This is a genomic window from Sulfurovum sp., from assembly GCA_020525365.1.
Taxonomy (GTDB): Bacteria; Campylobacterota; Campylobacteria; order Campylobacterales; family Sulfurovaceae; genus Sulfurovum.
Genome location: JAIZOF010000001.1, coordinates 115,343 through 216,285 on the forward strand (window position 1 = coordinate 115,343; position 100,943 = coordinate 216,285).

General features: G+C 37.2%; 103 protein-coding genes and 1 pseudogene (1 of these 104 cut by a window edge). 85 read left to right on the forward strand and 19 right to left on the reverse strand.

Features of this window, described 5'->3' with window-relative positions:
* From typA to LGB01_00625, 9 genes are all read left to right on the forward strand, one after another.
* On the forward strand, window positions 1-3 hold the 3' end of the coding sequence (typA, locus tag LGB01_00585; protein ID MCB4752722.1) for a translational GTPase TypA. It extends 1,818 nt beyond the left edge of the window; only the last 3 of its 1,821 coding nucleotides appear in the window; the start codon falls outside the window, past its left edge; its stop codon occupies window positions 1-3.
* Window positions 4-141: 138 nt separating this feature from the next.
* Window positions 142-1,431 carry a trigger factor gene (tig, locus tag LGB01_00590; protein ID MCB4752723.1) on the forward strand — a complete coding sequence of 430 codons (1,290 nt, stop codon included), beginning with the start codon at window positions 142-144 and terminating at the stop codon, window positions 1,429-1,431.
* A 103-nt stretch (window positions 1,432-1,534) separates the two neighbouring features.
* Complete coding sequence (gene clpP / locus LGB01_00595; GenBank protein ID MCB4752724.1) at window positions 1,535-2,122, forward strand: ATP-dependent Clp endopeptidase proteolytic subunit ClpP; 588 nt, start codon at window positions 1,535-1,537, stop codon at window positions 2,120-2,122.
* Between the two features lie 10 nt (window positions 2,123-2,132).
* The gene (def, locus tag LGB01_00600) at window positions 2,133-2,660 is read left to right on the forward strand and encodes a peptide deformylase (GenBank protein ID MCB4752725.1); all 528 of its coding nucleotides are present in this window, start codon (window positions 2,133-2,135) and stop codon (window positions 2,658-2,660) included.
* Between the two features lie 138 nt (window positions 2,661-2,798).
* The gene (gene rpsU / locus LGB01_00605; protein MCB4752726.1) at window positions 2,799-3,011 is read left to right on the forward strand and encodes a 30S ribosomal protein S21; all 213 of its coding nucleotides are present in this window, start codon (window positions 2,799-2,801) and stop codon (window positions 3,009-3,011) included.
* Between the two features lie 121 nt (window positions 3,012-3,132).
* Window positions 3,133-4,299: a formate-dependent phosphoribosylglycinamide formyltransferase gene (gene purT / locus LGB01_00610; protein ID MCB4752727.1), complete on the forward strand. Its 1,167-nt coding sequence runs from the start codon at window positions 3,133-3,135 to the stop codon at window positions 4,297-4,299.
* A gap of 13 nt (window positions 4,300-4,312) precedes the next feature.
* Entirely contained in the window at window positions 4,313-5,167 is an 855-nt protein-coding gene (locus tag LGB01_00615) for a hypothetical protein (GenBank protein ID MCB4752728.1), read from the forward strand.
* A 162-nt stretch (window positions 5,168-5,329) separates the two neighbouring features.
* The gene (locus LGB01_00620) at window positions 5,330-6,940 is read left to right on the forward strand and encodes an FAD-binding protein (GenBank protein ID MCB4752729.1); all 1,611 of its coding nucleotides are present in this window, start codon (window positions 5,330-5,332) and stop codon (window positions 6,938-6,940) included.
* On the forward strand, window positions 6,933-7,658 hold the full coding sequence (locus tag LGB01_00625; protein MCB4752730.1) for a 4Fe-4S dicluster domain-containing protein: 726 nt from the start codon (window positions 6,933-6,935) through the stop codon (window positions 7,656-7,658). Before LGB01_00620 ends, LGB01_00625 begins: the two co-directional genes overlap by 8 nt.
* Window positions 7,659-7,689: 31 nt before the next feature.
* On the opposite strand, the gene LGB01_00630 is transcribed toward LGB01_00625, so the two are convergent.
* Window positions 7,690-8,973: a 3-isopropylmalate dehydratase large subunit gene (locus tag LGB01_00630; GenBank protein ID MCB4752731.1), complete on the reverse strand. Its 1,284-nt coding sequence runs from the start codon at window positions 8,971-8,973 to the stop codon at window positions 7,690-7,692.
* Window positions 8,974-9,330: 357 nt separating this feature from the next.
* On the opposite strand from LGB01_00630, the gene nosZ reads away from it, so the two are divergent.
* The 20 genes from nosZ (at window position 9,331) to LGB01_00730 (ending at window position 28,285) form a co-directional block, all read left to right on the forward strand.
* A complete protein-coding gene (nosZ, locus tag LGB01_00635; GenBank protein ID MCB4752732.1) occupies window positions 9,331-11,931 on the forward strand; it encodes a Sec-dependent nitrous-oxide reductase in 2,601 nt (866 codons plus the stop codon).
* 199 nt (window positions 11,932-12,130) lie between these two features.
* Window positions 12,131-12,913: a cytochrome C gene (locus tag LGB01_00640; GenBank protein MCB4752733.1), complete on the forward strand. Its 783-nt coding sequence runs from the start codon at window positions 12,131-12,133 to the stop codon at window positions 12,911-12,913.
* The gene (locus LGB01_00645) at window positions 12,913-14,136 is read left to right on the forward strand and encodes a nitrous oxide reductase family maturation protein NosD (GenBank protein MCB4752734.1); all 1,224 of its coding nucleotides are present in this window, start codon (window positions 12,913-12,915) and stop codon (window positions 14,134-14,136) included. Before LGB01_00640 ends, LGB01_00645 begins: the two co-directional genes overlap by 1 nt.
* Entirely contained in the window at window positions 14,136-14,933 is a 798-nt protein-coding gene (locus LGB01_00650) for a 4Fe-4S dicluster domain-containing protein (protein ID MCB4752735.1), read from the forward strand. Before LGB01_00645 ends, LGB01_00650 begins: the two co-directional genes overlap by 1 nt.
* Window positions 14,934-14,964: 31 nt before the next feature.
* Entirely contained in the window at window positions 14,965-15,504 is a 540-nt protein-coding gene (locus tag LGB01_00655) for a hypothetical protein (protein ID MCB4752736.1), read from the forward strand.
* A complete protein-coding gene (locus tag LGB01_00660) occupies window positions 15,501-16,025 on the forward strand; it encodes a c-type cytochrome (protein MCB4752737.1) in 525 nt (174 codons plus the stop codon). Before LGB01_00655 ends, LGB01_00660 begins: the two co-directional genes overlap by 4 nt.
* A 41-nt stretch (window positions 16,026-16,066) precedes the next feature.
* Window positions 16,067-16,978: a NapH/MauN family ferredoxin-type protein gene (locus tag LGB01_00665; GenBank protein ID MCB4752738.1), complete on the forward strand. Its 912-nt coding sequence runs from the start codon at window positions 16,067-16,069 to the stop codon at window positions 16,976-16,978.
* Window positions 16,978-17,619, forward strand: coding sequence for an ABC transporter ATP-binding protein (locus LGB01_00670; GenBank protein MCB4752739.1), 642 nt, complete (start codon window positions 16,978-16,980; stop codon window positions 17,617-17,619). Before LGB01_00665 ends, LGB01_00670 begins: the two co-directional genes overlap by 1 nt.
* Complete coding sequence (locus tag LGB01_00675) at window positions 17,606-18,076, forward strand: hypothetical protein (protein ID MCB4752740.1); 471 nt, start codon at window positions 17,606-17,608, stop codon at window positions 18,074-18,076. The genes LGB01_00670 and LGB01_00675 overlap by 14 nt, the downstream gene beginning before the upstream one ends.
* On the forward strand, window positions 18,076-18,903 hold the full coding sequence (locus tag LGB01_00680) for an ABC transporter permease (GenBank protein ID MCB4752741.1): 828 nt from the start codon (window positions 18,076-18,078) through the stop codon (window positions 18,901-18,903). Before LGB01_00675 ends, LGB01_00680 begins: the two co-directional genes overlap by 1 nt.
* A 20-nt stretch (window positions 18,904-18,923) precedes the next feature.
* Window positions 18,924-19,397, forward strand: coding sequence for a nitrous oxide reductase accessory protein NosL (locus tag LGB01_00685; protein ID MCB4752742.1), 474 nt, complete (start codon window positions 18,924-18,926; stop codon window positions 19,395-19,397).
* 82 nt (window positions 19,398-19,479) lie between these two features.
* Window positions 19,480-20,001, forward strand: a complete 522-nt coding sequence (locus tag LGB01_00690; GenBank protein MCB4752743.1) for a PAS domain-containing protein — start codon at window positions 19,480-19,482, stop codon at window positions 19,999-20,001.
* A 209-nt stretch (window positions 20,002-20,210) separates the two neighbouring features.
* On the forward strand, window positions 20,211-21,569 hold the full coding sequence (locus tag LGB01_00695) for an NFACT RNA binding domain-containing protein (GenBank protein ID MCB4752744.1): 1,359 nt from the start codon (window positions 20,211-20,213) through the stop codon (window positions 21,567-21,569).
* Between the two features lie 42 nt (window positions 21,570-21,611).
* Window positions 21,612-22,370: a phosphatidate cytidylyltransferase gene (locus LGB01_00700; GenBank protein ID MCB4752745.1), complete on the forward strand. Its 759-nt coding sequence runs from the start codon at window positions 21,612-21,614 to the stop codon at window positions 22,368-22,370.
* Window positions 22,371-22,379: 9 nt separating this feature from the next.
* Window positions 22,380-23,450, forward strand: a complete 1,071-nt coding sequence (gene dxr / locus LGB01_00705) for a 1-deoxy-D-xylulose-5-phosphate reductoisomerase (protein MCB4752746.1) — start codon at window positions 22,380-22,382, stop codon at window positions 23,448-23,450.
* A gap of 39 nt (window positions 23,451-23,489) precedes the next feature.
* A complete protein-coding gene (locus tag LGB01_00710; protein ID MCB4752747.1) occupies window positions 23,490-24,017 on the forward strand; it encodes an alpha/beta hydrolase in 528 nt (175 codons plus the stop codon).
* 48 nt (window positions 24,018-24,065) lie between these two features.
* Entirely contained in the window at window positions 24,066-25,079 is a 1,014-nt protein-coding gene (gene tsaD, locus LGB01_00715) for a tRNA (adenosine(37)-N6)-threonylcarbamoyltransferase complex transferase subunit TsaD (protein MCB4752748.1), read from the forward strand.
* Between the two features lie 150 nt (window positions 25,080-25,229).
* The gene (gene gyrB, locus LGB01_00720) at window positions 25,230-27,545 is read left to right on the forward strand and encodes a DNA topoisomerase (ATP-hydrolyzing) subunit B (protein ID MCB4752749.1); all 2,316 of its coding nucleotides are present in this window, start codon (window positions 25,230-25,232) and stop codon (window positions 27,543-27,545) included.
* Window positions 27,546-27,592: 47 nt separating this feature from the next.
* Window positions 27,593-27,970, forward strand: coding sequence for a preQ(1) synthase (gene queF, locus LGB01_00725; GenBank protein ID MCB4752750.1), 378 nt, complete (start codon window positions 27,593-27,595; stop codon window positions 27,968-27,970).
* A 78-nt stretch (window positions 27,971-28,048) separates the two neighbouring features.
* Window positions 28,049-28,285: a helix-turn-helix domain containing protein gene (locus tag LGB01_00730; GenBank protein MCB4752751.1), complete on the forward strand. Its 237-nt coding sequence runs from the start codon at window positions 28,049-28,051 to the stop codon at window positions 28,283-28,285.
* 93 nt (window positions 28,286-28,378) lie between these two features.
* Here LGB01_00730 and tsf read toward each other — a convergent pair whose 3' ends face one another.
* From tsf to bcp, 3 genes and pseudogenes are all read right to left on the reverse strand, one after another.
* Window positions 28,379-29,434 carry a translation elongation factor Ts gene (tsf, locus tag LGB01_00735; GenBank protein MCB4752752.1) on the reverse strand — a complete coding sequence of 352 codons (1,056 nt, stop codon included), beginning with the start codon at window positions 29,432-29,434 and terminating at the stop codon, window positions 28,379-28,381.
* A 268-nt stretch (window positions 29,435-29,702) separates the two neighbouring features.
* A pseudogene (gene rpsB, locus LGB01_00740) lies at window positions 29,703-30,449 on the reverse strand (30S ribosomal protein S2).
* 250 nt (window positions 30,450-30,699) lie between these two features.
* Window positions 30,700-31,182, reverse strand: coding sequence for a thioredoxin-dependent thiol peroxidase (gene bcp / locus LGB01_00745; protein ID MCB4752753.1), 483 nt, complete (start codon window positions 31,180-31,182; stop codon window positions 30,700-30,702).
* A gap of 96 nt (window positions 31,183-31,278) precedes the next feature.
* On the opposite strand from bcp, the gene LGB01_00750 reads away from it, so the two are divergent.
* The gene (locus LGB01_00750; GenBank protein ID MCB4752754.1) at window positions 31,279-31,494 is read left to right on the forward strand and encodes a hypothetical protein; all 216 of its coding nucleotides are present in this window, start codon (window positions 31,279-31,281) and stop codon (window positions 31,492-31,494) included.
* A gap of 7 nt (window positions 31,495-31,501) precedes the next feature.
* On the opposite strand, the gene trpA is transcribed toward LGB01_00750, so the two are convergent.
* Window positions 31,502-32,242, reverse strand: coding sequence for a tryptophan synthase subunit alpha (trpA, locus tag LGB01_00755; GenBank protein MCB4752755.1), 741 nt, complete (start codon window positions 32,240-32,242; stop codon window positions 31,502-31,504).
* A 103-nt stretch (window positions 32,243-32,345) separates the two neighbouring features.
* Between trpA and panB the strand changes: the two genes are divergently transcribed.
* The 3 genes from panB to LGB01_00770 are packed head-to-tail and all read left to right on the forward strand — an operon-like array spanning window position 32,346 to window position 35,205.
* Window positions 32,346-33,170, forward strand: coding sequence for a 3-methyl-2-oxobutanoate hydroxymethyltransferase (gene panB / locus LGB01_00760; protein MCB4752756.1), 825 nt, complete (start codon window positions 32,346-32,348; stop codon window positions 33,168-33,170).
* On the forward strand, window positions 33,171-34,181 hold the full coding sequence (ruvB, locus tag LGB01_00765; protein MCB4752757.1) for a Holliday junction branch migration DNA helicase RuvB: 1,011 nt from the start codon (window positions 33,171-33,173) through the stop codon (window positions 34,179-34,181).
* Complete coding sequence (locus LGB01_00770; GenBank protein MCB4752758.1) at window positions 34,174-35,205, forward strand: AI-2E family transporter; 1,032 nt, start codon at window positions 34,174-34,176, stop codon at window positions 35,203-35,205. Before ruvB ends, LGB01_00770 begins: the two co-directional genes overlap by 8 nt.
* A gap of 54 nt (window positions 35,206-35,259) precedes the next feature.
* Here LGB01_00770 and LGB01_00775 read toward each other — a convergent pair whose 3' ends face one another.
* The 5 genes from LGB01_00775 to hemB form a co-directional block, all read right to left on the reverse strand.
* Window positions 35,260-36,561 carry a (Fe-S)-binding protein gene (locus LGB01_00775; GenBank protein ID MCB4752759.1) on the reverse strand — a complete coding sequence of 434 codons (1,302 nt, stop codon included), beginning with the start codon at window positions 36,559-36,561 and terminating at the stop codon, window positions 35,260-35,262.
* Between the two features lie 25 nt (window positions 36,562-36,586).
* The gene (gene hemN, locus LGB01_00780; protein ID MCB4752760.1) at window positions 36,587-37,954 is read right to left on the reverse strand and encodes an oxygen-independent coproporphyrinogen III oxidase; all 1,368 of its coding nucleotides are present in this window, start codon (window positions 37,952-37,954) and stop codon (window positions 36,587-36,589) included.
* Window positions 37,951-38,889: an ornithine carbamoyltransferase gene (argF, locus tag LGB01_00785; protein ID MCB4752761.1), complete on the reverse strand. Its 939-nt coding sequence runs from the start codon at window positions 38,887-38,889 to the stop codon at window positions 37,951-37,953. The genes hemN and argF overlap by 4 nt, the downstream gene beginning before the upstream one ends.
* An 87-nt stretch (window positions 38,890-38,976) precedes the next feature.
* Entirely contained in the window at window positions 38,977-39,603 is a 627-nt protein-coding gene (locus LGB01_00790) for an N-acetylmuramoyl-L-alanine amidase (protein MCB4752762.1), read from the reverse strand.
* 338 nt (window positions 39,604-39,941) lie between these two features.
* The gene (gene hemB, locus LGB01_00795; protein MCB4752763.1) at window positions 39,942-40,907 is read right to left on the reverse strand and encodes a porphobilinogen synthase; all 966 of its coding nucleotides are present in this window, start codon (window positions 40,905-40,907) and stop codon (window positions 39,942-39,944) included.
* 93 nt (window positions 40,908-41,000) lie between these two features.
* Between hemB and ribA the strand changes: the two genes are divergently transcribed.
* Genes ribA through LGB01_00825 form a run of 6 tightly spaced genes read left to right on the forward strand, consistent with a single transcriptional unit; the run spans window position 41,001 to window position 44,004 of the window.
* Window positions 41,001-41,579: a GTP cyclohydrolase II gene (gene ribA / locus LGB01_00800; protein MCB4752764.1), complete on the forward strand. Its 579-nt coding sequence runs from the start codon at window positions 41,001-41,003 to the stop codon at window positions 41,577-41,579.
* Complete coding sequence (gene rsmG / locus LGB01_00805) at window positions 41,576-42,172, forward strand: 16S rRNA (guanine(527)-N(7))-methyltransferase RsmG (protein ID MCB4752765.1); 597 nt, start codon at window positions 41,576-41,578, stop codon at window positions 42,170-42,172. Before ribA ends, rsmG begins: the two co-directional genes overlap by 4 nt.
* A complete protein-coding gene (locus tag LGB01_00810) occupies window positions 42,169-42,384 on the forward strand; it encodes a hypothetical protein (GenBank protein MCB4752766.1) in 216 nt (71 codons plus the stop codon). Before rsmG ends, LGB01_00810 begins: the two co-directional genes overlap by 4 nt.
* 21 nt (window positions 42,385-42,405) lie before the next feature.
* Window positions 42,406-42,786, forward strand: a complete 381-nt coding sequence (locus LGB01_00815; protein ID MCB4752767.1) for a hypothetical protein — start codon at window positions 42,406-42,408, stop codon at window positions 42,784-42,786.
* Between the two features lie 8 nt (window positions 42,787-42,794).
* Window positions 42,795-43,478 (forward strand): rhomboid family intramembrane serine protease, encoded by a 684-nt coding sequence (locus LGB01_00820; protein MCB4752768.1) that lies wholly within the window; start codon window positions 42,795-42,797, stop codon window positions 43,476-43,478.
* Entirely contained in the window at window positions 43,444-44,004 is a 561-nt protein-coding gene (locus LGB01_00825; protein MCB4752769.1) for a hypothetical protein, read from the forward strand. Before LGB01_00820 ends, LGB01_00825 begins: the two co-directional genes overlap by 35 nt.
* On the opposite strand, the gene LGB01_00830 is transcribed toward LGB01_00825, so the two are convergent.
* The 3 genes from LGB01_00830 to bioD form a co-directional block, all read right to left on the reverse strand.
* The gene (locus tag LGB01_00830; GenBank protein ID MCB4752770.1) at window positions 43,989-44,957 is read right to left on the reverse strand and encodes an aminodeoxychorismate synthase component I; all 969 of its coding nucleotides are present in this window, start codon (window positions 44,955-44,957) and stop codon (window positions 43,989-43,991) included. The genes LGB01_00825 and LGB01_00830 overlap by 16 nt on opposite strands.
* 93 nt (window positions 44,958-45,050) lie before the next feature.
* Window positions 45,051-45,932 (reverse strand): aspartate carbamoyltransferase catalytic subunit, encoded by an 882-nt coding sequence (locus tag LGB01_00835; protein MCB4752771.1) that lies wholly within the window; start codon window positions 45,930-45,932, stop codon window positions 45,051-45,053.
* A gap of 52 nt (window positions 45,933-45,984) precedes the next feature.
* Entirely contained in the window at window positions 45,985-46,626 is a 642-nt protein-coding gene (bioD, locus tag LGB01_00840) for a dethiobiotin synthase (protein ID MCB4752772.1), read from the reverse strand.
* A gap of 78 nt (window positions 46,627-46,704) precedes the next feature.
* Between bioD and LGB01_00845 the strand changes: the two genes are divergently transcribed.
* From LGB01_00845 to LGB01_00940, 20 genes are all read left to right on the forward strand, one after another.
* Window positions 46,705-47,001 (forward strand): ATP-dependent Clp protease adaptor ClpS, encoded by a 297-nt coding sequence (locus LGB01_00845; GenBank protein ID MCB4752773.1) that lies wholly within the window; start codon window positions 46,705-46,707, stop codon window positions 46,999-47,001.
* A gap of 4 nt (window positions 47,002-47,005) precedes the next feature.
* Window positions 47,006-49,198: an ATP-dependent Clp protease ATP-binding subunit ClpA gene (clpA, locus tag LGB01_00850; GenBank protein ID MCB4752774.1), complete on the forward strand. Its 2,193-nt coding sequence runs from the start codon at window positions 47,006-47,008 to the stop codon at window positions 49,196-49,198.
* Between the two features lie 9 nt (window positions 49,199-49,207).
* Window positions 49,208-49,957 (forward strand): leucyl/phenylalanyl-tRNA--protein transferase, encoded by a 750-nt coding sequence (aat, locus tag LGB01_00855; GenBank protein MCB4752775.1) that lies wholly within the window; start codon window positions 49,208-49,210, stop codon window positions 49,955-49,957.
* A complete protein-coding gene (locus LGB01_00860; GenBank protein ID MCB4752776.1) occupies window positions 49,947-50,930 on the forward strand; it encodes a transaldolase in 984 nt (327 codons plus the stop codon). Before aat ends, LGB01_00860 begins: the two co-directional genes overlap by 11 nt.
* Before the next feature lie 9 nt (window positions 50,931-50,939).
* On the forward strand, window positions 50,940-52,082 hold the full coding sequence (locus LGB01_00865; GenBank protein MCB4752777.1) for a PilT/PilU family type 4a pilus ATPase: 1,143 nt from the start codon (window positions 50,940-50,942) through the stop codon (window positions 52,080-52,082).
* Window positions 52,083-52,138: 56 nt separating this feature from the next.
* Window positions 52,139-52,675, forward strand: coding sequence for a 50S ribosomal protein L25/general stress protein Ctc (locus tag LGB01_00870; GenBank protein MCB4752778.1), 537 nt, complete (start codon window positions 52,139-52,141; stop codon window positions 52,673-52,675).
* 17 nt (window positions 52,676-52,692) lie between these two features.
* Window positions 52,693-53,265, forward strand: coding sequence for an aminoacyl-tRNA hydrolase (gene pth, locus LGB01_00875; protein MCB4752779.1), 573 nt, complete (start codon window positions 52,693-52,695; stop codon window positions 53,263-53,265).
* Window positions 53,262-54,344 carry an LptF/LptG family permease gene (locus LGB01_00880; protein MCB4752780.1) on the forward strand — a complete coding sequence of 361 codons (1,083 nt, stop codon included), beginning with the start codon at window positions 53,262-53,264 and terminating at the stop codon, window positions 54,342-54,344. The genes pth and LGB01_00880 overlap by 4 nt, the downstream gene beginning before the upstream one ends.
* A gap of 58 nt (window positions 54,345-54,402) precedes the next feature.
* Window positions 54,403-55,611: a diaminopimelate decarboxylase gene (gene lysA / locus LGB01_00885; protein MCB4752781.1), complete on the forward strand. Its 1,209-nt coding sequence runs from the start codon at window positions 54,403-54,405 to the stop codon at window positions 55,609-55,611.
* 24 nt (window positions 55,612-55,635) lie between these two features.
* Window positions 55,636-56,694, forward strand: a complete 1,059-nt coding sequence (gene pheA / locus LGB01_00890; GenBank protein MCB4752782.1) for a chorismate mutase — start codon at window positions 55,636-55,638, stop codon at window positions 56,692-56,694.
* 74 nt (window positions 56,695-56,768) lie between these two features.
* Complete coding sequence (gene hisC / locus LGB01_00895) at window positions 56,769-57,866, forward strand: histidinol-phosphate transaminase (protein MCB4752783.1); 1,098 nt, start codon at window positions 56,769-56,771, stop codon at window positions 57,864-57,866.
* Window positions 57,867-57,992: 126 nt separating this feature from the next.
* Window positions 57,993-59,801: a 1-deoxy-D-xylulose-5-phosphate synthase gene (gene dxs / locus LGB01_00900; GenBank protein MCB4752784.1), complete on the forward strand. Its 1,809-nt coding sequence runs from the start codon at window positions 57,993-57,995 to the stop codon at window positions 59,799-59,801.
* An 83-nt stretch (window positions 59,802-59,884) separates the two neighbouring features.
* Window positions 59,885-61,042, forward strand: coding sequence for a methionine adenosyltransferase (metK, locus tag LGB01_00905; GenBank protein ID MCB4752785.1), 1,158 nt, complete (start codon window positions 59,885-59,887; stop codon window positions 61,040-61,042).
* 61 nt (window positions 61,043-61,103) lie between these two features.
* Entirely contained in the window at window positions 61,104-61,379 is a 276-nt protein-coding gene (locus tag LGB01_00910) for a 4Fe-4S dicluster domain-containing protein (protein MCB4752786.1), read from the forward strand.
* 144 nt (window positions 61,380-61,523) lie between these two features.
* Window positions 61,524-61,937, forward strand: a complete 414-nt coding sequence (gene ndk / locus LGB01_00915; GenBank protein MCB4752787.1) for a nucleoside-diphosphate kinase — start codon at window positions 61,524-61,526, stop codon at window positions 61,935-61,937.
* A gap of 13 nt (window positions 61,938-61,950) precedes the next feature.
* Complete coding sequence (locus LGB01_00920) at window positions 61,951-62,325, forward strand: DUF177 domain-containing protein (GenBank protein ID MCB4752788.1); 375 nt, start codon at window positions 61,951-61,953, stop codon at window positions 62,323-62,325.
* A 21-nt stretch (window positions 62,326-62,346) separates the two neighbouring features.
* Window positions 62,347-62,508 (forward strand): 50S ribosomal protein L32, encoded by a 162-nt coding sequence (gene rpmF / locus LGB01_00925; GenBank protein MCB4752789.1) that lies wholly within the window; start codon window positions 62,347-62,349, stop codon window positions 62,506-62,508.
* Between the two features lie 5 nt (window positions 62,509-62,513).
* A complete protein-coding gene (gene plsX / locus LGB01_00930; protein ID MCB4752790.1) occupies window positions 62,514-63,494 on the forward strand; it encodes a phosphate acyltransferase PlsX in 981 nt (326 codons plus the stop codon).
* A 112-nt stretch (window positions 63,495-63,606) separates the two neighbouring features.
* Window positions 63,607-64,623 (forward strand): ketoacyl-ACP synthase III, encoded by a 1,017-nt coding sequence (locus LGB01_00935; protein ID MCB4752791.1) that lies wholly within the window; start codon window positions 63,607-63,609, stop codon window positions 64,621-64,623.
* Window positions 64,624-64,719: 96 nt separating this feature from the next.
* Entirely contained in the window at window positions 64,720-65,532 is an 813-nt protein-coding gene (locus tag LGB01_00940) for a YmdB family metallophosphoesterase (protein MCB4752792.1), read from the forward strand.
* A 210-nt stretch (window positions 65,533-65,742) separates the two neighbouring features.
* On the opposite strand, the gene LGB01_00945 is transcribed toward LGB01_00940, so the two are convergent.
* A complete protein-coding gene (locus LGB01_00945; GenBank protein ID MCB4752793.1) occupies window positions 65,743-67,533 on the reverse strand; it encodes a DNA polymerase III subunit gamma/tau in 1,791 nt (596 codons plus the stop codon).
* A 267-nt stretch (window positions 67,534-67,800) separates the two neighbouring features.
* On the opposite strand from LGB01_00945, the gene leuS reads away from it, so the two are divergent.
* The 11 genes from leuS (at window position 67,801) to LGB01_01000 (ending at window position 81,759) form a co-directional block, all read left to right on the forward strand.
* A complete protein-coding gene (leuS, locus tag LGB01_00950) occupies window positions 67,801-70,245 on the forward strand; it encodes a leucine--tRNA ligase (GenBank protein MCB4752794.1) in 2,445 nt (814 codons plus the stop codon).
* Window positions 70,246-70,302: 57 nt separating this feature from the next.
* Window positions 70,303-70,860: a hypothetical protein gene (locus LGB01_00955; GenBank protein MCB4752795.1), complete on the forward strand. Its 558-nt coding sequence runs from the start codon at window positions 70,303-70,305 to the stop codon at window positions 70,858-70,860.
* Window positions 70,861-70,871: 11 nt separating this feature from the next.
* Window positions 70,872-72,080, forward strand: a complete 1,209-nt coding sequence (locus LGB01_00960) for a bifunctional folylpolyglutamate synthase/dihydrofolate synthase (protein ID MCB4752796.1) — start codon at window positions 70,872-70,874, stop codon at window positions 72,078-72,080.
* 10 nt (window positions 72,081-72,090) lie between these two features.
* Window positions 72,091-75,111 (forward strand): DEAD/DEAH box helicase, encoded by a 3,021-nt coding sequence (locus tag LGB01_00965; protein MCB4752797.1) that lies wholly within the window; start codon window positions 72,091-72,093, stop codon window positions 75,109-75,111.
* A gap of 57 nt (window positions 75,112-75,168) precedes the next feature.
* A complete protein-coding gene (locus tag LGB01_00970) occupies window positions 75,169-76,116 on the forward strand; it encodes a MoxR family ATPase (protein MCB4752798.1) in 948 nt (315 codons plus the stop codon).
* Window positions 76,117-76,167: 51 nt separating this feature from the next.
* The gene (locus tag LGB01_00975; protein MCB4752799.1) at window positions 76,168-76,998 is read left to right on the forward strand and encodes a DUF58 domain-containing protein; all 831 of its coding nucleotides are present in this window, start codon (window positions 76,168-76,170) and stop codon (window positions 76,996-76,998) included.
* Window positions 76,998-77,405 (forward strand): hypothetical protein, encoded by a 408-nt coding sequence (locus tag LGB01_00980; protein MCB4752800.1) that lies wholly within the window; start codon window positions 76,998-77,000, stop codon window positions 77,403-77,405. The genes LGB01_00975 and LGB01_00980 overlap by 1 nt, the downstream gene beginning before the upstream one ends.
* The gene (locus LGB01_00985; protein ID MCB4752801.1) at window positions 77,392-78,309 is read left to right on the forward strand and encodes a VWA domain-containing protein; all 918 of its coding nucleotides are present in this window, start codon (window positions 77,392-77,394) and stop codon (window positions 78,307-78,309) included. Before LGB01_00980 ends, LGB01_00985 begins: the two co-directional genes overlap by 14 nt.
* 99 nt (window positions 78,310-78,408) lie before the next feature.
* A complete protein-coding gene (locus LGB01_00990; protein ID MCB4752802.1) occupies window positions 78,409-79,392 on the forward strand; it encodes a VWA domain-containing protein in 984 nt (327 codons plus the stop codon).
* On the forward strand, window positions 79,389-80,210 hold the full coding sequence (locus tag LGB01_00995; protein MCB4752803.1) for a tetratricopeptide repeat protein: 822 nt from the start codon (window positions 79,389-79,391) through the stop codon (window positions 80,208-80,210). Before LGB01_00990 ends, LGB01_00995 begins: the two co-directional genes overlap by 4 nt.
* Before the next feature lie 34 nt (window positions 80,211-80,244).
* Window positions 80,245-81,759 (forward strand): BatD family protein, encoded by a 1,515-nt coding sequence (locus LGB01_01000; GenBank protein MCB4752804.1) that lies wholly within the window; start codon window positions 80,245-80,247, stop codon window positions 81,757-81,759.
* 30 nt (window positions 81,760-81,789) lie between these two features.
* On the opposite strand, the gene LGB01_01005 is transcribed toward LGB01_01000, so the two are convergent.
* Complete coding sequence (locus LGB01_01005) at window positions 81,790-82,629, reverse strand: prephenate dehydrogenase (protein MCB4752805.1); 840 nt, start codon at window positions 82,627-82,629, stop codon at window positions 81,790-81,792.
* 153 nt (window positions 82,630-82,782) lie between these two features.
* Here LGB01_01005 and bamA point away from each other — a divergent pair, with 153 nt between their 5' ends.
* Complete coding sequence (bamA, locus tag LGB01_01010) at window positions 82,783-85,140, forward strand: outer membrane protein assembly factor BamA (protein MCB4752806.1); 2,358 nt, start codon at window positions 82,783-82,785, stop codon at window positions 85,138-85,140.
* A gap of 74 nt (window positions 85,141-85,214) precedes the next feature.
* On the opposite strand, the gene LGB01_01015 is transcribed toward bamA, so the two are convergent.
* The 4 genes from LGB01_01015 to plsY all read right to left on the reverse strand — a co-directional run bounded on the left by LGB01_01015 (window position 85,215) and on the right by plsY (window position 87,343).
* Complete coding sequence (locus tag LGB01_01015; GenBank protein ID MCB4752807.1) at window positions 85,215-85,466, reverse strand: YfhL family 4Fe-4S dicluster ferredoxin; 252 nt, start codon at window positions 85,464-85,466, stop codon at window positions 85,215-85,217.
* Between the two features lie 154 nt (window positions 85,467-85,620).
* Window positions 85,621-86,298 (reverse strand): homeostatic response regulator transcription factor HsrA, encoded by a 678-nt coding sequence (gene hsrA / locus LGB01_01020; GenBank protein ID MCB4752808.1) that lies wholly within the window; start codon window positions 86,296-86,298, stop codon window positions 85,621-85,623.
* A gap of 95 nt (window positions 86,299-86,393) precedes the next feature.
* Window positions 86,394-86,720 carry a FolB domain-containing protein gene (locus LGB01_01025; protein MCB4752809.1) on the reverse strand — a complete coding sequence of 109 codons (327 nt, stop codon included), beginning with the start codon at window positions 86,718-86,720 and terminating at the stop codon, window positions 86,394-86,396.
* Window positions 86,720-87,343, reverse strand: a complete 624-nt coding sequence (plsY, locus tag LGB01_01030) for a glycerol-3-phosphate 1-O-acyltransferase PlsY (protein MCB4752810.1) — start codon at window positions 87,341-87,343, stop codon at window positions 86,720-86,722. Before plsY ends, LGB01_01025 begins: the two co-directional genes overlap by 1 nt.
* 105 nt (window positions 87,344-87,448) lie before the next feature.
* Here plsY and nadA point away from each other — a divergent pair, with 105 nt between their 5' ends.
* From nadA to xseA, 14 genes are all read left to right on the forward strand, one after another.
* On the forward strand, window positions 87,449-88,444 hold the full coding sequence (nadA, locus tag LGB01_01035; GenBank protein MCB4752811.1) for a quinolinate synthase NadA: 996 nt from the start codon (window positions 87,449-87,451) through the stop codon (window positions 88,442-88,444).
* A 92-nt stretch (window positions 88,445-88,536) separates the two neighbouring features.
* Entirely contained in the window at window positions 88,537-89,355 is an 819-nt protein-coding gene (nadC, locus tag LGB01_01040) for a carboxylating nicotinate-nucleotide diphosphorylase (protein ID MCB4752812.1), read from the forward strand.
* Window positions 89,355-90,323 carry a DHH family phosphoesterase gene (locus LGB01_01045; protein MCB4752813.1) on the forward strand — a complete coding sequence of 323 codons (969 nt, stop codon included), beginning with the start codon at window positions 89,355-89,357 and terminating at the stop codon, window positions 90,321-90,323. The genes nadC and LGB01_01045 overlap by 1 nt, the downstream gene beginning before the upstream one ends.
* Window positions 90,316-91,692: a M23 family metallopeptidase gene (locus tag LGB01_01050; GenBank protein ID MCB4752814.1), complete on the forward strand. Its 1,377-nt coding sequence runs from the start codon at window positions 90,316-90,318 to the stop codon at window positions 91,690-91,692. Before LGB01_01045 ends, LGB01_01050 begins: the two co-directional genes overlap by 8 nt.
* A gap of 127 nt (window positions 91,693-91,819) precedes the next feature.
* On the forward strand, window positions 91,820-92,704 hold the full coding sequence (lpxC, locus tag LGB01_01055; GenBank protein MCB4752815.1) for a UDP-3-O-acyl-N-acetylglucosamine deacetylase: 885 nt from the start codon (window positions 91,820-91,822) through the stop codon (window positions 92,702-92,704).
* A complete protein-coding gene (locus LGB01_01060) occupies window positions 92,685-93,152 on the forward strand; it encodes a hypothetical protein (GenBank protein ID MCB4752816.1) in 468 nt (155 codons plus the stop codon). The genes lpxC and LGB01_01060 overlap by 20 nt, the downstream gene beginning before the upstream one ends.
* 14 nt (window positions 93,153-93,166) lie before the next feature.
* Window positions 93,167-94,048, forward strand: a complete 882-nt coding sequence (gene thrB / locus LGB01_01065; GenBank protein MCB4752817.1) for a homoserine kinase — start codon at window positions 93,167-93,169, stop codon at window positions 94,046-94,048.
* A 55-nt stretch (window positions 94,049-94,103) separates the two neighbouring features.
* Complete coding sequence (locus tag LGB01_01070) at window positions 94,104-94,364, forward strand: DUF448 domain-containing protein (GenBank protein ID MCB4752818.1); 261 nt, start codon at window positions 94,104-94,106, stop codon at window positions 94,362-94,364.
* Window positions 94,364-96,973 carry a translation initiation factor IF-2 gene (gene infB, locus LGB01_01075; GenBank protein ID MCB4752819.1) on the forward strand — a complete coding sequence of 870 codons (2,610 nt, stop codon included), beginning with the start codon at window positions 94,364-94,366 and terminating at the stop codon, window positions 96,971-96,973. Before LGB01_01070 ends, infB begins: the two co-directional genes overlap by 1 nt.
* Window positions 96,974-97,021: 48 nt before the next feature.
* Entirely contained in the window at window positions 97,022-97,402 is a 381-nt protein-coding gene (gene rbfA / locus LGB01_01080) for a 30S ribosome-binding factor RbfA (GenBank protein ID MCB4752820.1), read from the forward strand.
* Entirely contained in the window at window positions 97,392-97,820 is a 429-nt protein-coding gene (rimP, locus tag LGB01_01085; GenBank protein MCB4752821.1) for a ribosome maturation factor RimP, read from the forward strand. Before rbfA ends, rimP begins: the two co-directional genes overlap by 11 nt.
* Before the next feature lie 122 nt (window positions 97,821-97,942).
* The gene (ribD, locus tag LGB01_01090) at window positions 97,943-98,953 is read left to right on the forward strand and encodes a bifunctional diaminohydroxyphosphoribosylaminopyrimidine deaminase/5-amino-6-(5-phosphoribosylamino)uracil reductase RibD (protein MCB4752822.1); all 1,011 of its coding nucleotides are present in this window, start codon (window positions 97,943-97,945) and stop codon (window positions 98,951-98,953) included.
* Entirely contained in the window at window positions 98,943-99,680 is a 738-nt protein-coding gene (ubiE, locus tag LGB01_01095) for a bifunctional demethylmenaquinone methyltransferase/2-methoxy-6-polyprenyl-1,4-benzoquinol methylase UbiE (GenBank protein MCB4752823.1), read from the forward strand. Before ribD ends, ubiE begins: the two co-directional genes overlap by 11 nt.
* A gap of 20 nt (window positions 99,681-99,700) precedes the next feature.
* Window positions 99,701-100,943: exodeoxyribonuclease VII large subunit (gene xseA, locus LGB01_01100; protein MCB4752824.1), on the forward strand; the 1,243-nt coding region annotated here is incomplete at its 3' end.

The window sequence follows — 100,943 nt, forward strand, 5'->3', positions numbered from 1 at the left end:
TAGGTCTCTTTTCCATATAAATGTATAACAAAAATTAATATACCAAAGACCCTGTTGTCCCTATCTCTCCTGCTTGTCTTCCTCTTTTTTATTAAAATTTGGATAGAATCATGCAATTTATAATTATGTAAAAGGATTATAGTGAAAGTTACAGTAAATAAAATTGATGATGCAAATGTAGCCGTCAGTGGTGAGATTGAGAAGAGTGTGATTGAAACAAATATAGATAGACTTGCCAGAGAAGCTGGAAAACAGATAAATGTAGCTGGGTTTCGCAAAGGAAAAGTACCACCACATATTGTAAAAAAAATGCATGGTGATAAGCTTCAGCAAGATGCAGAATCTGATGCACTCAAAGCACTAGTTGATATGGGTATTTCACAGGCAGGAATTAATACAAATGATATTATTGGTGAGCCTATATTTAAAAAATATGATAAAAAAGATGGTGGAATTGATGTAGAGCTTGAGATTTCCTTAAGGCCGCAGGTTGATGTTAGTGGTCACGAGAAAGCAATTCCATCATTTAAAAAACCAGAAGCAACAGAAAAGGAGATTGAAGCAAAACTTGAAGACATTAAGAGCCAGCAGTCAACTTATACAAAGATTAAGCGAAAAAGAATGGTTAGGGATGGCGACATGGTTGTTATAGATTTTGAAGGTTTTGTGGACGGCAATGCTTTTGAAGGCGGTAAGGCAGAGAAGTTTAATCTTAAGATTGGTTCAGGACAGTTCATTCCAGGGTTTGAAGAACAGGTTATTGGCATGAAATATGAGGAAGAAAAAGATATTGTTGTGACCTTTCCAGAAGAGTATCAGTCTAAAGAGCTTGCTGGAAAAGAGGCAATCTTTAAAGTAAAACTTCATGAGATTCAAGAGCAAGTTTCTACAGAACTCAATAATGAGCTGGCACAAAAAGTACTTAATGACGAAAAAGCAACCGTAGAGACACTTAAAGAGAGAGTAAAGGGGCAGGTAATTAATGAAAAAATCTCTAAGCTCTACAACGAAGAGCTTAAGCCAAACCTAATTGAAGCATTAGTGAAACAGTTTGACTTCACACTACCTAATAATATTATAGAGCAAGAGATTGATGCAAAAATCAATGAAAAAGTAAAAGAGATGAAAGAGGAAGAAATCAAGACATATCAGGAAAATCCTGATAAGGTAGAAAAGCTTCGTGAAGAAGTAAGAGAAGATGCAAAAAACTCAGTTAAAGCAACATTTATTGTAGATACACTTGCAAAAGAACAAGGAATTACAGTGGATGATCAAGAAGTATCGCAGGCAATCTACTATGAAGCAATGATGAGTGGACAGGATCCTCAAGTAGTCATTAAGTATTATCAAGAGAACAATCTTCTTCCAGCAATAAAAATGGGTATGATTGAAGATAAGCTCTTTGGCAAACTTCTTGGATTGGATAAGTAAGATTTAAAGCACGTAAGTGTGTGTCTTTCTCCTCCCTAATTAACTTTTTTTAATGTTTATTCACATACAATATTTTAAATCCCCTATAAATAAAAGGTAACTTATGAGCTATATTCCATACGTTGTAGAGCAGACTGGACGAGGTGAGAGAAGTTACGATATCTACTCAAGACTTCTAAAAGACCGTATTATTATGCTTAGTGGCGAAATTAATGATGCAGTAGCATCTTCTGTTGTTGCACAACTTCTTTTTCTTGAGGCACAAGATCCTGACAAAGATATCTACTTTTACATCAACTCCCCTGGTGGTGTAATTACATCAGGTTTTTCTATCTTTGATACGATGAATTATATTAAACCCGATATTGTAACCATTTGTATAGGACAGGCTGCTTCCATGGGTGCCTTCTTGTTGGCATCAGGAACAGAAGGGAAGCGTTATGCGTTGCCCAACTCTCGTATTATGATTCATCAGCCACTTGGTGGTGCCCAAGGACAGGCGACAGATATTCTCATTCAAGCAGAAGAGATTAAACGCCTTAAAGATACACTTAACGCTATTCTTGCAGAAAAAACAGGTAAAAAAGTTAAACAGATCGAGAAAGATACTGATCGTGATAACTTCATGTCTTCAGAAGAGGCTGTTGAGTATGGTCTCATTGACAAAGTACTCACAAAAAGCTTTACCTAAAGAAGAAAAAATGGTAAGAGAGATCGTTGTTTATCCCGATAAACGCCTTAAGCTTATCTCTAAAGAAGTAACCAAGTTTGATGGAACGTTACATACATTATTGGATGACATGTATGATACCATGTGTGCTAAGAATGGCATAGGTCTTGCTGCTATTCAGGTAGGAGAAGATAAGCGTGTGCTTATTATTAATATTCCTTTAGAAAATATTCCTGAAGGAGAGGATGAGCAGCCTAAAGAGAATTCACTAGAGATGATCAACCCCATCATTATTAAAAAAGAGGGTTTAACCAAGTTTCAAGAGGGATGTCTATCTGTTCCAGGTATTTATGAAGAGATTGAGCGTGCCAAGTATGTAAAAGTGGAGTATTTTGATCGTTTTGGTAAAAAGCATACTATTGAAGATGATGACTTTCTTGCTATTGCCATGCAACATGAGATGGATCATTTGGATGGAAAAATATTTGTTGAGAAACTCTCATTCATTAAGCGTAAAAAATTTGAAAAAGAGTGGAAAAAAAGAAAAAAAGTATTATAGTATTTTAATTTCAAGAGGAGTATGACGATACCCTATCTTAATCTATTTTTGCTATAATTCGCATCTATTTTATCAATTTTGTTAATAGGTGGTTAGACCCATTCTCAAAAAATCTTGATAAGGAAGGGGGTGCTTTATATGCCAGGAATTAAACTTTCATCGCGTGATTCTTTTGATGATGCATATAGAAAATTCAAAAGACAATGTGACAGAAACCTTATCGTACCTGAAGCAAGGATAAGACAGTATTACGAAACAAAGACTGAAAAAAGAAAGAAAGAAAAGATTGCTACACGCAAAAAAATTCTCAAAAAACTTTTTATGCTCAGAAGATACGAGTCAAGACTCTAATCTTTTTTCCACAGGGCTTTGCCCTGTTATTATCTACTAAACTTTTTAAAACCATTATAATTCATTACATCTTATCTAACTTTTTGATAAAATATCAAAATTATTTTTCAAAAGGTTCATCATGAAATTTGCTGTACCACTACAGAAAAACGCTATTAAGATTATGTTGCTTGGATCAGGCGAACTTGGTAAAGAGATTATTATTGAAGCACAACGTTTGGGACTTGAAACAATTGCTGTGGACAAATATGTTAATGCACCTGCCCATCAAGTCGCACACCGTTCCCATATTATTGATATGCAAGATGAAACAGCAGTTTTAGAAGTCATTGAAAAAGAAAAACCTGACTATATTCTTCCCGAAGTAGAGGCTATTTCTATTTCAGCACTTTTTGAAGCTGAAAAACGTGGTTATCATGTTATCCCTAATGCTGAAGCAGTCAATAAAACAATGAACCGAAAAAATATTCGTGTATTTGCTGCTGAAACACTAGGTCTTAAGGTAAGTGCCTATCGTTTTGTTAAAACCAAAGAAGAACTTAAAACTGCAGCAAATATTTTAGGCTATCCGTGTGTTGTAAAGCCAGTGATGAGTTCTTCTGGTCATGGTCAAACTATTTTACGTACACCTGAAGAGATTGGGCATTCGTGGGAGGTTGCTAAAGAAGCACGTGGAGATGCAAGTGAGCTCATTGTTGAAGAGTTTATCGATTTCGATTATGAAATTACACTACTAACTGTTCGTAATGAAACGGGTACAAAGTTTTGTCATCCAATTGGACATACCCAGCAAGATGGTGATTTTATTCTTTCGTGGCAACCAATACAAATGAGCCAAACTGTACTTTCCAAAGCACAAGAGATTGCCAAGGCTGTTACTGATGGATTAGGTGGACGTGGTATTTTTGGGGTAGAATTTTTTATTAAAGATGATGAGGTCTATTTTTCTGAACTCTCTCCTCGTCCACATGATACAGGAATGGTAACGCTTATTACACAGAGCCAAAGTGAGTTTGCACTCCATGTTCGTGCTGTATTGGGCTTACCACTTGATTTTATTCATTATGGAAATGGAGCATGTGGTGCATATAAAGCCAAAGGTGAGAGCGACAACCCTTTGCTTGACATTCCCAATGATGCCTTTAGTGCAAATAGCTTTGTTCGTATTTTTGGCAAACCTGAAATGCACAAAGGACGCCGTATGGCTATAAGCTTGGTTTTTGATGAGGATATTGAGGCAGCAAAAACCAAAGCCAAAAAGATTATATCTCATATTATCAATAAATAAGAAAGGAGTTTAAATGAAACTATTTACTCGCATTTTTTTACCTATTGCATTGTTTGTGTATATTACAATTGAGACTTACATGAAGCTACACCATACCTCGCTTTGTGATGCAACAGGATGTAAACTAGCAGGTGAATTGTTACGTTTTAAATCAATCTATCTTAATTATATTGGGTTGCTAGGAACATTGTTGCTTGCATTGTTTGGTGGGCTATCGCTTCGAAACGAACGTTTTAAATACTATTTTCAAACTTTACTGTTTGGTGCATTAGCATTTGAAACAACACTTTTCTCTTATCAGGTTGCATCTAACCCTGAACCTTGTGTCTTTTGTATGGGTGTGCTTGGCTCACTTTTTATCATTGCTCTACTTGAGGCAAGGCACAATCTTTTATTGCCTATTAGTATTGCAGGAGCCATTTCCATTTCCATTGCAACACTTGGTATTTTTCAAAACCAAAGTGTTCTCGTGCAAAAAGGACTTTATCTTATTTATTCTGACACCTGTCCACATTGCAAAAAGGTCAAAAAGTATTTTGCGCAACATCATATTGATTATACATCTTTAAGTGTAGTGGATCCTTCAGCACGTGCTGTACTAAAATACTTTGATATTGACAAGATACCTGTCTTGATTGATAAAAATACTCACAATTACAATGTTATTGTTGGTGATAGTGCGATTATTAAACATTTTGATCATGAAAACTTGGCACATTCAGCTGTGTCAAATACACCATCTAAAGATATACTCACCTCTCCTTCATCTATCCCCAATATATTTCGTAGCAATGAGGATGAAGGGTGTAGCATCTCTTTTGATATTACGCCTTCTTGTACCAGTGAAGGAGATAAAAATACACTATAATACAGCAATATTTTTTATTGATTAAGATGAACCATCACAAGAGTTGTACTTATTGTCAACAAGGCTAAGCTCTATACCAAAGAGATTGAGGCAAGGTTTTGATATGTTCGTTTACCAAGAATAATATTTAATGTGTGTGTCCCACTAAAAAATGGAGTTTTCATGTTAGATGTACTAGTCATTGGTTCAGGTGGAGCGGGATTGAGTGCTGCACTTGCGGCAAAAGAGGCAGGAGCTGAGCATATTGCCATAGCAAGCAAGTTTCCTCCCATGCAAACGCAAACAACTATGGCACAAGGTGGTATGAATGCTGCATTGGGTAATTTAGAAAAAGATCATATTGCCCTACATATTGATGATACACTTAAAGCAGGCAGAGGGCTTTGTGATGAAGAGATGGTACGCTTGATGTGTAGCGAAGCGCCTCAAAGTGTCGCATGGCTTGAAAAACTTGGTGTTCCTTTTTCCCGTATTAAAACGACAGAAAATGAAGCTCTTTCTACCATAGCTCAGCGGTACTTGGGTGGTGCATCAGTAAAACGTGCGTGTTATGCACAAGACTATACGGGACTTAAGATTTTACACACACTCTATGATCAAACACGAAAATATAATATTATCTATCTATACGAATATTTTTTACTTGATCTAATTGTCGAGGATGGATATGTGCGTGGTGTACTCTTTTGGGATATCGCACATGGAGAGGTTCGCACGGTAATTGCAAAATCGGTAATCTTGGCTACTGGTGGTTTTGGTGCGATGTATCATAACCATACAACCAATATGTATGGTACAAGTGGTGATGGGATTGCTGCGGCATTTCGTGCTGGTGCGATGATTAGTGATATGGAGTTTGTGCAATTTCATCCTACAGGACTTTATGGTTCCAATATCTTAATAAGTGAAAGTGCACGAGGTGAAGGTGGTTATCTTGTAGATCAAAAAGGAGAGCGTTTTGTTGATGAGCTTGCTCCTAGAGATGTTGTAGTGCATGCAATTTATGAGCAGATGAATAAAGGTAATCGTATCTATTTGGATTTACGGCATTTGGGCAAAGAAAAACTTGAATCACTGCTTCCTCAAGAGTTAGCACTTATTCGATTGCATGAAAATATTGATCCAGTCTTTGAGCCTATACCAATTAAGCCTGTTGTGCACTATACGATGGGAGGTATTGATATTGATAAAACAATGGAAATTCCTACAATAAAAGGTTGCTTTGCTGTGGGAGAATGTGCCAATTCTAAGGTACATGGCGCCAATAGGCTTGGTGGAAATAGCTTACTTGAGATTATCGCATTTGGACGCATTGTGGGAGAAAATGCTACTAATTATACACACTACGTTCGAGAAAAATCTATTGACAAAGACTATGCCCAACGTGCTAAGGACGATATTGATAATATCTTTGTTGATGTACATAAACCAAGCTTCTATTCTCTGCGTCAGAAATTGGGAGAATGTTTGTATCAAAATGTAGGGATTATTAGGGATGAGTTTAATTTGCAACAAGCACTTCAAGAGGTTACATTGTTGCAAGCCTCGCTTTCTAAATATGGTATTGGTGATAGCGAGTTTAAGCATAACCAAGCACTTACAGAGTATTTGGAGCTACGCAATATGCTCATGCTTGCTCCTGCATTTATCTCTGCTGCTTTAGTACGCCAAGAGAGTCGAGGTGCACATTATCGTAAAGATTATCCAAAAATGAATGATAAGGCATTTTTAAAGCATATCAGACTGCATTACCAAGGAGAGATGTATGGATAAAGTTTTGATAAAAATGATGCAAAATGATAAAGAGACAATATACAAAGTTTCATCCAAGCAAACTCTTCTTGCCGCACTCTATGAGATTAAAGAGACACAAAATGCATCACTTACCTTTAATGCGGGATGTCGTGCTTCTGTGTGTGGTACATGTGCCATGCGTGTTAATGGACGTGAAGTCTTGGCATGTGCATACAAACCCAAAGAAGGTGACTTTATTGAACCTCTTGCCTATCATACTAAAGTACGTGATTTAAAAGTTGATAAACGCACTACACTTGATACGCTTGTTAAGGCTAAAGCGTGGTTGCATCATTATAATGAAACCACACAGCTTACCCCAAAAGATGAATATCTTACTGAACGTCAAAGTGATTGTATTATGTGTGAAAGTTGTTATAGTGCATGTCCTGTTTTTGCTGTCAATTCTAATTTTATAGGTCCATTTGCACTCACACGTGCCTATCGTTATGTTGAAGACAGACGAGAAAAGTCCACTACATATATTATTGATGCTATTCAAAACAATGGTGTATGGGATTGTACGCTTTGTGGAGAGTGCACAATAGCATGCCCTAAAGGCATTGATCCCAAAAATGATATTGTGATGTTAAGAACAAAAAGTGTGCAACAAGGCTATAGTGATCCAAACTTTTCTTTCGGATTTGGTACACCTGATTTTGGGAGAGACTTTGGATTTGATCCAAGTACCGGATAAATAGCTTGTGTAGAGATACTGATAAAAGAAATTAAGAAAGATTTCTTGGATCAACAATTTTGCCAGCAATTGCTGATGCTGCGGCCACAGCAGAGTTGGCAAGGTATATTTCTGAGGTTCTCGCTCCCATACGACCAACAAAATTACGGTTGGTTGTTGCTACACAACGTTCATTGTCACCAAGAATTCCCATATACCCACCAAGACAGGCACCGCAGGTTGGATTAGATACAACTGCACCTGCCTCGATGAGGATATCTAGTAGTCCCTCATGCTGTGCTTGGAGTAAGATTTTTTGTGTAGCAGGGGTAATAATCATACGGGTATGTTTTGCAACACGTTTGCCCTTTATAATTTCTGCAGCAATACGCAGGTCTTCAATACGCCCATTGGTACAACTTCCAATCATTACCTGATCAATCTTGAGATTATCTTTAGCTGCCTGTTCAATAGGCTTTCCATTACTTGGTAAAAATGGATAGGCAATAACAGGAGAGAGATTTTCCATATTGATGGTAATTTCTTGAGAATAGATTGCATCTTTATCAGAATAATAAATCTTTGGTTTGGCACGTAGTTTTCCATTGATTTGAGTACGCTCATCAAGGTATTTTTGAGAGATCTTATCAATGGCAAAAATACCACTTTTGGCTCCTGCCTCAATTGCCATGTTACACATAGAGAAGCGATCTGCCATACCAAGATACTGCACACCATCCCCAGTAAATTCAATTGCTTTGTAGAGTGCTCCATCTACACCAAGAATACGAATCAATTCAAGAATAATATCTTTTCCATAAATGTGCTTTCCAGGCTTACCAACTAGGTTAATCCTGATTGACTCTGGTACTTTAAACCAATTACCCCCAGTAATAATTGAGAAGGAGATATCAGTACTCCCCATTCCTGTTGAAAAGGCACCAAGTGCCCCATGTGTACAGGTATGCGAGTCTGCACCAATGATTATATCGCCTGGGATAACCAACCCTTTTTCGGGCAACAATGCATGCTCTATTCCCATATCTTTTTCATCAAAGAAATACTTGAGATTGTGTTTGTAGGCAAACTCACGGCTAATTTTTGCTTGGTTGGCAGAAGCAATATCTTTTGCTGGAATATAGTGATCCATTACGATAGCGAAACCATCTGGGTTAGCAAGTTCTTTTGATCCACTCTCTTCAAATGCCTTGATGGAGATTGGTGTAGTAATATCGTTTCCAATGGTCATATCGATTGGTACTCTAACAATTTCCCCTGCATAAACATCATATTTTGCATGCTCAGAAAAAATCTTTTCAGTAATGGTCTGTCCCATAAAATATCCTTCAATCCATATCATAAAATTATATGAATTATAGCAAAATATATTTATGCCGATGGAAGGTTGTTGATCTTTTTTTAATTAAAGTAGAAAATATATTATTTCCTTTTTTTCCACTCTTTTTCAAATTTTTTACGCTTAATGAATGAGAGTTTCTCAACAAATATTTTTCCATCCAAATATTAAATAAGTGTTAAATTATTGATTAAGATCAACTATATTTATTATTCTTATTGGTTATAATGAAGAGTTCGTAGCCATATATTACACAGTAAATAGCTTGAATATATGGATGAGAAAACAAAAGATTCAAATTATATTACATTAGTATAATTTTCTAAAGGAGGAGAAATGAGTTATAAAGCTACTAAGACTATATTGCTATTTCTTGGTTCCATATTGAGTATTTCTATACTTTTTGGCTCTGGTACCTTGGATGACGTAATGAAAAAGAGAGGATTGACACAGGTAGATATGCTTGCAGCCGCAAAGACATATACTCCTAGTGGAGGAAGAGACAAGTATATCGTCTTTAGTTCAGGGGGACAGTCTGGTCAGATTATGGTCTATGGTGTGCCTTCAATGAGGATTTTAAAGTATATTGGTGTCTTTACACCAGAACCTTGGCAGGGATGGGGGTTTGATGATGATACTAAGAAGGTACTTGCTCAAGGAAATATTAGAGGTAAGAAAATTACATGGGGAGATACGCACCACCCAGCTATTTCAGAAACCAATGGAAAATATGATGGAAAATGGTTAGTAATTAATGATAAAGCTAACCCCAGAATTGCAGTAATTGACCTGAGTGACTTTGTTACTAAGCAAATTGTGGTTAACCCAGTCTTCAAGTCTGAGCATGGGGGATCATTTTTTACACCCAATTCAGAGTATATTCTTGAAGCATGCCAATATGGTGCACCACTTGATAATAATTATCATCCAATTGAAGAGTATAAGGAGACATACAGGGGTGGTGTAACTGTATGGAAGTTTGATCATAAAAAAGGGAAAATTATCCCAGAAAAGTCTTTTACAATAGAAATGCCTCCTTATATGCAGGATCTTTCAGATGCAGGTAAAGCAATGAGTAATGGTTGGGGATTTACCAACTCTTTCAACTCTGAGATGTACACAGGAGGTATTGAGAAGGGGCTTCCTCCGTTTGAGGCAGGAACAAGTCGTAATGATACAGATTTTTTACATATGTATAATTGGAAAAAATTAGCTAAGCTTGCAAAGGATGATAAAAATGTTAAGATTATCAATGGTCATCGTGTAATTCCTATGGATGTGGCGATTAAAAATAATGCGCTTTTCCTTGTGCCTGAACCCAAATCACCTCATGGTGTAGACGTATCTCCTGATGGAAGATATATTGTAGTATGTGGTAAACTTGATACACATGCAACGGTTTATGACTTTAAAAAGCTGATGAATGCAATCAAAAATAAAAAGTATGCGGGGAAAGATCCTTATGGCATACCAATTCTTGATTTAAAGAAAACAACACATTGTCAGGCAGAACTTGGTCTTGGACCACTACATAACCAGTATGGAAAGAACTGGAAAAATGGTGAAATATATACCTCTTTGTATGTGGACTCACAAGTTGTCAAATGGAATTATAAAACATGTAAAGTAGAAGATAGACAGAATGTAAACTATAACATTGGTCACCTCTGTGGTATGGAGGGGAAATCAGCAGATCCCCAAGGGGACTATATTATTGCATTGAATAAATTGGCAATTGATAGATTTAACGAGATTGGTCCTCTACATCCTCAGAATCATCAACTTATCGATATTAGAGGCAAGAAAATGCAACTGCTTTATGATATGCCAATACCTTTAGGTGAACCACATCAGGCTGTAGCAATTCGAGCAGATAAGTTGCATACACATGTACGGTATAAGATGGGTACCAATGCCTTTACTGGAAAGCCCCATAAAGGTAAAACACTTGCAGGTCAAGAGAAGATTGTTAGAAAAGGAAACCATGTCTATATCTATGGTACAGTTGTACGCTCACATATTAACCCTGAACATGTAACGGTCAATAAGGGTGATATCGTTACATTCTATTTGACAAATCTAGAGCGTGCAGAAGATGAAACGCATGGGTTTACAGTAGACCAATATAATGTTCATACATCACTTGAGCCAGGTAAAACGGTTGCTGTATCATTTAAAGCAGACCAAGAAGGTGTTTTCCCATATTATTGTACAGAGTTCTGTTCTGCATTACACCTAGAGATGATGGGATATCTTTTGGTTAAAGACCCGAATAAGAAATATACTGCAGCAAAAAAGCTAAAAATGGCAAAAATGAGTCCCAAGCAACTTAAAAAAGAGTATGAGCAGACTGTAGCAGTGAATAATGCTACAGATAAAGTGATTCAAAGTGTAGTAAAGTTTCTTAAAGAGAATCATTATGAAAAATATCCAACAGTTAAAGCATTAGTGGAAGATGCACTTGATCAGTATGGTAAGATTAAAGGACAAAAACAAAAAGCAGATAAAGCACTTAAGTCTGGCAATATCAATAAAGCAATCCTTTTTGAAAATATGATTTGGCAATATATGGTAAAAACTGCTGATGTTGGAATTAGGGCAAAAGATCTATTGGTTAAGAAAGTTGCTAAACCAATGAGCGAAGCAGCAAAAAGAGGTGAAGAAGCTTATCTTGAAGGTGGCTGTAACGGATGTCATGTTATTGGAAAAGTCTCTTCAGGTCCTGATTTAACAGGAGTGTTGCAAAGACATGAAAATGGTGAAAAGTGGGTCAAAGAGTGGATTATGCATCCTGAGAATATGTATGATAATGACTATATTAAATCGATGGTCAACTACTTTAATCTTCGTATGCCCAATCAGGGTATGACAGAGAAACAGACCGATGATATCATTGAATATCTTAAATGGATTGACGAGAATGCCAATCTTTTCTAATCTATCTTAAATAGTGAAGGGAATGAAATTCCCTTCATGTTCCCCATAAATTTTTTTAAAATCGTATTTACTCATGAATATAACTAAGATTGATGTTTGTCAAGAGCCCAAAGACTCTTTTGCAGTAGAATAAATAGGGCTTGATAGATTTATAGGCAATTGTATAGTATGCTTGTAAATAATGATGAAAGGATAAAATATGAGTTCTTTGACTAAATCAAGAATTTTTGCGTTATTGGCTTTGGGAGTATTGCTGTATTGGTTTGTGATTCCAGCAGTATTGACCCATAATGTAGTGGAGATGGGACACCATGGCAAAGGATATCAGGTCTCTGACCTTACTGTCAAAGTATGGGACTATTATCAAAAGGGACGTTATGTTTCCCCCAATATCCCAAAAGAGGATGCCAACAACCTTCAAAAAATGATTCAAGATGATATGGAGCTTAATGTAGTGACTGCTCCACTTTGGTATGTCTCTTTAGAAGCACCAAATTATCCAAAAGATGCATTTCCGGAAGGAATTCCCGTCTTTTATCATTTTGATGGCTTTTCTGGAGATGTTCATGAGATGAATACGATTAACCATTATATTGGTATGGATCCCATGAAGAGAGGCGCCCCATACCTACGTATGCTGGCACCCTATGCATTAATTTTTGTAGCATGGATAATTGTAATGTTTATGATATACAGTATCCGATTCTTTAATATTTTGATGTTAATTCCTATAGTATTGCCAATTGTTTTTATAGGATTCTACTCCTATTGGCTCTATTGGTTTGGTCACCATATGCATGAATGGGGAGCCTTTAAAATTAAACCATTTACACCTACAGTATTTGGAGATGGTAAGGTGGCACAATTTACTACACACTCCTATCCTGCAATTGGTTTTTGGCTATTGGTAGCCCTTAGCATCTTAAGTATCTTGGCCTTGGTATCAAAACAAAAATATCAAAAAAGTATAAAAGAAGCTTAATGCTCAGAATACTTTTATCTTTACTAGTATTTATTTTACCGGTTTTTTCACAAAAAAGTATATTGCAGGAGGTAATTGATCAGGCAAAACCTGGATCAAAGCTTGACCTTCCCTCAGGGATATATAAGGGAAATATCATCATAAATAAACCATTAATCTTAGATGGAAAAGATCAAAATGCGATTATAGAAGGCGATGGGAATGGTACAGTTATTACGATTTTGAGTTCAGGGGTGAGCTTAAAGAATCTTACGATTCGCCATAGTGGTGAAGCACATGAGCGGGTTGATGCAGGAGTGGCATTGAAGCATGTAGAGCAATGTCATATTGAAAATTGTAAAATAGTAGATACACTTTTTGGTATTGATATGGAACAGGTCAACAGGTCAGAGATTAGTGGAAATTATATTGAGTCAAAACCATTTGACCTTGGGCTTAGAGGAGATGGAATACGCCTATGGTATAGTAATGATAATCATCTAAACAAAAACTATCTCTATCGTTCTAGAGATTTTGTTGTATGGTACTCGCATGGAAACTTGATAGAGAATAATAAGGGAGAATATGGAAGATACTCTCTACATTTTATGTATACAGGAAAGAATATTGTCAAGAATAATGTCTATAAACATAACTCTGTAGGTATCTTTTTTATGTACTCTCAAGACTCTATTGCAATAGGAAATCTTATCCAAAACTCTTTGGGTACTACAGGACTGGGTATTGGTATGAAGGATGCTAGTAATTTTGTACTCAAAGACAATACAATTATCTATTGTGCTAGAGGTCTGTTTATTGATCGATCTCCCTATGAACCTGATACAGTCAACACTATAGAAAATAATAGGATTATCTACAACAGTGAAGGGATACATTTTCACTCTTTGAGTTTACATAATATCTTTAAAGGAAATATCTTTAAAGGAAATATTGAACATGTAGTCAATGACTCTTATAATACCAAGATAGATAAAAATTTATTTGATAGTAATTTTTGGGATGATTATGAAGGATTTGATAAAAATAATGATGGAATGGGAGACACTTCTTATCGTTATTATGCCTATGCAGATAAAGTATGGCTTCTTAATCCTAATATTAAATTCTTTTATGGTTCACCAGTAATCTCTATTTTGAATTTTCTTGCAAAACTTGCTCCATTTTCTGAACCAACTTTACTGATAAGCGATAAACATCCTAAAATGTATGAAGGGGAAGTATAATGAAAGGGATAAAAGAGAAACAAAGACGATACTTTATGCAGCAGATTGCAGGGCTAGGAGTTTTGGGTCTTGCTGCTACCGGTGGAATCTATGTAGCAAAAGATTTTACGAGAAGTGAAGGAAAACTTCGTCCACCCGGTGCAGTAAAAGAGGATCATTTTTTAGCAATGTGTATCAAGTGTGGACAGTGTTTGCAGGTTTGCCCCTATGATTCAATTAAACTGGAGGATATTGATGGAAAAGCAGGAGTAGGTACTGCCTATGTCGATCCACTTCAAAGAGGATGTTATCTTTGTGAAGCCTTTCCTTGTGTACTTGCTTGCCCTACTGGAGCACTAGACCATGAAGCCAATGTACTTGAAAAAGTACATATGGGAATGGCAATTGTGGTGAATGAAAGTGCTTGCTTAGCCCTAGATAAAAAACCAATAACCAAAGAGATGGTAGATAAAATTTATAATCATACTTATGTAATTTCTGAAGAAGAGAGGCAAAATAGAAAAGCAGTCATTCATCTAGATGATCCCGAAAAGGTTAAACTTCAAAAAGAACTTTTACAACAACTTGATCAAGAGATAGGAAAGCCTTGTGCGCTGTGTGCAGATCTCTGTCCCTATCGTCCCGATCCCACACAAGCAATTGGAATGATTTCCAAAGAGGGAGGGCTCTTTCCTGAAATACGTGAAGCTTGTGTTGGTTGTGGTGCTTGTGTTGAATTGTGTCCTACAAAAGTACTACAGATTCTTCCATATGCCAGCTATGAAGATATTTATCAAAAAGGCAAACAGCATGTATAGGAATACAAATATATTCTTCTTATGGATAGGGATGGTAGTACTTTTTATGGGATGTGAAGAGAAGAATAAGGTAGATGAGCTTAAAGTAGTACAACAAAATAGTAGTAGAATCATTGTAACAGAAAATGTAGTTGGGCCACTCAAGAAAGAGACAAAAAACAAAGAGAACAGTGGGCAGTTCTATTACTCTTACAATAAAGAGAAAAAAAAAGATAAGTATAACGCAGAAAATTCTAAAGTACGGACGACACTGGATGCCTATCGGGAAATACGTTCACCCTATGAGCGAGTACAAGTTACACTAATGATACAGCAGCTGAGCCCTGATTACCGTCTTTTATGCTCTGCTTGTCATGATGACTATGCCAACGGGGTTATAGGTCCAGCATTGCTTGATAAGAATGCCAGCTATATTTATGATCAGATTATTGCATTTAAAACAGGAAAGAAAGAAAATCCTCTGATGAAGGAACTTGTAAGTCGTATAGGAGAAAATAGGCTTAAGGCAATTGCCCAAGAGATAGAGAGGTTTAACAGACAAATTCAGGAAATGAGGAGTAAAAGAAAATGAAACATATAATTGCAGTGATTATAACTATGGTAGCATTATGGGGAATGTATTTGATCTATCAATCAGATAAAGAGGTAAACAAATGGGAGGAGATTCAAAAGGTAATTGCAAAATCTAAAGTAACAATAAAATTGGATAACAGTCAGCCTATTGTTCAGAAACCTATAGAAGAACAGATGGAAATAAGTTCCGAAGAAGGGCAGAAAAAGAAACAAAAAGAACTTGATGAGAAGCTACAAGCATTAAAAAATAAAGCAGGAAATGTGACAGCATTCAAGGTAAGTTCGCTCTATAAACAGAAATGTGCATCATGTCATGGTGTCAATGGAGAAGGAATTATTGGACCAAAATTAATTGGAAAGAGTGCCAAGGATATCTATCAAGCCCTAAGTGATTTTAAATCAGGAAAAAGAAAGAATTATGTGATGTATGGATTGTTAAGTAAGATGGACGAGGAAGAACTTAAAATCCTTTCTGATGAGATTGGTTTATTTGCTAGTAAACTAAAAGAACAGCAATAAGTAGTAAGCAAGCAAAAGTCTGCACCATAAAAGGATAGATGATGGACAAATATAACAGTAGTGTAAAAAAACTTATTGATGCACCTTTTTTAAGTACACTCTATTATAAAAATTGTAATGGAAAATACAGACTGACAATTAGGGCATGGAGATGGTTGAGTATCTTTGTTATTAATTTTCTATTTTTTCTCTCTTTTCATGTAGACATGCAAGTATTGGAAGGTACCTTGAACGGTTCAAGACTCCTAGGGTTTCACTTAATTGATCCATTTACTGCATTGGAGATATTTGCAGCAGAGTATCATTTTCATATCAATGTAATTATCGGCAGTATGACATTAATTATATTCTATTTTTTGGTAGGAGGAAAAGCCTATTGTGCATGGGTTTGCCCCTATGGTTTTTTAAGTGAAATAGGTGAACGTATTCACCAGATACTTGTACGAAAGAAAACTATTAAAGGGCATAAATTTAACCCCAATGTACGGTTTATCTTTTGGGTAATTTTTTTGGTAGCTGCAATTATAGATGGGTATCTTGTCTTTGAGGTAATCAACCCTATTGGGTATTTGAGTCGTGTAATTACCTATGGTTGGAGCTTGGCCATAGTTTGGGTACTTGTAATTTTATTGATTGAAATATTTTACTCTCGACGTGCATGGTGTAAATATGTTTGTCCAGTAGGTACCACTTACAACTTGATTGGTTGGGCTAGTATGACAAAAGTACAGTGGGACATGAACAAGTGTGATCATTGTGGTGCATGTTTGAATGTATGTTTTGAGGATCATGTTCTTGAGTTTATTAAACCAAAATATGACAAGGAGCGTACCCAAAAAGGGGTAGAAAAGCAGTTAGTTATTAATGGTGATTGTACATTGTGTGGTAGATGTTTTGATGTTTGCCACACCGATGCGTATCATTATGAATTTAGACTGAAGGATTTTGTTTAATGCTAGTAGATATAAAGCATGTAAGTAAAAAATTTATGGATACAAAAGTACTTAACGATGTAACGTTTCATATTGATAGTGGAGACCGTATTGCCATGATGGGACCCAATGGTGCAGGTAAAACTACTTTGGTGCGTGCGATACTAGGCTTTTACCATATTGATAGTGGAGAGATTAAGGTTAGAGGATGCGATCCTGTAAAAAATAGAGTAGATGTTTTGAATCATATCAGCTTTATACCACAGCTGCCTCCACCTGTGAAACTGAGTATTAATGAATTATTGATGTATATAGAAAAAAGTACTGGTATTTCCAAAAAGAAGATATATAAAGAGTCTGATCGTTTAGATTTAGATCTTACTAAACAGTTAAATAAACCATTTTTCAAGCTTTCAGGAGGCATGAAGCAGAAGCTTTTGATTGCTATTGCATTGTCAAAAAAGAGTGACTTGCTAATTTTTGATGAACCGACAGCCAATCTTGACCCAAAAGGCAGAAATATTTTTTATGAGCTGCTAGCTGAAATTGATATACACTGCTCAACACTTTTTATTACACATAGACTGGACGAAATAGAGAGGTTGGTTAACAGAAAGATATACATAGATCTTGGAAAGGTGGTAGAAGATGAAAAAATATAGTCTATTGGTTTCTTTATTGTTTTTGATAATCCTATTTAATGGATGCGAAAAAAAACAGATTGGTACAGCAGTAAAAATGCATTGGGACAGAGATATGTGTCAACGCTGTAAGATGGCAATTAGTGAGCGCAAATTTGCAGTACAAATTATTGATAAAAGGCATAGAAAAGTATATAAATTTGATGATCTAGGATGTGCTATATTGTGGATGGATAGAGTAAAGGCTCCATGGAAAGATCAGGCAATTATCTGGATTTCTGATGCTAAAACAGGCAAATGGGTTGATGGAAGAAAAGCATTATATATCGAGGGGGCTATTACGCCAATGGCATTTGGTTTTGCAGCCTACACCAAGCAGACTGTACCACAAAATGTCACTATCTACAACTTGGAAGATATTATACAGAAGATTAGAAAAACTGAAATACAAAATAGTAAAAGAGTAAAGACATTTTAATGAAAAATCTTTTTTTAATTGCATATTTGGATATTAAAGAGTCTCTACGTTCCAAATGGTTTTATGTCTATGCTACAGTCTTTGGAGGCTTGATGGCACTCTTTTTTATTACTGGGGTATCAGATTCTGTGGTGATGGGGTTTACAGGGTTGAGTAGAATGCTTTTGATCTTTATCCAAGTAACAATCATTATCTTACCTATTTTTATTTTAATTACAACAGTTAGGTCAATTTCTGGAGACAGGGAGAGCAATGTGCTTGAGTATATGCTTTCATTTCCTGTATCATTGAGAGACTACTATTGGGGTAAGATGCTAGGACGCTTTTTAACAGTTTTTCTACCAGTTTTTCTTGCATTGGTGTTAGGGGTTTCTTTTGGGATTTTTAAAGATGGTGAGTTGCCTTGGCGTATGGTTTTTCTCTATTCGGCTTTACTCTTTTCCCTTAGTTTTGTCTTTTTAGGATTAGCATTTTTCCTTTCTGCATTATTAAAGTCAACCGATGTGGCATTGGGAAGTTCCTTCATTGTATGGATTGCAATGCTAGCATTCATTGATATTGCACTGATGGGATTAATGTTGCAGAATAGAGTAAGCGATGAGCTAATTATTGTATTGGCAATGCTCAATCCAATAGAGATATTTCGTATAGGGGCAATCTCTTTGTTTGATCCCGAGTTAACTGTTATTGGCCCTGTAGCATACTATCTTCTAGATACTTTAGGACCAGTATGGCTGATAGTCTATGCCCTTGTCTACCCTATTGCTATAGGATTATTGTTGGCATATATGGGCTATCTTGCTTTTAGAAAAACAGACCTTTTGTAAATATAAATAAAGGAGTGGTCATGAAAATACTACTTATTCTTACGTCACTTTTAGGACTATTTTACGCACAAGAACCCTTTAATGGAAAGATTATGGTGCTAAAGCAGCAACTTGACCCTGTCTATCAGATCCCATTGAAAGAGGATTCAAAGTGGCAATGTGAAGCTATACTTAAAAGTAGACAAAAAGCATTTTTTGTTTCTGTCAAGTCGATGATGCAGGTCTATTGGCATCAGTCATATTTTAAAAAGAATAGTTTACTTTTGGATGATATCGATAAGCTCTATATCAAAGATTTTCTTAATGGAAAGAAAATAGAGGCGAACAAGGCTTTCTATCTTTTTGGAAGTAGAGTTGTTGGTCCCCATGGGGATGATTTGATTCCTTTTGTTTCTCAGCAAAATGCAAAACTTTTCAAGCTCAAGCATGGCGGCACTAAGATACTCCCATTCTCTCGTTTAAGCAAAGGATTGATAAGATATTTGGATATGTGATATTGCCAAATAGATAACTATATATTTTCTGTTCTTATATCAAAGTAGTTAAGTTAACGGTATTCCAAAAAAGGAAAGAATAATGAAACAACCAGAACCCATTAATGAAGAGATCATACTAAAAAATAATGTTTATATTGAAAGCGATACTGATCTAAAAGGGGTGATTACCTATGTTAATGATTATTTTGCAGAGATTTCACGCTATAGAGAAGATGAACTTATTGGGCAACCTCATAATATTGTTCGTCATCCCGATATGCCATGTATTCTCTATAAGATACTTTGGGATCGTATCCAAAATGGACAGAATTTTGTCGCAGCAATTAAAAATCTTGCCAAAGATGGGAAATACTATTGGGTCTTTACCGATTTTGAAATACTCAAAGATGAACAGGAAAACCCAATAGGATACAAAGCATCACGCAAGAAGATTTCCAAACATGTTGCCGATATACTAAACCCAATCTACAAAAAACTGGTAGAAGTAGAAAAAGAAGGTGGCATGGAAGCATCAGAGAAGTACTTAAATAATTTTTTGAAGTCTCATGGAGATGATATTACCGTAGACAATATGCTTGAAGAGATACACCACCTCTATTAGGTTAACTTGGATTTATTAATCTATAGTAGTGTTTTTGATATATAACTGCAATCATAAGGATAAAAGAATGATGCCTATGATAAAGTATAGTAAGTCAAGAAAAGTATTGAATGCCATATCATGTCTTGACTCAAATACAAAAAGAGAAAGCTATTATGGAATATTGTATTTATGCTAAATAAATCAATATTCTACCAACACTATAATCTATGAAACTCAAAGAACTTCAAGCTATTTCCAAACGCCTTAATAATTTTACCTACCTTTCTCGTGCTAGACGCATAGAAGATAATATCGTTGAACTTGTTTTCAATAAAGATCAAAGCTACTTTTTTAATATGACACGCGGTCATAGCTTTGTCTACAAGGCATCTAGCCAAAGACCACTTCAGGGCTATAGTGCCCCTTTTGATACCCTGCTCCATTCTTTACTGGCAGCAAGTAGGTTGCTAGAAGTTTCTGTACCAGAAAATGATCGTATATTGCGTATTAAAATTGCCCCCAAAAGTACCTATAAAGACAAAGCAGTTACCTTGCAATTGGAGTTTACAGGCAAGAATACTAATGCTATACTTCTTGATGAAAACGAGGTGATTATCGAAGCACTTCGCCATATTGACAGTGAAAGCTCTTTTCGTGTGGTGCGCCCAGGAATTGAACTTCTTCCTATTCCGCCAAGAGGGGAAAGCAAAAAGCAAGAAATAGACAGTAGAGAACAAACAATAGATATTGATTTTATTCTGGAGGAGCGATACAAAGTTATTCAAGCCAAGCGCCTTGAAGAGATGAAACAGCAGAAGATTTCTTCTGTTACCAAAAAGATTATCAGGCTACAACAAGAACTTGATAGACTATCTAATGAAGCTTTGCTGGAAACAGAAGTACAGAAAAATATAGAATTAGGGAACCTCATTCTTGCCAATCTCTATCAAATTAAACCCTATGATACCAAGCTAAAGACTAATGATTTTGAGGGCAATGAGATTATCATCAAACTACCTAAAAATGTTACAGTCAATCGTTACAGTGATCACTTTTTCAATCTTGCAAAGCGTGCTAAAAGCAAGGCAAAAAACATTCATATCGAGAGAGAGAACCTTGAGAGTAAAAAACACTTCTATGAGAATATTCTTTGTGCTATTAAGCAGGCAAAATCCCCCTATGCACTGGAACTTCTTGTCCCTAAGCGAGGAAAGTCTCAGCGTAAAAAAGAGAAGCTTAGAGAGGGGGAACTCTTCTGGATTGAAGATTACAAGGTAATGGTTGGACGTAATAGCAAAGAGAATCAAGTACTTCTTAAGATGGCTAAGGGTAATGATATTTGGATGCATACTCGTGAAATCCCTGGTTCACATGTTATTATTCGTACTGATAAGCAGAACCTTCCTGACTCTGTACTCAATGCTGCGGCCAAACTTTGTGTTGATTTTTCAACCAATCAACCTGGAAATTATCTTGTCGACCACACTAAACGTAAGTTTGTCAAAATACAAGAGGGCTCTAGCGTTGAGTATGATAAGTATCAGACCATTCCTATTCTTAAAGAGGGCGTAGAGATACGGGTTTAACTCCCTTATGGTATAATTTTCTATATTATTCAAGGATAGAAGATGACAAGGATCTTTGCAGACCATCAAGAGCGTTGGTTTACCGGTATTGGGCTACTAGTAGTAATTGGCTTTATTGGTTGGATAGATAACTTTTTTATAATGTGGGCTTTTTTGGGTACTATTTACATATTTGCATTCTATGAAGCGATGAGACTCTTTAAGCTTGTTGGCTCTTCTGCCTACTTCTGGGCAGTGCTACTGTGGATTTTTGCCTATTTTTATCCTAATCCTGATGACCTTTTCTATTTTGTTGCCATTATCTTTGGAGGCTCTATTGCTTACTTTCATAATTTTGATAAACGATTAATCCTGCCATTTATGTATCCTGTTAGTGGTATTTTCTTCTTTTTAATTCTTTATAGTGATTTTGGTATTCAGGCAATGTTTTGGTTGTTAGTTACTGTTGCCTTGACAGATGTGATGGCATTTTTTACTGGTAAGGCAATTGGGCATACCAAGTTCTCTGATACATCCCCAAACAAGACCCTTGAAGGGGTGATTGGCGGTATTGTATTTGCTACAGCGGTAGGCACCTATGTGGGACTCTACATCGCACCGTTTGGGGTTGCTTTTGTAGTAACTTTGTTAACTTCTATTGCTTCAGTCTTTGGTGATCTTTTTGAGAGCTATCTCAAACGTGAGGCGAGAGTCAAAGACAGTGGAGATTTATTGCCAGGGCATGGTGGTATTCTTGATCGTATTGATGGCTATCTTTTTGGTGCACCCATGATGGTTATAGCACTTCGAGCATTTTTGTAAATAATGTCCATTGTCCTTTTAGGCTCTACTGGATCTATTGGGGTCAATACCCTTATTGTTGCTAAAGACTATAACATTGAAATCGAAGCATTAGTCGCAGGCAATAATATAGACCTGCTCAACCAGCAGATTGTTCAATATAAGCCAAAGATGGTTGCTATTGCCAATAAGGCAGACAAATATAGAGTTAATCACCCTAATGTACACATTGGGACAGAAGGAATCCTTTCTGTTATTGAAGAGAGTCAAAGTACTACTATTGTCAATGCCCTTGTGGGCTACACAGGTGTAGCCCCTACTTTCAAAGCAATACAACTTGGTAAAAAGGTTGCACTTGCCAACAAGGAATCCCTTGTTGTTGCCGGTGCTTTTATTGATATGTCGTATATTGTTCCTATTGACTCTGAACACTTTGGGCTTTGGTATCTCATGGGCGATCGCTCTTTCTCCAAGCTTTATATTACTGCTAGTGGTGGTGCATTTAGGGAGTGGTCAACAGAGAAGATGAAAGATGCCACTTTCTCTGATGCACTAAAGCACCCCAATTGGAGCATGGGAAATAAAATTACCATTGACTCAGCAACTATGACCAATAAACTCTTTGAGATACTGGAAGCTAAATGGTTCTTTGATACCAATAATATCGATGCTCTTATTGAAAAAAAATCTATTATTCATGCCTTATGTGAGTTTAAGGATGGTTCCACTACTGCTCACTTTGCTGGCGTGGATATGAAACTTCCTATCGCTTTTGCCCTTAGAGACAAGATTGAAGAATCTATTCTCCCCCCAGTAAATCTACTTGAGATTGGTTCTCTTGAATTTTTCCCCATCAAAGCATCACGCTACCCTATTTGGAGTATCAAGGAGCATATCCTTCAAAACCCTCATCTAGGAGTTGTGATTAATGCTGCCAATGAAGTTGCTATAGAGAAGTTTCAAAAAGAGAAATGTTCATTTTTCGGCATGAGTGATATTGTGCTGAATGCCTATAGGCATTTTGAAGATATTAGACCAAATGATATTAAAGAGATTATTGAGATAGATCAAGAGGTTAGGAAATATGCTAGTTTATTATAGGAACCCACAAGAGAATTTTCTAGAACAAAAGGAATTTTTATGAGACTTCTAATACTACACGGGTGGGGTGGTTCTGATTTTCCTCATTGGCAAGCACATCTTGCTTGTGAAGTAGCTAAAAATTATGGTACTGTCTCTTTTCCATTGCTTGACAATCCTCACTTCCCTAGTAAAAATCGTTGGATCAAACAGGTTAAAGCTATACTAGAAAAGTTTAAGCCCGATACTGTAGTTTGCCACTCCCTTTCCAATACCCTTTGGTTTTGGCTTTGCCAAGAGGAGATAGAGACAGTAGAGAGACTCTTTATGGTCTCTCCTCCAAGTCTACAAACTATAGAAAATACTATCAAGACTTTCTTTCCTTGTGAGGTACCTAAAAATATTTATGCCAAAAAGGTACATATGATTGTCTCTGATAACGATCAGTGGGTCAAGATGATAGAGGCAGAAGGTATTGCAATGCAGATAGGCGCCTTTTTGAGTGTGATACAAAGTGCTGGACATATTAATGCTGATAGTGGGTATGGAAAATGGGAATTGATAGAAAAGTTGGTTTTGAGGAAATAATGAGTAGTGTATACCAATATGCTTTGCTAAGTTATAGGAGTACCCCTGATGATCTTAAGTATCGAATCAAGTTGTGATGACAGTTCTATTGCTGTTACTGAGATTGCTACTAAAAAAATACTCTATCATAAAAAAATTTCACAAGAGACTGAGCATGCCTGCTATGGTGGAGTTGTGCCAGAGCTCGCTTCGCGCTTACATGCAGTAGCGCTACCGAAGATCCTTGAAGAGACCAAGCCTTGGCTTGACCAAATTAAGGCTATTGCGGTAACAAACCAGCCTGGTCTTGGTGTAACACTTTTGGAAGGGATTGCCATGGCAAAGACCCTTGCAATGTTCCAAAAGATACCACTTATCCCTGTGCATCATCTCAAAGGACATATCTATTCACTTTTTATTGAACAGAAGACATGCTTTCCAATGTTAGTGCTACTCATTTCTGGTGGACATACCATGATACTACGTGTTGAGAGATTTGAAAAAATAAAAATTCTTGCCACCTCTATGGATGATTCGATAGGAGAGAGTTTTGACAAGACTGCCAAAATGATGGGACTGGGGTATCCAGGCGGACCAATTATTGAAACACTTGCTCAAAAAGGAGACGAGGATCGCTTCAGCTTACCCATTCCTTTGCGTAACTCTAAACTTATTTCTTTCTCTCTTTCTGGTCTTAAAAATGCTGTACGGCTTGTTGTTGAAAATCTTGGTGGAGCAGAGGCAATGAGCGAACAAGACAGGTGTGATCTTGCAGCCTCTTTTCAGAAAGCAGTTAAACTTCATCTGCTACAAAAGAGTAAGAAAGTTTTTAAAGTTGAGCCCATCAAGGATGTTGCTATTGTAGGTGGTGCATCGGCAAACCTCTACCTGCGTGCTGCTTATGAAAAGCTCTGCAAAGAGTTTGGAAAGACTCTCCATGTAGTGCCAATGCAGTATTGTTCTGATAATGCTGCCATGATCGGACGCTATGCTATAGATGCTTACGAAAGAGAAAATTTTGTTGTATCAGGATCAGTAGATATTATTGTAACAAAAAAACAACAGACTGGAGATCTTCTTTAATTTGATTCCTCTAAAAAATAGATAGCATATGACAAAATAATGTATAAAATATTTTTTTAAAAAGCGTGAAATGCCGTACACAACACACTTTATGTAAGTTTATTTTGCTAGAATATATACTATTTTAAACTACAAAAATGGAGTTTCAATATGGCAGAATACGGTGCTAGTAATATCAAGGTTCTTAAAGGGCTTGAAGCAGTTAGAAAAAGACCGGGAATGTATATTGGCGATACCTCGACCAAAGGTCTGCACCATCTTGTCTATGAAGTGGTTGATAACTCTATTGATGAAGCAATGGCAGGGCACTGTGATACCATTAAGGTTACACTTACTGAAACGGGTTCAGCAATTATTGAAGACAATGGACGTGGTATCCCTGTTGCAGAGCATCCAACAGAGAAGATTTCTGCTGCTACTGTTGTATTGACCGTACTACATGCTGGTGGTAAGTTTGACAAAGATACCTACAAAGTTTCTGGTGGTTTGCATGGAGTGGGTGTATCTGTTGTTAATGCACTCTCTAAAGATCTCCATTTGACCGTATTTAAAGATGGAGAGATTCATAAGCAGAGTTTTCAGAAGGGTATTCCTCTAGAACCACTCAAAACAATTAAAAAAACTCGAAAAAAAGGGACGATGATAGAATTCGTACCAGATGAAACCATCTTTACCGAAAGTATCTCTTTCCAAAAAGAGATTTTGATGAAGCGTTTTAAAGAGCTCTGCTATCTGAATCCACGTATTACCATTGAGTTTGAAGATGAACGTGATAATACCAAGGAGACTTACCATTTTAAAGGTGGGCTTAAGCAGTTTGTTGAAGATATGAATACTAAGCCACCACTCTCTAAGCCACAGTTTTTTCAAGGAAAGATGGATGATATTGAGATTGATATTGCCTTGATGTATTGTGATGCTGATAGCGAAAAGACCCTTTCGTTTGTCAATAATATTAAAACACCTGATGGCGGTACCCACGAAGCTGGTTTTAAAGCAGGGTTGACCCGTTCACTCTCTAGCTATATCTCTAAAAATGCTTCAGCTAAAGAAAAAGGGACAAAAATCACTGGAGAAGACTGCAAAGAGGGATTGGTTACCATTATTTCTGTACGTGTCCCTGAGCCACAATTTGAGGGGCAGACCAAAGGAAAGTTGGGTTCTTCTTATGTGCGCCCGCTAGTACAAAAGTTTTTTACTGAACGGTTTAATAAGTATCTTGAAGAGAATCCTATTGAAGCTAAGATAATTATGGCACAAGTATTGCTTGCAGCACGAGGGCGTGATGCTGCCAAGCGTGCTCGTGAACTGGTTAAGCGTAAAGACTCTATGAGTATAGGTACGCTACCCGGTAAGCTTGCTGACTGTCAAAATAAAGATCCTGAGGTTTCAGAGATTTATTTAGTGGAAGGAGATTCTGCAGGTGGTTCGGCAAAGCAGGGACGTGACCGTGTATTCCAAGCAATTTTACCGCTAAAAGGTAAGATTCTCAATGTTGAAAAAGCAAGACTAGAGAAAATTCTTAAATCTGATGAAATCAAAAATATGATTACCGCACTTGGATGTGGAATTGGAGATGAGTTCAACGAAGAGAAGTTGCGCTACCACAAGATTATCATTATGACTGATGCCGATGTTGACGGGAGCCATATTCAAACTCTATTGATGACCTTCTTCTTCCGTTTTTTACGTCCTGTTATTGAGAAGGGTTATCTCTACCTTGCACAGCCGCCACTTTACCGTTATAAGAAAGGAAAGAATGAAACCTACCTTAAAGACGACAAAGTGCTCAATGACTTCCTTATTGAGAATGGGATTGATGCCATTGAGAGTACGACTATGGGTCGCAATGATCTTATCGATCTTTTCAAGTTGGTTGCCTATTATCGTATGACTCTCAAAGAGATTGAAAAGCGCTTTGCACTAGTTGAAGTACTCCGATATATGATTGAAACTCCTGATGTTATTTCAACAAACAACAAAGCACTGGCAAAAATACTTGAAACATATATTATTGGGCTTGGATACAATATCCTCAACAAAAATGTGACTGAAGAGTGTTTACACTATTTTGTGCAGACCAATGACGGTCTAGAGGAGTTGATTGTTGATGACGTCCTCTTTACTAATCCACATTATAATGAAGCAATTCATATCTATCAGAAAATTCAGGAACACATTACTGATGAGTTTAAAGAGAAGGACCTGCTTGAACTATTTGCCAAAGTAGAATCTAGTGCTAAGAAAGGTGCTTATATTCAGCGCTACAAAGGTTTAGGAGAAATGAACCCTGATCAGCTTTGGGAAACTACCATGACACCAGAAAATAGAGTACTGCTTCAAGTTAAAATTAATGATCTTGATGAGGCAAGCGATACCTTTACTCTCTTTATGGGTGATGAGGTTGAACCAAGAAGAAACTACATAGAACAGCATGCAAAAGATGTAAAACACCTAGATGTATAATTTATATTCTTTTTTAGTTAGTTGGTACAAACCACTAAAGGACACTTATGAAGTATGGTGAAAAAGAAATAAAAGAGTTTGATATCAATACAGATAAGAATTTTTGGCCAAATGATCATGAAAAAAATTATACTATCAATATCGAATTACCTGAATTTATGTGCCTATGCCCTCGTTCTGGTTATCCAGATTTTGCCACACTAAAGCTCTCTTATGTGCCTGATAAGATAGTGATAGAGCTTAAAGCATTGAAGCTTTATATTAACTCTTTTATGTTCCGTTATATTTCACATGAAAACGCAGCAAATGATATTTTTGATACTCTTTATGCAAAACTCAAACCAAAATCCATGAAGCTTATTGCAGATTTTAATCCAAGAGGAAATGTTCATACTGTTATTGAGATTGATTCTAAAAAATTTTAATATATGCCAATTTGACATTTTTTTATACTCTTGTATCTATTTGAAGTATTATAGCCTACTCTAATTTTAGGGAGAGGTATGATACTCTTTTCAGATGTGCTGGCACGGCTTAAAATTATTTTGAGTCAACACCATCAGCGGTCAAAAATTAAAGATAAAGATATTGCAGAGGTACTTGGGCTGAGCCCTCAATATTTTGCTGTTATTAAACGACGCAATAAGGTACCCTATGAAGCAATTGCTAACTTTTGTAAAAAATACAATATTAACATGAACTGGGTTCTTCTTGAGCAGCCACCAAAACATTTAACTTGAAAGCTGTATATTACTATGATTAAAATGTATATTTATGAAGAGGAATATTTAAAAAAAAATAGAAGATATGCTTATAGAGAAGAAGAGGGAGGCTTATGCGCCCATCTGTTTTGCAACTTCTGCTGCAAAATCTTCCTCTTCAATTTCGATACCTTCACCCACTTCAAGTCTAGTAAATACTATAATTTTTGCTTTACCATCAGATTTTTCTTCAAAGTACTCAGAAACAGTTTTAGAATCATCCATTACAAACTTCTGATCAAGTAGGCACTGCTCCTGATCAAGTGTTGTATTGTCAGAGATAAATCTTTCGAGCTTGCCAGGAAGGATTTTATCCCAAATCTTTTCGGGCTTTCCTTCTGCCTTAAGCTCTGCCTTAATCACCTCTTCTGCTGCCACAATTACTTCTTCTGTAAGTTGCATTCTTGAGATATACTGAGGAATATTTTTGAGTGGTTTTCCAAGACGCTCAAGTTCTTCATTTTCTTTTCTAATTGCTTCTATGCGTCCTTTAGTTTCTTCCAAAACATACTCAGGGTCAAAATCTTTATATGTAAGTGTTTTTGGTGCCATTGCAGCTGCATGCATCGCAATTTCTCTGAGTATAGGTGTTACTTTTTCGCAAGTTTGTGTATCTTCACATGTGGCTGCAATAATAACACCATTTTGACCATTTGAGTGAACATATCCACTTATAGCTGTTTTTTCATCACCCTTAATGAGTGCTGCACGTCTGACAACAAGATTTTCACCAATAATAGCAATGTTTTGAGCGAGGAACTCAGAAAATGGTTGACCATTTATTGTGGAAGCATTGATTGCTTCAGCATCTTCAAGACTATTGTTAAATGCATGCTCAACGACTTCACTCATCAGTGCTTTGAATTTATCATTTTGTGCTACAAAGTCAGTTTGGGAATTGATCTCTACAATAACTGCTTTAGACTCTTCGACTTTAATGCCAATGGCACCTTCAGCAGCAGTTTTGCTTGCTTTTTTTGCAGCTGCACCAATACCTTGATCCCTAAGCCATTCGATTGCTTTATCTATATTACCTTCAGCAGCAGTAAGAGCTTTTTTGCAATCCATCATTCCCGCATCAGTTATTTCGCGAAGTTTTTTGATATCTTTTGGTCCAAAATTTGCCATACTATGCCTCCACTAGTTCTTTTGCGTGTGTAATAGTTTCTTTAAAGTCACCTTTAAATTTATGCTTCTCTTCCATTACTTGAATTTGCTCTTCAGTCATGCTTGCAATGTCATTAAACGTATAGAAACCCTCGTTATTAAGTTTCTCGGCATAGACTTTTCCCACACCTTTGAGTTGCGTTAGGTTGTCGCCCTCATTCTTTTTGGCTTTTGGTGTTTCTATTGTTGGTGTTTCTGCTTTAGGGGAAACAGATGCCTCCTCTTTGACTTCAGAAACTACTTGCTCTACTTCTGTGGAGCTTGGTACCTCTTCAACATCTTCACCATTTATTTCAGAAAATGCTACCTTGCCTTCAATGATTGCCTCTGCAATTTCTTTACAGAAAAGGTTGATAGAACGGATTGCATCATCATTTCCTGGAATAGGATAGTCAATTACATCAGGATCACAGTTAGTATCAAGTGGTGCAACCACTTTCATGCCCAGCCTCTTTGCCTCTTTGACTGCAATATGTTCTTTAACCGCATCAACAACAAACATCATTTCAGGCAACTTTTTCATATGTCTGAAACCTTCAAGGTAAGAGTTGAGTTTCTCCTTCTTCCTGAGCAGCATCAGTGCCTCTTTTTTTGTTAAAAGATCAAGCTGTCCATTCTCTTCCATCTGTTCGATAATTTCAAGTTTTCTGATAGATTTTTTCATAGTTGGGTAGTTTGTCAGCATGCCACCAAGCCATCTTGTTGCAACGTAAGGCATGCCACATCTCTCGGCATGCTCTTTAACTGCTTGGCGTGCCTGCTTTTTTGTGCCAACAAAAAGAACAGTTTGTCCTTCTGCCACCGCATCACGAACAATATTATATGTATATTTGAAATACCTGAGTGTCTTTTGGAGGTCGATGATATAGATATTTTTTCTTGCACCAAAAATAAATTTCTTCATTTTTGGATTCCATCTTCTTGTCTGGTGTCCGAAGTGAACACCGCACTCTAGTAAGTCTTTCATGGTTACCATAATTATCTCCTTGGTATATTAATATATAATTTGAGAAGCACACTGCTTCAACACCTGGTTTGATCCTCTGTAGTCCTTAGCGCCAAAACGCAACCATTCAAGGAATAACTACATGTGTATTTTCCAAATTCAAACTATTGTATAGATAGCCCTGTTAAAGAATAAGGAACGCGATTATACCGAAATATTTTTAAATTTATGACAAAAGGAAGAGAGAGGTAAAGAAAAAAGTCTATAAAAGCGTTTTATATTAAAGTTGTTTTGTTGCTATTTGAAGCTCCACTAATTTCTCTTTCACTATTCCAGCATGCCCTTTTACACGTACTTTTTCCCACTTGGAAGCTATTTTTCCATTAGGATCGATGATAAAAGTGGAGCGTACCACTCCCATATACTCGCGTCCATAATTTTTCTTAAGTTGCCAACAACCAAAGAGAGTACAAAGTTCTTTCTCTTCATCAGAGAGTAGCATAATTTTTAACCCTTTTTTCTCAATAAAATTTCTATGTTTCTTTGGGCTGTCAGGACTGACACCTAGTACAATGGCATTAAGGTCTTCAAAGTCTGGTAATACCGTAGTAAAATCACATGCTTCAGTTGTACACCCTGGGGTATTATCTTTGGGGTAAAAGTAGAGTACAATCCATTTGCCTCTAACATCTCGCAGACAAATCTCTTCCTCATCTTGGTTTGGTAGACAAAAATGAGGTACCATATCACCAATATTTAGCATTATTAACTCCTATGAAATAATATATCAATTGTAGTAAAAAGTTTTTTTGAATGAAAATATATAAAACTCTTCACTAATTTTTGGTAGTATAGCAAAATGAATAAAAAAAATCTGCAATCCAAGGAAGAACTTCTTGAAGAGATTGACAAGCTTATTGCATATGGTAAAGAGGAACCAACTATTAGTCCTAATCTGCTCTCCTACTTAAGTATGAAGGATCTTGAGAATATCAAATCAAAATTACTCGAACGAGTCAATATGCTTTCAGATGAAGACAAAGTATGGCTAGAACAGTTCAAAAAGTATGAATAGAGTAAGACTATATATTAATTTTCTCTTTAATCTCTTTGGCAATTGTGGCAATCTCTGTGATTTTTTGTGTACCGCTTAGGCTCTCATTAAGTAGCACTTTGACAAATGCCGAACCAACAATAACCCCATCGACCCCTTTGGCTTTTTCTTTTGCTGTGTGTTGGTCAACTCCGAAGCCAACATAGACTGGTGTATTGGTAAATGTTTTGATATCAGCAATAACCTCTTGTAAATTTTCACTTTTCCCTTTCCCTGTAATACCAGCATAAGCAACAAGGTAGATAAATTTTTTTGCTCCAGCAACAATCTGTTTAATGCGTTTACGCGAATCGGTTGGAGCGATAAAATCAATGAGGTTGAGCCCTGCCTTTTCGATTATTGGCTTGTAAGGTTGTGCTTCCTCAAAAGGCAAGTCAGGAATAATAAAACCGTTAACGCCTACTTTGTTGGCTTCATTGATAAAGGTTTCCATTCCCTTATGGTAGAAGGGATTGAAGTAGCCCATCCAAAGTGTGTCAATATGGGGTGCTATTTTTAAAGAAGCATCAAAGAGTTTTTGGAGTCTGAAGCCACTCTGTAAAGCTTTGAGATTGGCAGCTTCAATGACTGGACCATCTGCAACTGGATCAGAAAAAGGTATACCAAGCTCAAGAGTATCGACTCCTGCTTCTGCCAGTGCTAATGCAACATCAATAGTAAAGTTAATAGAAGGAAATCCAGTGGTAATATAGGCGACTAATTGTTTCAAATAGAACTCTTTTACATAATTTTTAACATTATATGATAAAATCAGTAAAATATTAAAACTCTGCTAAAGAATGCAGGACAAATGAGGCAAAAAGATTGAAAACATGAGTACCCAGACCCAAAATATTGAAAAAAAAATTACTCTTTCTACAATTACAAAAATGAAAGGTAAAGAGCCTATTACGATGGTAACTGCTTACGATGCACTCTTTGCAAAACTTTTTGATGGACAGGTCGAGATGATATTGGTCGGGGATAGTTTGAATATGAGTTTTTATGGCAAACCTGATACACTTTCGGCAACAATGGATCAGATGATTTACCATACACGGGCAGTTTGCAATGGTGCAAAACTTGCTTGTATTGTTTTTGATATGCCTTTTGGTTCCTATTTGACACCTGAGCAGGCACTTAAAAATGCAGCACGTGTCTATCGTGAAACTTGTGCCGATGCAGTTAAAATTGAAGGTGGTAAAGAGAAAGCATCTATTATAAAATCCCTTTCAAGTAATGGTATTGCCGTGGTAGCACATATTGGTCTCATGCCACAGCATGTTAGGAGCGAGGGTGGCTATAAGGTACGAGGAAAAAATGAAATGGATGTGGAGGTATTGGTAGAGGATGCTTTGGCACTTGAATCTGCTGGTGCAAAAATTGTATTGGTAGAGGGTGTCAACTCTGAAGCAGCCAAACGTATTACTGAAGCGATTAATGTACCAACTATTGGTATTGGTGCAGGCAATACCACTGATGGACAAGTATTGGTATGGTCTGATATGTTTGGTTTTTTTGAAGCCTTTTCTCCTAAATTTGTTAAACAATATTGCAATGGTGCTAAAGAGATTCAAAAAGGGCTGGAGCAGTATGTTGATGAAGTAAAAAATCGAACATTTCCTGCAGATGAACACACCTACTGGAGTAAAAAGTAGATGGAAAGAATGGTTGAGATTGAGCGTTTTGACAGTGAAACTTCTTATGAAGTAAGTTTACGCCCAAGTGGTTGGGAGGAGTATATTGGTCAGGAGAAGATTAAGAAGAACTTACATGTTTTTATAGAGGCAAGCCGACGTCGTGAAGAGGCACTTGATCACACTCTTTTTTTTGGTCCTCCCGGACTAGGAAAGACAACACTGGCAAATATTATTGCTACAGAGATGGGTGCAAATATTAAAACTACAGCCGCACCTATGATTGAAAAGACGGGTGACCTTGCCGCACTGTTAACCAATATAGAAGAGGGAGATATTCTTTTTATTGATGAGATCCATCGTCTCTCTCCGTCAGTTGAAGAGATACTTTATCCTTCGATGGAGGATTTTAGGCTTGATATTATTATTGGTAGTGGTCCTGCAGCACAGACTGTTAAGATAGACCTACCACGCTTTACACTCATTGGAGCAACAACGCGAGCAGGAATGTTGAGTAGTCCATTGCGTGAACGTTTTGGAATGCACTTTAGAATGCAATTTTATACACCTCAAGAGCTTTCTCAAATTATAGATCAAGCAGCATATAAGTTAGAAAAACCAATACATAAAGATGCTGCAGCAGAGATTGCTCGACGTAGCAGAGGGACACCACGTATTGCATTGAGGCTTCTAAGAAGGGTGCGTGATTTTTCTGAAGTATTTGATGAAGTAGAGGTAACTTTAGAGCGGGCACATTATGCACTTGATGAAATAGGAGTAAACCATTTAGGTTTTGATGAACAAGATATTCAATTTTTAGAGCTATTGGTAAATGCCAAGAATCGTCCAATGGGGTTAAGTACTATTGCGGCAGCATTGAGTGAAGACGAGGGAACAATTGAAGATGTCATTGAACCCTATTTAATTGCCAATGGTTATGTGGAACGAACAGCTCGTGGACGCATTGCAACACAAAAAAGTTATGAACATTTCAAGCTAGGTAATATCAATAAAGGATTTTTTAATGACTAAAACTCAACTAATGATTACCGCATTATTTATTTTGGGTCTTATGGGAGCTTATAGTGTTTACCAGCCTTTTTTACTCTCTATGGCAGTGGCTGTTTTGCTTTCTATGGCAACCTTTAACCTTACTAAACATTTAACAGATTTTACCAATTGTGCAAAAATCTCTTCAGGAATCTCAACACTATTGATGACACTGTTGCTTTTTGTACCTATTGTCTATTTGGCAACAATAGGTGTAAGCTATATTGCTGAGATTGATAAGCAAGGTGTACAAGAGACACTTTCGGCACTAAGAGTGCTTGTACAAGATATTCCCTTTTTTAAGGAGATAGCTTATCAATATATGAGTGATGAGCATATTACTAAATATATCCAAGAATCTACAACCTATGCAACTATGGTAGGAGGCAAAGGATTAGGTTTTATGAAAAATATGCTTTTTGTGGTATTTTTTTACTTTTTTATTAACTACTATGGAAATAGGTTCTTTGATACAATTTTAGAATTACTGCCAGTAACACCACAAAAAGGGGAAAAGATAATAAAGGAGATCTCCACAACAATGGAGATTGTTTTCTATTCTGTTATTGTAACGGCAATTTTTGAAGGCTTTCTGTTTGGTGCTATGATGAGTTATTTTGGCTTTAATGGGATCTTTTTTGGTGTGATTTATGGGTTTGCATCTTTGGTTCCTATTATTGGTGGAGTAATTGTTTGGGTACCAGTTTCACTTTATGTTTGGACAAAGATCGATACACAAATAGCATTGATGATTGCTTCTTATTCGGTGATAGTTGTCTCTATCGTTGCTGATACATTTGTTAAGCCAATGATTATTGAGATTATCAAGAAAAATTTTCTTAAGAGTGCACTTCAGATTAACTCTATACTAATTTTCTTCTCTATTTTTGCAGGGATGAATACTTATGGATTTTGGGGAATGATTCTTGGTCCTGCGATTACTTCATTTTTAATTGCGATTACAAAGGTGTATTTAAATTGCTCTGAAGAGAATGAAGAGGATTAGGTCGCAATATGTTGTTGCCCAATATAGTACATATTGTCTGTTTTTTTGAGCTTTTTACTCTTTTAATGCTTCCACAATTAACTCTAAGGGATTTTTAAAAACTGTTTTAACATTGGCATTATTCATTGCTTCATTTATCTGTACACGGCAGGCAGAGCACTCTGCACTAACATAGTGTGCTTTGGTTTCTTTAATCATTGCAGCTTTTGGTTTTCCTGCAGCTTGTGCAAAATGGAATTTTTCTGTTTGCATTGTTACTCCTCCAAAACCACAGCATCGATTGGAGTCTGACATTTCTACCATTGGATAGTTGGGGCTGAGGAGGTTTCTGGGTTGCTCGTAAATACCTTGTACTTTTCTAGCATGGCAGGGGTCATGATAGGTAACAATATCATTAAATTTTTTACCCTTTTGTGCCAGCATTTCTTTAAGGTTGGTATTATCATGCAACCATGCGGTCGCCATATGGATTTTTTTGCTTACTTTTTTTGCACGTGCTTCCCACTCCGGCATTTTATGATTTTTAAAAAAGACTTGCCAATCATGTTTCACCATTGCTGAACAAGTTGCTTCTGGGATTAGCATGGCATCATACTCTTCCATAAAACTTTCAAAATATTCAATATTCTTCTTGGTCATGTACTCTACTGAGTTGATATCACCAGTAAAATATGCTGGTGCACCACAGCAAAGTTGCTTTTTAGGAATAAAAATTTCAATATTGAGTATTTCGAGTATTTTGATTAAACTATCACCAATACCTTCATAGTTATAGTTTGCCAAGCAACCAATGAAGATAGCAATTTTCTGTTTTTTTTCTTCTGGTTTGGATGCAGAAATATGTTCAGAATATTTATTAAGGAAGCTAGTTTTCATCATAGAGGGGATGAGCCGTCCTTTTTTCATCATAGGTAGAGAGAAACGTGCACGCAGTCCTCTGTCTTTGTCATCTTTGGCAAGTGCACAGGTTTTGAACATGAAGCCAAATTTCATTACAAAATCCATTATTTTACGATGCCTAAGCAGAAAGAAGAATCCTTTTTTGAACCAAGCGATACCATACTTTTCAGCAAGGTCTGCACGTACCTCTTCAATAACCATATCAGTTGCCAAAGAGTTAGGACAAACATCGACACAATTAGTACATAAAAAACAGCTTTCAAAAATATTTTTAGCATTCCTATCTAGTGGCAGATGTCCATGCTGATAAGCCCCAAGAAGATCTATGAATCCACGAGGAGAAGTAGTTTCGTCAGGATTAATTTGGTGAATTGTACAGACAGGAATACACTTACCACATTTAATGCAAGCATCACTGGTTTCGGTGAAGTTAAATAGCTCTTTGGATGCTATCATAAAATATATCCTTCCAGTCAGGTAGTTACACTGTCTTGCTAAAGCTTTTTTTGTTCCCTGTATATTGATGCATATAGACATCGAATGGCATAGCAATATTTCGAATGAGTAATGTCCCCGTTGAAGAGACGCTAATCTTTTCATTGGTAATAGTTACTAGACCAGCATTAACAAACTCTTGAAGCTCTGTTAGTGCATCTTTAAAATAGGATTTAAAGTCAATGCTATGCTCTTTTTCAATGCGCTTGATATCAATGGAAAAGTTTGCCATTAGTTCCATAATGACAGCTTTCCTTAGATAGTCATCATCACTGAGTGAAATACCTTTTTCAAATGGTAGTCTTCCTGCATCAATTGCCATTTCGTATGCTTTCATGTCTTTTGTATTCTGTGCATAGTAGTGACTTCCCTCACCAATACTTGTCAGACCAATACCGATTAAGTTGGCTCCACCCTTGGTGGTATAGCCCTGAAAATTTCTATGAAGCTCTCCTTTGGAGATAGCACCAAAAAGCTCATCTTCAGGCTTGGCAAAATGATCCATGCCCACCATCTTATAGCCATTGTTTTCAAAAAAGTCAATAGTATACTGAAATATTTGTAGCTTGATATCAGGACTTGGCAAGGTTGTCTCATCAAATTTTCGCATAGTTTTTTTTAACCATGGTACATGGGCATAATTGAAGACTGCTAGTCTATCAGGCATAAGCGTAAAAGCCTTTTGAAGAGTATTCTTGAAGCTCTCAAAAGTTTGATAGGGCATACCGTAAATAAGATCAATATTGATAGAGTTAATGCCATGCTTGCGTGCTAAATCAACAGCTGCTTTAGTTAAATCGTAGGGTTGAATACGGTGGATCTCTTTCTGTACTTTGGGGTCAAAATCTTGAACGCCAAAGCTGATACGATTAAATCCATACTTTTTAAAGATTTTCATTTGTGCTTCATTAAAAAAGCGTGGATCTATCTCGACACTAATTTCGGCATCCTTGCTCCAGTTAGGGAAGACTTTCTTAATGTAGGAGATAATTTCATCTAGTTCAAAGGCTTTATAGAAGGTTGGCGTTCCACCACCAAAGTGAAATTGTATAACCTCTCTAGAGGTATCAAGATATTTTGCAAGAATATTAATCTCTTTTTTGAGATATTCAATATAGGTGCTGAGTTTTTCTTCTTTAGAAGTGAAAACAACGTTGCAACCACAGAAATAGCATGCACTTCTACAGAATGGCAGATGTATATAAAGTGAGAGTTTTTCATCACCCTTTTTAAGGTATTTGATGTAGTTCTCATATGTAAAATTATTGCTAAACTCTAGTGCAGTTGGGTAAGAGGTATAGCGTGGCCCTGGTTTGGAATATTTACTGAACTTTTCTAAATCTATTGTACTCAAAAGGACTCCTTCTGAGAGCAATGATTGTTAAGCCAAACCATAATTCCTTTTTGTGCATGCAGGCGGTTTTCTGCTTCAGTGAAGATAATATCGGCATGTTTCTCAAAGGTTTCTTCGCTCACCTCATAGCCACGGTAGGCAGGTAGGCAGTGCAGAAAGATGGCATTAGGCTTTGCTGCTGCCATCATGGTTTCATCAACCATGTAGTCTTTAAAGGCTTTGAGCTTAATCTCTTTTTCATCCTCTTGTCCCATGCTCACCCATGTGTCAGTGGTAACTACGTCACACTCTTTGACTGCTTTAAGTGGATTATTGCTAAAGGTAATTTTTGCACCACTATCTTTAGCAAAAGATAGTGCTTTTTTGACAATAGTAGGGTCACATTCATAGTCTTTTGGGGTAGCAACATGTAGTTCAAATCCTATTTTTGCAGCAAGCATTAACCAAGAGTGAGCCATGTTGTTCCCGTCACCTACATAGGCACAGACAGGGTTGTTAGTTTTACCAAACTCGAGCATCGTTAAATAGTCTGCCATTAGCTGTACAGGGTGATAGCTGTCAGTCAAACCATTGATGACGGGTACTTTTGAAAATTTAGCAAACTCTTCAAGTTTATCTTGCTCGAAAGTACGAATCATTACCATATCAACCATACGACTGATAACGCGTGCAGTATCTTTCATAGGTTCACCGCGCCCAAGCTGAATATCGTTGGCAGAAAGAAAAAGTCCTATCCCTCCAAGTTGATAGATACCAGTCTCAAAACTTACACGTGTTCGAGTTGAACTCTTTTCAAAAATCATTCCCAGTGTTTGGCGCTCCATGTAGGGAATAAACTCTTTACGTTTGGTCTGCGCCTTAATTTTCTGCGCTAGATTGATCATTTCTAGCAGCTCCTCTTTGGTAAAGTCTGCCAGTGTCAAAAAGTGTCTCATAGGACTTTCCTCGCCTTGCTTCAAAGAAAGAAAACAAGGATTAAATTTTTTAAAAGAGATTATTTTACCATAAAAAGAGTTGAAAAATTATAAATAGGGTTTTTCTACTATTTTTCCAAGTTCTACAGCAATCGCATAAGCAATAAGCTTAGCAATTTTTTTACGTCTAGGCTTAAGCCAATCGGTCTGTTTTTTACAAGTGAGCTCTCCAAGCTCAAGTACCAGAAACTTTTGTGCATCTATATGTATAGGGCTATAGGCATAGTAGTACTTCAGGTTATCTGTAAAGTTGTCTTTGTTCCAGTTAAAAGGGAAGTAGGATTTATAGAGTACTTTCCAGCGTTGAGCAAAATGGTATGAAGCCTCCGTATTAGGGTAGCCTATTGATGCACCTGAATGGCAAATGTGTTTTGTTGCATCAAAGTGAATGGCAATGGCAATTTTTGTACGCTTTAGAAAAATATCTGCTGGCACACGTTTAACATCAATATCCCATGCTTTAAGTTGCTTGGCTACCTCATCAGCCACAAGCATATTCCACTCTACCTCTTTGTCAGTCTTATATGTGGTTCCAGTGTTTCCACATGTTCGCCCTTCATGTCCTGCTTGGATAATGACAGAAATAGGTGGTTTGAGTCTTTCAAAAAGAATGTAGCCAAATAGTATGATGATAAGCATAACAAAGAAGAGAGTAATTTTGTTTTTGAGGTGCATACGAAGGATTATAGCAAACTTTTCAAGAGCTTATAGTTTCCAAGCCATATGGCAATTTTTAGAATCTCCTTCAAATATTTATTATAATAAATACTGTTTATTTTTTAACTTAAACTATATTTTTGTAGATATCTCTACTTTAAATAACAAATAAATTATATTTTAGGGGTATGGTTTTTTCATAATGAAAGTTTAAAAAGAATTAGATGATTTTCTCTCTACTTTTTCATAATTTGTATTGAGAATATATAAAAGGGGAGCTAGATTAAATAGATATTTTGCATAAGACATGGAGGCATGTGCTGTATTGTTGATAATATATCTTTTTAAAACTATTCTTAAAGAAGCGAAGCTGCTTCCTTTGCATGATAGGTGATAATGATATCTGCTCCCGCACGTTTGAAGCCCAGCAGTGTTTCCATCATGACTCTATCATAATCAATAACACCTGCTCTGGCAGCCATTTTGAGCATGGAATATTCCCCACTAACATTATAAATAGCAAGTGGTAAAGTAGTACTCTCTCTTACATCACGAATAATATCCATGTAAGCAAGAGCAGGTTTTACCATGAGAATATCAGCACCTTCTACTTCATCGGAAACTGACTCGGCAATAGCTTCTCTACGATTAGCAGGATCCATCTGGTAGCTTTTACGATCACCAAAACTTGGACTACTCTCTGCCACATCACGGAAAGGCCCATAATAGCCAGAGGCAAATTTGGTTGAGTAGCTCATGATGGGAAGACTTTCAAACCCTGCATCGTCTAATCCACTTCTAATGGCTTGTATCATGCCATCCATCATCCCGCTAGGGGCAACCATATCAGCACCTGCTTTTGCGTGGATGACTGCCTGTTTGGCAAGATTGTCAAGCGTGATATCGTTGTCAACTGTCTCTAGGATAGGATCTAGAACACCACAGTGCCCATGGTCTGTATATTCGCAGAAGCAGAGGTCAGTGATAATAAACATATCAGGATGTACTGATTTAATTTGTTTGACCGTTTGGGCAATAATACCATATTCACACATCGCATCACTTCCAACTGAGTCTTTAATGTCAGGGATACCAAAGAGAATAATTGATTTAATACCAAGCCCTTTGAGTACTTCGCACTCTTTGATAATTTCATCAACACTCATTTGATATACACCAGGCATGGAATCGACTTCATCTTTTATGCCTTTGCCAATTCGAGCAAAGAGTGGATAGACAAAATCATTCACAGAAAGTGTAGTTTCCTGAAGCAGATCTCGCAATACGGGGTTGATTCTTTTTCTTCTAAAACGTGGGAACATGATGGATAGCCTTCAAAATGATAATTTTACTATTTTAACCAAAAATTCCTAATTACTTATTCCTAATTACTTATTCTTACTGTATAATCACATATGCAAAATATAGAAATCTCTCAAATTGCTACTTTACCAACACGACATGGCATTTTTCTTATTCAGGCTTTTAAAGAGCCTGATGCCAAGAAGGAGCACCTTGCAGTTTTTACCAAGAGCCTTCCTGAATTGGAAACTCCCATTGTCCGTGTCCATTCAGAGTGCTTGACTGGTGATGCTATTGGCTCTATCAAATGTGATTGTGGAGAACAGCTTGATTTTGCACTTAATCTCATTGCCAAAGAGGGTGGATTGGTGATCTACCATCGTCAGGAGGGCAGAAACATTGGTCTTCTCAACAAGGTCAACGCTTACACATTGCAAGATCAAGGACTAGATACTGTTGCCGCCAATCATCAGCTTGGTTTTCGTGCTGATGAACGCACCTATGAAGCAGTAGCATTCATTTTATACCATTTTGGTATTACAAAACTTAAACTTCTTACCAACAATCTTACCAAAATGGAGAGTCTTTCAGGTATTGAAATCGTAGAACGTCTCCCCATTAAGATTGCTCCCAATCCCTATAATGAAGTATATCTCAAGACCAAAAAAGAGAAACTGGGGCACATTCTTTGAGTAAGGAACTAGAAAAAAGACTTCTGGAAGAAGGGCTCTTTTTGAATATCAATATTATTGAAAAACTACAAAAGTTTACACTGCTTTTACATGAGTGGAACCAAATTCATAATCTGACAGGAGCCAAAACCATAAGGGCGATTCATGATAATATTATTGATTCACTCTATCCTCTAACTTTTATAAAAGAGCCTAAAATACTACTTGATGTTGGTACAGGATCAGGGTTTCCGGGATTGATACTTGCTATTGCGATGCCAGAAACCAAAGTAGTGTTGGCAGAACCTTTGAAAAAACGGGTCTCTTTTTTAAAATATGCTATTATTGATGTGGATATACCAAATGTAACAGTAGAGGCAAAACAGGTAGAGAAAGTGACACATACCCCCTTTTCTCTTATTAGCTCACGTGCAGTAACAAATACAAAACTGTTGCTTGAATTAACACAACATCTTAGTGACACAGAGACCCAATATCTTTTTTATAAAGGTAGTCGTGTATTTGATGAGATCGATGATGTACAACATCAGTTAGGTTATGATATAGTACAGAAAAACCAGAGAAACTATCTTTACATCAAGGGATATGTATGATTATAAAGTTTATTATATTTGCTATGATCGGAATATTTATCTATAGGCTCATGGGAGGAAAGCTACCAATTATAGATATAAAGAATAGACCCAAAACAAAGAAGAAACCTGATGGTGATACACTGGTTGATTGTAGTAAATGTGGTACCTATGTGATGATAGAAGAAGCAACACTTATTGGCGGCAAGTATTGTTGTGATGAATGTGTATGATATTTGCAAAAGGAGTAGTCAATGATACTAATGGGGCATCCGTGGATTAGTAGCCCAAAATTTTGTAGGATTTTCTCTAAAAAGGAGATAAAAGATACAAGATCAGACCAGATAGTATTGCTTGAACCATTGGTTAACTCCTATGCGTTGGCCTCTTACTGCCAACAAAACAGCATATCGTATGCTGTTGTTGTCGATACTGTCGATGATGCCATCTATGCAAATGCATTAGGCGCCTCCTATGTAATATGCAAAAAAGATACGGCACTGGTGATTCAGCCAATTGCAGAGACTTACCTGTTTGATACCAAAGTGTTAGTACTTATAAACAGTGAAAAAGAGATTACAAAAATTGCATGCAACGGAATAGATGGTGTCATATTTTCTAAAATAATTGAATAAGATTATAAATGAAAGAGTTTCATCATTTTCCACTTACCTATAGTATTATTTTTCTCAATACTTTTTTCTATTTTTTATTGGTTTTGTTTGGTGGAAAATTTATTGAAATTAACCTTAATACCCTTGTAGATTTTGGAGCACTCTATGGACCGTTGGTTGTCTTTAAGGGTGAATGGTGGCGTCTTCTAAGTGCCATGTTTTTGCATGGAAATATAACGCATATTCTTATGAATATGGCGTCACTCTATATTATTGGTCGTAGTATGGAGCACTATTTTTCTAAATTTTTCTATATTATAATTTATCTTTTTTCTGGTCTTATTGGTGCACTAACATCACTTTATATGCATCCCCAAAGTGTGGGAATTGGTGCTTCAGGGGCAATTTTTGGAGTATTTGGTGCACTGGGTGGCTTCTTTTTGGTATATTGGAACCAAGTTACTTCTCACAGTAGGGAAATTATAAAAAACTTTTCTGTAATGTTGGGATTAAATTTTATACTTGGACTTTCCATTGCCTCAATTGATATGAGTGCCCATATAGGTGGACTGATTGTTGGGTTTATTAGTGGTTTTGTATTGACAAAGTATCCACATACCATCATACCATTCTCTTTCATTTTAGGTACTATTTTTATTTTTGGAACACAGTATTTATATGCATACTATCTACAGATATTTATGTCATTTTAGCCTTACTGCTTGGCTTCTTTTGGGCTGCACGCATCCAATAGAACCAAAACTAGAAAAACGTATTTCAGTACACTTGACCCATATGCTCACAAGGCTTTCTCCTGAGGCACCGTACCTTGAAAATGTTAGACTCGCAGAAGATATTGTACATTACAGTCATACTCTTGAAATAAAGTTTGACCGCCATACTTATCCATGGTTGCATAACTTCTTAGTTAATGTTGGTTTAAAAGAAAGAGGGCTGTGTTATCACTATAGTGATGCACTATACCAGTATCTGAAGCAACAATACTACCCCCACTTTACATTCCATCAGGCAGGTGCAAATATTGGAGAGTACTTTTATGAACACAATGTATTGGTAATTTTATCTTCAAAATGGAGTCATTTTGAAGAGGGGATTGTAATTGATGTATGGCGTGAACCTGGAAATATATTTATTTCTAACGTTAAAGATGATGCGATATACCAATGGAGACACCGTCCTTATCGAGAGTATGGATATCAAGATCATAATGGTAGATAAATTTTGTCAATAAGTTCTTCATACTCACTATTTGGGCTAGAATCGATAGTAATGCCACCACCACTTTTGTAGAATAGCTTGTCCTTATATTTCTCAATGAAACGTATCATGACCCCAGAACGCAATTTTGTACCATCAAAAATACCAAATATGCCAGTATAAAAACCACGATTATAATTTTCAACACAATTGATAATATCGACAGTCTTTTTTTTTGGTGCTCCAGTAATAGACCCTGCTGGAGTAATCTTTTCAAGTAGGGTGCCAATTTTATGATGCCAACTATCAGAAAGTGTGGCTGTGATTTTGGAGCTAACCTGCAATAGTTCTTTTTCTCCTGCTTTAATGCGGTCAATATATCGAAACTTTTCCACTTTGACATTGGTGCCAATGATTCCCAGGTCGTTACGCATTAGATCAACAATCATTGCGTGTTCGGCCATCTCTTTTTTATCTAAAAGTATCTTTTCTTTTGCATTGGGCATATTGGCATCAATGGTTCCTTTCATGGGATAGGTAGCAATAGTATTATTTTCTATTTCAACAAAACGTTCAGGAGAAAAACAGATAAATTCCCCTTTAAAGTAAAGCTTGAATTTGGCCCTAGCATAAGTAAAGATCTCTTTAAGTGAAAGGTTGGTTTGAACAGGTGTTGCAAATGTGAGATTGAGTAAGTAGGTATTGCCTGAGCGCATCTCTTCGAGTATTTGTTCAAGCGCATTTTGGTAGGCTTTAAAACTTACAGGAGAAAGTGAAAAAGTAAAACTATGTTCTCTTTTTTGTACAGGGTAGTTGCGCCAATTTTCTAGTTTATAAAAGATATTGTCGTCAAGTTCGCTTAGCGGTTGAGCAAAGATATGATTTTTATTGTAAGAAACAATAAAAAGAAAGGGAGTACGCTCCCTTCCAAGCCTATTCATTGTATGGAAACCCTCTTGTGTAGATAGCCACATTTAGATATCTTACTTATTTATAGTAGGCAGCAATAACACCAAGTTTGAATCTTTGGTGTCATACTTTTAAATACTGAGTATCGAATATTCATATTAACTATCTAACAGTAGTAGCTTTAAGATTGCCATACGCATAAATACCCCATTTTTTACTTGGGTAAGTACTTTGCAACGAGGGTCTTTTAGCATCTCATCAGAGATATCAATGTTTCGCATCACGGGTCCTGGGTGTAAAAGTAAAATATTTCTGTCTCTTATGCGTTCCTTGGTAATACAGTAGTGATTCGCATATGTAGCATAGTTATCAAATATTGGCTTGGTGTGTCGCTCGAGTTGGGCACGTAAACTCATAATAATATCAACACTATCAATAACCTCTTCAAGGTATTCGTATTGAGGAAATTCTCTTTTTTGTGGCATAAAGGGCTTGGGAGCAACAAGTAGTACATGTAACCCCATACGAGTTAGTAGCCTTATGCTTGAATTTGCCACACGTGAGTTAGCAATATCTCCAACAATGGCAATGGTCTTCCCCTCAATTTCTCCATCAAAGTGTTCATAAATAGTAAAGAGATCTAATAGAGCTTGTGTTGGGTGGGCATAGTTTCCTGCACCAGCATTAATAACAGAGGTTAGTTCCATGCGAGCAAGCAAAACAGGAGCATCATTGTCTTTATGTCGAATGATTACCCCATCGGGTTCCATGGCACAGAGGTTGGCAAAAGTGTCTTCAAGACCCTCACCTTTTTTTGCAGAAGAGTTTAAGGAGTCAAGGTGTACAACCGATGCACCCAATCGTTTGGCTGCAATTTCAAAAGAACTTCTGGTACGAGTAGAGGGTTCAAAGAAGAGCGTGATGAGTAGTATATTTTTGAGTAGTTGTGCTGGACGTTGTCTTTTAAAGCACATGGTATCTTCAATAAGATTTCTTATTTGGATGTCTGTGAGATTATTGGTACTGATGAGGTGTTGCATGGGTCATCCTCGCTGTTTATAGTATTGTGATTATATCCAATCAATAGTAAAATTATATATTTAAAAAATGTTCCAGATAGGAGGATAAGCCCCTTTCTGCACTCCACCAGTTTGGAAATATTGCATCGTAATAGGGCTGTGTTACCTCCTTGAATATTTCTTTATCTTTGTAAAGGTTGACACACCAATCAAAATTAATATCAAAGTTGTGTAGAGCCATCATAGAGAGAAGAGTATCATTGATACAACCTAAATGGCTGGGGGTAACTAGCAGAGCTTTCGCTTTGAGATCTCTGATAAGATTAATCATCATATACTCTTTGGCAATAGGTACCATCAGCCCACCTGCACCTTCAATAAGCAAGATATCACACTTTTTCAAAAGCATATTATGTTTGTCAATGAGATACTGTGGATTGATAGTATGTTTGGTATCTGCACAGAATGGAGATGCAGAAAGTGAAAAGGTGTAGGCAGTGATATCGGCTATTGTTAGTTTTGCAAAGGCAGGATTGGTATGCTGACAGGCAATAAGTAGACTTGCTGCATCAAGTGCCTTTTTGGTAACACCTGTTTCAATGGGCTTGTATACGCCTGGCTTGAGCCCTTGTTGTGCAATAGCATCAATGAGCTTGAGGGCAATGTGTGTTTTTCCTACATTGGTGCCAGTTGCAGTAATAAAAAGTGATTGCATTTTTCCTCTGTTTGCCTAAATTCATAAAATTTCTGTATACTATCTGTAATAATAGATTAAAGGAATAGTAGCATACCTATGCCAAAAATTGAAGAAGAACTTGACTACGCTTTAGAGTTACAGGAACCACAAATGTTCAGGGTGCTGTTGCATAATGATGATTATACAAGTATGGATTTTGTAATAGAGATTTTGATAGACATCTTTCACAAAGATCATTTACAAGCAGAGCAGACTATGATTCAGATACATGAAAAAGGTAAAGCAGTTTGTGGTATTTATACGTATGAGATTGCACAGATGAAAGTAGAACAAGTACGACAGCTTGCCAAAAAAAATGAATTTCCTCTACTTGCAACTATGGAGGAGGTATAGTTAAATGATTAGTATAGCATTGAATGATGTATTTAAAGAGGCCGTAAACTATGCCAAGGAGAATCGTCATGAGTATCTAACCGTAGAGCATGTCTTTTTGTCAATTGTTCGTTCAGAGAAAGGACGTGAAGTGCTTAATCTTCTTGGTGCCAATCTTGAGAAGCTAGAAAAAGGGATTTCTGCCCATATTTATAAAACCATCCCAGTACTTAAAGAAGCAGTAGAGCCATTTGAGACTGTAGCACTTTCACGTGCCATTAATGATATGATGACCCATATTCATTCATCAGGTCGCACAGAGGCAAAGGTAGGTGATATGCTAGCATCTATTTTTATGCAGGAGCATTCTTACGCAGTTTATTTAATGAAAAAAGAGGGCATTGCACGTGTAGATATATTGGAGGTAATTTCTCATGTACAAAATGAAGGAGACCTTAAACCTAAAAAGAAGGATAAGAAAGAAGAGACACTGCTTGAACAATTTACAATAGAGCTTGTATCATTTGCCAAGAATGGAAAGATAGATCCTGTAATTGGACGCATGGATGAGATAGATCGTGTTATGCAAACACTTTGTCGTCGTAAGAAAAATAATCCATTGCTAGTAGGAGAACCTGGTGTTGGAAAAACAGCAATTGCTGAAGGATTGGCACTGAAGATCTCAAAAGAGGAAGTACCAAATATTTTGAAACATGCAAAGATTTTTGCACTTGATATGGGTGCACTGATTGCAGGTACCAAGTACCGTGGTGATTTTGAGAAACGACTTAAGGGCATTTTAAAAGAGATGAAGCAGATTCCTGATGCAATTATGTTTATTGATGAGATTCATACTATGGTAGGTGCGGGAGCAACAAGTGGCGGAAGTATGGATGCAAGCAACCTACTCAAGCCTGCATTGGCTCGTGGTGATCTCAAATGTATTGGCGCAACGACCTATCAAGAGTTTAGGAATTTTTTTGATAAAGATAAGGCACTTAGCCGTCGGTTTGCAAAGATAGATGTAGAGGAGCCAAGTTTAAAAGATGCCTTTATCATCCTCAAAGGGGTGCAGCACAAATATGAGGATTTTCATACGATTAATTTTACTGATGAAGCACTACAGAGTGCCATCGACCTTTCAGTAAAGTATTTGCACGACCGTTTCCTTCCAGATAAAGCAATGGATATTATCGATGAGGTAGGAGCACACTTCATGCTTCGCGGTAAGGAGAATGTAATCATAGAGCCCAAAGATATTGAAGAGAGTGTTGCTAAGATGATGAAGTTGCCTTCAACTGTGGTAGGAGCAGATGATACAAGAAAGCTAAAGAGCCTTGAGAAGAATCTCAAAAAGCATATTATTGGACAGGATGAGTCCATTGCTGTATTGACAAGGGCTATCAAACGCTCCTATGCAGGACTTAATGTTGAAAATAGACCCATCGGCTCATTCCTCTTCGTTGGACCAACCGGTGTAGGAAAAACGGCACTGGCGACACAGCTTGCCAAAACAATGCATGTACATTTTGATCGTCTTGATATGAGTGAATATATGGAAGCACATACGGTCAGCCGTCTGGTGGGCGCACCTCCAGGCTATGTTGGGTATGAGCAGGGTGGACTTTTAACAGAGATGATTAAGAGGCATCCTCATACCGTATTACTACTTGATGAAATAGAGAAGGCACACCCAGATATCATGAATATTTTGCTACAAATTATGGATGGAGCAAAGCTGACAGACAACAACGGTGTGATGACTGACTTCAAAAATGTTATTCTTATTATGACCTCTAACCTCGGTACTAAAGAGGCAAACGTTATGGGCTTCAATAAGGACAACTCGATGAAGACCAATAAAGCCATTAATGCTTTTTTTGCACCAGAGTTCCGTAACAGGTTAAGTGCTATCGTTGAATTTAATCCACTTAAGCTTGATGTACTTATGAAAATTGTTGATAGGGAGATAACCAAGCTCAATGTGTTACTTAAGCCTAAAGGAGTTAAGATCAAGCCTAATAAGAAGGCTAAGATTTATTTGGCACAAGAGGGATATGATGAGCGATATGGTGCACGGCACATTTCACGTGTGATTGATGAAAAGATTAAAGAGGTATTGACAGATAAAATACTCTTTGGAAAGTTGAAAAGGGGTGGCATGGTGAAGGTAGGCATGGAAAACCAAATGCTTATATTTGATTTTTCATACCAATAGGGGGTCTTAATGGGTTCTATGTTTAAAGAAGAGATATATTGTATTCCTCCTTTAAGTAATTACTCCTATAGTTTTCCTAGCCCACGTTTTGCCTCAGATGAGGGATTGCTTGCCTATGGTGGTGATCTCTCATCTGTTCGTATTCTGACAGCATATAGAAATGGTATTTTCCCTTGGTACAATAAGGGTGACCCAATTTTATGGTGGTCTCCTAGTCCAAGATTGTTACTCTACCCTGGTAAATTCATTGTGCAAAAATCTTTTCGACGCATATTGCGAAATGCTGGTTTTAGTGTAACTTTTGATAGACATTTTTCTAAGGTGATACACCACTGTGCAACAATCATGCGAAAAGGACAGAATGGTTCATGGATTCTTCCTGAGATACAGGAAGCATACATCAGGCTACACGAAGAAGGATATGCCCATAGTATTGAGGTACATAAAGAGGGAAAACTGGTTGGGGGACTGTATGGAATTTCTATGGGAAAGGCCTTTTTTGGGGAGTCAATGTTTTCACTGGTGAAAGATGCCTCCAAGGTTGCCTTTAAGGCGCTCAGTGATGTTTTAGTTGAGAAAAGTTATGATTTTATTGATTGCCAGATGGAAACAGACCATATGATTCGACTAGGAGCAGTTACAGTCAGTAGAGATTATTTTCTTGATTTGCTTGACCAAACACTGCAAAAACCAAGTGAACTAGGAAATTGGCAACATTTTCATTGGGAATATAAGGAAAAAGAAAACGATGGTAAATAAAGAGATAGACTTTTCGTTATGGCTGGATTTTGTTGAGCGAGATTATTTGAAGAATCAGTTTAACAAACTGATTGAAAAAGGGATTATTAACGGTGCAACGAGCAATCCAGCAATTTTTGCTTCAGCTATTACAACTTCACCAGCATACAAAGCACAACTTGCTTCTCTTGAGGGCAGAAGTTCCAAAGAAAAGTATGAAGCATTAGCGATTGAAGATATCCGTATGGCGGCACAAGCACTTAGACCACTGTATGATATGGATAATGATGGATATATCTCTATTGAAGTTGATCCTTTTCTGTCCAATAATACACAAGGAACGATAGAGGAGGGTAAACGACTTTTTAAAGCAATTGGTGAACCTAATGTTATGATTAAAGTACCCGCGACCAATGCTGGCTATGAGGCAATGACAATACTGCTCTCTGAGGGAATTTCTGTTAATGCTACGCTTGTTTTTTCCCCTCTTCAAGCACAACGATGTGTTAAAGCAATGGAAAAAGGAATGGAGCAGACTGATAAAAAGATTGATGGTGTTATCTCTGTTTTTGTTAGTCGTTTTGATAGGATGCTTGATAGTGATCTTATGCAAAATGGTATTGATGTGGGATTGACAGGTATTTACAATGCAGCAAAGATATATAACCTAATTGAAAAAAATAGTAATATGCATATCCGTACACTTTTTGCTAGTACAGGAGTCAAAGGGGATGATTTGCCCCCATACTATTATATGAGGGAACTGCTTGCATCACATGCTGTTAATACAGCACCACTGGCAACCATTGAATCTTGGATTGCGGTCAAAAAAGTATTACCAAAACTGCCTTTAGAAGACACAGTCATTAATGGCTATTTTACTAAGCTTTCTGACAATGGTTTTGATATGGAGATGGTTTATGCTACACTTCTAAAAGAGGGGTTGGAGGCGTTTGAAAAAGCCTTTCAAGAGATGCTTGATATACTACAATAAAGAAAGAATATGGAAGAGAAACTCAAACTATACCTGCAAGCAATGATTAGCAATGAAGGAAGTGACCTTCATCTCAAGTCTGGATCAAATGTACGGGTTAGAGTACATGGTATACTAAAATTATTGGGAAAGGATATATTGAGTACCGAGCAGATGGATAAACTTGCTCAAGAGATTATGACACCTGACCAATATAAAAAACTTAAGCAAGACCGTAATCTTGACTTCTCCTACTCTACAAAAAATGAGTATCGATTTAGGGTAAACTTTTTTTATCAAATAGATGGATTGAGTGCAGTATTCCGCACTATTCCTGCTAACATTTTAAGCATTGAACAGCTTAAACTTCCCAAAGCTGTGAATGATCTTGTTAATATTCAACGTGGTCTTGTGCTGGTAACTGGTATAACTGGTTCAGGCAAATCAACGACTCTTGCAGCAATTCTTGACAAGATTAACCGTGAAGAGAAAAAACATATCATTACAGTAGAAGACCCAGTTGAGTTTATACATAAGGATAAAGGATGCCTAATCAATCAAAGAAGTATTGGGCAGGATACACACTCTTTTGCCGATGCTCTAAGAGCAGCACTACGCGAAGACCCAGATATCATTCTTGTTGGGGAGATGAGAGATCTAGAAACAATTGATATTGCTATGCATGCTGCTAATACTGGGCATCTTGTACTTTCTACTCTTCATACATTAGATGCAAAAGAGACTATTGATAGAATTGTAGGCATGTTTCCTAATGATGAGCAGAATCGTATTAGAATATCTTTGGCTTCTGTTCTTGGGGGGATTCTCTCTCAGCGCCTAATTCCAACTATTCATGGTGGAAGGGTTGCAGCTATAGAAATCTTAAAAAAAACTGCACGTATAGAACAGCTAATTGCAGAAAATCGCGATACAGAAATTCCAGATGCACTTTCTGATGGAAAAGAGATTTATGGTACCCAAACCTTTGATCAGGCACTATTAGATTTACTTAAAAAAGGTGAAATTGATGATAAAACAGCACTTAAGTATACAACTAATCCAGCAGATATGAAGTTAAAAATGCAAGGGATTGGCAAAGATGCTATTTTTGATGAAAATGCTGATAACAAAGATCTTGATTTCTTCGATTTTAAAGACGATAATGAAGAATAGTTTAAAATTATTTTGGTATAATCCCCTCCTAAAATTTAAATTTAAAGGACATACTAATGTTAGAAGGTATCGTTAGAGAGAGTATCGGAAAAACTACTGCAAAGAAGTTTAGAAGAGATGGTTATCTAACTGCAAATCTTTATGCCAAAGGTGTAGAGAACATTCAGGCTGCGTTTAAACGTGGTGAGTTTGTAAGGGCAGTAAGAAAAAAAGATAGCCTCACATTTCCTGTTAAAGTGGGTGATAAAGAACTCAATGTTGTTATTCAAGAGTATCAGTTACATCCTGTGCATGGTGAAGTTGTTCATGTAGATCTTAGAATTGCTGTTCCTGATCAAGTAACTGATTATCTTGTACCAGTTGTTACACATGGAATACCAGTAGGATTGAAGAACAAAGGAGTTCTTGTTATGTCTAAAAAGCGTGTTAAAGTAAGAGGAGCTATTGAAAGTATGCCTGCCAAATTTGACTTGGATGTTTCACATCTTGATAGAGATGAGTCTATTTTGGTAAGAGATATAGAAGTACCTGAAGGATGTCGCATGATGGACAGACCTGATGTTGCTGTTTGTGGTGTAATTAAAGCGAAATAATCTATGAAAGCACTGTTGTGATACTCTTCGTAGGTCTGGGAAATCCAGAATCAAGATACGAAGATACACGACATAACATTGGTTTTAAGGTAGTCGATGCACTTGTTGAAAAACTTGGAGCACGAGATATATCTAAAAATACATTTTACGGTAACCTCTACCGTACAACCTCCACCCTTTTTTTAAAACCTATCACCTATATGAACTTATCAGGCAAAAGTGTGCTTCCTGTTAAGCAATTTTTTAAACTTGATTTAGAAAATATTATTGTAGTGCATGACGATATTGACCTTCCTTTTGGTGCAGTACGTTTTAAAAGAGGAGGTGGGAATGGTGGACATAATGGGCTAAAATCCATTGATGCAACAATAGGAAAAGAGTACTTTCGGGTTCGTATTGGTGTGGGTAGACCAGAATACAAATCACAGATAGCTGAGTATGTATTGCATGACTTTAATCAAAAGGAGGCACAATATCTTTCTTTATTGATTGGACATGTTGCAAAAGCATGTCAGATGATTTCGCAACATAAATTTAATGAGGTAAAGTTATGCTATACACTTAAATCTATAGAGGCACTCAGTTTATGAATGTATTATCCTTACCACTCTATTTTCGCTATTTAGTTAAACATTATGTACAGAACTTTCTTGCTATTTTATTTGGTTTGGCATTTGCTTTTGCTGCCATTGATTACTTTCAGCATATACAGCAATTTAATATTTCAGGCAATTATAAAATTCTTTATATTTACTATATGTGGCAGGAAGCACTATCATTGCTTTATCCTCTTGCCATTGTATTTGCGTTAATTATAACAAAATTGAATTTTGTTAAGCAGGGTACAATGGCGGCACTGTATGCATTTGGTTATAGTAAAAAACAGTTGGTTTTACCAATTATATTTGTTATGACACTAACTTATAGTATTTTTATTACATTACACATGACCGAGTTTTCTTATGCAAAGGACAAAGCTGCTGTATTGCTGGAAAATCACATCAGTGCCTATGATACTAATGACTTTTTTTTTAAGTATAATGATACATTTGTTTATATGAAAAAACTTGATCCAATACATAAGAGGTTGGAGGAAATTACAATTTTTAAGGTTAAAGGACATAAGGTTCTTTATACAATATATGCACCTTATGCTATTTTCAATGGGGAAGAATGGGAGGCAAAGAATGCCACATTGAAAACACATGTTTATGAGCAAGGGAGACTCATGAAATATAGTGTAGAAAATAAAAAGAGCATTAAGACATTACATGGATATAAGCCAAAAATTATTGAATCATTATATGAGGGGAAGGCACTCAATATTCTTGATGCATATCATACATGGATGCTATTAAAAATACAACATCTTGACTCCAGCAAGATACGAGCTGCCTTGTATGCAAAAGTTGTTATGCCTCTTTTTGCATTGGCATTAGCAATTATTCTCTTTTTTAAGATACCGTTTCATACAAGAATGATACATTTTGGTTTGGTTGTTTCTGTTGCACTTGGGGTAACATTCATGATTTGGGGAGTACTATTTGGGCTCAATCAGATTGGTGCAAATGGTGTATTGTCTCCAGAGGTGACAGTCATTATCCCTATTGTGTTGTTGTGGCTCTATGCGATATATGTCTACTTGACAAATGAACGAACAATCCAATAATCATGCCTCTCTTAATGATTTTTAGATAAAATCACTCTAAATATCATGAGGATTTGAAATGCCCATAGATTACAATGCTTTACTAGAGAAATATGGTTCTCCACTCTATATGTATGATTTTGACTATATCGAGAACCGTTATAAAATCCTCAAAGAGGCTTTTTCTGGTAAAAAATCACTGATTAACTATGCGGTCAAGGCAAACTCTAATCTTTCACTCATTCAGCATCTTGCAAAACTTGGTGCAGGGGCAGACTGTGTGAGTATAGGGGAAGTCTATCGTGCAATTGATGCTGGCGTGAATAGATATAAAATTATTTTCTCTGGTGTGGGGAAACGTGATGATGAGATTGAAGAGGCACTCAAAAGAGATATTCTGATGCTTAATATTGAGAGTGAAGCAGAGATGAAGCGCGTAGAGAAAATAGCCAAAAAGCTAGGAAAAGAGGCACGCATCTCTATTCGGGTCAATCCCAATATTGATCCACAGACCCATCCATATATCTCGACGGGACTACACGAGAATAAGTTTGGTGTCGAAATAGATATGGCAAAGTACATGTATATCTATGCCAATAAATCTGAGTATCTCGATCCAGTAGGGATTCACTTTCATATTGGATCACAGTTGACCAATCTTGATCCCATTAGGGAGTCAGCTATCATTGTGGCTGATCTTGTACGTTCACTCAAGGCAATCAAGATTAATATCAGGTTTTTTGATGTGGGTGGTGGTCTTGGCGTTGTGTATGATGATGAGATATTGATTAAAGAGACTGAGTATACAGAGGCAATATTTGAAGCGGTCAAGGGACTAGACTTGACCATTATGTGTGAACCTGGTCGGTATATGGTTGCTAATGCAGGTGCATTTTTTACAAAAGTATTATATGAAAAAAGTAATGGCAATAAACGTTTTGTTATTGTTGATGGTGCAATGAATGATTTGATTCGTCCAAGCCTTTATAATGCCTATCATAAGATTGAAGCATTGGGTATCAAGGGTGAGATTACCCCAGCAGATGTGGTGGGACCTGTATGTGAGAGTGGAGATTTTTTTGGAAAAAGTGTACCATTGCCACCACTGAATCATAATGATATTATTATAGTGCATTCAGCTGGTGCCTATGGGTTTACCATGGCTAGTAATTATAATACACGTCCCAAGCCTGCTGAAGTAGCACTTCAGGGAAAAAAAGATAGGCTTATTCGTAAACGAGAGACCTATGAGGATCAGGTATGTTTTGAGAAGGAGTTCCTACAGTAACTAGGAAGCAGGGGGAAGATTATGATGATACTTGATGAGCTTAGAGAAAAGATAGATAGGGTGGATGACACACTGCTTAGACTTTATAGTGAGCGGATGGAGTTGGTATATCAGGTAGGAGAACTTAAAAATACAGCTGGTGCACCCATTTACCGACCTGAACGTGAACAGGCAATCCTTCGAAGGCTTAAAGAGCAAAATAATGGTAAGCTAACTAATGAAGCAATCGATGCACTTTTCTTGGAACTTTTTGCTGTTGCTCGTAACCTTGAGCGCCCTGAAGCCATTGCTTACTTGGGTCCTGAAGCAAGTTTTACCCATCAAGCAGCAGAGAATAAGTTTGGTGCAATGAGTGCTTACTTTCCCGTTGCAACCATTAAGGGGGTTTTCCGTGAAGTGGCTAACGGTAAGGCAAAATTTGGGGTTGTGCCTATTGAGAATAGCTCGAATGGGATTGTTTCTGATACGATTAGTTGCTTGAATGATTATGATCTTAAGATTATTGCTGAAGTGGTAGTGGAAATACATCATGTATTAGCAACACAGGCAGAGGATATTAAAGAGATTAAACGTATTTATTCTAAAGATATTGCCTTTGGTCAGTGCCAGGACTTTTTAAATGATTTTGGTTTTGATGATGTTGAACAGATTCCAGTAGAGTCTACGGCTAAGGCGGCAAAATTAGCAACTGAAGATTCTCAAAGTGCAGCAATCTGTTCAGCAGTAGCAGCAAAAATATATAATCTTCCAATACTTTTTCAAAATATTGAGGACAAGCAGAATAATCGTACACGTTTTTTTATTATTAGTGATTTTGAAAATACTCAAAGTGGAAATGATAAAACCTCTCTGTTGGTAAAGCTTCTAAATAAACCAGGATCACTGGTAGAGTTTCTTAATGCCTTTGAGTCAGCAAAAATTAATTTAACCAAAATCAAGTCACATATTGTTGAAGGGGACTCAATTTTCTTTATTGAGTTCAATGGACACAAAGATGATTCAAAAATTAAAACAATTCTTCAGAAACATCAAGGTGCTATTAAAATATTGGGTTCATATGTAAAAGAGACAGACGACATTTAAATACTATTGTATGCATTTCTAAAATGCTTTTATTTTTTAAGGTGGCTATTTGCATCCACCGAACAGGGGAAACTTTGAAATTTAATAAAGTTCTAGACGATATCAGGATCTATGAAGCAGGAAAACCCATAGAACTAGTGGTGCGTGAATTTGGTGTAGTGCCTGAAGATGTAATTAAACTCGCTTCCAATGAAAACCCTATAGGAACTTCTCCTGCGGTAGAGAAGACAATCAGAAACTATGCGAACAAAGCACACCTTTATCCTGATGATAGCATGTTTGAACTCAAAGCAGCACTCTCTAGGAAGTATAATATTATAGATGAGAACATTATTATTGGGGCAGGAAGTGATCAGGTGCTGGAGTTCATTTCACGAGTACTGCTTAATGAAAATGAGTCAGTTTTAATGTCAGCAGTGACTTTTGCTATGTATGAGATTTACGCTAAGCAGATGGGTGCAAAAGTTTACCGTACAAAAAGTTGGGAACATAAGTATGATGAATTTATAGAAGCCTATCATATGTATCTCCCACGTATTGTCTATATTTGTACACCCAACAATCCTACGGGTGATGCTACAATCAAAGAGGAAGTGCTGCGTATTATCGAAGCAGTTGATTCAACACAAACACTGATTGTGGTAGATGGTGCTTATATGGAATATGCTGTTGCTAAAAATAAAAAGTATGCTATTTCGCCAAGTAGTCTTTTAAAGTATGAGCATGTGATCTATCTGGGTACCTTTTCTAAAGCTTATGGACTTGGGGGAATGCGTGTAGGGTACGGGATTGCTCAGTCAAAGCTGATTGAAGCACTTTATAAGATGCGTCCACCATTTAATATTACGACACTTTCATTGGCTGCGGCAATTACAGCAACACAAGATGATACTTTTGTCAGGGAGTCTATTGTGTTACACCAAGAACAGATCAAACGCTATGAAGTATTTGCTCAAGAGAATGGATTAGCATATATTGATAGCTATACCAACTTTATTACGTATCTTTTCCCCGATAAAATAGACTCAACAGTAATCTGTGATGCACTACTTAAACGTGGAGTAATTGTGCGAAACCTCATATCTTATGGTATGAATGCTATACGTATTACCGTGGGCACAGCATATCAAAACGATATTTTCTTTAAACATTTTTCAGAGGTTATTGCATGAAACATATAAATATTTTTAAAGCAAGAAAGATAAAAATTGACCTATGTTTAGGTAAAGATTTTACAGTTTCTGAAGTAAAATCTAATAGAATAAAAAAGAACTATCAAAAGACAGCAAAGAGTAAGTATGAATATTAAGAATTATTCTATTAAAGAGTTAGAAACACTGTCACAGGAGATACGCAATCGCATATTAGAGATTGTTAGCAAGAATGGTGGGCACTTGAGTTCTACCATGGGAGCAACTGATCTTATTGTAGCAATGCATAGGGTATTTGATGCCAAGAAAGACCCATTTATTTTTGATGTTTCTCATCAGGCCTATGCTCACAAACTACTTACTGACCGTTGGGAAAGTTTTAAGACGTTACGACAATTTGGCGGTATTTGTGGCTACACAAAACCCAAGGAGTCTCCCTATGATTATTATGTAGCAGGACATAGCTCTACTTCTATCTCTTTGGCGGTGGGAGCGGCTAAAGCAATTGCCCTTAAAGGAGAGTGCCGTACTCCTATTGCTTTTATTGGGGATGGAAGTATGAGTGCGGGAATGGTTTATGAGGCGCTTAATGAGTTGGGCGATAGAAAATACCCAGTAGTCATTATTCTTAATGACAATGAAATGAGTATTGCCAAACCTATTGGTGCAATTTCTAAACTACTTTCACAAACTATGGCAAGCTCTTTTTATCAAAAATTTAAAGGGAGAGTGGAGAAGATATTAGAGCACCTTCCTGAGAGTGCTACCTATATGGCAAAGCGTTTTGAAGAGAGCTTAAAACTTATTACACCTGGGATTCTTTTTGAAGAGATGGGTATTGAATATATTGGTCCAGTAGATGGACATGACATAGGAGCCCTGATTGAAACAATGAAGGTAGCTAAAAACTTTGGTAAACCAGTAATTATTCATGCACAGACCACTAAAGGTAAGGGGTATGAGATTGCTGAAGGTACAAAAGAGCATTGGCATGGTGTTGGGGCATTTGATTTAGAGACAGGCAAGGCATACAAAAAAAGTAGTACCAAAACTGCTACACAGATCTTTTCTGAGACGTTAGCAATGATGGCTGACGGTGATGATAAGATTGTTGGTGTGACTGCTGCCATGCCAAGTGGTACCGGAATTGATATGGCAATGAAGAAATATCCTGAGCGTTTTTGGGATGTAGGGATAGCTGAACAGCATGCTGTTACCTCCATGGGACCACTTGCCAAAGAAGGATTTAAGCCTTTCTGTGCCATCTATTCAACATTTCTTCAGCGAGGGTATGATCAAGTAATTCATGATATTTGCTTGATGGATCTTGGTATTACTTTTGCTCTTGATCGTGCTGGAATTGTTGGAGAAGATGGAGAGACACATCAAGGGGTTTTTGATATTTCATACCTTAGACCTATCCCCAATATAACACTATTAGCTCCCTATAATGAGAGCAGTATGAAAAAGGTAATGGCTTTTGCTAAAGACTACGAAAGCCCCTGTGTCTTCCGTTATCCTAGAGGTGCCTTTCTTGCAAAAGATTGTGAAGTACCTGATTATGAGCTTGGTAAAGCACATCTGTTACAAGAAGGAGAGAGTGATATACTTTTAGTAGGTTACGGTAATGGAGTAGGTAGAGCAGAACAAACAGCGGTATTGCTTGCACAGAAGCCTGCAATTCTTGATCTACGTTTTGTCAAACCACTTGATAAAATAATGCTAAAAATATTGAGTAAAAAGTATAGACGCTGGTATCTTTTTTCTGACTCTGCAAGGCAGGGAGGGGTAGGATCTGCCATTTTGGAACTCTTTGTTGAATTGGGTATTGACAATGTAGCATTAATTTCTTTTGAGTATGATGATAATTTTATTACCCATGGGAACACAAAACTAGTAGAGGAAAGTCTAGGGATATTGCCTATACAAATTGCTCAGAGAATTAATGAAGAATAGTGGTTATATGTATCGCAAAAGCACTAAACTTAATAAAATGCTTCAAGTATTTTATTAAGTTTAGTGACAAACAAGGAACGTGAATGAATGAATATATTTTTACCAGCGAATCAGTAACTGAAGGACATCCTGACAAGATGTCAGATCAGATATCCGATGCAATTTTGGACTACATTATTGCAGAGGATCCTAATGCTAGAGTGGCATGTGAGACATTATTGAGCAATGGTTTTTGTGTGATTGCAGGTGAATTGAAAACAACAACGTATGCTCCTATGCAAGAGATTGCCCGTGAGGTAATACGCGATATTGGCTATACTGATGTGGCATATGGGTTTGATTACAGAAGTGCAGGGATACTCAATGGGGTTGGAGAGCAGTCTTCTGATATTAATCAAGGAGTTGACCAAGTAAGTGGGGAGATTGGTGCAGGAGACCAAGGCCTAATGTTTGGCTATGCTTGTAAAGAGACACCTGAATTGATGCCATTGCCTATTATACTAGCACACAGACTAACTTCAAAATTGGCAGAGGTACGCAAGAATGGTACGGTACCATTCCTTAGACCTGATGGCAAAGCACAGGTTTCTGTAAAATATATTGATGGAAAGCCAATTAGTGTCGATACAGTAGTTGTCTCTACACAGCACCATGATAATGTTTCATTAGAACAAGTACAAAAGGCAGTACATGAAGAGGTGATTAATCCAGTACTTGATACCTATGATATGTTGCATGATGAGATTGTTTACCATATTAATCCAACAGGTCGTTTTGTTATTGGCGGTCCTCAGGGGGATGCAGGACTAACAGGACGTAAGATTATTGTCGATACCTATGGGGGCTCTTGTCCACATGGGGGAGGTGCATTTTCAGGAAAAGATCCAACCAAAGTAGACCGTTCTGCTGCTTATGCAGCACGTCATATTGCTAAAAATCTTGTAGCAGCAGGTACTTGCGAAAAAGTAACACTTCAGATAGCCTATGCAATTGGAGTAGCAAAGCCTGTCTCAATTTATGTCAATACACATAAAACTGCTCATATTGATGAGGAAAAAATTATCAAATGCATTGAAACACTCTTTGACTTGACCCCTAAAGGGATTATAGACTCTCTTAATTTATTACACCCAATTTACCGAAAAACAGCAATATATGGACACTTTGGTAGAGAAGATCAGGGGTTTGGTTGGGAGAAGCTAGACAGAGTCGATGATATTAAGTCGTTTTTAAACATTTAATTAAAGAATCATTTAAACAACTTTTGCTATAGTTTGAGCATCTTAATAAAGGAGAAATAAAATGGCAGTAATTATTACAGATACTTGTATCAACTGTGCCGCTTGTATTGATGAGTGTCCCGTAGAGGCTATTGTTGATGAGGACGATAACCCAACAGGTGAAGAGATTTATTATGTTTATCGTGATAAATGTGTTGAGTGTGTGGATCACTTTGAAGTCCCAGCATGTGCTGAAGCATGCCCTACAGAGGGATGTATCCAATGGGATGACCCTGTTGATGGTATGCCTTCATCAGCCGATAGAGGCACAAAGGGTGAGCCAGTTATTGAAGACTAGTTCCTCTTTTTAAGGTCGGGTTTTCCCCGACTATTTCTGAATATCTTCTCTTTTTCTCTTTTAATAATTTTTTAATATCTTTTTAGATAGAATTCCGCCCGAATACTTCACTTGTCGAAGTAAATTATCCCGTAGGAATTATAGATGGAACAAACACTATCAATCATTAAGCCAGATGCAGTTAAAAAGAATGTTATAGGACAGATTCTTGCACGTTTTGAAGAAGCAGGGCTGAGAATTGCAGCAACCAAAAAGACTAGACTCTCTAAAGTTGATGCAGAAGCATTTTATGCAGTACACAAAGGTCGTCCTTTCTTTGGTGAACTTGTTGAGTTTATGATTTCAGGTCCAGTTGTTGTTTCTGTTCTTGAAGGAGAGAATGCAATGGCAAAAAATAGAGAACTAATGGGAGCAACTGATCCAAAAGAGGCGGCACCAGGTACGATTAGAGCAGATTTTGCTGATAGTATTGATGCTAATGCAGTACATGGAAGCGACTCTCTTGAGAATGCAAAGGTCGAGATTGATTTTTTCTTTGCTCAGAGGGATATCCGTTAATTAAGAAGATTTTTTGAAAATTATTTTTGATAAAGTAGGCAGTACCCCCAAACCTATTGAACTTGAAGTTCGAGGGATAACACTAAGTGGTACGCTACAAAAAAGTGGTTATCATCTTGTTCTACTTGATGCTTTTATAAAAGGGAAAATGCCCCTTTTTTGTGATAGATGTGGAGAGAAATATCTTTATAGGGTTTCTTTTGAGCTGAAGTTGACACTTAGTGACCAAGTATCGGAAAATAAAGATGATTTAGATATAATCGAATTTTTAGATGGCATTATCGATATAACGTACATTATTGAGAGTGAAATCAATGCAATAGAGGGTGTGTTTCATTATTGTGACCAATGTGACGGTAATGACGAACTTCTTGAGATAGAATATTAATTTTTTAGTAAAGGATAGAGTATGGCAGTACCTAAAAGACGTGTAAGCAAAACAAGAGCAGCAAAGAGAAGAACGCATTATAAACTAACACTTCCAATGCCAATTAAAGATGCAGATGGAACATGGAGAATGCCTCACCATATGAACATGACAACAGGTGAGTACAAGTCTAGTAAAGCGTAAGCATAATGATAAAGATCGCAATTGATGCGATGGGTGGGGATTTTGGTTCCGAACCTATTATTGAAGGTGTCGTTCAGGCACTTGAAGGAAGAACTTTTTTACCCATACTCGTAGGTCAAAAAGAAGAGATTCTTGCTTTTCTACCCCAATATTATATTAATAAAGTAGAGATTATTGAAGCCTCTGATGTCATTGATATGGCTGATCAGGCAACCAATGCACTTAAGCGTAAAGATTCCTCTATTTATAAAGCGGTAGAACTTGTACGAAATAAAAAGGCAGATGCAGTGGTGTCTGCTGGACATAGTGGTGCAACAATGACACTAGCAACACTACGTATGGGTCGTCTACCACATATCTCCAAACCAGCACTAGCTACATTGATGCCAAGTCTTGGTGACAATAAGACATTGGTACTTGATGTTGGTGCAGTGACAGATTGTACGCCACAAAATCTTTATGAATTTGGCGCAATGGGTGAAGCATATATTGAAAAAATATTTCATATAGAAAACCCACGTGTAGGACTTCTTTCGAATGGTTCTGAGGATAGCAAAGGGAATGCTTTAACGAAAGAAGCTTTCATGCTACTGAAGAACCTTAAAGGGTTTGTTGGGAATGTAGAAGGAAAGAATATTTTTGATGGTAGTGTTGATGTGGTTGTCTGCGATGGATTTACAGGAAATATTCTACTTAAAACAAGTGAAGGTGTTGTGACCACGGTCTTTGCTTTGATGAAACAGTATATACGCAAATCGCTTCCTGCAAAAATTGGTGCACTAATGATGCGAAAGAAGGTTTTCATCAATATGAAAAAAGAGGTTGATAAAGATGAGTATGGTGGTGCACCACTACTTGGTATTGATGGGTGTGCTATTATCTCACATGGTGCCTCTAATGCAAAAGCAATCAAAAATGCTATTTTCCAAGCAATGGACTATATGCAGTCTGATGTTAATAGTGAGATAGAGTCACTTTTAACGTAATAAGATATAATCAAAGAGGAGACACTTTATCCTCTGTTCTGTCTTCTTTATCCCTCCAAGTATTAGAAATTTATGGTAAAATAGAATTAGAATTTATGACTTAAGGATTTAGATGTTTCATGCCTCTCTCTATGCTTCTTTTCGGTCTATTGGTGCGTATGTTCCCCCCAAAACTCTTTCCAATAAAGATCTTGAGAAGATAGTTGATACCAGTGATGAATGGATTACCAAGCGTACAGGAATTAAAGAGCGTCATATTGCGGCCGATAATGAGTATACCAGCGATATGGGTACCAAAGCAGCAAAACAAGCAATAGAACGTGCTGGGCTTAAGCCTGAAGAGATTGATTTAGTTCTATGTGCTACCGTGACACCTGATTACTTCAATATGCCCTCTACTGCTTGTATTATTTCGGACAAGCTAGGTATTCAAAATGTACAAGCATTCGATATATCTGCTGCTTGTAGTGGATTTGTCTATGTGCTTTCTATTGCTAAAGCATTTATTGAATCAGGTATGAAAAAGAATGTTTTAGCCATAGGGGCTGAAAAGTTCTCATCAATTGTAGACTATACGGATAGAAGTACATGTATTCTATTTGGTGACGGTGCAGGTGCAGCAGTTATCTCTGCAACAGAAAATAGAGATGATGCCTTTATGGATGTTCATGCAAGTGCCGATGGTTCCTATGCAGACTTTCTTGTAACACCCGCTCCGGGTACAGTTAACCCTGTTAGTCAAAAAGTAATTGATGAAGGGTTAAATTTTGTTCAAATGAAGGGGAATGAAACCTTTAAGCTGGCAGTGAAGACCCTAACAAAAGATGTTAAAGAAATTCTTGCTAAGAATGAGATTATTTCAGAGGATATTCCTCATTTTATACCACATCAGGCAAATTATCGTATTATCAAAGCAGTGGGAGATGCCCTTAAAATGCGAGAAGATCAAGTGGTTTTAACTGTTCATAAATATGGCAATACCTCGGCTGCCTCTATTCCTATGGCAATTAATGATATTTGGGAGTCCGGCAGGCTTCAAAAAGGTGAATTGATGCTTCTTGATACTTTTGGTGGAGGGCTGACTTGGGCTTCAGCTCTTCTTCCGTTTGCAGGAGAAGCAAGCAAATAAGTCTTTTTATTCACACAAGTATTATTGATTATAATTATATTTTTCTGCCTTTTTAAAAAAGTAGAGTTGAAAAGTAACAGAGCATAAAGGTTATTTGTGAAAATAGGATTTATTGGTGATATTGTAGGGAAGCCTGGTCGTTTTATTATTAAAGAGCACCTTCAAGTACTTCGAGATAAGTACTCTCTTGATTTTGTTATTGCCAATGCAGAGAATGCTTCCCACGGTTTTGGACTAACGGTCAAGAATTGTGAAGAGTTATTGGAGTATGGCATTGATGTAATGACTGGTGGGAACCATAGTTTTGACAAGAGAGAGATCTTTAAACTCTTTGAAACCCACCCTCTTATACGTCCCATAAATTACCCAGAAGCAACACCAGGGAAAGGACTTTACCGTACACGTATTGGTAATAATGAGATTGCAGTAATCAACCTAATGGGATACTACACTATGCCGATGGTTGATAATCCCTTTACAAAGGTTGTGCCAGTAATTGCTTCATTGAAAGCTGAGGGAGTGAAACATATTATCATAGATATGCATGCAGAGGTGAGTGCAGAGAAAAATGCATTGTTGCACCTTTTTAGAGGAGATGTTTCTGCTATTCTAGGTACCCATACACATGTAGGAACTGATGATCTTCAGATAACAAGCGGTTGTTGTTATGTGACCGATGTAGGGTTGACTGGTTGTCGTGATGGTGTGATTGGTATGGATAAAGAGGTGCCGATACACCGTTTTCTTACTGGTACAGGTGGACATTATGATATTCCAAAGAATTGCAAGGCAATCTTTCAGATGATTATATTTGAATTAAATGATGAGGGACGATGCATAGATGCTAAAAAGATTAAAATCTATGAAGAAGAAGCACAAGTAGTGACATCTGCTTGGTTGGAAGAGTAATCGACCTATTTTTTAAATAAATATTTTAAATTACTAGGGAAAAATGATAGCTATAGTAATTGTGATTGGGATAAAGATGTTATTAATCTTTCCAGAGTTTCTGAGAGTTTTCTCACGATATAACAGCAGTAATTTTTAGCTCCAATATCCAAGCATGGAATTGGTATATGATTTTCTAGAATAAGTAATCCAAAAAGATATTTTTGTAGATTAGATATTTTTCTTGATACGTACTTTTTTTGGCGAGAGAAGCTCCATTGCCACTTTGACCATAGGTTCTTCGAGCAGAATGGAGGGGTCTTTCTCTTTAGATGCTTCGGTATTTCCTGCATCTGGAGCAATACATGAACTTTTCATTTCAATATCTTTAGATATCAAGTCAGCATCGGTGCCACTATGTGTAGATATGGGTTGTGCGGTGACAATATTTTTATCTTCAGATATACTATTTTTTAAGGTTTTGTCGCTATCTTCTACTGGTTTTTTGTTGCTACTTGTTGGAGCTTTTTTTTTAATAATATTTTTGATTGTGGTTTCTAAGCCAAAGATTTCTTTGACAAACATATTGATTAGTCCCCAGTGCTTAATAAGCATTTTTTTATCATTTTCTTCAGCAGTTGATTCCCATGTTAGAAGGTTCTCCTCGAAACCAATAAAGGTAATATTTTTCTCAAAACAGCTTCCAAGGTCATAGTCTCGGTCATAAATCTTTTTAATAAAGATATCAAAAAGATTAGTACTGGGTTCTACATTTTGAGTATCAAGAGAAGAAGTGTGAGTATTTTGAGCCACCATGTTACTGCTACTATCAGGCGCCTCTTTTTCTATTTTTGATAAAATTTCTGGTGAGAGAATCTCCTCTTCTGTAATTGTAATAACTTCTTTTGACATAGAAGCTTGTTTGGGGGTATTAACAATTTTACTACTTACTGTTACTCCCTTAAGCTCTTGCTCTAGACCACGTATCATGGCATCGATTTCTTTTATTTCAAGGGCTTCAACCATTTTGAAAAGTACCAAAGAGAGAACAAACTCTCCATCGCTTCCTAGGGCTAATAGACCTTTAGACTCTGCAATAGTACGAAAAAATCGCTCAATAATCATTGTGCTGAGCTTGCTGCTACCTTCGAGTAATAGATTTTTAAGATAGAGTGTTAATTCATCAAGAATCATCTCTGCCTCATAGTCGGCTGCTTTACGAATAAATCTTAAAATAGCATCATTATTTTTATTGATAATATTATCTAAGAGTGTTTCTAGCATACTTGGTTCTATGATACCAAGCATGCCTGTTACAGTTGCAACATCAACATGGTTTTGTGAATAGACAATTGCTTGATCAAGCAGTGTCAGGGAGTCTCGCAAGCTTCCTGCACCCGTACGAGCAATAATCTCAATAGCCTCTTTTTCAAATTCAATTTTTTCGAGGTTGAGAATATGCCCAAGGTGTTGTGCTGTTAAATTTTGTGGGATCTTTTTAAAACGAAAGTGTTGTGTTCTAGATAGAATGGTTGCAGGCAGCTTGAGTGGATCGGTAGTAGCAAGGATAAATTTGACAAAATCAGGCGGTTCTTCGAGTGTTTTGAGTAGGGCATTAAATGCTTGATTGGTAAGCATGTGGACTTCATCAATAATAAAAATCTTGTAGCGAGCAGAGCTTGGTTTGTATTTGGTGTGCTCAATGAGATCTTTGATATCATCAATTCCACGGTTACTTGCCGCATCCATCTCAATGGTATCCATATGGCGATTTTCTGTTGCCATCACACAATGAATGCATTCACCACAAGGATGAGAGCTAGCACCTTTTTCGCATAAAAGTGCTTTGGCAAAGATACGTGCAGTGGAGGTTTTTCCACTTCCTCTTAGGCCAGAGAAGAGGTAGGCATGAGAGAGTTGTTGATTATCCAGTGCCAGTGAAAGTGTTTGGGAGACTGCCTCTTGTCCAATTAAATCATTGAAGGTGGTAGGACGGTATTTTCTGGCTAGGGCTAATGACACCACCACCTCCTCAATTTATAGTAATATATTGTAGTCAATTTTTACTTTTGGTTGGTATAACTGAGAAGAATTTATGAAAGAGAAAAGATACTGCTTGAATGATGTAAAAAAGAGCAAGACATGCAGAGCATAAGCTAGATGTGACAAATTATATAAATGCAATATTTTAAAAATACTATTTCTCTTCCTCTTTCTTCTGCAAACCTCTTCCTACGGAAAAATGCGCTATAATCCTTCCAATTTACTTCCCTTTAAAAGTGAGAATATATGAATTATGAGCCAAGTGAGATTGAAGCCAAATGGCAACGAAAATGGGAAGAGGAGCAGGCTTTTGAGCCAAATGATTCTCTGACACAAAAGAAGAAATATATTTTAAGCATGTTTCCGTTTCCAAGTGGTCGTCTGCACATGGGACACGTACGAAACTATACTATTGGTGACGCATTGGCACGTTATTACCGCAAGCAAAAATTTAATGTACTACATCCTATCGGATGGGATGCTTTTGGCATGCCTGCAGAGAATGCCGCAATCAAGCATGGTAGACACCCTAAAGAGTGGACCTATGGTAATATTGACTATATGCGTAAAGAACTTAGTGCATTGGGTCTTAGCTTCTCCAAAACACGTGAGTTTGCTACTTGTAATGAAGCTTATACCAAACATGAGCAGAAGTTTATTATTGAAATGTATAAGAAGGGACTACTCTATCGTGAGAGTACGACAGTCAATTGGTGCGAAAGCTGTCATACTGTACTTGCCAATGAACAGGTTGAAGAGGGGTGCTGTTGGCGTTGTGATAATCCTGTTAGGCTTAAAAAGATGCCTGGATATTACTTAAATATTATCTCCTATGCAGATGAACTGCTTGAGAATCTTGAACAGCTCGATGGTAAATGGCCCCATCAGGTTATTGCGATGCAGAGAAATTGGATTGGGAAGTCTCAAGGACTCTCATTTAGGTTTGAGTTGAGTCAAGAGAGCAAAGTAAAACTTGGTAGAGAGTTTGATGGATATGAAGTTTTTACTACACGTCCCGATACAGTTTATGGAGTGACTTATTCTGCACTAGCAGTGGAGCATCCTATTACAAAATATTTAGTTGAGCAAGGACTACTTGAAGCCAGCGTAATTGAGAAAATCAAAGCCATTGCTAGTATGACAGAAGTAGAGCGTGCACAACAGGACAAAGAGGGGTATCCACTGGGTATATCCGTTGTGCATCCGCTTACTGGAGAAGAGATCCCTGTTTGGACAGCAAATTTTGTATTGGCAAGCTATGGTAGTGGTGCAGTTATGGCAGTACCAGCACATGATGAACGTGATTTTGAATTTGCTACCAAGTATGATTTGCCAATTAAGCGTGTTATTGAGGGGGGTGAGAATTTGCCCTATATTGGGAATGGGATACTTATTGAGAGTGAACATTTTAGTGGCGCAAAGAGCGATGAGGCAAAGAGAGCTATTATTAACTATATGGAGGAAAAGGACAAGGGTAGAGGGACGACTAACTATAAACTACGTAATTGGGGAGTTAGCCGTCAACGCTATTGGGGTGCACCAATTCCATTTGTTCATTGCGATGATTGTGGACTTGTGCCTGAAAAATTTGAAAATCTACCTGTTACGCTTCCTGAAGATGTGGAGATTACTGGAGAGGGAAATCCACTAGAAAACCACCCAACATGGAGATTCTGTCAGTGTCCTAGGTGTGGCAAGGATGCTGTACGCGAAACAGATACACTTGATACCTTTGTACAGTCAAGTTGGTATCAGTTTCGTTATGCGACTAACTCTAAAAAATGGAATGAAATTGGTATTGATAAAGATGAAGCCAACTACTGGCTAGGTATTGATCAATATATTGGTGGGATTGAGCATGCCATCTTACACCTACTCTATGCACGTTTTTTTACTAAAGTACTTAGGGATTTTGGTTACCATAGTATTGATGAGCCTTTTACACACCTATTAACACAAGGAATGGTGCTTAAAAATGGTATAAAAATGAGTAAGTCTAAAGGTAATACAGTCGATCCTGATGCTTTGGTGCAGAAGTATGGTGCTGATACGGCACGTCTATTTATTCTCTTTGCCGCACCGCCACAAAAAGAGCTTGAGTGGAATGATTCAGCCGTAGAGGGTGCTTTTAAGTTTATCAAAAAACTATATGATCGCAAAAATAAAGTAATAAGTGATACATTATCTCAAATCGATCACAGTAGTTTAGATAAAGAGAGTAAACTGGCACGTCAGAAAGTATATGAAGCCCTAAAAAAATCAACTGATGTCTATGAGAATACTTTTGCTTTCAATACACTCATTGCCGCTTGCATGGAGGCACTTAATGCACTCGATAAACAGAAAAGTAGCGATGTTTGGACAGAGGGGATGTATATTATGCTTAATTTACTTGAACCAATAATTCCACATATAACAACTGAACTGAGTGAACAACTCTTTAATAGAGACAATCTTAGAACAAACATACAAGTCAAAGAAGAAGTTTTTGTACAAGAGAGTATCCTTTATATGGTAATGATTGGAGGGAAAAAACGGACAGAGATTGAAGTTAACCCGTCTACCTCACAAGAGGATATTCTTGTTGCCGCTAAAGTAGCAGGAGAGAAGTGGCTTCAGAATATGCAAATTGTCAAAGAGATTGTTGTGCCTGGTAAATTGGTTAATTTGGCAGTTAAGCCAATTACTTAGTGAAGAATATGCATATAAAATATAATTTTATTTTTATACAATTAAAGGGTAGACAAGATGAAGATTATCAATAAATATTTTTTGAAGAAAAATATACCAAAATATGTCATACTTTATATACCATACTTCATGATGATAGTATTGCTATTGACTGCCTGTAGCTATAAGCCCTCTGCCCATTCGATTAAAAAATTCTTTGGTAATAATATATTTATTGAAGTCAATGTTGACAGAGCAGAACCTGAAAATGCATCCTATATTAAAGATGAGATGAATCGGATTGTTTACCAGCATTTTAAAGGACATGTTGTTTCTAAAGAGGCAGCAGAAAGTCAGATATATATTGATTACCATGGAAGTACATTTGAGCCACTTACCTATACCAATGGATATGTAACACGTTACCGTGTCAACATGCAGGTACATTTTCATATGATTACCCCAAAAGGTGTATTGGATAAAACAATTTCTACGATTTATGAGTCTGATATTGAAGAGAGCGCACTACGGTCATCCACGTTACGTATTGAGGCAATTAAAAACGGATTGAAAAAGGCTATGGATGAGTTCATTACATATGTGAGTGTCAAAGGAGTATTAAATGTTAAACGCTAAGTATTGAGACAATGGATTTAATCACTTTTTTAGACCAAAAACCACTTTACTACAAAGAGATAGATCATGAGCGAGTACATATTGCCTATGGGGTACTCAAGTCATATATCAAGCATCCTAGAACAATTCATATAGTAGGTACAAATGGAAAAGGAAGCATAGGGCGAATGATTGCTCATCTTGCATGGTGTCAAGGAGCGAGTATTGAACCATATGAAAAAAATTCTTTCTGTTTTTCGGTAGGACACTACACCTCTCCTCATATTTTAAAGTTTAATGAACGTATTTGGATAAATGGTACAGATATCTCCGATGAGGTGCTTGAGTATGCGCATCAGAGACTTTATGGTATTCTTGGCAAAGAGATGAGTCAAGCACTCTCCTATTTTGAGTATACAACACTACTTGCATTGGTTGTATTTGAAAAATGTGATTTGATAATACTTGAGGCAGGGCTTGGTGGTGAATTTGATGCAACCAATATTTGTGACAAAGAACTTTCTGTTATCACTCCCATTGGTATTGATCATCAGGCATTTTTGGGTAATACCATCGTAGAGATCGCAACAACAAAAATACGCAGTATTCAAAAAAAAGTTTTGTTAGCCCCACAGCCATATTCAGAAGTGGTAGAAGTAGCAAAAAAAGTTGCAAATGATACAAAATCAACCCTTGTGTTTGCTCAACTATTTGAAGATAATCCCATAGAGGATATCTGCAAGAGCTACTCCTGTGTATTAAAGCAAATTGCCAAACAAAAAGGTTGGCCGAACTTTCTTATACAAAATGCTATGGTTGCTATGCAGGCTTTAGATATGCTAGAGATACCGTATGACCTAAGAGATCTTGAAAGCCTAAGACTTTTTGGTCGTTTCTATCCAGTGACAGAAAATATTCGTATTGATGTTGGACACAATTTATTGGCAGCAAAAGTTATTGTAGAAGCAATGGAGCCTAAAACAGTACTCATTTACAATTCACTCGATGATAAAGATTATGAGATAATATTACGGATACTAAAACCTAAGCTTAAACGTGTAGAGATTATTGATATTAATTCACAGCGTGCAACAACCAAAGTATCGATAGAGTTTGCACTTGAGAGGATTGGAATACCTTATAGTGATTTTAATGGCATACTTGATAAGAATGAATATTATTTGGTCTTTGGGTCATTTTATACTGTTGAAGCATTTTTAAAAACTATCAAAATTAAATAAGGTGAAAATTATGCTATCTCAAGCAGCTATCTACGAATATCTCAAAAATCAGTATTCAGCACCCAGTGCTTCTTTGCTTCTTTGTAAAAATGATAAAGAGGCAAGTCAGATTGCTGACGTGGCAATACTTCTTAACTATAGCACATTTGTGCTACCCGATATTCGTACTAGTACGGGAGAGAACTTACGAAGCTATTCAGAAGAGATACAGCAGTTTATGCTTACTTTGACAAGGTATCATAATTCGTCACAGAGTAATACATTACAATCTACGAGACATCCAAAGCTTCTCATCTCCCCTATCAAAACCATATTGCTTCCTTTTCCAAAACCAGAATACTTTTCTCAAAAACAGATTACATTTGGCGAGATGATTGACCTGAAGGCATTTAAAGATGAGCTTTACCATTGGGGTTATCATTTTACTGATATTACTGTAAGTCGTGGAGAGGTTTCATTTCGTGGAGATATCATTGATATCTTTCCTATTCAAAGTGAGAATCCTTACCGCATTTCGCTCTTTGATGAGGAGATTGAAAGTATTTATATGTTTGATAAGAATAGTCAAAAACGTATTGGAGAAGAGATAGAAAGCTTTGAGATGACACCAGCATTTTTAGCATTAGATGATATGCAGTATAAAATGCTCAAAAATAGGTGTAAATGTAGTCCATATGAGAGTTTTGTTAAAGATATTGATGCGCTTGGATTGTGGCATCTTGATACGCTTGGAGAGAGTGCATTAGTGCAGCACAAAGCATTACTTGCCCATAACCTTGATGAGGAGATTAATGAGATTTATGAACTTGATTTTCCACTGATACCACGTAAAGATTTTCTACTACCTACTATTCCTGAAGCTAAAACTTATCGTGATCTTGAGGTGGCAGATCCCAATAAGTTACTCGAAGCTCATAAAGAGAAGCAGATTATAGTTTTGGCAAAGAATGAGAGTGTTGTTCGTGGTTCTCAACTGAGTAGTTTTGAAAATATTGAGTTTGTCTATCAAGAGGGTATTGTCAATATCATGGGATCAGAGCAACTAATTCTCTCTTTAAATAAACCAATTAAGCGTAAAAAAGTTAAAAAGTCAGCCATTGTTCTTGATGAACTTAATCTTGGTGATTATGTGGTGCATGAAAACCATGGTGTAGGGATATTTAAAGGGATTGAAAAACGAGAAGTACTTGGCGCTACTTCAGAATTTGTATCTATTCAGTATCACAATGAAGACATGTTATTTATTCCTGTAAGTAATCTTGAAGTGATAGATCGTTATATAGCAGAGGGAGGGGCTTTACCTATCCTTGACCGTATGGGAAAAGCAAGCTTTAGCAAGCTTAAAGCAAAGGTTAAAGAGAAACTTTTTGCCATCGCCTCACAAATTATCAATCTATCTGCACAACGACATCTTAAAAAGGGCATTATACTGAAGGTACCAAGCGAGCATGCCATATTCATGTCTAAAGCAGGATTTATACATACAGAGGATCAAGAGCATACCATTATGGAGATGCTTGATGATATGCAAAGTGGTCGTATGATGGATAGACTACTCAGTGCTGATGTTGGTTTTGGAAAGACAGAAGTAGCAATGAATGGAATATTTGTAGTAGCAAGGAATGGATATCAAGCAATGATGATTGCCCCTACAACCCTATTGAGTGCACAACACTACAAGAGCCTAAAAGAGCGTTTTTCTGGTTGGAATATTTCAGTGGCACGATTTGACCGTTACACAACAGTCAAAGAGAAGAATGCGATTCTCAAAGGACTTTCTGAAGGAAATATTGATGTAGTAGTAGGTACTCATGCGCTACTCAAGGCAAAATTCAAGAGCCTTGCGCTTGTAGTCATTGATGAAGAGCATAAGTTTGGAGTGAAGCAGAAAGAGACACTCAAAGAGATGAGTATCGATACTCATCTACTCTCGATGTCTGCTACACCCATTCCTCGTTCACTTAATATGGCACTATCTCAGGTTAAGTGTTTTTCTGAAATTCTGACGCCACCAACTGAGCGTCAAGGAGTACGAACTTTTATTAAAAGTTATGATGACAAGGTAATTAAAGAGGCAATTTTACGCGAATTGCGCCGTGGGGGGCAGATCTTTTATGTTTTTAATGCTATTGCTGGTATTGAAGAAAAGAAAAAAATACTACTAGAAATATTACCCAAACTACGTATTGCAGTACTTCACTCTAAAATTTCTGCAAAAGAGACTGAAAATGAAATGATAAAATTTGAAAATGGAGAATATGATGTGCTGCTCTCTACTTCTATCATCGAGTCAGGTATTCATATGCCACATGCTAATACAATCATTGTCGATGGTGCGGATAACTTTGGTATGGCAGATCTCCATCAGCTTCGTGGACGTGTTGGGCGTGGAGAGAGAGAAGGTTATTGTTACTTTATAGTTACCAATAAAGAGCACCTAAGTGAAAATGCTAGACGTAGGTTACTTGCACTTGAGTCACACTCTGACTTGGGTAGTGGTGCCGTGCTAGCATTTCATGATCTTGAGATTCGTGGGGGTGGAAATATTATTGGAGAAGCACAAAGTGGACATATTAAGCAGATAGGCTACAGTCTCTACTTACGTATGCTTGAAGATGCTATTTGTGAACTAAGTGGTCAGAGCAAAGAAGTGACTAGGCAAGTTGATATGAAGTTAGCCGTACAGGCATATCTGAGTGAAGAGCTTATTGTAGAGGATAGATTACGCTTAGAGCTTTATCGTAGGTTGGTACAGTGTGAGACAGCAGGAGAGGTGTATGAGATAGAAAATGAGATTGCTGATAGGTTTGGAAAGCTTGATACCATTACTCGCCAGTTCATTGATGTGATGGTCATGAAGGTACTTGCCAGAGAACAGGAAATATCTAAAGTCTCTTCCTATGGTGAGAATATCTTTATTGAGTTTGCTCAAGAGGACAAAGCACGTGTGACACTTAAGGCACGAAGCAAAGATGATGATGATATTATTATTACAGCAATGGGATATTTAAAAGAAAAAAAGTGCTGTTAAACTTTAGTTAGCCTCGCTCAAGTATAATTTGCACTATCAACTATTCAGGAGAGAACCTTGAGTCAAACAATTCAAAATATTAGAAAAGAGATTTCCAAAGTTTTGGTCGGACAAGACAAGATGGTAGAGGGGCTACTTGCAGGTTTACTCTGTCGTGGACATATTCTGCTTGAGGGGGTTCCAGGGCTTGCTAAAACTACGGCAGTCAATGCTATGGCAAAGACACTTGGATTGAACTTCAAGCGTGTACAATTCACACCAGACCTGCTCCCTTCTGATATTATTGGAACAGAGATATATGATCCATCCAATAATACATTTAAGATTAAACAAGGACCAGTTTTTACCAATTTGCTCTTAGCCGATGAGATAAATCGTGCACCAGCAAAGGTACAGTCAGCCCTTTTGGAAGTAATGCAAGAGCGTCAAGTAACTATTGGTGATGAGACCTTTAAAATAGACCTACCATTTTTGGTTATGGCAACACAGAATCCTGTTGAACAAGAGGGGGCATATGAGCTTCCAGAGGCACAACTTGACCGTTTTATGATGAAGGTAGTTGTGGGCTATAATACTAAAAAAGAGGAACTTGAGATTGCCCGACGTGTAGCAAATAGTAGCTTTGAAGAGATACAGCAAGTAGCAACCAAAGAGGATCTTGAACGTATCCGGAAGGAAGCGATGGAAGTGCATATGGATGAAGAGATGGAGAAATATATTATCGAACTTGTTGCAACTACCCGTAATCCTAAAGCCTATGGGCTTGAGGAGCTTGAGGCATTCATTGAGTTTGGTGCTAGTCCACGTGCGAGTATCGATATGTACAAAGCTTCTCGTGCTATTGCTTACCTTAAAGGACAGGACTATGTTTCACCACTTGAGATTGCCTATATTGCTAAAGAAGTACTACGACACCGTATTATCCTCAGCTATGAAGCACAAGCAGAAGATGTGACACAGGATTATATTATTGAAAAAATATTAGCTGCTGTACCCATACCATAGACAGTAGCAATAAATAAGTTTGAAAAATAAAATATTATCAGAGGAAATGGTTTGAACAAAGCAGTTAAGAAGATTGCCTTAAAGACCAAAAAGCAGGTTTATGGTGATATGCTTGGAAACAATGCTTCACTTTTTCAAGGTGAGGGTTTTGAGTTTGCTGAGTTGCGTGAGTATGTCTATGGAGATGATATCCGAAAGATTGATTGGAAGACAACTGCAAAGCTTGGTAAGCCTTTTGTTAAGATTTATAAAGAGGAGCGTGAACTCAATGTAGTTGTAGTGACAATCATGAGTGGGTCAATCTATTTTGGTACAGTGAAACAAAAAAGTGATACTGCTGCAGAGATAGTGGCAACATTGGGTTTCTCAGCAGTTAAAAATGCTGATCTTTTTTCACATTTAATTTTTGCAGATAAGCTCTATAGCATTAGTAAACCAAGCAAGAAGCTCTTTTCGGTACATAAGGCAGTTGAAGAGGTGATACAATTTGATCCGTTAGGAAAACCAGCAGATTATAAGGCACTGGTAGAAATGCTTAATAGTCGCCTAAAAAAGAAAGCACTGCTTTTCATTATCTCAGACTTTGTTGGTGATATTGACTTGAAACTTTTAAGCAAGAAGCATGATGTTTTTGCTGTGATGGTACGCGATAGGTTTGAAGAAGATCCAAATGAATTGGGCTATTTGCGTCTGATAGATATGGAGACAAAGCAGAGTCTTGAAGGCAATATTGATAGCAGTATGTTAAAGCATTATAAAAAGGCATTACTTAAAAATGATGAGAAGCTCTACAGACAGTTCAAGAAGCAGGGTATACGTTTTACAAAGGTTTATACCCATGAAAATGCTGCAATCAATCTGATGAAGAGGATGAAGAGATAATGAATGAGCAAAACCTTACGGCGCAATTAAGAGATATTAAGCCACTGCTTGAGATTCCCGATAGTAGTTTCTATCTTTACTGGGGACTGATTGGTTTGGGAATATTATTATTTTTAATTACTCTTTTTTTTATTGCAAAAAAGTTGTGGGAGAATCGTAAGATTAATAAGGCCAAGCAGTATCTTGTTGCACTTAAATCTATTGATTGGAGTGATAGCAAGAAAGCTGCCTATAAGGCGACACACTATGCAAGGCTTTTGGCAACAGATGATCGGCGAAAAGAGCTTTTTTCGCAACTTGAGCCGATGCTAGAGAAACATAAGTATAAAAAAGTGGTTGATCAAGTCGACCAAGATACACTCAATAAATTTAATCTTTATGTGCAGGTAGCAGATGAGTCAATTTAGTTTTGAATATCCATTAATATTTTTAGTTATATTGCTCTTTGTGGTGTGTGCCAGATGGTGCAAGGAGCGGAGTCGTGCAATCTTTTTCCCTCATGTGGCAACACTGATTGTAGGAGAAAAACACAAAAGTACTTTGTTGTTATGGTTAAAATGGGTTGGTATTGTTTTGGCAATAACAGCATTGGCATCACCGGTGATTACAAAGAGTTATACCAACTCTAAAAAAGAGGGGCACGACATTGTGCTGGTTATTGATAGTTCTGATTCGATGCGTCAAATAGGTTTTGACCGCAACAAACCACTTAATAATAAATTTGATGTGGTTAAAGAGGTGGTTGAAGATTTTATTGAGAAGCGAGAGAATGACCGTATTGGTATTGTGACTTTTGCTGATGTAGCATTTATTGCTTCGCCGTTGACTTTTGAGAAAAAGTTCCTAACTGATATTACGCGTATGCAGAAGCTTGGTGTGGCAGGAAAACGTACCGCTATTAATGATGCACTTGTACAAGCATATAATCTTTTGAACAAGAGTAAAGCCAAGAGTAAGATTATTATTCTTCTGACAGATGGTATTGACAATATGAGTAAAGTGCCATTTCTTGATGTTAAGAGTATGATTGAAAAACAAAAAGTAAAACTCTACACTATTGGTATTGGTGGATTACATGACTATGATGCACAGTACTTAGAAGCTCTTGCTAAAGCAGGACATGCAGAAGCATTTGGTGCACGTGATGCCCATATGCTAGAGCAGATCTATGCCGAGATTGATAAGATGGAGGCAAGTAAACTCAACAATAAAAAGGTTATAGAGCATACTTACCTTTACGTCTACCCACTCTTTTTAGCAGTACTAAGTTTATTGTTGTTTCTCTATTTTAGAAATCAAAAAGGAGTATAGGAGAATGAAGAACAATAAAGGCATTGTGCGGCAGTACAAATCAACACCCTTTGCTTTTTATTCCTTATTCTATACTTGCCAAAAAGAGGAGGTGCTTTGATGGAATTTGTCTATCCATATCTTTTTTGGATCATGATCATACCTTTTGTTATTTTTATGGTATTGGTCTCAACCAATAAAGAGCATCTTTCACGTATTTTTGATACCAAAGTACTAAAGCGTTTAAGTGCAGGAGACGAGAGTATGCCTCAGAGATTGCGTAACATTATTCTTTTTATGGCAATCTTCTTTATGATTGTGGCACTGGCACGCCCTGTGGTGAATGAAGGTGAGAAGAGTGTGCAGATACAGGGGTTGACAGTATTGAGCGCATTGGATATCTCTGGTTCAATGCGAAGTAAAGATACTTACCCTAATCGTTTAGAGTTTGCCAAAAAGAAAATGATGACATTCTTTGATGACATGCCAAGTGATGAAGTTGGTGTGGCAGCATTTGCTTATAGCTCTTTTGTGCTTGCCCCTTTTACCAGTGACAAAGAGACACTTAAAATGATTATTGAGGGAGTTGATGACTCCTATATTAATATGGGTTCAACTGATTTTGCAGCACTAGGTGAGCTAGCAGCAGAACTGTTGAAAGAAAAAAAGCCAAAAATTCTTGTACTCTTTACTGATGGTGGAGACGAAGAAGCAATTGCTGGTTTTTCTGATATTCTCAAGGAAAATAAGATAGACCTCTATGTAGTACTGGTAGGTACCAAGCAAGGAGCACCAGTACTTGATACTAATGGCAGGACAATGAAACTCAAAGATGGTAGTATCGCTATTACTCAGCGCAATGATGCACTTGGACTCCTTGCTAAAGAGAATGGTGCCTATGTAATTGCTGGGAACGGAAAAGGTGATATGAAAAAACTTACCAATGTAATACATGCAAAATATAAAATGCAAGAGCAGGGAAAAGTAAAGATATATCAGCGCAGTGAGTATTTTTACTATCCATTGGCACTGGCACTACTTTTATTAATAATAGGGTTGAGTTCGCTACCACAATTTTCAATGAACAATGGAGGTAAATCATGAAGTATAAAAAATATTTAATATTTTTTACCCTTTTTTGTTCTTTGTCTACTACCCTCTATGGAAATTTGACAGACTTTAAGACTATTAAAGAGGCAAAACAAGCCTACAGTGAAAAGAAATATACCAAAAGTGCAATGCTCTACGACTCTCTAGACAAAGCACTTCCGCAAAAGTCATATGATGCAGGTAATGCTTACTATAAGTCTAAAAACTATGATGCATCACTTAAGGCATATGAAATGGCTAAAGGCAAAGGAGTTGATGAGGCACAGCGTTTACACAATGTGGGAAATGTTCATTTTATGAAAAATGAATTGGATAAGGCAATTGAAGCCTACGAGAAGGCACTTCACATCAAAGAGGATAAAGATACTCGCTTTAACCTAGAGCTTGCAAAGAAAAAAAAGAAACAACAAAATCAGAAGAAGAAACAGCAGCAAAAACAGAATAAAGATCAGAAAAAAAACAATAAACAGAATAAAAATAAAAATAAAAAAAATCAAAAAAGGCATGATCAAAACAACAAGAAGCAAAACAATAAGCAAGAAGATTCTAAAAAGAAAAAAAATCAAAATAAGAAAGATGATAAGAAAAAACGTAAGTCTGGCAAAGAACAAAAACCTAAAAATAAAAAAGAGGATCAGGCTTCTAGTCAGACCAAAGAACAGAAAAAGAAGATGAATCAGGAAGAGAAACTCAAGCAAGCAGAGTTAAAGCGTCTACTTAAGAAGATGGGACAAAAGAAGGCTCCAACAATGATGTATCAGATGGGTGGCAGAAGAAAGCCCAAAAAGAGAAAGGATATAAAACCGTGGTAAAAAACAGTATAACAAATACTATAAGGAACTATCAATGAAAAAATTATTATCGATATTATGCATTTTTTATTGTTCGATAACCACTCTTCTCTCGGCGGCAAGCGTGGAAGCAGTAGTGAGTCCAAAAGAAGCTGTACAAGGCAACCCTGTACAGCTAAAGATTATTGCTGAGGGTGAAGGGATTGGGTTTCCACAAATTGATACCATTAATGGTGTACCAGTAGAGAGTAGAGGCATGACACGACAGACCTCTATACAGATTATTAATGGAAAAGAGACACAGACACACACAACTACTCTTGTTTTGACCTTTGCGCCCAAAAGTGATATGACTATTCCTGTCTATACAGTCAAAATAGATGGAAAAGAGTATCAGACTAAGCCAATTGCTTTAAAGGTTACAAAGTCAACTGCACCACAGGGTCTCAACAATGAAGCATTAATGTTAATGATGAAAGTGGATAAGCATGAGATCGTTATGGGTGAGCCAGTAGTGGCAACAGTCTATTTGTCTGTACGTAGTGATATGCGTCTTTCAAATCGTTCACAATATAATCGTCCCTCTTTTAAAGGATTTTTCATCAAAAATACAGGAAAGCCTAAATTTTACATGAAGGGCAATTATCGTATTAGAGAATTTAGATATATTCTTATGCCACAAAAAGAAGGACACTACATACTTGATTCAGCAACTGCTAGAGTGGCATTACTCAATGCAAATAGAAGAAATATATTTGGTCACTTTTCTAATAGAAGATGGAGAGAAGTACAGTCAAATACATTTGATATTGATGTAAAACCTATACCACAAGATACTGACTTGGTAGGGCATTTTTATATTGAGAATAAGATTGATAAGACAGAGACCAAAGAGAATAAACCAGTTAATTTGACTGTGACTATTGAAGGGGATGGCAACCTTGAAGATTATGAAATGTTAAATTATGATATTGATGGAGTAATGATCTATAGTGATGATGCAGAGGTATCAACTAGAGTGATTGGAACGAAGCTTAAGAGTACCTATATCAAGAAATTTACTTTTATTGGTGATCATGATTTTAAAATTCCATCACAAATATTGACAGTATATGATCCTCAAAGTAAAGAGACAAAAATACTGAAGATACCCGAATATAACATTAAAGTAGAGGCAAGACATGCCACAACTACGACAGTTTCTGCCTCTAAGGCCAAAGAGGATCATCCTGGAGAGATTCAGACCAATTTAAAGCTATCTTCAGCTGATATGGGCGAGCATAGTGCCAAAGAAACTATGACTGTTGAGAAGATGCCCTCATGGTGGATGCTCCTTATTGCATTTTTTGTGGGCATAGTAACAACATATTTGACAACAAAGTTAAAATGGCAACCTAAGGTAGCTACATTCAACGAGAAGGATGCCCTAAAAGTACTCTATGCCCACATGAGTGAAGACCCCAAGGCTGAAGCAATGGTTCGCAAGCTTTATGCCAAGAAAAATGGACAAAAAAATATTGTTATTGATAAAAAAGAGCTTAAGGCACTTATGAAGAAATATATAAAGTGAAATTGCAATAAGGAGGGGACATAAACCATCTCAAAGAATGTCATGAAGCTTATTTGCCTCCTCCATCCATGCATTGAGTGATTCCCACTCTTCGTTCTCTACCATTTTTTTACATAGTTTTAGTTCTTTTTGAAAATATCCAATTGCTTCAAGTATATTTTCCTTATTTTGTCTAAAGACATCTTCCCACATATTAGGGCTTGACTTGGCAATACGACTCATATCTCTAAATCCACCACCTGCAAGAGCAACAATGCTTTCTGGGTCTTCTTGTCGCATAACAGTATTGGCAAGCGCATAGCTGAGTGCATGAGGCATATGAGAAATAAATGCAGCATGCCTGTCATGCTCCTTGGTCCCCATATAGACCAACTTCATACCAATTTTAGTAAAGAGATTTTTAGCAGTTTTTTGTTGGTTTTTTCCACTTTTTTCTATATCACAAAATACAATGACTTTTTCTTTATAAAGATCAGAGAGGGCAGCAGTAGGACCAAACTTTTCTGTCCCAGTCATGGGGTGAGCGGTGACAAAAAGATGTCGTATCTCTTTTGGAATACTCTCAGAAATCTTTGCTTTAGTGCTCCCTAAATCAATTACAGTACAGTTAGCATTGGTAGGTTTGAACTCTTTGATAATAGCAATGATGCTATCAACTGGGACTGTCAAGATGATAATATCACAGTGACTAAGTGCTTCAAGGGAATCGACTATTTCATTTACTAGTCCCAACCTCAATGCCTGTGAACAGTGCCTTGGATTGTGATCAAGCCCGATAAAGTAGTAGGAGGAATGTGTCTTCTTGAGTGCAAGAGAGAGTGAGCCTCCCATAAGCCCTAGTCCAACAATACCAATCTGTGTTACCGACATATTTTTCTCTTTGTGGTGAGATGTGCCTTGGAAGATACCAGCAGCAGATACGTTACCAAGATTATAGCATTTTTTCATACACCTCTTATTGAAAAAACGCTAAAATTCAAATAAATTTTTCATGTAGGAACTACTATACCACAAGGTGATTTTGTGATCAAAAAAATTCTACTCTCATGGACGTTAATAAGTTCTTTTTTACTTGCACAGAAGATTATACAGATTAAGTTTGAAGGGTTAAGTCATCTGTCTTATCGGGCAGCACTTGAAGTGGCAGGCTTACAAGTTGGTGATGAGATAAGCATTAAAAAAGTGAATAAGGCAATTGTTAATTTCTATAACCAAGGTTATTTTGAGGATGTATGGGTTGACAGAGAAAATAAAAAACTTATCTTTCACTTTAAAGAGAAGGTAGCTATTGCTAATGTGGAGATTGAAGGGGTAGGATCAGAAGATGAAGCCAATAAATTACTTCAGAGTATTGGATTAAAAAAAGGTGATTTGTATGATGAGAGACGTATTAAAAAGGCAAAAAAACTTCTTTCTAAACAGCTTCAAGCTATGGGAAGCTATGATTCGGTGATCGAGGTAACTAAAGCCTCTGTAGGAGATCATGCTGTATCACTGGTTTTTAGTGTAAATATGGGAGAGAAGATTAAGATTAAACAAATTAACTTTATAGGTGCAAAAGCATTGAATGGAAGTGAACTTGAGTATCAGCTTGCAAACAAAGAAGAGGATTTTTTAGGATGGATGCCTTTTCGGAATAATGGTGAGGCACATGTTGACCAGCTAGAGTATGATGCATATAGGCTTAAAGAAACCTACATGAAGCATGGGTATATTGATGCCGAAGTAAGCAAGCCACTCATGAGAGTAGACTACAGCAATTATACTGCTACAATTGATTATAGAATTAAAGAGGGATTGCAGTATCGTATTGGTGAGGTGGGTATCTCTAAGAATATACCAGAAGTGGATACCCAAAAGCTTCTTTCTGAATTTAAATCAAAACAAGGAAAAATCTTTAACGTGAATTATATGCGTAAAGATATGGAAATGATAAAAAATACTGTAGGTAACCTTGGATATGCCTATGCAAAAATTTCCCCACAGATGCGAAAAGATGAGGCAAAAAAGGTCATAGACCTTCAATATATTGTACAGTTAGGCAAGAAAGTACATGTTCGTGATGTTCTAATCTCGGGGAACAATAGAACAAAAGACCGAGTAATTAGACGTTGTATCTATTTGGCTCCAGGAGACTTTTTTAGTACGATAGATCTCAAGGATAGTAAAAATGCACTTGGACGGACTGGGTTTTTTAAAAATGTAGATATCCAGAGCCAGCGCATTTCAGAGGATGAGGTTGATCTTCTTGTTAAAGTTAAAGAGACTTCAACAGGAACAATTTCTTTAGGAGGTGGCTATGGATCCTATGAGAAATTGATGCTTAATACCAGTGTCTCTGAAAAAAATCTTTTTGGTACGGGGATTACCGGAAACTTTCGCTTTGATGTTTCCAAAATTTCTAAAAGTTATAATCTCTCTTTTGTAAACCCAAAAGTATGGGATAGTATGTATAATTTAGGAATGACTCTCTACAAAAGAGAGCGTGAATATCGTGACTTTAATAATACAGAAGATGCATTATGGATGGAAGATACACTAGGCGCTTCACTCAGAATTGGTAGGCAATTTTATAGACATATCCATGCCTCAATAGGGGCAGGGTATACTGACAATCAGTCTGAATACAATGATAATACAGATAAGAGTAGCTATCTGACACGATTTCTTTATGATGATAAATATACAAAAGTATCAAGTTTTGTAAGCCTCTCTTGGGATAATACAGATGATTATTATGTTCCTCGTGAAGGCTATATTGGCTCTATCAATGTAGAGCTTGCTTCAATAAATGGTTTGGATTATAATACTACTATTTATCCAAAAGGTTATGGTAATTTTGTAAAGATTGATACAAAGTTTGGTATTTACTATGGCATGGAAGACTGGATTGATTATGATTTAATATTACGCTTTAAAGCAAGGGGAACCTATATCCAAAAGGATGATGATACGAAAAAACTACCAATTGCAGAGAGAGTGTTTATGGGAGGAGTAGGCAGTGTACGAGGCTATAAGCCATACTCAATCTCTCCAAGCATGGATACTGCCAAAGATAATAAAAATAATAGAATAGGCGGTACCTACAGAACTTCTGCAACAGTTGAAGCGAGTATTCCATTCTCAGAAGCTGCAAAAATGCGTCTGGCATTTTTTTATGATATTGGTATGATTGGCTCTAGTGATAAACGATACTTTGATTCTGACACAAAAATGGTAAAAGTGAAACGCTTTGATAATATTATACGTTCATCTGCAGGTGTAGCGATAGAGTGGCAATCTGGTTTTGGTCCAATTACCCTTGTCTTTGGGTATGCCCTTGACAATAAACCAAGCGATAAAACTCAAACTTTTGAGTTTTCGATGGGGACAAAGTTCTAATCTTTTTTTCCAGATAGAGACAACTGTAGTAGATAGACAGTCAGTCTAGTCTATAGGTTTGATATGCAAGATTACTACTCTTCTTCTTGGAGCTTATTAAATTTAAACTTTAACTCCTCAATATTCTCAACATTGTCAGGGTCTGGAATGATGCAATCAACGGGACATACCGCAATACATTGTGGTTCATCATAATGTCCGATACACTCAGTACAACGGTCTGAATCAATTATATAGATTGGATCATTCTCCTCTATGGCCTCATTGGGACACTCTTCTCTGCAGGCATCACAGGCAATACATTCATCGGCAATTATTAGAGCCATATCTTCCTCGTTTATATTAATTTATACGAGTTATAGCCCAACAAACCTTATGCTTTATTTAAATAATTGTTAAATTGAAAATATTCTTAAGGGAGTGAGAAAAGTGTACCCGAAGGTACTCTGTAGGTATTGCATCAAAGTGTATGAAGTTATTCTAGCTTATTTTTTTAGGGAAACAGAAACGGTATCCCCGTCGTCTGACTGTTTCAATAGTGGTAATGTCAAGTGGTTTATCCATTTTTTGGCGTATCTGATTGATTGCTACCTCAATAACATTAGGTGTGACCAGTTCAGGCTCTTCCCAAATGGCATCAAGTAGTTGTTCTTTAGAGACAATTTGATCCTTGTGTATAGCAAGATGGGTTAGTACCTCAAAAGGTTTTCCTTTTAGCTCGATCTCATTACCTTGATAGATAATTTTCTCCTCTTCGGGATTGATAATTAGATCCTCAATTTCAATAATATTGGAAACACCAAAACGTAACCTTGCTTCAATGCGAACCAAAAGAATATCATTATCTAGTGGTTTTCGAATGTAATCATCAGCACCCGAGTATAGTGCTTCAATTTCACTCTCTTTGTCATGACGTTCGGAGATTACAATGACAGAGGTCTTGTGTGCTTCTTTTTTAATGTTACTGATAATATTGAGAGCACTGTTTGGTGAGGTAGCCCCCCACCCAAGTAGTACTAGGTCATAGTTTCGGATGTCGAGGTAGTATTTTGTATCATCTATACTTTCAGAGACATCACACTGGAAATTATTTTCAACCAAAAGGCTACAGAGTGTTTCACCCAATTGCGTATCGTCTTCCATGATTAATACTCTCATGCGCTCATACCTTATTTAAGTTATGTTTAAATTATAGCATAAAAAGGAGACTTTCTTAAAGTTTTTTTTAAATTTATATATAAAGATTGTTTTTTTTAGTAATTCCAGTGCTGAGAGAGCGCTACAGTTGCATTTTTTAAGATGTCAGGTTTGGTAATTTTTAAGTAGAGAGAAGTAATTTGAGGGAAGTCTGTGATGATAAGCATTTCAAGTTCAAGCAATGCATCCTCAAGGAGCTTATAACGTGCCCCTTGTATTTTTGTTGTAATCATATGGCACAATGTACTATAATCAATAAAGCTACCCTTTTTATAGTCATAGATAATCTCTAGGTCAATAACTACCCGCTGTGTATGTTCTCGTTCGAAGTCAAGTATACCTATGATTGCATTGAAGGTGAGTGCTTCTATATGGATGGTCATCACACTACTTTTGTTTCTTCTCTCCTGATTAGACGAACAATATTGGGGATATGTTGATAGAAGATAATGATTGTGATGATCCAAATAGGTGCATGAGAGCCAATATTAGGAACTTCAGGATAAAGAAGATAGGATGCAATTAGTAACGCAACTAGTCCAATGAGAGATGAGAGAGAGGATATTTTTAGCCCTTTACTTGCTCCTAGCCAAACAGTAATGGCAATAAGTGATGGGATGGGCATCATTACAAGAAGTACTCCAAATCCTGTTGCAACCCCTTTGCCACCTTCAAATCCTAAAAATAGAGAAAAACAGTGACCAATTACAGCAAATACTGCAATGGTCCAGAGTGTACTTTCTGGTACATTTAATGCTATGGCAACAAAAATAACAACCATTCCTTTGATTGTATCAAGAAAGAGCGTAGCTGCCCCCAACTTTTTAGCAAGCAAAGGGTCTTTCTTTTTGACTACACGTAAAACGTTAGTTGCTCCAATATTACCACTTCCGGCTTGTTTAATATCTACACCAGCAAAGCTTTTGGCAAGTAGGTATCCAAAGGGAATGCCTGAAACTAGATAGGCAACAAGGTAGAGTACGATGTTTTGATTGAAAAAGTCCATAATGATTCCACAATTGTATTGGTATATTGATTTGTGGTGCAATTTTATCCGAATTTTGTTAAAATAGCCAGACTTCATTAAGAAAGGACATACGAGATATACGGTATGAGTATTGATTTTAAGGTAGAAATTGAGAGACTTAAAAAAGATTTAAATGTGACAGTAGTGGCACACTACTACCAGCGCGATGAAGTCTTTGAAGTAGCAGATATCACTGGTGATTCACTAGAGCTTGCACGTCGCTGTAAGGCTGATAGTAATCCTTGGGTGGTTTTTTGTGGTGTCGGTTTCATGGGGCAGAGCGTTAAGGTAATTGCACCACAAAAGCGTGTTTTAATGCCAAAGATTGCCTGTTGTGCGATGGCGAGGATGATTGATGGGAGTTATTTTGATGATAGCGTGAACTATATGGTTGAACATGGCATAGCCAAAGATAATATTCTTCCTATCACTTATATTAATTCTGATGCAACTGTTAAAGCAAAGGTTGGAGAGATGGGTGGTTATGTCTGTACTTCATCCAATGCTTTTAAGATTATTGAAAAAGGATTAGAGTCAGAGAAAAAGATACTTTTTGTTCCTGATCGTTGCCTAGGACAGAACTTTGCTATCCAGATGGGATTGAGATCTTGTGTTATCGGAGAAGGAGAGTGTGACCCAAAGGAGGCAGATATTATCTGTTTTAATGGGTTCTGTTCCGTGCATCAACTTTTCACAGTAAATGATATTGAATTTTATCGTAACAAATATTCAGGCATCAAGATTGCTGTACATCCAGAGTGTGACCCTCAAGTAGTACAAATAGCAGATTTTATCGGTTCAACCTCTCAGTTAATCAAGTATGTTAATGCACTTGATCCTGAACAAAAAGTGGCTATAGGTACAGAATATAATCTTGTCAATCGTATGCGTCAGGGGAACACCTACGTGCTCTCTTCGACTAAACCAGAGTGTCCGACTATGAATGAGACGACACTCGAAGATCTCTATAATACGCTCAAGTCAATAGAGAACAAGGAACCCATAAATGAGATTCATGTTGATCAACATACGGCAAAGTATGCCAATTTAGCACTAGAGAGAATGCTGGCAATCAAATAAGCAATTAGACAAAGGGTATTAGTAAGATTTTGGTGAAAAGCTTTTATTGTAAGATTATGTACTTTTGTGTACCAAAATGAAGGGCGAAGATAATGCAAAAAAAAGAGTTTATTAAGCAGGTAGTTGAAGAGGACATAGGTAGAGGTGACCTTTTTGCACGCATTAGTGAGAGCTCAAATATTCGTGCCTATATTATTGCCAAAAGCAATGGTGTATTTGGTGGACAAGAGTATATTGAAGTCTTAGCAAAGATGTATAATTTTTCTTTGACGTGGAAGGTCGAAGATGGTTCATCTTTCAAAGAGAGCGAAAAATTACTTTATATTAGTGGTGATTCCAAAATTTTACTATCATTAGAGCGTTCTATTCTCAATATTGTTCTGCACGCAAGCTCTATTGCAACCCTAACAAGCCATTATGTGAAAATGCTTGAAGGCACAGAGGTTAAATTGCTTGATACACGCAAGACACGACCATTACTGCGAGAATTTGAGAAATATGCTGTTTGTTGTGGTGGTGGACTTAATCATCGTATGGGGCTTGATGATTGCTTGATGCTCAAAGATACACACCTCAAGACTATTAATGATCTTGGTATATTTATACAGAAGGCTAGAAAGAAGATCCCATTTACCTCAAAAATAGAGATTGAGTGTGAAAATTTTGAGACGGCCAAGCGTGCCATGATAGCAGGTGTAGAGATTATCATGTGTGACAATATGTCATTGGAAGAGATTACAGAGGTAGTTGCTTATCGTAATGCACATTACCCACACATACTTGTAGAAGCAAGTGGAAATGTTACACTTAAGACAATCAAATCAATTGCACAAACAGGAGTTGATGCTATTAGCTCTGGGTCAATTATTCATCAAGCTAATTGGATTGATCTCTCTATGAAAGTTGAATAATGTACACAGTACAGTTTCCTACTGAAGAGGTAAAAAAGAGAATTGAGATAGCACAAAGTATTTCAATTGTGACACATCTCAATCCTGATGCTGATACGCTAGGAACAGGCTTGGGAATCTATGCATTATTGAAGCATTATACTTCCAAGCATGTTGAGATTGTCAATGCCTCTGAGATATTGCCTAGCCATCTTGATTTTCTTCCTTTTTTTGCACGCATTAAACAGAAGATTGAGTTTAAAGAGAGTCTAATTATAGGCTGTGACTGTGGTAGTATAGATCGTTTTGGTTTTGATCTTCAAGATCGTGAGATTATCAACATCGATCATCATGCAAGTAATAAGATGTATGGAACAGTTAATGTAGTCTATGGAGGGTATGCCTCTGCATCACAGGTGGCTTATCATCTCTTTAAACCCATCTACCCTATTACAGCAGAGAGTGCCACCTGTTTTTATGCGGCACTTCTTTCTGATACACTTTATTTTACCACAACAGCAGTAGATGAAGAGGTGTTTCAGGTTGCCCAGGAATTAATTGGTCTTGGTGCAGATCCTGTTTGGATTGCTACAAATTTTACACAGCGCCGTTCTCTTGCCTCTTTGCGTATTCTTGAGCGGGCACTACATTCACTCTCTCTCTATCGAGATGGAAGGGTGGCACTGTTGCAGGTTACCCCCGAAGATATTGAAGCAACAGGTTCGATAATGTCAGATATGGATGGTCTTGTTGATTATGCCTGCTCATTGGCTGTAGTGGAAATAGCAGTACTGCTGATTGGACTTGCAGATGGGACACTACGCGTATCTCTTCGTAGCAAGAGGGCAGATGTAGCAAAAGTGGCAGGACGGTTTGGAGGCGGGGGACACAAGGTGGCAGCTGGTTTTATATTGAAAGATATGCAAATGCAAGAAACTATTGATACAATTTTAGAAGAAATTTCTATATTAGGATTGATAGATGACTAGAAGAAAAAAAGTGAAGCAAAAAGATAAATTAATACTTTTTTTACTTTTTCTAATTGGTATAGTGATTGGTATAAAATATCTTTATACTATGCCAGAATTTGAAAGAGAAAAGCCTATTATTGAGAGTGAAGCACATCTTTTTTGGAACTATAAAGACTCTATCCAAATTACATTTAGAGATAATATTGGTTTGAAAAGTTATAAGTTGATACTAAGTGATGGGAAAAGGTCCGAAATTATTGGACAAGGACAATTGGAAGGATATCCAAAAAAACAGACAATCCTAGTAAAATATCCTGCCAAAAGTAAGGTGCTTGATATCAAATCTAAACACTTTATTATGACAGTTAACATCACTGACAATAGCGTGTGGCACAATACTGCAACAAAGAAGATTGATATCAATATAGATTACAAGCGCCCCAATGTTAGGGTGATTGCCAACTCTCGCACAATCAATCAAGGTGGAAGTGCACTGGTGGTCTTTCGAGCAGAAGATAAAAATCTAGACAAAGTGTATGTACTAGCAAATGGACACACTTTTAAAGTACAGCCATATAAAAAAGAAGGGTATTATGCGACACTACTTGCTTGGCCGTTTACAGATAAGAATTTTGATGCAAAGGTTGTAGCAACAGATAAAGCTGGGAATAAAAAAGAAGTCCCTATTCCCTTCTATCATGTTAATATAAGATATAAGGTCTCTAAAATTCGTGCAACTAACAAGTTTATTGATGGAAAGATTGCTGATCTTTCTCTTAGCAATCCAAAATATGCTGGTATTACCGATAGACTTCAAAGACTCAAAGCAATTAATGAAACAATGCGAGAAAACAATGAGGCACTAATACATCGGCTGAGTAAATACATATCAAATAAGATGATTGACCATTGGAAAGTGAAACGTTTCTATCCTCTTAAAAATAGAAAAAAGGTTGGTAGTTATGGGGATCATCGATACTATTACTATGGTAATAAGAATAATATTATTTCTGAATCCTACCACGTAGGGAATGATTTTGCCAGCACAAAAATGGCAGATATTGTTACTTCTAATTCAGGAAAGGTTGTTTTTGCAAATACGAATGGTATTTATGGAAATATGCCAATGATTGATCACGGACTAGGGCTCTACACACTTTATGGACACTGTTCACAGATTATGGTCGAAGAGGGTGATGAGGTTTACGCTAAAGAGGTAATAGCCAAGACAGGAGTAAGCGGTCTTGCTTTGGGAGACCATCTGCATTTTGGCATTTTGATACAAGGAATAGAGGTAAGACCAGTTGAGTGGACTGATCAAAAATGGATTACTGTATTTATAGATAATATCTTCAAGAAAGCAGATCGAATGATTGCTTCTGAATAAAATCTCTAAAGTAATTTAGATACAAAAAGTATTAATAATAAATAAAAACTATTTATATATGATAAGGATATATTTAATATTCTATAGTATAATTTTCAAATTGTATAAATTTTAAAGGGAGAGTGGCATGCAACAGCGCACAATCCAGAAGCCTATCGAAGTGGTTGGTATTGGTTTGCATAAGGGTGAACCAATCAAGTTACGCCTCGAACCGTTAGATGTAGATGCCGGTATTGTCTTTTATCGAGAAGACCTTGCTCTTTCTGTCCCTCTTTCTCCCGCTTCTGTAATTGATACCCGTATGGCAACTGTAATTGGAAATGAAAAAGGATTTATCTCCACGATTGAACATTTTCTCTCTGCACTGTATGCTTACGGGATTGACAATCTTCGCATCATTATTGATGGTAATGAGATGCCTATTATGGATGGTTCGGCAATTTCCTTCTGTTTGTTGCTTGATGAAGCAGGTATTGCAATGCAACATGCTCCTAAAAAAGTGATTTGTGTTAAAAAGAGTGTAGAGGTACAAGAGGGGCAGAAGTGTGTTCAGCTCTCTCCAAATGAGAGTGCAGAATTTGATTTTAAGATTGACTTTGATCATCCTGTGATTGGAGAGCAGAAGTATTGTTTAAAGTTTAGTACACATAACTTTATTGAAGAGATTGCACGTGCAAGGACATTTGGGTTTGCTAAAGATATTCAGTACCTTCAAAGTCAAAATTTAGCACTTGGTGCCAACTTACAGAATGCTATTGGACTTGATGACCATAAAGTGCTAAACCCTGAAGGATTGCGTTTTGAGAATGAATTTGTACGTCATAAGATTCTTGATGCCATGGGAGATATGATGGTTTCTGGACACAATATTCTTGGTCAGTATAGGTCATTTGCAGGAAGCCACAATCTCAATTACCGACTTGTCTCTAAGTTGCTTTCAGATAGTAAAAATTATGAGATAGTAGCAGTTGAAATGCTACAAAGTAGAGACTTTGCGAAAAGTTTTGCCTAAAGTTACTCTTTTAATTATCTCTATCGCCTCACCGCTAATGGTCGGGGTATATGAAAATAACAGACTGGTTCAAGCACACAGTAGTAACAAGAAAACATCAGAAATACTCCTCCCTCTTCTAAATGGAATTTTTAAACAATATAATGTTAAAGAGATTATCTATACTCGAGAACCAGGCTCCTATATGGCGACCAAGCTTACTTATATCACACTAAAGACTATTGAAATTTTACGAGGTATTCAAATTAGAGGATGTAGTGCTTTCTCTCTTAATGGAGGGAAGCCCATCAAGGCAATTGGTAGCCTTTACTTTATCAAGGAAAAAGAGACTATAATGACAAAAAAATTAGAAGAGCCGGTCAATACATGCTTTGCATTACCTCATAGTATTCAAGATCTTGCGATAGATGAAGAGTCAACCCCTGAGTATCTGTTACCGGCTGTTTAACGGAAGAAGTCACTATGTTTGTAAGTGTACCAGCTACTTCAGCAAACCTCGGTCCAGGGTTTGATACGCTAGGACTAGCAGTTGATTTGCGCAATGAGATTATTATAAAGCCTTCAAAATTCTCCAGTCTCTCTACGAAAGGTGAAGGTTCTAGTAATCCAAGAATTAGAAAGAATACACTCTTTTTGAATATTTTTAATGAGAACTATGAGCGCCTCACACAAAGATTGGATAACTTTCGCTTTGAGTTTACCAATCGTATACCTATCTCTCGTGGTCTTGGTAGCTCTTCGGCAGTTATTGTTTCTGCCCTTAGTGCAGCCTATATGGCAGCAGGAATACACTATAACAAGCGAGAGATTCTTAATCAAGCACTTCGTTATGAGCACCATCCTGACAATATTACTCCAGCTGTAATGGGTGGCTTCAATGTTGCATGCGTCGAAGGTGAGCGTGTTTACAGTAAAAAAAGAAGATTACCGAATTATCTCAAAGCAGTTGTTGTCATTCCTAATCGTACTATTTCTACGGCTAGGTCACGTACAATACTACCTAAGGTGTACCATAAAGAGGAGATGGTCTATTCTCTTTCAAGGGCTGCCTATATGACGGCACTCTTCATGAGTGAGTCATGGGATTTGCTACGGATTGCCTCTAAAGATAAGCTACATCAGATACGTCGTATGAAGATTATGCCTGAGCTCTTTGAAGTACAGAAAATAGCACTAAAGCATGGAGCAATTATGAGCACACTTTCTGGATCAGGCTCAACTTTTTTTAATTTGGTTTACGAGAAAGATGCACAGAGCATTCATTCTACCCTACAAAATTGCTTCCCGCAATTTCGTGTCTTTACTCTTATGTTTGATAATTATGGGGTTATCAGTAAGAGCTGACTGCTCTTAATCTCTTTTGGATATAATACACATGAAAAAATTACACCCTATACGAATGTGCATCGCTTGCCGAAGCAGATATCCTCAACATACTTTGATCAGATTAAAGCAGGAAGGTAATGATGTTATAGCATATAATGGATATGGTAGGAGTTTCTATCTATGTAATACATGTATCAATAATACAAAGAGGGTCAAGGGCTTAATGAAACGTTTTAAACTTAATGAAGAGCATTTTGTTAAGCTATTGATAGAGGTGGCTCAGCAGGTCAGTCCATGCGATATGTCACACTCAAATGAAGGAGTTAATAAATAATGGATAAAGTTAAAATCCAGGAAGTAGCATTGGAGGCGGGACTCTCCAACGGTGATCTCATTGAAAAAGCAAAAGAGCTAGGCTTTAATGTCAAAGCAGCTAATAGTGCAATTAGTTTTGGTGATGCTGGTATTCTTGTAGAATATATCATGAGCGGTAATTTGCCCGCAGGGTTTAAGAAGCCAGAGGAAGAGAAAGAGGCTACTGCTGTCAAAAAAGAAGAGCATGTGGAAACAGAACCTATTTCTAAAACAGACGAGCTTAAGGTAGAGTCTATTGAAGAGGATGTTGAAGTTGAACCTTCAAAAGTAATTGAGGAAGATAAAACCATACCAAAAGAGCCCAAAAAACGTAAAGGTATTTCTATTTCGAGCAAGAGAAAAGAAGAGCCAAAGATAGACAATACTGAAGGCAACCAACCAAAGAAAAGAATACTTTCAAAAAGTAGTATTAAGATTGTTAGAAAGGCAAAACCTTCACCTGCTCGGGCAATCAGTAAAATATCTATGAGTGATGCAATACCCACCCCTACAAAAAAGAAGACTAAAAAGAGTCCAGCTCAACGTAAAGATACAGGTACAAAAATTGATATCTTAAATCATGATAGTATGCGTGGAGATATTGATAGTGGTTTTGGTGAGGAAGAAGTAGTGCTACTAGACTTTTCTGACAAGAATATCTATGAAGAGATGATGCGTCAGGATCAGAAACGTAAAGAGGAAGCAAAGAAACGTGAACTTTCTATGGGAGGAGCAACCAAAGGTAGGCAACCCTTCCGCCCTCAGCAGAGACGTTCACTCAAGCGTGGCGGAAAACGAAAAAAGTATACTAAAGAGGAAAACACTAATGTAATTACATCAGTGGAGATACCTGAAAATGTAAGAGTTTATGAGTTTGCGGAGAAAATTGACAAAACTGCAGGCGATGTAATCAAAGTACTATTTGCACTAGGAATGATGGTGACAAAGAATGACTTTCTTAGTAAAGATGAGATTGAGATTCTTGCTGAAGAGTTTGGTGTTGAAGTGGTAACTATGAATCCACTTGATGAGCTTGATTATGTTTCCATATACGATACGATAGAAGATGAGAAATACGAAGAACGTCCACCGGTTATTACTATTATGGGACATGTTGATCATGGTAAGACTTCACTGCTTGATAAGATTCGTTCTGCCAAAGTAGCAGACAAGGAAGCAGGGGGAATTACCCAGCATGTAGGTGCCTATCAGGTTGAGAAAAATGGAAAGAAGATCACATTTGTGGATACCCCAGGACATGAGGCTTTCACCGAAATGCGTGCACGTGGAGCACAAGCAACCGATATTGTCATTATTGTTGTTGCAGCTGATGATGGGGTTATGCCTCAAACCAAAGAGGCAATTTCTCACACAAAAGCAGCGGGTGTACCAATGATCATTGCAATTAACAAGATTGATAAACCAGCTGCTAATCCTGACAATGTTAAGTCTCAGCTTGCAGAGATTGATGTGATGGCCACTGATTGGGGTGGAGAGTATGAGTTTATTCCAGTTTCTGCCCATACAGGAGAGGGTATTGATAATCTACTTGAGACAATTTTACTTCAAGCAGAAGTGATGGAACTACAGGCAGATCCATCACGTAAGGCTAAGGCAGTTGTGGTTGAAAGTTCTCTTGAAAAAGGGTTTGGACCAGTAGCAAATATCATTATTAAGAATGGTACACTTAATGTAGGCGACAATGTTATTGTTGGACAGACATATGGACGCGTCAGGGTTATTAAAGATGATAATGGAAATGATATTAAATCTGCACTACCAAGTGCACCAGTAGCTGTTGTTGGGCTTAGTGATGTGCCAGGAGCAGGTGAAGTATTGGTTGCAATGGATTCTGAACGAGAAGTACGTGAGCTTGCAGAGAAGCGTGCGGCATATGAAAGAGCCAAGCAACTCTCCAAGAGCACCAAAGCATCACTCGAAGACCTCTCTGCGCTTATTGCTGAGGGACAACTCAAAGCACTACCAGTTATCATCAAAACTGATGTACAGGGATCACTTGAGGCGATTAAAGGATCTCTTGAGAAGTTGCGCAATGAAGAGGTTAAGGTTAATATTATCCATGAAGGTGTGGGTGGTGTAACTGAGAGTGATGTAACACTAGCAGATGCGAGTGAACATGCAGTGATTCTAGGGTTCAATGTTAGACCAATAGGAGCTGTAAAAAAGAAAGCCAAAGAGCTAGGAGCCGATATTCGCACCTATAATATCATTTATGATTTGATCGATGATGTTAAAGCACTACTTGGTGGACTTATGAGTCCTGTCATCAAAGAAGAGATTACCGGACAGGCAGAAGTTCGCGAAACATTCATTGTCGGAAAAGTCGGTACAATTGCTGGATCTAAAGTTACAGAGGGTGTCATTACACGTAATTCTAAAGCAAGACTTATCCGTAACGGTGTAGTGGTTTATGAGAGTAGCATCTCTTCTTTGAAACGTCATACAGAAGATGCCAAAGAGGTCAAAAATGGGTATGAGTGTGGTATCATGCTTGAGAATTTCAATGATATTAAAGAGGGTGATGTGATTGAGACTTTTAAAGATGTTGAGGAGCAAGTGACGCTTTAATCAATAGTGTTAGCATCATTCTATATTTATTGATACGAGGAGTCAAAGATGACACAAGAAGAGATTAAGCGCCATAGGGTTGAGTCAATACTTAAAGAGGTTATTCCTGAAGCACTAGCAACACTTGATGATAGCCGTATCAACTCGCTACTAGTAACCGATGTAATCTGCTCCAAAGGAAGAAGTGATGCCAAGGTCTATCTGGATAAATCATTTTTGACTAGTCAGGAACAGAGTGAAGCACTTAAGCAACTTCGTATTGTAGCAGGATACATCCAGAACCATTGCAAACAGAGCGAAGGATGGTTCAAAGCACCACGTTTCACTTTTGAGTTCGATGAGCAACTCGAAAAGCAAAGTCGTATAGAAGTGCTCTTTAAGCAGATTTCACAATGCAAGAAAGAAGTGGGGGAATCAGATGAAGCTTGAGGAGCAGATCGAAAAGATTGTAGAGGCAAATGGTGCACATCTTTATGATATTGAGACTGTCACAGAGTTTGATGAGGCAATCTATCGTATCTCTATTGCCAAAGAGGGCGGAGTATCTCTTGATTTGTGTGCAGATATCTCTAGTGAGCTCTCTCCATTTCTTGATGTCAATCCACCAATGCATGGGCAGTACCGTTTGGAGGTCAGCTCTCCAGGCATTGATCGTAAACTAACGAAAATAAAACATTTTAAGCAGTCTATTGGCGAAAAGATAAAATTTAAAGTTCTTGGTGACGGTAAAAATAGAGGTATTTTGATAGAAGCAGATGATAGCGGTATCATGGTAGAGACAAAAGAGGGTAATAAGAGCTATAGTTATGACCAGCTAGGTAGTGTAAAGATCTATATGGAGTGGTGATTGACTATCTAAGATGAGCCCACTTAATACCAAATACTTAAGTAACAAATAAAGTGTTTTTCAGAAGATAGCTGATTTTGTAAAGAAGTTTAAAGGTATTGGCAAGGAGGTATGATAATAAAATGACCGATGAATTCTACATGCAACTTGCCCTAGATGAAGCTTGGAAATACCAACTTCTAACCTACCCCAATCCTGCTGTGGGCGCAATAGTTGTACATAATGGTCGTATTCTCTCTGTTGAAGCACATCAGAAAGCAGGTACTTCTCATGCAGAGGTGTTGGCACTTATTGGTGCATATGAAACCCTTTTAGGTAGACAGATTACTTTTGATCGTTTTGATGCACAGAAAGCCCACCATTTTCTTTGTGAGCTTCCCCAAGGTTTTTTTTCTCAATGTACTATTTACATTACATTAGAACCCTGTTCTCATAAGGGAAGAACCCCTTCTTGTGCATCCCTATTGCAGTCACTTTTGTTGCAACGGGTTGTGATTGGTATTAAAGATCCAATAGAAGATCATGGTGGTGGTGTTAGCATCATACAAAGTGAAACAAGCCCAACAAAGGTAACCATGGGCATACTTCAAGATGCGTGTAGGGCATTAATAGAGCCATTTTTTATTTGGCAGAAGCAAGCATTTATATTATTTAAGCTGGCTCAGACTACCAATGCACGGATTGGTGGTGGATATTTGAGCTCTCATAGCTCTCTTAAACATGTGCATAGACTACGTGAAGTGTGTAGTAAGCTATTGATTGGTGGAGAGACAGTTAGAAGAGATAGACCTACACTTGACTGCCGTTTCATAGACGGTATGGCACCAGATGTAGTGATCTATAGCAGGACAAAGCAGTTTGATTGCAACATTCCACTTTTTGATGTGAAAGAAAGAGATGTGACAATAAGCAATCATCTCTCTTTTCTCTCTAAACCATCTTTTATACTTGTCGAGGGAGGAGAAGGGATGCTTAATGTACTGAAAGATCGTATTGACTGGCTGTTAATCTATCAGACACCTAAGCTCTCTACGAATGATTTATCCTATAATATTGAGATGAACTTAACCTTTCTGCATCAGCAAAAGAGTGGTGTAGACATGATGATATGGAGTAGACAAAGTGGGGATTGAAAAACTAACCAACAAAGAGAAAAAGCAAGAGAAAATTGTAGAAATGTTTGATGATATTGCATCAACCTATGATAAAGCCAACCGTGTGCTTAGTATGGGTATCGATATACAGTGGCGCAAAAAGGGTTGCGACAAAGCCTTTGAGATATTAGATAAAAAACAGTTGGGACAAGTTACTGATGTGGCAACAGGAACAGGTGATTTGCTTATTTACTGGAGAGAGCAAGCACAAAAAAGTGGTGTAGTCATAGAGAAGTATGTCGGTATTGATCCTTCAGTAGGAATGCTTGGTGTTGCCAAAGAGAAGGTTGATTTTGCTGAATTTGTTGTGGGGAAGGCTCAGGAACTACCTGTAGAAGATGAAAGCAGCGATGTTGTCTCCATTAGTTATGGTATACGTAATGTTGTTGACAGAGTTGAAGCACTTCAGGAATTTAACCGGGTTCTCAAGTCTGGCGGATTAGTGGTTATTCTTGAATTTACCAAACAGGAGAGACGAGGGTTTGTTAATAAGATGGTTGATTTTGGAATGAAGAATATTCTTCCACGTATAGGTGGTTTCATTTCTAAGAACTATGAAGCGTATAAGTACCTGCCTGACTCTATTGAAGAATTCCTGTCTACCGAGATGCTCTCCAAAGAGCTTGAAGAGGCAGGCTTTGAGATGAAATATATTAAAAGTTTTTCCATGGGGATTAGTACACTCCTCATTGCACAAAAGCGATAAGTGAGGAGTACTGCTTGCAGATGATCTCTGTCTCTTCACTGAATATCAAAATCAAATCTCTTCTTGAGACCACTTTTATGCACATTCTTGTCGAAGGAGAAGTGGCATCGGTAACTTATCATACCTCTGGGCATCTCTATTTTTCTATTAAAGATGACAAAAGCACCATTAAGTGTGTTATGTGGCGTTCTTCTGTGGCACGAATGAAGTTCCGTATTGAAAAAGGGATGCATATTGTTGTAGAGGGATCTGTGAGTGTCTACACACCAAGAGGAGAATACCAGTTTCAGACAGTAAAGATAGAGCCGTATGGACAAGGGGCTTTGGCACTGGCTTTTGAACAACTCAAAGAGAAGCTTAAATCAAAAGGCTATTTTGATACGCAACAGAAGAAGATTCTACCAAAAAAGATTAGAAAGATTGTATTGGTTACGGCCAAAGAGAGTGCAGCGTTACACGATATGATAAAGATTATTGAAAAACGATGGCCACTAGTAGAGGTAGTTGTGATTGATGTATTGGTGCAAGGAGAGAGTGCAGCAGAACAGATCTCACATGGACTATATTATGCAGATAGCCTTGGTGCAGATATCATTGTGGTAGGACGTGGTGGTGGATCGACAGAAGATCTTTGGGCATTTAATGAGGAGAGTGTTGCTGATGCAATCTTTGCAATACACACACCAGTGGTGAGTGCTGTGGGCCATGAGGTTGATGTACTTATAAGTGATTATGTAGCCGATCTTCGTGCCCCAACCCCCAGTGCTGCTATTGAGATGATTTTACCTGATCGCAATGAAATGCTTTATGTGCTCAATGAAACAACAGAGCGTTTTGGTCAAACCATACAACAGCATATTGGACACAAAGAGCAACAGTTAAATCATAGTCAAGCACTATTGCTTCAACATGCACCAAAGAGAAAACTTCAGGAGATAGAGCATACATTTGTACGCCTCCAAGAAGAGTTTCTTAGAACTATATACTATCGCATAGAGCAGTTTGGCATATTATCAAAACAGCTACAAAGAGAGTTTGAGCAAAATATTACTTTTGTATTTCGGAATAAAGTGCAACAAGCATTACATCTGCATGAAAAAATGAAGCTTAGCGATCCGAAATTACAATGTAGAATAGGTTGGGCAAAGATTTCCAAGCAGAAGAAAACTGTAGGGCTTGACCAAATTGGAAAAGATGAATACTTTACTGTGGAAGATGCTTTTGTTCAAATAGACGCTGTCTGTCTTGAGGCTAAAAGAAAAA

Bases quoted from the DNA above. Each gene is read 5' to 3' on its own strand.
- LGB01_00815 (MCB4752767.1), top strand. From the start codon at position 42,406: ATGATACTAATGGGGCATCCGTGGATTAGTAGCCCAAAATTTTGTAGG.
- ribD (MCB4752822.1), top strand. From the start codon at position 97,943: ATGACCGATGAATTCTACATGCAACTTGCCCTAGATGAAGCTTGGAAA.
- LGB01_00985 (MCB4752801.1), top strand. From the start codon at position 77,392: ATGAGTCAATTTAGTTTTGAATATCCATTAATATTTTTAGTTATATTG.
- rimP (MCB4752821.1), top strand. From the start codon at position 97,392: ATGAAGCTTGAGGAGCAGATCGAAAAGATTGTAGAGGCAAATGGTGCA.
- LGB01_00955 (MCB4752795.1), top strand. From the start codon at position 70,303: ATGAAGATTATCAATAAATATTTTTTGAAGAAAAATATACCAAAATAT.
- LGB01_01050 (MCB4752814.1), top strand. From the start codon at position 90,316: ATGACTAGAAGAAAAAAAGTGAAGCAAAAAGATAAATTAATACTTTTT.
- LGB01_00935 (MCB4752791.1), top strand. From the start codon at position 63,607: ATGTTTCATGCCTCTCTCTATGCTTCTTTTCGGTCTATTGGTGCGTAT.
- plsY (MCB4752810.1), bottom strand. From the start codon at position 87,343: ATGGACTTTTTCAATCAAAACATCGTACTCTACCTTGTTGCCTATCTA.
- LGB01_00660 (MCB4752737.1), top strand. From the start codon at position 15,501: ATGAAACATATAATTGCAGTGATTATAACTATGGTAGCATTATGGGGA.
- LGB01_00995 (MCB4752803.1), top strand. From the start codon at position 79,389: ATGAAGTATAAAAAATATTTAATATTTTTTACCCTTTTTTGTTCTTTG.
- rpsU (MCB4752726.1), top strand. From the start codon at position 2,799: ATGCCAGGAATTAAACTTTCATCGCGTGATTCTTTTGATGATGCATAT.
- bcp (MCB4752753.1), bottom strand. From the start codon at position 31,182: ATGCTAAATATTGGTGATATGGTACCTCATTTTTGTCTACCAAACCAA.
- plsX (MCB4752790.1), top strand. From the start codon at position 62,514: ATGATAAAGATCGCAATTGATGCGATGGGTGGGGATTTTGGTTCCGAA.
- LGB01_00750 (MCB4752754.1), top strand. From the start codon at position 31,279: ATGAATAAAAAAAATCTGCAATCCAAGGAAGAACTTCTTGAAGAGATT.
- ndk (MCB4752787.1), top strand. From the start codon at position 61,524: ATGGAACAAACACTATCAATCATTAAGCCAGATGCAGTTAAAAAGAAT.
- argF (MCB4752761.1), bottom strand. From the start codon at position 38,889: ATGAGACACTTTTTGACACTGGCAGACTTTACCAAAGAGGAGCTGCTA.
- LGB01_01015 (MCB4752807.1), bottom strand. From the start codon at position 85,466: ATGGCTCTAATAATTGCCGATGAATGTATTGCCTGTGATGCCTGCAGA.
- LGB01_00810 (MCB4752766.1), top strand. From the start codon at position 42,169: ATGATTATAAAGTTTATTATATTTGCTATGATCGGAATATTTATCTAT.
- LGB01_00775 (MCB4752759.1), bottom strand. From the start codon at position 36,561: ATGATAGCATCCAAAGAGCTATTTAACTTCACCGAAACCAGTGATGCT.
- LGB01_00675 (MCB4752740.1), top strand. From the start codon at position 17,606: ATGAAAAAATATAGTCTATTGGTTTCTTTATTGTTTTTGATAATCCTA.
- LGB01_00665 (MCB4752738.1), top strand. From the start codon at position 16,067: ATGGACAAATATAACAGTAGTGTAAAAAAACTTATTGATGCACCTTTT.
- LGB01_00960 (MCB4752796.1), top strand. From the start codon at position 70,872: ATGGATTTAATCACTTTTTTAGACCAAAAACCACTTTACTACAAAGAG.
- LGB01_01070 (MCB4752818.1), top strand. From the start codon at position 94,104: ATGTGCATCGCTTGCCGAAGCAGATATCCTCAACATACTTTGATCAGA.
- infB (MCB4752819.1), top strand. From the start codon at position 94,364: ATGGATAAAGTTAAAATCCAGGAAGTAGCATTGGAGGCGGGACTCTCC.
- dxs (MCB4752784.1), top strand. From the start codon at position 57,993: ATGAATATTAAGAATTATTCTATTAAAGAGTTAGAAACACTGTCACAG.
- LGB01_01005 (MCB4752805.1), bottom strand. From the start codon at position 82,629: ATGTCGGTAACACAGATTGGTATTGTTGGACTAGGGCTTATGGGAGGC.
- LGB01_00830 (MCB4752770.1), bottom strand. From the start codon at position 44,957: ATGTGGCTATCTACACAAGAGGGTTTCCATACAATGAATAGGCTTGGA.
- LGB01_00965 (MCB4752797.1), top strand. From the start codon at position 72,091: ATGCTATCTCAAGCAGCTATCTACGAATATCTCAAAAATCAGTATTCA.
- LGB01_00790 (MCB4752762.1), bottom strand. From the start codon at position 39,603: ATGCACCTCAAAAACAAAATTACTCTCTTCTTTGTTATGCTTATCATC.
- LGB01_00640 (MCB4752733.1), top strand. From the start codon at position 12,131: ATGAGTTCTTTGACTAAATCAAGAATTTTTGCGTTATTGGCTTTGGGA.
- LGB01_01000 (MCB4752804.1), top strand. From the start codon at position 80,245: ATGAAAAAATTATTATCGATATTATGCATTTTTTATTGTTCGATAACC.
- LGB01_00910 (MCB4752786.1), top strand. From the start codon at position 61,104: ATGGCAGTAATTATTACAGATACTTGTATCAACTGTGCCGCTTGTATT.
- hsrA (MCB4752808.1), bottom strand. From the start codon at position 86,298: ATGAGAGTATTAATCATGGAAGACGATACGCAATTGGGTGAAACACTC.
- panB (MCB4752756.1), top strand. From the start codon at position 32,346: ATGAGTACCCAGACCCAAAATATTGAAAAAAAAATTACTCTTTCTACA.
- LGB01_00670 (MCB4752739.1), top strand. From the start codon at position 16,978: ATGCTAGTAGATATAAAGCATGTAAGTAAAAAATTTATGGATACAAAA.
- LGB01_00860 (MCB4752776.1), top strand. From the start codon at position 49,947: ATGGTAAATAAAGAGATAGACTTTTCGTTATGGCTGGATTTTGTTGAG.
- LGB01_00710 (MCB4752747.1), top strand. From the start codon at position 23,490: ATGAGACTTCTAATACTACACGGGTGGGGTGGTTCTGATTTTCCTCAT.
- leuS (MCB4752794.1), top strand. From the start codon at position 67,801: ATGAATTATGAGCCAAGTGAGATTGAAGCCAAATGGCAACGAAAATGG.
- LGB01_00990 (MCB4752802.1), top strand. From the start codon at position 78,409: ATGGAATTTGTCTATCCATATCTTTTTTGGATCATGATCATACCTTTT.
- LGB01_01045 (MCB4752813.1), top strand. From the start codon at position 89,355: ATGTACACAGTACAGTTTCCTACTGAAGAGGTAAAAAAGAGAATTGAG.
- LGB01_00865 (MCB4752777.1), top strand. From the start codon at position 50,940: ATGGAAGAGAAACTCAAACTATACCTGCAAGCAATGATTAGCAATGAA.
- def (MCB4752725.1), top strand. From the start codon at position 2,133: ATGGTAAGAGAGATCGTTGTTTATCCCGATAAACGCCTTAAGCTTATC.
- nadA (MCB4752811.1), top strand. From the start codon at position 87,449: ATGAGTATTGATTTTAAGGTAGAAATTGAGAGACTTAAAAAAGATTTA.
- clpP (MCB4752724.1), top strand. From the start codon at position 1,535: ATGAGCTATATTCCATACGTTGTAGAGCAGACTGGACGAGGTGAGAGA.
- metK (MCB4752785.1), top strand. From the start codon at position 59,885: ATGAATGAATATATTTTTACCAGCGAATCAGTAACTGAAGGACATCCT.
- LGB01_00980 (MCB4752800.1), top strand. From the start codon at position 76,998: ATGAATGAGCAAAACCTTACGGCGCAATTAAGAGATATTAAGCCACTG.
- ruvB (MCB4752757.1), top strand. From the start codon at position 33,171: ATGGAAAGAATGGTTGAGATTGAGCGTTTTGACAGTGAAACTTCTTAT.
- LGB01_00730 (MCB4752751.1), top strand. From the start codon at position 28,049: ATGATACTCTTTTCAGATGTGCTGGCACGGCTTAAAATTATTTTGAGT.
- rpmF (MCB4752789.1), top strand. From the start codon at position 62,347: ATGGCAGTACCTAAAAGACGTGTAAGCAAAACAAGAGCAGCAAAGAGA.
- pheA (MCB4752782.1), top strand. From the start codon at position 55,636: ATGATACTTGATGAGCTTAGAGAAAAGATAGATAGGGTGGATGACACA.
- LGB01_00690 (MCB4752743.1), top strand. From the start codon at position 19,480: ATGAAACAACCAGAACCCATTAATGAAGAGATCATACTAAAAAATAAT.
- tsaD (MCB4752748.1), top strand. From the start codon at position 24,066: ATGATCTTAAGTATCGAATCAAGTTGTGATGACAGTTCTATTGCTGTT.
- tsf (MCB4752752.1), bottom strand. From the start codon at position 29,434: ATGGCAAATTTTGGACCAAAAGATATCAAAAAACTTCGCGAAATAACT.
- hemB (MCB4752763.1), bottom strand. From the start codon at position 40,907: ATGTTCCCACGTTTTAGAAGAAAAAGAATCAACCCCGTATTGCGAGAT.
- LGB01_00825 (MCB4752769.1), top strand. From the start codon at position 43,444: ATGCATACTATCTACAGATATTTATGTCATTTTAGCCTTACTGCTTGG.
- LGB01_00845 (MCB4752773.1), top strand. From the start codon at position 46,705: ATGCCAAAAATTGAAGAAGAACTTGACTACGCTTTAGAGTTACAGGAA.
- LGB01_00770 (MCB4752758.1), top strand. From the start codon at position 34,174: ATGACTAAAACTCAACTAATGATTACCGCATTATTTATTTTGGGTCTT.
- nosZ (MCB4752732.1), top strand. From the start codon at position 9,331: ATGAGTTATAAAGCTACTAAGACTATATTGCTATTTCTTGGTTCCATA.
- LGB01_00625 (MCB4752730.1), top strand. From the start codon at position 6,933: ATGGATAAAGTTTTGATAAAAATGATGCAAAATGATAAAGAGACAATA.
- LGB01_00680 (MCB4752741.1), top strand. From the start codon at position 18,076: ATGAAAAATCTTTTTTTAATTGCATATTTGGATATTAAAGAGTCTCTA.
- LGB01_00700 (MCB4752745.1), top strand. From the start codon at position 21,612: ATGACAAGGATCTTTGCAGACCATCAAGAGCGTTGGTTTACCGGTATT.
- lysA (MCB4752781.1), top strand. From the start codon at position 54,403: ATGCCCATAGATTACAATGCTTTACTAGAGAAATATGGTTCTCCACTC.
- LGB01_00835 (MCB4752771.1), bottom strand. From the start codon at position 45,932: ATGCAACACCTCATCAGTACCAATAATCTCACAGACATCCAAATAAGA.
- clpA (MCB4752774.1), top strand. From the start codon at position 47,006: ATGATTAGTATAGCATTGAATGATGTATTTAAAGAGGCCGTAAACTAT.
- LGB01_00645 (MCB4752734.1), top strand. From the start codon at position 12,913: ATGCTCAGAATACTTTTATCTTTACTAGTATTTATTTTACCGGTTTTT.
- thrB (MCB4752817.1), top strand. From the start codon at position 93,167: ATGTTTGTAAGTGTACCAGCTACTTCAGCAAACCTCGGTCCAGGGTTT.
- LGB01_00880 (MCB4752780.1), top strand. From the start codon at position 53,262: ATGAATGTATTATCCTTACCACTCTATTTTCGCTATTTAGTTAAACAT.
- LGB01_00620 (MCB4752729.1), top strand. From the start codon at position 5,330: ATGTTAGATGTACTAGTCATTGGTTCAGGTGGAGCGGGATTGAGTGCT.
- LGB01_00870 (MCB4752778.1), top strand. From the start codon at position 52,139: ATGTTAGAAGGTATCGTTAGAGAGAGTATCGGAAAAACTACTGCAAAG.
- LGB01_00685 (MCB4752742.1), top strand. From the start codon at position 18,924: ATGAAAATACTACTTATTCTTACGTCACTTTTAGGACTATTTTACGCA.
- purT (MCB4752727.1), top strand. From the start codon at position 3,133: ATGAAATTTGCTGTACCACTACAGAAAAACGCTATTAAGATTATGTTG.
- lpxC (MCB4752815.1), top strand. From the start codon at position 91,820: ATGCAACAGCGCACAATCCAGAAGCCTATCGAAGTGGTTGGTATTGGT.
- LGB01_00630 (MCB4752731.1), bottom strand. From the start codon at position 8,973: ATGGGACAGACCATTACTGAAAAGATTTTTTCTGAGCATGCAAAATAT.
- LGB01_00650 (MCB4752735.1), top strand. From the start codon at position 14,136: ATGAAAGGGATAAAAGAGAAACAAAGACGATACTTTATGCAGCAGATT.
- LGB01_00695 (MCB4752744.1), top strand. From the start codon at position 20,211: ATGAAACTCAAAGAACTTCAAGCTATTTCCAAACGCCTTAATAATTTT.
- bioD (MCB4752772.1), bottom strand. From the start codon at position 46,626: ATGCAATCACTTTTTATTACTGCAACTGGCACCAATGTAGGAAAAACA.
- aat (MCB4752775.1), top strand. From the start codon at position 49,208: ATGGGTTCTATGTTTAAAGAAGAGATATATTGTATTCCTCCTTTAAGT.
- ribA (MCB4752764.1), top strand. From the start codon at position 41,001: ATGCAAAATATAGAAATCTCTCAAATTGCTACTTTACCAACACGACAT.
- LGB01_00655 (MCB4752736.1), top strand. From the start codon at position 14,965: ATGGTAGTACTTTTTATGGGATGTGAAGAGAAGAATAAGGTAGATGAG.
- rbfA (MCB4752820.1), top strand. From the start codon at position 97,022: ATGACACAAGAAGAGATTAAGCGCCATAGGGTTGAGTCAATACTTAAA.
- queF (MCB4752750.1), top strand. From the start codon at position 27,593: ATGAAGTATGGTGAAAAAGAAATAAAAGAGTTTGATATCAATACAGAT.
- LGB01_00820 (MCB4752768.1), top strand. From the start codon at position 42,795: ATGAAAGAGTTTCATCATTTTCCACTTACCTATAGTATTATTTTTCTC.
- gyrB (MCB4752749.1), top strand. From the start codon at position 25,230: ATGGCAGAATACGGTGCTAGTAATATCAAGGTTCTTAAAGGGCTTGAA.
- LGB01_01025 (MCB4752809.1), bottom strand. From the start codon at position 86,720: ATGACCATCCATATAGAAGCACTCACCTTCAATGCAATCATAGGTATA.
- LGB01_00615 (MCB4752728.1), top strand. From the start codon at position 4,313: ATGAAACTATTTACTCGCATTTTTTTACCTATTGCATTGTTTGTGTAT.
- nadC (MCB4752812.1), top strand. From the start codon at position 88,537: ATGCAAAAAAAAGAGTTTATTAAGCAGGTAGTTGAAGAGGACATAGGT.